The 115,343-nt window shown below is 50.3% G+C and carries 115 protein-coding genes, 3 tRNA genes and 1 pseudogene (2 of these 119 running past the window's edge); 54 read left to right on the top strand and 65 right to left on the bottom strand.

All coding sequences use genetic code 11. The features are described 5' to 3' along the window. The 5 genes from ndk to cmk form a co-directional block, all read right to left on the bottom strand. Positions 1-60, bottom strand: the 5' portion of a protein-coding gene (gene ndk, locus EL216_RS01365) for a nucleoside-diphosphate kinase (protein WP_085389693.1). 366 nt of this gene lie to the left of the window's left edge; the window shows 60 of its 426 coding nt (coding positions 1-60); it begins with the start codon at positions 58-60; the stop codon falls past the left edge of the window. 64 nt (positions 61-124) lie between these two features. Next, positions 125-1,291, bottom strand: coding sequence for a cell division protein ZapE (zapE, locus tag EL216_RS01360; RefSeq protein WP_085389917.1), 1,167 nt, complete (start codon positions 1,289-1,291; stop codon positions 125-127). A 174-nt stretch (positions 1,292-1,465) separates the two neighbouring features. Beyond that, a complete protein-coding gene (locus EL216_RS01355) occupies positions 1,466-1,774 on the bottom strand; it encodes an integration host factor subunit beta (RefSeq protein WP_085389692.1) in 309 nt (102 codons plus the stop codon). An 8-nt stretch (positions 1,775-1,782) separates the two neighbouring features. Beyond that, positions 1,783-3,468 carry a 30S ribosomal protein S1 gene (rpsA, locus tag EL216_RS01350; RefSeq protein WP_085389691.1) on the bottom strand — a complete coding sequence of 562 codons (1,686 nt, stop codon included), beginning with the start codon at positions 3,466-3,468 and terminating at the stop codon, positions 1,783-1,785. A gap of 152 nt (positions 3,469-3,620) precedes the next feature. Further along, positions 3,621-4,274 (bottom strand): (d)CMP kinase, encoded by a 654-nt coding sequence (gene cmk, locus EL216_RS01345; protein ID WP_143824173.1) that lies wholly within the window; start codon positions 4,272-4,274, stop codon positions 3,621-3,623. Between the two features lie 265 nt (positions 4,275-4,539). Between cmk and EL216_RS01340 the strand changes: the two genes are divergently transcribed. After that, positions 4,540-5,775 carry a uracil-xanthine permease family protein gene (locus EL216_RS01340; RefSeq protein ID WP_085389689.1) on the top strand — a complete coding sequence of 412 codons (1,236 nt, stop codon included), beginning with the start codon at positions 4,540-4,542 and terminating at the stop codon, positions 5,773-5,775. Between the two features lie 99 nt (positions 5,776-5,874). On the opposite strand, the gene EL216_RS01335 is transcribed toward EL216_RS01340, so the two are convergent. Further along, positions 5,875-6,318 carry a DUF4149 domain-containing protein gene (locus tag EL216_RS01335; protein WP_085389688.1) on the bottom strand — a complete coding sequence of 148 codons (444 nt, stop codon included), beginning with the start codon at positions 6,316-6,318 and terminating at the stop codon, positions 5,875-5,877. Positions 6,319-6,551: 233 nt separating this feature from the next. On the opposite strand from EL216_RS01335, the gene EL216_RS01330 reads away from it, so the two are divergent. From EL216_RS01330 to EL216_RS01310, 5 genes are all read left to right on the top strand, one after another. Continuing rightward, positions 6,552-8,147: a YdgA family protein gene (locus EL216_RS01330; RefSeq protein WP_085389687.1), complete on the top strand. Its 1,596-nt coding sequence runs from the start codon at positions 6,552-6,554 to the stop codon at positions 8,145-8,147. After that, positions 8,107-8,670, top strand: coding sequence for a GNAT family N-acetyltransferase (locus EL216_RS01325; protein WP_085389686.1), 564 nt, complete (start codon positions 8,107-8,109; stop codon positions 8,668-8,670). The genes EL216_RS01330 and EL216_RS01325 overlap by 41 nt, the downstream gene beginning before the upstream one ends. A 119-nt stretch (positions 8,671-8,789) precedes the next feature. Further along, positions 8,790-9,893 carry a tRNA 2-thiouridine(34) synthase MnmA gene (mnmA, locus tag EL216_RS01320; protein WP_126300824.1) on the top strand — a complete coding sequence of 368 codons (1,104 nt, stop codon included), beginning with the start codon at positions 8,790-8,792 and terminating at the stop codon, positions 9,891-9,893. 65 nt (positions 9,894-9,958) lie between these two features. Further along, the gene (locus tag EL216_RS01315) at positions 9,959-11,629 is read left to right on the top strand and encodes an AMP-binding protein (RefSeq protein WP_085389684.1); all 1,671 of its coding nucleotides are present in this window, start codon (positions 9,959-9,961) and stop codon (positions 11,627-11,629) included. Between the two features lie 120 nt (positions 11,630-11,749). Next, on the top strand, positions 11,750-13,378 hold the full coding sequence (locus tag EL216_RS01310) for a CTP synthase (protein WP_085389683.1): 1,629 nt from the start codon (positions 11,750-11,752) through the stop codon (positions 13,376-13,378). Between the two features lie 100 nt (positions 13,379-13,478). Here the strand turns inward: EL216_RS01310 and EL216_RS01305 are convergent, their stop codons facing one another. Further along, the gene (locus EL216_RS01305; RefSeq protein WP_085389916.1) at positions 13,479-14,567 is read right to left on the bottom strand and encodes a metallophosphoesterase; all 1,089 of its coding nucleotides are present in this window, start codon (positions 14,565-14,567) and stop codon (positions 13,479-13,481) included. A 211-nt stretch (positions 14,568-14,778) separates the two neighbouring features. On the opposite strand from EL216_RS01305, the gene EL216_RS01300 reads away from it, so the two are divergent. Then, positions 14,779-15,678 (top strand): Dyp-type peroxidase, encoded by a 900-nt coding sequence (locus EL216_RS01300; protein WP_085389682.1) that lies wholly within the window; start codon positions 14,779-14,781, stop codon positions 15,676-15,678. A 135-nt stretch (positions 15,679-15,813) separates the two neighbouring features. Then, positions 15,814-19,431, top strand: a complete 3,618-nt coding sequence (gene recB / locus EL216_RS01295) for an exodeoxyribonuclease V subunit beta (RefSeq protein WP_085389681.1) — start codon at positions 15,814-15,816, stop codon at positions 19,429-19,431. Between the two features lie 371 nt (positions 19,432-19,802). On the opposite strand, the gene EL216_RS01290 is transcribed toward recB, so the two are convergent. After that, positions 19,803-20,048, bottom strand: a complete 246-nt coding sequence (locus EL216_RS01290) for a glutaredoxin family protein (protein ID WP_085389680.1) — start codon at positions 20,046-20,048, stop codon at positions 19,803-19,805. Positions 20,049-20,185: 137 nt separating this feature from the next. Between EL216_RS01290 and EL216_RS01285 the strand changes: the two genes are divergently transcribed. Continuing rightward, on the top strand, positions 20,186-21,316 hold the full coding sequence (locus EL216_RS01285; RefSeq protein ID WP_085389679.1) for a M14 family metallopeptidase: 1,131 nt from the start codon (positions 20,186-20,188) through the stop codon (positions 21,314-21,316). A gap of 235 nt (positions 21,317-21,551) precedes the next feature. After that, on the top strand, positions 21,552-22,511 hold the full coding sequence (locus EL216_RS01280; RefSeq protein WP_085389678.1) for a DMT family transporter: 960 nt from the start codon (positions 21,552-21,554) through the stop codon (positions 22,509-22,511). 51 nt (positions 22,512-22,562) lie between these two features. Here the strand turns inward: EL216_RS01280 and EL216_RS01275 are convergent, their stop codons facing one another. Next, on the bottom strand, positions 22,563-23,555 hold the full coding sequence (locus tag EL216_RS01275; protein WP_126300823.1) for a tRNA dihydrouridine synthase: 993 nt from the start codon (positions 23,553-23,555) through the stop codon (positions 22,563-22,565). 139 nt (positions 23,556-23,694) lie between these two features. On the opposite strand from EL216_RS01275, the gene EL216_RS01270 reads away from it, so the two are divergent. Continuing rightward, positions 23,695-24,846: a tyrosine-type recombinase/integrase gene (locus EL216_RS01270; RefSeq protein WP_085391273.1), complete on the top strand. Its 1,152-nt coding sequence runs from the start codon at positions 23,695-23,697 to the stop codon at positions 24,844-24,846. Positions 24,847-24,890: 44 nt separating this feature from the next. Here the strand turns inward: EL216_RS01270 and lysC are convergent, their stop codons facing one another. The 26 genes from lysC to EL216_RS01150 form a co-directional block, all read right to left on the bottom strand. Continuing rightward, positions 24,891-25,058, bottom strand: a complete 168-nt coding sequence (lysC, locus tag EL216_RS11530; RefSeq protein WP_428838784.1) for an Rz1-like lysis system protein LysC — start codon at positions 25,056-25,058, stop codon at positions 24,891-24,893. Then, positions 25,033-25,428: a hypothetical protein gene (locus tag EL216_RS01265; protein ID WP_085391244.1), complete on the bottom strand. Its 396-nt coding sequence runs from the start codon at positions 25,426-25,428 to the stop codon at positions 25,033-25,035. Before EL216_RS01265 ends, lysC begins: the two co-directional genes overlap by 26 nt. After that, positions 25,425-25,577, bottom strand: a complete 153-nt coding sequence (locus EL216_RS11035) for a hypothetical protein (protein WP_158087746.1) — start codon at positions 25,575-25,577, stop codon at positions 25,425-25,427. Before EL216_RS11035 ends, EL216_RS01265 begins: the two co-directional genes overlap by 4 nt. After that, positions 25,574-26,083: a lysozyme gene (locus EL216_RS01260; RefSeq protein ID WP_085391243.1), complete on the bottom strand. Its 510-nt coding sequence runs from the start codon at positions 26,081-26,083 to the stop codon at positions 25,574-25,576. The genes EL216_RS11035 and EL216_RS01260 overlap by 4 nt, the downstream gene beginning before the upstream one ends. Further along, positions 26,067-26,378 carry a phage holin family protein gene (locus EL216_RS01255; protein ID WP_085391242.1) on the bottom strand — a complete coding sequence of 104 codons (312 nt, stop codon included), beginning with the start codon at positions 26,376-26,378 and terminating at the stop codon, positions 26,067-26,069. The genes EL216_RS01260 and EL216_RS01255 overlap by 17 nt, the downstream gene beginning before the upstream one ends. A gap of 52 nt (positions 26,379-26,430) precedes the next feature. Continuing rightward, the gene (locus EL216_RS01250; protein WP_085391241.1) at positions 26,431-26,793 is read right to left on the bottom strand and encodes a hypothetical protein; all 363 of its coding nucleotides are present in this window, start codon (positions 26,791-26,793) and stop codon (positions 26,431-26,433) included. 43 nt (positions 26,794-26,836) lie between these two features. Beyond that, complete coding sequence (locus EL216_RS01245) at positions 26,837-28,726, bottom strand: hypothetical protein (RefSeq protein ID WP_085391240.1); 1,890 nt, start codon at positions 28,724-28,726, stop codon at positions 26,837-26,839. Beyond that, positions 28,710-29,060, bottom strand: a complete 351-nt coding sequence (locus tag EL216_RS01240) for a hypothetical protein (RefSeq protein ID WP_085391239.1) — start codon at positions 29,058-29,060, stop codon at positions 28,710-28,712. The genes EL216_RS01245 and EL216_RS01240 overlap by 17 nt, the downstream gene beginning before the upstream one ends. After that, positions 29,060-33,061 (bottom strand): phage tail protein, encoded by a 4,002-nt coding sequence (locus EL216_RS01235; RefSeq protein WP_085391238.1) that lies wholly within the window; start codon positions 33,059-33,061, stop codon positions 29,060-29,062. Before EL216_RS01235 ends, EL216_RS01240 begins: the two co-directional genes overlap by 1 nt. Before the next feature lie 3 nt (positions 33,062-33,064). Continuing rightward, positions 33,065-33,805 carry a tail assembly protein gene (locus EL216_RS01230; RefSeq protein ID WP_085391237.1) on the bottom strand — a complete coding sequence of 247 codons (741 nt, stop codon included), beginning with the start codon at positions 33,803-33,805 and terminating at the stop codon, positions 33,065-33,067. Further along, entirely contained in the window at positions 33,802-34,548 is a 747-nt protein-coding gene (locus tag EL216_RS01225; protein WP_408633981.1) for a C40 family peptidase, read from the bottom strand. Before EL216_RS01225 ends, EL216_RS01230 begins: the two co-directional genes overlap by 4 nt. Then, positions 34,548-35,267, bottom strand: a complete 720-nt coding sequence (locus EL216_RS01220) for a phage minor tail protein L (protein ID WP_085391235.1) — start codon at positions 35,265-35,267, stop codon at positions 34,548-34,550. Before EL216_RS01220 ends, EL216_RS01225 begins: the two co-directional genes overlap by 1 nt. Continuing rightward, positions 35,264-35,602: a phage tail protein gene (locus EL216_RS01215; RefSeq protein ID WP_085391234.1), complete on the bottom strand. Its 339-nt coding sequence runs from the start codon at positions 35,600-35,602 to the stop codon at positions 35,264-35,266. The genes EL216_RS01220 and EL216_RS01215 overlap by 4 nt, the downstream gene beginning before the upstream one ends. 46 nt (positions 35,603-35,648) lie before the next feature. Further along, the gene (locus EL216_RS01210) at positions 35,649-38,852 is read right to left on the bottom strand and encodes a phage tail length tape measure family protein (RefSeq protein ID WP_085391233.1); all 3,204 of its coding nucleotides are present in this window, start codon (positions 38,850-38,852) and stop codon (positions 35,649-35,651) included. Continuing rightward, complete coding sequence (locus EL216_RS01205; protein ID WP_232005253.1) at positions 38,845-39,147, bottom strand: DUF1799 domain-containing protein; 303 nt, start codon at positions 39,145-39,147, stop codon at positions 38,845-38,847. Before EL216_RS01205 ends, EL216_RS01210 begins: the two co-directional genes overlap by 8 nt. Positions 39,148-39,164: 17 nt before the next feature. After that, complete coding sequence (locus tag EL216_RS01200) at positions 39,165-39,479, bottom strand: phage tail assembly chaperone (protein WP_085391232.1); 315 nt, start codon at positions 39,477-39,479, stop codon at positions 39,165-39,167. Between the two features lie 38 nt (positions 39,480-39,517). Continuing rightward, on the bottom strand, positions 39,518-40,165 hold the full coding sequence (locus EL216_RS01195) for a phage tail protein (RefSeq protein ID WP_085391231.1): 648 nt from the start codon (positions 40,163-40,165) through the stop codon (positions 39,518-39,520). 65 nt (positions 40,166-40,230) lie between these two features. Then, positions 40,231-40,656: a hypothetical protein gene (locus tag EL216_RS01190; RefSeq protein ID WP_085391230.1), complete on the bottom strand. Its 426-nt coding sequence runs from the start codon at positions 40,654-40,656 to the stop codon at positions 40,231-40,233. Then, positions 40,637-40,942: a head-tail joining protein gene (locus EL216_RS01185; protein WP_085391229.1), complete on the bottom strand. Its 306-nt coding sequence runs from the start codon at positions 40,940-40,942 to the stop codon at positions 40,637-40,639. Before EL216_RS01185 ends, EL216_RS01190 begins: the two co-directional genes overlap by 20 nt. After that, positions 40,935-41,444: a hypothetical protein gene (locus tag EL216_RS01180; protein ID WP_126300822.1), complete on the bottom strand. Its 510-nt coding sequence runs from the start codon at positions 41,442-41,444 to the stop codon at positions 40,935-40,937. The genes EL216_RS01185 and EL216_RS01180 overlap by 8 nt, the downstream gene beginning before the upstream one ends. A gap of 62 nt (positions 41,445-41,506) precedes the next feature. Further along, positions 41,507-43,396 carry a phage major capsid protein gene (locus EL216_RS01175; protein WP_085391271.1) on the bottom strand — a complete coding sequence of 630 codons (1,890 nt, stop codon included), beginning with the start codon at positions 43,394-43,396 and terminating at the stop codon, positions 41,507-41,509. Beyond that, on the bottom strand, positions 43,386-44,927 hold the full coding sequence (locus EL216_RS01170) for a phage portal protein (RefSeq protein WP_085391270.1): 1,542 nt from the start codon (positions 44,925-44,927) through the stop codon (positions 43,386-43,388). The genes EL216_RS01175 and EL216_RS01170 overlap by 11 nt, the downstream gene beginning before the upstream one ends. A 9-nt stretch (positions 44,928-44,936) precedes the next feature. Further along, complete coding sequence (locus EL216_RS01165; protein ID WP_085391269.1) at positions 44,937-45,188, bottom strand: hypothetical protein; 252 nt, start codon at positions 45,186-45,188, stop codon at positions 44,937-44,939. Between the two features lie 13 nt (positions 45,189-45,201). Beyond that, positions 45,202-45,729 carry a hypothetical protein gene (locus EL216_RS01160; RefSeq protein ID WP_085391268.1) on the bottom strand — a complete coding sequence of 176 codons (528 nt, stop codon included), beginning with the start codon at positions 45,727-45,729 and terminating at the stop codon, positions 45,202-45,204. Continuing rightward, a complete protein-coding gene (locus EL216_RS01155; protein WP_085391267.1) occupies positions 45,726-46,118 on the bottom strand; it encodes a DUF3310 domain-containing protein in 393 nt (130 codons plus the stop codon). Before EL216_RS01155 ends, EL216_RS01160 begins: the two co-directional genes overlap by 4 nt. Further along, positions 46,115-46,315, bottom strand: coding sequence for a hypothetical protein (locus EL216_RS01150; protein ID WP_085391266.1), 201 nt, complete (start codon positions 46,313-46,315; stop codon positions 46,115-46,117). Before EL216_RS01150 ends, EL216_RS01155 begins: the two co-directional genes overlap by 4 nt. On the opposite strand from EL216_RS01150, the gene EL216_RS11030 reads away from it, so the two are divergent. After that, complete coding sequence (locus tag EL216_RS11030; protein WP_158087748.1) at positions 46,314-46,460, top strand: hypothetical protein; 147 nt, start codon at positions 46,314-46,316, stop codon at positions 46,458-46,460. The two genes, EL216_RS01150 and EL216_RS11030, sit on opposite strands and share 2 nt — an antisense overlap. Before the next feature lie 124 nt (positions 46,461-46,584). Here the strand turns inward: EL216_RS11030 and EL216_RS01145 are convergent, their stop codons facing one another. From EL216_RS01145 to EL216_RS01120, 6 genes are all read right to left on the bottom strand, one after another. After that, positions 46,585-48,624: a phage terminase large subunit family protein gene (locus tag EL216_RS01145; RefSeq protein WP_126300821.1), complete on the bottom strand. Its 2,040-nt coding sequence runs from the start codon at positions 48,622-48,624 to the stop codon at positions 46,585-46,587. Further along, positions 48,581-49,072 carry a terminase small subunit gene (locus tag EL216_RS01140; protein ID WP_085391264.1) on the bottom strand — a complete coding sequence of 164 codons (492 nt, stop codon included), beginning with the start codon at positions 49,070-49,072 and terminating at the stop codon, positions 48,581-48,583. The genes EL216_RS01145 and EL216_RS01140 overlap by 44 nt, the downstream gene beginning before the upstream one ends. A 244-nt stretch (positions 49,073-49,316) precedes the next feature. Further along, a complete protein-coding gene (locus EL216_RS01135; protein ID WP_085391274.1) occupies positions 49,317-49,982 on the bottom strand; it encodes a hypothetical protein in 666 nt (221 codons plus the stop codon). Positions 49,983-50,116: 134 nt separating this feature from the next. Continuing rightward, a complete protein-coding gene (locus EL216_RS01130) occupies positions 50,117-50,539 on the bottom strand; it encodes a hypothetical protein (RefSeq protein ID WP_126300820.1) in 423 nt (140 codons plus the stop codon). 383 nt (positions 50,540-50,922) lie between these two features. After that, positions 50,923-53,850: a DUF5906 domain-containing protein gene (locus EL216_RS01125; RefSeq protein WP_085391262.1), complete on the bottom strand. Its 2,928-nt coding sequence runs from the start codon at positions 53,848-53,850 to the stop codon at positions 50,923-50,925. 114 nt (positions 53,851-53,964) lie between these two features. Then, a complete protein-coding gene (locus tag EL216_RS01120) occupies positions 53,965-54,153 on the bottom strand; it encodes a helix-turn-helix domain-containing protein (protein WP_085391261.1) in 189 nt (62 codons plus the stop codon). A 152-nt stretch (positions 54,154-54,305) separates the two neighbouring features. Between EL216_RS01120 and EL216_RS01115 the strand changes: the two genes are divergently transcribed. From EL216_RS01115 to EL216_RS01065, 12 genes are all read left to right on the top strand, one after another. Continuing rightward, positions 54,306-55,091: a LexA family transcriptional regulator gene (locus EL216_RS01115; protein ID WP_085391260.1), complete on the top strand. Its 786-nt coding sequence runs from the start codon at positions 54,306-54,308 to the stop codon at positions 55,089-55,091. 187 nt (positions 55,092-55,278) lie between these two features. After that, positions 55,279-55,434 (top strand): hypothetical protein, encoded by a 156-nt coding sequence (locus tag EL216_RS11025; protein ID WP_158087747.1) that lies wholly within the window; start codon positions 55,279-55,281, stop codon positions 55,432-55,434. A gap of 126 nt (positions 55,435-55,560) precedes the next feature. After that, positions 55,561-55,926, top strand: a complete 366-nt coding sequence (locus EL216_RS01110) for a hypothetical protein (RefSeq protein ID WP_085391259.1) — start codon at positions 55,561-55,563, stop codon at positions 55,924-55,926. 56 nt (positions 55,927-55,982) lie between these two features. Next, positions 55,983-56,837 carry a DUF2303 family protein gene (locus tag EL216_RS01105; protein WP_085391258.1) on the top strand — a complete coding sequence of 285 codons (855 nt, stop codon included), beginning with the start codon at positions 55,983-55,985 and terminating at the stop codon, positions 56,835-56,837. Between the two features lie 180 nt (positions 56,838-57,017). Next, positions 57,018-57,251, top strand: coding sequence for a hypothetical protein (locus EL216_RS01100; RefSeq protein ID WP_085391257.1), 234 nt, complete (start codon positions 57,018-57,020; stop codon positions 57,249-57,251). Further along, positions 57,248-57,502: a hypothetical protein gene (locus EL216_RS01095; protein WP_085391256.1), complete on the top strand. Its 255-nt coding sequence runs from the start codon at positions 57,248-57,250 to the stop codon at positions 57,500-57,502. Before EL216_RS01100 ends, EL216_RS01095 begins: the two co-directional genes overlap by 4 nt. Further along, positions 57,499-58,080 (top strand): hypothetical protein, encoded by a 582-nt coding sequence (locus EL216_RS01090; protein WP_085391255.1) that lies wholly within the window; start codon positions 57,499-57,501, stop codon positions 58,078-58,080. The genes EL216_RS01095 and EL216_RS01090 overlap by 4 nt, the downstream gene beginning before the upstream one ends. Then, positions 58,064-58,258, top strand: a complete 195-nt coding sequence (locus EL216_RS01085) for a hypothetical protein (RefSeq protein WP_085391254.1) — start codon at positions 58,064-58,066, stop codon at positions 58,256-58,258. Before EL216_RS01090 ends, EL216_RS01085 begins: the two co-directional genes overlap by 17 nt. Beyond that, positions 58,255-58,599, top strand: a complete 345-nt coding sequence (locus EL216_RS01080) for a hypothetical protein (protein ID WP_085391253.1) — start codon at positions 58,255-58,257, stop codon at positions 58,597-58,599. Before EL216_RS01085 ends, EL216_RS01080 begins: the two co-directional genes overlap by 4 nt. Beyond that, positions 58,596-58,943 (top strand): DUF551 domain-containing protein, encoded by a 348-nt coding sequence (locus EL216_RS01075; protein ID WP_085391252.1) that lies wholly within the window; start codon positions 58,596-58,598, stop codon positions 58,941-58,943. The genes EL216_RS01080 and EL216_RS01075 overlap by 4 nt, the downstream gene beginning before the upstream one ends. A 3-nt stretch (positions 58,944-58,946) precedes the next feature. Beyond that, positions 58,947-59,162 carry a hypothetical protein gene (locus EL216_RS01070; RefSeq protein ID WP_085391251.1) on the top strand — a complete coding sequence of 72 codons (216 nt, stop codon included), beginning with the start codon at positions 58,947-58,949 and terminating at the stop codon, positions 59,160-59,162. 15 nt (positions 59,163-59,177) lie between these two features. Then, entirely contained in the window at positions 59,178-59,444 is a 267-nt protein-coding gene (locus tag EL216_RS01065) for a pyocin activator PrtN family protein (RefSeq protein WP_085391250.1), read from the top strand. Positions 59,445-59,497: 53 nt separating this feature from the next. On the opposite strand, the gene EL216_RS01060 is transcribed toward EL216_RS01065, so the two are convergent. The 4 genes from EL216_RS01060 to EL216_RS01045 form a co-directional block, all read right to left on the bottom strand. Then, positions 59,498-60,313 carry a DUF6414 family protein gene (locus EL216_RS01060; RefSeq protein WP_126300819.1) on the bottom strand — a complete coding sequence of 272 codons (816 nt, stop codon included), beginning with the start codon at positions 60,311-60,313 and terminating at the stop codon, positions 59,498-59,500. Then, positions 60,273-60,467 carry a hypothetical protein gene (locus EL216_RS01055; RefSeq protein ID WP_126300818.1) on the bottom strand — a complete coding sequence of 65 codons (195 nt, stop codon included), beginning with the start codon at positions 60,465-60,467 and terminating at the stop codon, positions 60,273-60,275. The genes EL216_RS01060 and EL216_RS01055 overlap by 41 nt, the downstream gene beginning before the upstream one ends. A 163-nt stretch (positions 60,468-60,630) precedes the next feature. Then, positions 60,631-61,053, bottom strand: coding sequence for a hypothetical protein (locus EL216_RS01050; RefSeq protein WP_085391247.1), 423 nt, complete (start codon positions 61,051-61,053; stop codon positions 60,631-60,633). Between the two features lie 17 nt (positions 61,054-61,070). After that, positions 61,071-61,550, bottom strand: coding sequence for a BRCT domain-containing protein (locus EL216_RS01045; protein WP_085391246.1), 480 nt, complete (start codon positions 61,548-61,550; stop codon positions 61,071-61,073). Positions 61,551-61,914: 364 nt separating this feature from the next. Between EL216_RS01045 and EL216_RS01040 the strand changes: the two genes are divergently transcribed. The 3 genes from EL216_RS01040 to EL216_RS01030 all read left to right on the top strand — a co-directional run bounded on the left by EL216_RS01040 (position 61,915) and on the right by EL216_RS01030 (position 65,519). Further along, positions 61,915-62,820 (top strand): phage antirepressor N-terminal domain-containing protein, encoded by a 906-nt coding sequence (locus EL216_RS01040; protein WP_085391245.1) that lies wholly within the window; start codon positions 61,915-61,917, stop codon positions 62,818-62,820. Positions 62,821-63,156: 336 nt separating this feature from the next. Next, complete coding sequence (locus EL216_RS01035) at positions 63,157-64,524, top strand: cytochrome ubiquinol oxidase subunit I (RefSeq protein WP_085389676.1); 1,368 nt, start codon at positions 63,157-63,159, stop codon at positions 64,522-64,524. Then, positions 64,524-65,519 (top strand): cytochrome d ubiquinol oxidase subunit II, encoded by a 996-nt coding sequence (locus EL216_RS01030; RefSeq protein WP_085389675.1) that lies wholly within the window; start codon positions 64,524-64,526, stop codon positions 65,517-65,519. Before EL216_RS01035 ends, EL216_RS01030 begins: the two co-directional genes overlap by 1 nt. An 85-nt stretch (positions 65,520-65,604) precedes the next feature. Here the strand turns inward: EL216_RS01030 and iscX are convergent, their stop codons facing one another. From iscX to hscA, 3 genes are all read right to left on the bottom strand, one after another. After that, positions 65,605-65,799 (bottom strand): Fe-S cluster assembly protein IscX, encoded by a 195-nt coding sequence (gene iscX, locus EL216_RS01025; RefSeq protein ID WP_085389915.1) that lies wholly within the window; start codon positions 65,797-65,799, stop codon positions 65,605-65,607. A gap of 60 nt (positions 65,800-65,859) precedes the next feature. Next, positions 65,860-66,201: an ISC system 2Fe-2S type ferredoxin gene (gene fdx / locus EL216_RS01020; protein ID WP_085389674.1), complete on the bottom strand. Its 342-nt coding sequence runs from the start codon at positions 66,199-66,201 to the stop codon at positions 65,860-65,862. Between the two features lie 227 nt (positions 66,202-66,428). Further along, complete coding sequence (gene hscA, locus EL216_RS01015; RefSeq protein WP_085389673.1) at positions 66,429-68,291, bottom strand: Fe-S protein assembly chaperone HscA; 1,863 nt, start codon at positions 68,289-68,291, stop codon at positions 66,429-66,431. Between the two features lie 191 nt (positions 68,292-68,482). Here hscA and hpnD point away from each other — a divergent pair, with 191 nt between their 5' ends. The 3 genes from hpnD to EL216_RS01000 all read left to right on the top strand — a co-directional run bounded on the left by hpnD (position 68,483) and on the right by EL216_RS01000 (position 71,484). Then, positions 68,483-69,331, top strand: a complete 849-nt coding sequence (gene hpnD, locus EL216_RS01010; protein ID WP_085389672.1) for a presqualene diphosphate synthase HpnD — start codon at positions 68,483-68,485, stop codon at positions 69,329-69,331. Continuing rightward, positions 69,328-70,659 carry a hydroxysqualene dehydroxylase HpnE gene (gene hpnE / locus EL216_RS01005; protein WP_085389671.1) on the top strand — a complete coding sequence of 444 codons (1,332 nt, stop codon included), beginning with the start codon at positions 69,328-69,330 and terminating at the stop codon, positions 70,657-70,659. Before hpnD ends, hpnE begins: the two co-directional genes overlap by 4 nt. A gap of 105 nt (positions 70,660-70,764) precedes the next feature. Next, entirely contained in the window at positions 70,765-71,484 is a 720-nt protein-coding gene (locus EL216_RS01000) for an SDR family oxidoreductase (protein ID WP_085389670.1), read from the top strand. 120 nt (positions 71,485-71,604) lie between these two features. On the opposite strand, the gene rpe is transcribed toward EL216_RS01000, so the two are convergent. Continuing rightward, positions 71,605-72,288, bottom strand: a complete 684-nt coding sequence (gene rpe, locus EL216_RS00995; protein ID WP_107928125.1) for a ribulose-phosphate 3-epimerase — start codon at positions 72,286-72,288, stop codon at positions 71,605-71,607. Positions 72,289-72,489: 201 nt separating this feature from the next. Between rpe and EL216_RS00990 the strand changes: the two genes are divergently transcribed. The 7 genes and pseudogenes from EL216_RS00990 to rarD all read left to right on the top strand — a co-directional run bounded on the left by EL216_RS00990 (position 72,490) and on the right by rarD (position 82,176). Beyond that, complete coding sequence (locus EL216_RS00990; protein ID WP_085389914.1) at positions 72,490-72,921, top strand: hypothetical protein; 432 nt, start codon at positions 72,490-72,492, stop codon at positions 72,919-72,921. A 132-nt stretch (positions 72,922-73,053) separates the two neighbouring features. Next, positions 73,054-74,529 (top strand): anthranilate synthase component I, encoded by a 1,476-nt coding sequence (gene trpE / locus EL216_RS00985; RefSeq protein ID WP_085389668.1) that lies wholly within the window; start codon positions 73,054-73,056, stop codon positions 74,527-74,529. A 111-nt stretch (positions 74,530-74,640) separates the two neighbouring features. After that, positions 74,641-75,783, top strand: a complete 1,143-nt coding sequence (locus EL216_RS00980) for a 5-(carboxyamino)imidazole ribonucleotide synthase (protein WP_085389667.1) — start codon at positions 74,641-74,643, stop codon at positions 75,781-75,783. A gap of 258 nt (positions 75,784-76,041) precedes the next feature. Next, a complete protein-coding gene (locus tag EL216_RS00975; RefSeq protein WP_085389666.1) occupies positions 76,042-77,607 on the top strand; it encodes a glycosyltransferase family 2 protein in 1,566 nt (521 codons plus the stop codon). Positions 77,608-77,698: 91 nt separating this feature from the next. Next, a complete protein-coding gene (locus tag EL216_RS00970; protein ID WP_085389665.1) occupies positions 77,699-79,066 on the top strand; it encodes a murein hydrolase activator EnvC family protein in 1,368 nt (455 codons plus the stop codon). 260 nt (positions 79,067-79,326) lie between these two features. Next, positions 79,327-80,781: a S41 family peptidase gene (locus EL216_RS00965; protein ID WP_085389664.1), complete on the top strand. Its 1,455-nt coding sequence runs from the start codon at positions 79,327-79,329 to the stop codon at positions 80,779-80,781. 485 nt (positions 80,782-81,266) lie between these two features. Beyond that, positions 81,267-82,176, top strand: a pseudogene (rarD, locus tag EL216_RS00960) (EamA family transporter RarD). A 141-nt stretch (positions 82,177-82,317) separates the two neighbouring features. Here rarD and bfr (EL216_RS00955) read toward each other — a convergent pair. Then, on the bottom strand, positions 82,318-82,791 hold the full coding sequence (gene bfr / locus EL216_RS00955) for a bacterioferritin (protein ID WP_085389663.1): 474 nt from the start codon (positions 82,789-82,791) through the stop codon (positions 82,318-82,320). Between the two features lie 26 nt (positions 82,792-82,817). Further along, positions 82,818-83,282: a bacterioferritin gene (gene bfr, locus EL216_RS00950; protein ID WP_085389662.1), complete on the bottom strand. Its 465-nt coding sequence runs from the start codon at positions 83,280-83,282 to the stop codon at positions 82,818-82,820. A gap of 386 nt (positions 83,283-83,668) precedes the next feature. Here bfr (EL216_RS00950) and typA point away from each other — a divergent pair, with 386 nt between their 5' ends. The 7 genes from typA (at position 83,669) to EL216_RS00915 (ending at position 90,565) form a co-directional block, all read left to right on the top strand. Continuing rightward, a complete protein-coding gene (gene typA, locus EL216_RS00945) occupies positions 83,669-85,480 on the top strand; it encodes a translational GTPase TypA (protein WP_085356437.1) in 1,812 nt (603 codons plus the stop codon). A gap of 594 nt (positions 85,481-86,074) precedes the next feature. Next, the gene (locus EL216_RS00940) at positions 86,075-86,881 is read left to right on the top strand and encodes a DUF4198 domain-containing protein (RefSeq protein ID WP_085389913.1); all 807 of its coding nucleotides are present in this window, start codon (positions 86,075-86,077) and stop codon (positions 86,879-86,881) included. Positions 86,882-86,940: 59 nt separating this feature from the next. Further along, complete coding sequence (corA, locus tag EL216_RS00935) at positions 86,941-88,005, top strand: magnesium/cobalt transporter CorA (protein ID WP_085389661.1); 1,065 nt, start codon at positions 86,941-86,943, stop codon at positions 88,003-88,005. A 51-nt stretch (positions 88,006-88,056) separates the two neighbouring features. Next, positions 88,057-88,545 (top strand): acyl-CoA thioesterase, encoded by a 489-nt coding sequence (locus EL216_RS00930; RefSeq protein ID WP_085389660.1) that lies wholly within the window; start codon positions 88,057-88,059, stop codon positions 88,543-88,545. Positions 88,546-88,706: 161 nt separating this feature from the next. After that, positions 88,707-89,498: a polyamine aminopropyltransferase gene (locus EL216_RS00925; RefSeq protein ID WP_085389912.1), complete on the top strand. Its 792-nt coding sequence runs from the start codon at positions 88,707-88,709 to the stop codon at positions 89,496-89,498. Between the two features lie 26 nt (positions 89,499-89,524). Then, positions 89,525-89,857, top strand: a complete 333-nt coding sequence (locus EL216_RS00920) for a (2Fe-2S) ferredoxin domain-containing protein (protein ID WP_085389659.1) — start codon at positions 89,525-89,527, stop codon at positions 89,855-89,857. Between the two features lie 72 nt (positions 89,858-89,929). After that, complete coding sequence (locus tag EL216_RS00915) at positions 89,930-90,565, top strand: alpha/beta hydrolase (protein WP_085389658.1); 636 nt, start codon at positions 89,930-89,932, stop codon at positions 90,563-90,565. A 64-nt stretch (positions 90,566-90,629) separates the two neighbouring features. Here EL216_RS00915 and EL216_RS00910 read toward each other — a convergent pair whose 3' ends face one another. Further along, complete coding sequence (locus EL216_RS00910) at positions 90,630-91,907, bottom strand: NupC/NupG family nucleoside CNT transporter (protein WP_085389657.1); 1,278 nt, start codon at positions 91,905-91,907, stop codon at positions 90,630-90,632. Positions 91,908-92,090: 183 nt separating this feature from the next. On the opposite strand from EL216_RS00910, the gene EL216_RS00905 reads away from it, so the two are divergent. From EL216_RS00905 to EL216_RS00885, 5 genes are all read left to right on the top strand, one after another. Continuing rightward, positions 92,091-92,534, top strand: coding sequence for a peroxiredoxin (locus EL216_RS00905; RefSeq protein ID WP_085389656.1), 444 nt, complete (start codon positions 92,091-92,093; stop codon positions 92,532-92,534). A gap of 28 nt (positions 92,535-92,562) precedes the next feature. Next, positions 92,563-93,021 carry a methylated-DNA--[protein]-cysteine S-methyltransferase gene (locus tag EL216_RS00900; RefSeq protein WP_085389655.1) on the top strand — a complete coding sequence of 153 codons (459 nt, stop codon included), beginning with the start codon at positions 92,563-92,565 and terminating at the stop codon, positions 93,019-93,021. Between the two features lie 38 nt (positions 93,022-93,059). Then, on the top strand, positions 93,060-93,260 hold the full coding sequence (locus EL216_RS00895) for a hypothetical protein (protein WP_126300817.1): 201 nt from the start codon (positions 93,060-93,062) through the stop codon (positions 93,258-93,260). 14 nt (positions 93,261-93,274) lie between these two features. Continuing rightward, on the top strand, positions 93,275-94,165 hold the full coding sequence (gene xerD, locus EL216_RS00890) for a site-specific tyrosine recombinase XerD (RefSeq protein ID WP_085389653.1): 891 nt from the start codon (positions 93,275-93,277) through the stop codon (positions 94,163-94,165). Positions 94,166-94,471: 306 nt separating this feature from the next. Further along, positions 94,472-95,875: an SLC13 family permease gene (locus tag EL216_RS00885; RefSeq protein WP_085389652.1), complete on the top strand. Its 1,404-nt coding sequence runs from the start codon at positions 94,472-94,474 to the stop codon at positions 95,873-95,875. A 102-nt stretch (positions 95,876-95,977) separates the two neighbouring features. On the opposite strand, the gene rnr is transcribed toward EL216_RS00885, so the two are convergent. After that, a complete protein-coding gene (gene rnr, locus EL216_RS00880; RefSeq protein WP_126300816.1) occupies positions 95,978-98,362 on the bottom strand; it encodes a ribonuclease R in 2,385 nt (794 codons plus the stop codon). Positions 98,363-98,451: 89 nt separating this feature from the next. Between rnr and EL216_RS00875 the strand changes: the two genes are divergently transcribed. The 5 genes from EL216_RS00875 (at position 98,452) to leuB (ending at position 101,962) form a co-directional block, all read left to right on the top strand. Beyond that, a tRNA-Leu gene (locus EL216_RS00875) sits at positions 98,452-98,538 on the top strand. A gap of 44 nt (positions 98,539-98,582) precedes the next feature. After that, positions 98,583-98,669 (top strand) — tRNA-Leu (locus tag EL216_RS00870). Between the two features lie 160 nt (positions 98,670-98,829). Continuing rightward, positions 98,830-98,920 (top strand) — tRNA-Ser (locus EL216_RS00865). A gap of 142 nt (positions 98,921-99,062) precedes the next feature. Beyond that, complete coding sequence (ppx, locus tag EL216_RS00860; protein WP_085389650.1) at positions 99,063-100,571, top strand: exopolyphosphatase; 1,509 nt, start codon at positions 99,063-99,065, stop codon at positions 100,569-100,571. Between the two features lie 320 nt (positions 100,572-100,891). Then, positions 100,892-101,962, top strand: a complete 1,071-nt coding sequence (gene leuB / locus EL216_RS00855; RefSeq protein WP_085389649.1) for a 3-isopropylmalate dehydrogenase — start codon at positions 100,892-100,894, stop codon at positions 101,960-101,962. Between the two features lie 67 nt (positions 101,963-102,029). Here leuB and sucD read toward each other — a convergent pair whose 3' ends face one another. The 12 genes from sucD to sdhA all read right to left on the bottom strand — a co-directional run. After that, complete coding sequence (gene sucD, locus EL216_RS00850) at positions 102,030-102,920, bottom strand: succinate--CoA ligase subunit alpha (protein WP_085389648.1); 891 nt, start codon at positions 102,918-102,920, stop codon at positions 102,030-102,032. A gap of 10 nt (positions 102,921-102,930) precedes the next feature. Continuing rightward, positions 102,931-104,097 (bottom strand): ADP-forming succinate--CoA ligase subunit beta, encoded by a 1,167-nt coding sequence (sucC, locus tag EL216_RS00845; protein ID WP_085389647.1) that lies wholly within the window; start codon positions 104,095-104,097, stop codon positions 102,931-102,933. A gap of 471 nt (positions 104,098-104,568) precedes the next feature. Beyond that, a complete protein-coding gene (locus EL216_RS00840) occupies positions 104,569-104,859 on the bottom strand; it encodes a hypothetical protein (RefSeq protein ID WP_085389646.1) in 291 nt (96 codons plus the stop codon). Between the two features lie 107 nt (positions 104,860-104,966). Beyond that, positions 104,967-106,349: an AGE family epimerase/isomerase gene (locus EL216_RS00835; protein WP_085389645.1), complete on the bottom strand. Its 1,383-nt coding sequence runs from the start codon at positions 106,347-106,349 to the stop codon at positions 104,967-104,969. A gap of 308 nt (positions 106,350-106,657) precedes the next feature. Continuing rightward, a complete protein-coding gene (gene lpdA, locus EL216_RS00830; protein WP_085389644.1) occupies positions 106,658-108,088 on the bottom strand; it encodes a dihydrolipoyl dehydrogenase in 1,431 nt (476 codons plus the stop codon). Positions 108,089-108,151: 63 nt separating this feature from the next. Then, entirely contained in the window at positions 108,152-108,406 is a 255-nt protein-coding gene (locus EL216_RS00825; RefSeq protein WP_085389643.1) for a hypothetical protein, read from the bottom strand. 71 nt (positions 108,407-108,477) lie between these two features. Next, on the bottom strand, positions 108,478-109,665 hold the full coding sequence (odhB, locus tag EL216_RS00820; RefSeq protein ID WP_085389642.1) for a 2-oxoglutarate dehydrogenase complex dihydrolipoyllysine-residue succinyltransferase: 1,188 nt from the start codon (positions 109,663-109,665) through the stop codon (positions 108,478-108,480). 60 nt (positions 109,666-109,725) lie between these two features. Then, positions 109,726-112,557, bottom strand: coding sequence for a 2-oxoglutarate dehydrogenase E1 component (locus tag EL216_RS00815; protein ID WP_085389641.1), 2,832 nt, complete (start codon positions 112,555-112,557; stop codon positions 109,726-109,728). Positions 112,558-112,798: 241 nt separating this feature from the next. Beyond that, positions 112,799-114,082 (bottom strand): citrate synthase, encoded by a 1,284-nt coding sequence (gene gltA / locus EL216_RS00810; protein ID WP_085389640.1) that lies wholly within the window; start codon positions 114,080-114,082, stop codon positions 112,799-112,801. 55 nt (positions 114,083-114,137) lie between these two features. Further along, positions 114,138-114,386 (bottom strand): FAD assembly factor SdhE, encoded by a 249-nt coding sequence (locus tag EL216_RS00805; RefSeq protein ID WP_085389639.1) that lies wholly within the window; start codon positions 114,384-114,386, stop codon positions 114,138-114,140. Between the two features lie 5 nt (positions 114,387-114,391). Continuing rightward, positions 114,392-115,096: a succinate dehydrogenase iron-sulfur subunit gene (locus EL216_RS00800; protein ID WP_085389638.1), complete on the bottom strand. Its 705-nt coding sequence runs from the start codon at positions 115,094-115,096 to the stop codon at positions 114,392-114,394. Positions 115,097-115,117: 21 nt separating this feature from the next. Next, positions 115,118-115,343, bottom strand: the final stretch of a protein-coding gene (gene sdhA, locus EL216_RS00795; RefSeq protein ID WP_085389637.1) for a succinate dehydrogenase flavoprotein subunit. The gene runs 1,538 nt beyond the window's last position; 226 of the gene's 1,764 nt are visible here — the last part of the coding sequence; its start codon lies beyond the right edge, outside the window; its stop codon occupies positions 115,118-115,120.

Below are 115,343 nucleotides of genomic sequence, written 5' to 3'. Positions count from 1 at the left end.
GATTACATCTTTTGCTACTGCATCCGGCTTAATAATAGAAATGGTGCGCTCAATTGCCATGTATATTCCTTAAAACGATTACTTCAATAAAAATTGGGCAGGTATTTTATCAAATTTCCTTATTTTATGGTTGAAAGTTGATTTCTTTTTCGTTGTTATTACCCAAAGTAAGATGAGGCTGGGTAAGATACTCTTTTGATTGCATCTCAATCATTCTGCTAACAGTACGCACAAATTCATTAGCAAAATCACCTTCTACATAAATTTCTTCCGCTTTCACTTTGCTTGTGGCACAAAACTTCACCTTAAAGTCATAAAAAACATCGATTAGCCACGTAAGGCGACGAGCCTCTGCCCGCTCTGCTTCACTTAGTTTTTCAATACCTGACACAAAAACCATTTCATAATGCTCTGCTAAATATAGGTAATCTGCTTGAGAGCGCGGCCCGAAACATAAAGCACGGAAATCAAACCAAATTGCGCGTTTATCATGAGCATTACACGTCAATTCGCGCCCATGTATGATTATAGATTCAGTTTTTTTTGCCTTACCGTAGGTTATTTGCGAAAATAACTCGGCCAGCTTTCGTTCGTTCTCTTCGCTGTCAGGTACATAAAATACTTCTGCTGGTTTTAAAGCACGTAAACGGTAATCTTCTCCTCCATCGACATTTAAAATCGTGAGTTTTTCTTCAATTAAAGCAATCGTCGGCAGAAAACTGCTACGGTTTTGTCCTTGAGGATAAAGTTCTGAAGGTGCATAATTAGATGTCGCCACTAAAACTACGCCGCCTTCAAACAAATTTTCCAACAACCTGCCCAGTATCATCGCGTCAGCAATATCGCAGACATGAAATTCGTCAAAACACAAAACTCGAGTTTCCTTAGCAATCTCGGCAGCCATCGCTTTTAACGGGTCAGGTTCACTTTTAAAAGCCTTCATCCGTTGATGAACTTCTGCCATAAAAGCATGGAAATGCACACGGCGCTTGCGGCGATATGGCAGGCAACCATAAAAGACATCCATTAAAAAACTTTTTCCCCTACCTACTCCACCATAAAAATACAACCCTTTCGGCAATTGCGGGGAACGCAAACTGCGACCCAGAAAACGGTTGCGTTTACGTTTGAACATCATCAATTCAGTCCAAAGTTTATCCAGATATTCAATGGCTTTTGCTTGCGCGCCATCACGGATAAAAGCAGGTTGTTCCGATGCAGCCTGATACCAAGTGAGCGGACTATGATTGACAAAGTCGGGAGCAATAAAACGGTTTTCGTTATTATTCATCATAACCAATATGGCAAATCAACAATTTTGCCATTATAAATGATTTCAGACGGCCTCCAAGTACTTAAGGCTCAAAACGATATAAATCATTTTTTTATTCCGCCATATCATACGGAACAAATACAAAAAACGATAAAACGCCGCATTTCTGCGGCGTTTCACTCCTAAAGCTACTTATTCACTTAATATAGCCTGATCTACGCGTTCGCGTAATTCTTTCCCCGGTTTAAAGTGGGGAACATATTTTTCAGGTACTTCCACACGCTCACCGGTTTTAGGATTACGGCCAACACGAGCCGGGCGATGGTTCAAATCGAAGCTGCCAAAGCCACGGATTTCAATACGTTGCCCTTTAGCCAGTGAACGAGTCATGGTATCTACCAAAACTTTTACACTGTATTCGACATCTTTGGCAATCAACTGACTACCATTTCTCTCGGCAAATACCTCTGCCAAGCGAACCATTAATTCAGATTTGGTCATGCTGCACCTTATTCCTGTTCACCAGACAATTTGGCTTTCAGCAGATCGCCCAAGCTGGTCGTACCGGCACTTGCAGTTGAAGCAGCATTAACCGAATTCAACGCATCACGGTTTTCTTTGGCATCTTTTGCTTTAACAGACAATTTGATGCTGCGGTTTTTGCGATCTACGGTAGAAATAACGGCTTCTACTTCTTCACCTTCCTTCAACACATTACGCAGATCTTCCACGCGCTCGCTAGACCATTCGGAAGCAGGCAGATATGCTTCAACATCATCAGACAAGGAGATAACCGCGCCTTTGGCATCTACTGATTTAGCAGTACCTTTTACCAAAGAACCTTTGTCGTTTACGCTGATAAAGTTACCGAAGGGATCGCCTTCCAATTGTTTGATGCCCAAAGAGATACGCTCTTTTTCAACATCGATCGCCAATACAACGGCTTCCACTTCTTCGCCTTTTTTGTATTTGCGTACGGCTTCTTCGCCCGCTTCAGTCCAAGACAAGTCAGACAGGTGAACCAAACCGTCGATGCCGCCGGGCAAGCCGACAAATACGCCGAAATCGGTAATCGATTTAACCGCACCGGATAATTTGTCGCCTTTGTTGTGGTTGGCGGCAAACTCTTCCCACGGATTGGCTTGACATTGTTTCATGCCCAAGCTGATGCGGCGACGGTCTTCGTCGATTTCCAGAATCATCACTTCTACTTCGTCACCCAACTGTACAACTTTGCTCGGGTGAACGTTTTTATTGGTCCAGTCCATTTCGGAAACGTGTACCAAACCTTCGATGCCTTGTTCGATTTCCACGAATGCACCGTAGTCAGTCAGGTTGGATACTTTACCGAACAAACGGGTGCCTTGCGGATAACGGCGGGTCAGGCCACTCCAAGGATCTTCGCCCAGTTGTTTCATACCCAGAGATACACGTTGTTTGTCTTGGTCGAATTTCAATACTTTAGCTTCAACCTCTTGGCCTACTTCCAAAACTTCACTTGGATGTTTCACACGGCGCCATGCCAAATCGGTAATGTGCAGCAAACCGTCGATGCCGCCCAAGTCAACGAATGCACCGTAGTCGGTGATGTTTTTAACGATACCTTTAACCACTGAACCTTCTTGCAGGTTTTCCAGCAGCGCTTTGCGCTCTTCGCCCAAAGTAACTTCCAGAACCGCACGGCGTGATACCACAACATTGTTGCGTTTTTTATCCAGCTTAATTACTTTGAATTCAATTTCTTTGCCTTCAAAGTGTGAAGTATCTTTTACGGGACGTACGTCAACCAAAGAACCCGGCAGGAATGCGCGGATGCTGTTGATCATTACAGTCAGGCCGCCTTTTACTTTGCCGTTGATTACACCGGACAGAATATCGCCGTTTTCCATGGCTTCTTCCAAAGCGATCCAGTCGGCCGCGCGCTTGGCTTTTTCGCGTGACAGTTTGGTTTCACCGAAGCCGTTTTCAACAGATTCGATGGTTACGGTAACGAAGTCACCGACTTTTACTTCAATCTCGCCCTGAGCGTTTTTGAATTCAGCTACATCAATCAGAGACTCTGATTTCAAACCGGCATTTACGGTAACGAAGTTATTGTCGATCGCCACTACTTCAGCGGTAATCACTTCACCGGGGTTCATCTCTTGAAGGGTAAAGCTTTCTTCCAACAGTTGGGCAAAATTTTCCATAGTCATATATAACTCTTTTCGGTACACCGCCAAGGAGTGTGAGGTTGGTTGGAGGGAACTTGCTGCCCCTGGCGCAACAAGCGTTTACTACAAACGGTTTTCAGACGGCCTTGTTTTTGGGGCCGTCTGAAAAAATTAGGCGGATTATACAGCAAGGTTTAGATTTTTGCATACCAATCAAGCACTTTTTTTACAGATTCTTCGACATTCATTTCCGAAGTATCCAACAATAGTGCATCGGGCAACTGCCTTAGCGGTGCAACAGCACGGCGGCTGTCGGCTTCGTCACGTGCTTCGATATCGGATAAAATCCGTTCGAACTCCACTCCTTCGCATGGTACGCCGATTTGCTTGGCACGGCGCTGAGCTCGGATTTCGGCGGATGCGGTTAGAAATATTTTTAAGACGGCATCGGGAAACACTACCGATCCCATATCGCGCCCGTCTGCAACCAAGCCTTTTTCGGTTAAAAAATCGCGCTGGCGTTGCAAAAGCGCTTCCCTAACTTTAGGTAGGCGGGCAACGGAAGATGCACCCATACCAATAGCTTCGCTGCGGATCGCTTCGGATACGTCTTTACCGTCAAGCAGTATTTTCTGCCCGTCAAATACTGCCGGCAATTGCTGTGCCAACTTTGCAATACCTTCTTCATCGTCCCATTCGATGTTATTTAATTGAGCGTAGAGTGCGGTTAAACGATATAGCGCACCCGAATCCAAATACTCAAAACCTAATGCGGCAGCCACTTGTGAAGCCACCGTTCCTTTGCCGGAGGCACTCGGGCCGTCAACAGCAATTATTTTTCGGTTCAAATCCATTTATTGTTATCTCTAAGAAATTTAATTGTGATTCGACTAGATTAATTTGTTTTCTGCCGCCATTCGATTCAATCGGATGAACGGCATTTTGTTTTCCCGTAAAGCGGCGGAATTATAACTTTTAAAATATTTTCTGTAATTATTTTTCATAAAATTATCGACTAAAACATCTTAAATCTGGCACATTCAGTTACACACAAAACATTGGCGCAAGGCTATAATCCGCCCCGTTTGTTTAAAAAACATAACGGAATCTAACATGCAACAACTCAAACTAGCTATATCCGGTGCGCAAATTCTGTTTGTCGCTTTCGGTGCGATGGTTCTCGTGCCGCTACTTACCGGCCTTAATCCTGCTCTCGCCTTACTGGGCGCGGGTATCGGCACTTTGTTGTTCCAACTGGTTACCAAACGCAAAGTGCCGATATTTTTAGGTTCTTCTTTCGCCTTTATCGCTCCGATTATTTATTCTATCGGCGAGTGGGGATTGCCTTCCACCATGTTCGGCTTGTTTGCCGCCGGCTTTATGTATTTTATTTTTGCCGGACTCATCAGATGGCGCGGATTAGCTACGGTAAACCGCCTTTTGCCGCCGGTTGTCATCGGCCCTGTGATTATGGTTATCGGTTTGTCGGTTGCAGCCGTAGCCAGCCAAATGGCAATGGGACAAGCCGGAGGTGAACAAGTAATAGACTATACGCAATCGCTGTTGCTCTCCGGCTTTACTTTTGCGGTTACCGTTATCGTTGCCGTATTCGGTAGCAAAATGATGAAACTGGTTCCGATTTTAATTGGTGTTGCCGCCGGTTATGCCTTGGCCTTAGTGATGGGATTGGTGGATACCGCGCCGATCATGAATGCTCCGTGGTTTGCCGTTCCCCATTTTGAAACGCCGCAAATCAACTGGCAGGCGGCTTTGTTTATGCTGCCTGTTGCCATTGCACCCGCCATCGAACACATCGGTGGGGTAATGGCTATCGGCAAAGTAACCGGCAACGATTATGCAAAAGACCCTGGGTTGGATAAAACTTTAGCAGGCGACGGCTTGGGCGTATGCGTAGCCGGGTTAATCGGCGGCCCGCCGGTAACCACTTACGGTGAAGTAACAGGTGCGGTGATGATTACCAAAAACAGCAATCCAAAAATCATGACTTGGGCGGCAATTTTTGCCATCAGCATGGCGTTTTTCGGAAAATTCAATGCTTTTTTGGCTTCGATTCCATTGCCGGTAATGGGCGGCATCATGATTTTACTGTTCGGAACCATCGCATCACTTGGTTTAAAAACCTTGATTGATGCCAAAGTAAATCTGATGCAGCCGAAAAATCTGGTTATCGTCAGCTCGGTGTTGACCACAGGCGTGGGCGGCATGGTTATCAAATTCGGCAGCATGAGTTTCGCCGGCGTGGGCCTGTGTGCCATTTTAGCCATTCTGCTCAACTGGCTGCTGCCCGACGAAAAATCCAGCAACACTCTAATCAGCAAAGATATCTGACCGGCCGCGGATATGATCCGACTATCCAATCTAGCTGAAGAGGCCGTCTGAAACATAAACGATATGTTTCAGACGGCCTCTTTCTAAAAAACAATATACTTAATACCAATCCAATTTCAACAAGCGGAAAACCAACCCCAAGGCCAGCACGCTGCATATCATATAGATAATACTCGAGATACCGTGCCACTGGCCGAATGAGCCGCCGATGAGCGATAACAGCCAATTTGTCGTCCCCGCTTTATGCGCTTCGATAACGGGAGTAACCAAAAACTGATTGGCCGCCAAAAACGATAACAACGCCAATACAAACTTATTGGTATGCGAACGCATCACATGTCTGTTCAATTCGGCGCGGCCGATAAAGTAAACCAGCAGCCAAACCGCCATGCCGGTATAAGCTACCACATTAAACATCACACCGGCCAAAGCCCCAGCTTCCATTCTACCCATATTTTGGAATAATATCGGCGCAACCAAATAACCCACGCCTAATTGCAGACCCAACCATACTCCTACCAAAACCGCTGCCAATTTATTCATATTCTACCTATCCCTCGTTTTCATTAATGCCGCCTGCCGCTCGACAACAATCCGTACAAGCGAACCATCTGACGGCGAAAATACTTAAAAATTAAAATAATATTTTCCCAGTAAAATATTATTTAATCAATATTGCCAACAATTATGACATCAGGCCGTCTGAAAGCCACTGCAAAGACAAATCCTATAAATGATGCTATTCTTCAAACTTTCCGTTTTATCTATTTGAAGCAATGAAAAAGCTCCTGATTTCCGTATCATTGGCCGCAGTTTTTGCGTTGGCCGCTATTTTTATCGGCTTGCCCTACTATCTCGGTACCAAAACCGAAGAAAGCCTGAACGCACAGCAAACACTGCTCGCACAGTCCAGCTTTTTAACGGTCGAATCACACCAATACGAACGGGGCTGGTTTGGTGCCACCGAAACCACCGTAATCCGCCTGAAACCCACCCTGCTTCACAACACTCAAAAATACCTGCCCGATAATCTCAAAACCTTATTAAAAGAGCCGATTACCGTCGTCAACCACATCAAACACGGCCCGTTTGCGGGCGGATTGACACCCGTTCGCGCCCATGTGGAAACCGAATTCAAGTATCACCCTGAAACAGCCAAAGTGCTGGCACGCTTTTTCGGCGGGCAAACTCCGGTGAGCATGACCAACACCGTTTATTTAAACGGAAACGGAAAAATCACACTCAATGTGCCTTCTTTCGATTACGAAGAACTTTCCGGTATCAAACTCAACTGGAAAGGGCTGGAAGGTGCTACATCATACCAAGCCGACTTCCAAAACTACACCCATGATTACTCAGCGCCTGCTCTGCAAATCAAACTGGCCGACAAAGGCGACGTCGGCATGGAAAACCTGCGCCTCCGCACCCAAACCATCGACGGCAGCAACCGCTTGGCGTTGGGCCGCAGCGAATTTTCCTTAGACAAACTCTCGCTGCAATGGAAAGAAGGCATTGATTATAATGTCAAATTAAACGAACTGGTCAATCTGGTTACCGATTTGCAGATCGGCGCTTTCATTAACCCCACCGGCACGGTGGCACCTTCTAAAATCTTGCTTGAAAAACTCCGCTTTGATACCGAAACCCATGAAAACGGCGGCTGGATAGACAGCAAAGGGCGTTTCCGCTTCCAAACCCTAACCTACGGCAACGACCGTTACGGCCCGTTGGATATCGACATCGCAGCCGAACATCTCGATGCTAAAGGCCTGCTTGCCATCAAAAACAAGATGGCTGAACTCGCTTCGACCGAAATGACCGAAGAGCAAATTCAAAACGAACTGTTGAAAACCGCCAAAACCGAGGCCGCAGGGCTGTTTACCCAAAACCCCGTACTCAAAGTAAAAGCCTTCAACTTCACCATGCCGCAAGGCATGGTCGACGTGAAAGGCGAAATGCGTTTCAACGGCCTTACCCGAGCCGATATGAACGACTTCGGTGCCATGGTGAAAAAAACCGAAGCCAAACTCGACATGCGCGTGCCGCAAAAACTGCTTGAAGAATTGGCCATTAACCAAGCCGGTAGCATCTTCAGCGTCAACCCCGAAGATGCCGCGGAAGGCCGTGCCAGCATCGAGGACATCAACGAAACCCTGCGTCTGATGGTAGACAGCACCGTAAACTCAATGGCGCGCGAGCAATATTTGACATTAAACGACGGCAATATCCGCACGCTGATAGAATTAAACAAAGGCCGTCTGAAATTGAACGGTAAAGTATTCGAGAGCGAACCGGAACCGGACTTCAACGAAAACGATTTGCTGCCGGAAAATGCCGATTCCGCCTTTGAAGAAGAGGAAACAACATCTTAATCCGAAAGGCCGTCTGAAAATAAACATTCAGACGGCCTTTGATATTTATCCACCCATTGTTTACCGGAGCATCAATATGCAATGGCACAGTAAAACCTTTCCCCAACTTACCAACCTTGAGCTTTACCGCATCCTGCAATTACGCAGCCGCATTTTCGTGGTCGAACAAAACTGTGCATTTTTAGATTCAGACGGCCTCGACCTCGAAGCCGTGCACATTTACTACGGCAACGAAAATACCGTTGCCGCTTACGCCCGCATTCTTAAAACGCCCGATCATCCCATCGCCCCTGCAGCCATAGGCCGATTGGCCGTTGCCGCCGAATACCGCAGGCAAGGTCTTGCTGCCGAAACCTTGCAACGCGGCATGAACTATATCCAAACCGTTTGGCAGTACCGCACTATCTACTTGCAAGCACAAACCTATCTGCTGCCGTTTTATCGGTGCTTCGGTTACGAAACCGTGTCGGAAGAATATTCGGAAGACGGAATTCCCCATATAGATATGCGCTTTACCCGTTAGCAAACAGGCCGTCTGAAAACATCTCCGCCAACTCTTCCCAAACGGCCTCTTCATAACATCAACCCAACCTGTGTTAAAATCTTACCTTCTTAAATTCCCCTTCTATTTCCTGCATCTGCATCATGCACACATCCACTCCGCAAAACATCATCGTCGGCCTATCCGGCGGCGTTGATTCATCCGTAACCGCGTATCTGCTCAAACAGCAAGGCCATCAAGTGCGCGGCGTTTTCATGCAAAACTGGGAAGACGACGACAACGACGAATATTGCAGCATCAAACAAGACTCGTTTGATGCCATCGCCGTGGCCGACATCATCGGCATCGACATCGATATCGTCAACTTCGCCTCCCAATACAAAGACAACGTATTCGCTTATTTTCTCACAGAATATTCGGCAGGCCGCACGCCCAATCCCGACGTATTGTGCAACGCCGAAATCAAATTCAAATGCTTTCTCGACTACGCCGTCGAACAAGGCGCAGACGTGATTGCCACCGGCCACTACGCCCGCAAAGAAGTGCGCGACGGCGTGCACTACCTGCTCAAAGGTCTCGACAACAACAAAGACCAAAGCTACTTTTTATACCGTCTCAAACCGCACCAGCTCGAACGCGCCATTTTCCCGCTCGGCGACTTGGAAAAACCCGAAGTGCGCCGTCTTGCCGCCGAGGCCGAGTTGCCGACCGCCGCCAAAAAAGACAGCACCGGCATCTGCTTTATCGGCGAACGCCCGTTCCGCGAGTTCCTGCAACAATACCTGCCCACCGACAACGGCGACATGGTTACGCCCGAAGGCAAAAAAGTAGGCGAACACGTCGGCCTGATGTTCTACACCATCGGCCAGCGCAAAGGTTTGGGCATCGGCGGCGCGGGCGAACCGTGGTTTGTAGCCGGCAAAGATCTGACCCGCAACCGATTAACCGTCGTACAAGGCCACGACCACCCGCTGCTCTACACCAAGAGCCTGACCATGAACGATTTAAGCTGGACACTGCCCGAACGCCCCGCCGAAGGCCGCTATACCTGCAAAACCCGCTACCGCATGGCCGATGCGCCGTGCAAACTGCGCTACATCGACGACGAAACCGCCGAGCTGCTGTTCGACGAACCGCAATGGGCCGTTACCCCCGGCCAATCCGCCGTACTCTACGACGGCGACGTATGCTTGGGCGGCGGCATCATTACGGCTACCGACAAACCGGTTATCATTACAAAATAACAAGTCAGGCCGTCTGAAAAGCCAACCTGATTTTCAGACGGCCTCACAACAAGGAAACTCACTTTATGGAAAAAATCTGGCTCCAAAGCTACGAGCAAGGCATCAATGCCGAAATCGACGCCGAACGCTACAACTCGATTATCGAAGTGTTCCAAGAAAGCGCCGGTAAACACAGCCATCTGCCCGCTTTTCAAAACATGGGCAAAACCCTCACTTACGCCGAAACGTCCAAGCTGATTACCGATTTTGCTTCGTTTCTGCAAAACACCCTCAAACTGCCGCGTGGCGAGCGCGTCGCCATCATGATGCCCAACCTGCTGCAATACCCCATCGCCCTTTTCGGCGCATTGAAAGCAGGCATGATCGTGGTCAACACCAATCCTCTTTACACCCCGCGCGAGCTTGAACACCAGCTCAACGACAGCGGCGCGACCACCATCGTGGTGCTGGAAAACTTCGCCAACACGCTGGAACTGGTTTTGCCGCGCACCAAAGTGAAAAACGTGATCGTCGCCACCGTCGGCGACATGTTCGGGCTGAAAGGCAAATTGATGAACTTTGTGGTACGCAAAGTCAAAAAAATGGTGCCCGAATACCGCATCGCCAACATCATTCCTTTTCAGACGGCCTTAAAACAAGGTGCGGCGCATCCGTTTACCCCCGTAGCACTTACCCGCGACGACACCGCCTTTCTGCAATACACCGGCGGCACCACCGGCGTGGCCAAAGGTGCCATCCTTACCCACGGCAACATCTGCGCCAATATGCAGCAGGCCGCCGAATGGATTAAAAACCTGTTGGAGCCCGGCAAAGAAATCGTAATTGCCGCGCTGCCGCTGTATCACATCTTGGCTTTAACCATCAACCTGATGATTTTCACCCAAGCCGGTGCCAAAATCCTGCTGATTACCAATCCGCGCGACATGAAAGGCTTTATGGGCGAATTGAAAAAAGAAAAAATCAGCGTATTCATCGGCGTAAACACCTTGTTTAACGCCATGGTCAACCGCCCCGAACTGGCCGAAATCGACTTTTCCGCCCTCAAACTCACTCTCGCCGGCGGCATGGCCACCCAAAAACCCGTGGCCGAAAAATGGAAAAACATCACCGGCACGCCGATTGTCGAAGCCTACGGTCTCACCGAAGCCAGCCCCGGCGTATGCTGCAACCCGCTCAGCATTCCTTCTTACACCGGCAGCATCGGCCTGCCCGTGCCTTCCACCGAAATCGAGCTGCGTGATGCCGACGGCAAAGAAGTGCCGATAGGACAACCCGGCGAAATGTGGGTGCGCGGCCCGCAAGTGATGAAAGGCTATTGGAACCGCCCCGAAGAAACCGCGAAAACCATCGACAGCCGCGGCTTTCTCGAAACCGGCGACATTGCCGTTGTCGACGAAAAAGGCTGGTTCAAACTGGTTGACCGCAAAAAAGACCTGATTGTCGTTTCCGGCTTCAACGTTTATCCCAACGAAATCGAAGAAGTGGTCGCCCACCACGACAAAGTGCTCGAAGTGGCCTGTATCGGCGTAGCCAGCGAAAAAACCGGCGAAGCCCTCAAACTTTTCGTTGTGAAAAAAGACCCTTCGCTTACAAAAGAAGAGCTTATCGCCTTTTGCCGCACCGAGCTGACCGCCTATAAAGTGCCGAAAGACATCGAATTCCGCGACGAATTGCCTAAATCGAACGTCGGCAAAATCCTCCGCCGCGAACTGCGCGAAGAAGCCCAAAAATCTTAACCACATAGCACCGAGAGGCCATCTGAAAGCAAGCATTATCGTTTTTTCAGACGGCCTCTAAAGTTGAAGGCAAACCCCATTCAAGGTAAAATCACGCATTCAAAACGAGCGGTAAACATCATGACCAAATTTATTTTCGTAACCGGCGGCGTCGTATCTTCACTCGGTAAAGGTATCGCCGCCGCTTCTATTGCCACCATTCTCGAATCGCGCGGCTTGAAAGTAACCATGCTCAAGCTCGACCCCTATATCAACGTCGATCCCGGCACCATGAGCCCCTTCCAGCACGGCGAAGTGTTCGTTACCGAAGACGGCGCGGAAACCGACCTCGACCTCGGCCACTACGAGCGTTTTATCAACTCCACCATGTTCAGGCGCAACAGCTTCAGCGCAGGCCAAGTGTACGAACATGTGATTGCCAAAGAACGCCGCGGCGACTATTTGGGCGGCACCGTGCAGGTTATCCCGCACATCACCGACGAAATCAAACGCAAAATCCACGAAGGCGCGGCAGGCCATGATGTCGCCATCGTCGAAATCGGCGGCACCGTGGGCGACATCGAATCGCTGCCTTTCTTGGAGGCCATCCGCCAAATGCGCAGCCAGCTCGGCCGCAACAACACCCTGTTTGTCCATCTGAGCTACGTTCCCTACATTGCCGCAGCGGGCGAAATCAAAACCAAACCGACCCAGCATTCCGTTAAAGAATTGCGCGAAATCGGTATCCAGCCCGACGTGCTTATCTGCCGTATGGACCGCATCCTGCCCGATGAAGAAAAACGCAAAATCGCCCTCTTCTGCAACGTCGAAGAGCGCGCCGTGGCCGGCAGCTACGATGCCGACAGCATTTACGAAATACCCGAAATGCTCCACAGCCAAGGCATCGACAACATCATTTGCGAGCAGTTACAATTAAACGTGCAACAGGCCGATTTGACCGAGTGGAAAAAAATCGTTTACGCGATTAAAAACCCCAAACACACCGTCAAAATCGCCATGGTCGGCAAATACGTCGATCTGACCGAATCCTACAAATCGCTCACCGAAGCCCTGAAACACGCCGGCATCCACACCGAAACCGACGTGCAGATTACCTACATCGACAGCGAAGCCATCGAAAAAGAAGGCACCGACTGCCTGAAAGGCATGGATGCCGTTTTAGTGCCCGGCGGTTTCGGTATCCGCGGCGTAGAAGGCAAAATCGCCGCCGTGAAATACGCGCGTGAAAACAAAGTGCCTTATCTGGGCATTTGCTTGGGCATGCAGATTGCACTCATCGAATACGCACGCGACGTTGCCGGCATGGAAGGCGCAAACTCAACCGAGTTCGACCTGAAAACCGCCTACCCCGTTGTCGCCCTAATCGACGAATGGCAAACCGCCGACGGCAGCGTGGAAAAACGCGACGAAAACACCGACTTGGGCGGCACCATGCGCTTAGGCGCGCAAGAAGTCGAACTCAAACCCGACAGCCTTGCCGCCAGAATCTACGGCAGCACCGAAATCAAAGAACGCCACCGCCACCGCTACGAAGTCAACAACAACTTCCTGCCGCAGCTCGAACAAGCCGGTTTGGTGATCGGCGGTGTATCCGCAGGCCGCGAGCGTTTGGTGGAAACCATCGAACTGCCCGAACACCCGTGGTTCTTCGCCTGCCAGTTCCATCCGGAATTTACCTCTACGCCGCGTAAAGGCCACCCGCTGTTTACCGCTTACATTAAAGCGGCTTTGGCCAACAAAAAGGCTTAATTCGCCTGCTCTGTTGATAAAAACAAAAAGCTCCCGATTGAGGAGCTTTTTGTTTGAGGCCGTCTGAAATGTTTTCAGACGGCCTCAAGCCATTTTTCAGCTATTTGCCTTTCACATCAATAATCCACACTTCCGATTGCGAACCCAAACGCAGCGGCACGCCCCAAAAGCCGTAACCCGAAGTAACGAAAAAGTGGCCGTTGCCGATTTGCTCGTAGCCGTAGTGCAGACGGTTGAGAAAGCGGACGATTAAATTGGCCGGCGCCACTTGGCCGTTGTGCACATGGCCGGACACCTGAACGTCTATCGGCAGTTTGCTGTGAGCTTCGATATCGGTAGGACGGTGGTCCATCAACAGCACGGGTAAAGCGGTGTTTTGGCCGCGCAGTAAGGTTTCCGTAGCGGGGCGGCTTCTGTCCAAATCATCGTTGCGGCCCACTACCAGCAAACGGCCGTCCACCACCGTACTTTCATTGGCAAGCACTTTAATGCCCGCTTTAGTGAGTTCTTCGTAGATTTCGCGCTCGTGACCGAACAAATCATGATTGCCCAAAGTGGCATACACACCCAGCGGCGCCCGCAGTTTTTCCAGATGCGGCTGCATGTTTTCGGCGCGGTAGGCGTTTACGTTGTCGTCCATCAAATCGCCGGGCAGCAGGATAATATCGACTTTTTCGCGGCTCATGATGTCGGCGAGTTTATCCAGTTGGCGCGCGCCGAACAGCACGCCCAAATGGGTATCGCTGGCCATGCCGATGCGCAACGGTTTATCGAGCGGTTTTTCAATGTTGATTTCGGCATGATGTACTACGGGTGTGTAAGCGTTATAAACCGCCAGCCCCAGCAACCCCGCCACAAACAGCGGAGCAAACAGCCGCAGGCTGCGCGACATGGGTTTTTGTTCCATAAACCGGCACAGCAGCAGATAGAGCACAAACGTCGCCAAGGCCGCATACATCACAAACAGCAGCAACACCATCCAAAATGCCATCCAGCGAAACACCGCATGCCCCAGCTGCAACAGCAAACCCGCAATCAGCGCATTGGTAATCAAAAAAGCAATGCCCATCAACCAACGTCTGCCCCGTGCGGCAATATAGGGGGCGAACAGCCATTGCAGCGACCGGCCCAAGCCGAAGGTAAACACTTGCAGCAGCAACAGTACCAATATAAACAAAATAATACGCATAATGCTTCCCATAAAAAACAGGCACAAATTCTACCACAGCGCGTTTGCCTGCCCATGCCCGTATGTTTCGCAGGTATGGCAAAGCAGCAGTGCAGTTCGTTTGAACGTCATCCCGCCGATTCTTTTCAGACGGCCTTAAAATACTGCCCGGCATGGGCTATAATCAAACTCCTGCAAACACGAATCCATCCGCATCACCCAAAGGAAAAATATGAACCCGCAAACCGCCATTATTCCCGCAGGCAGTAAAGCCGCCGTTTTTATCGAAGCCGACATCACAGGCAGCCGCGAACAGATTCAGCTTGCCGCCCGCCAAAGCCTTGAAGCACTCGATAAATTGCAACAAAAATTTCCCGACGCACTGCTTGGTCTAACCATCGCCTTCGGTAGCGTATTCTGGCAAAGCCTGAACCACAACGGCGAAGGCAGCGAAATCAAACCGTTTACCCCGCTCGGCAACGGCTTGGCTCCCGCCACGCAACACGACATCATGTTCCACATCCAATCACTGCGCCCCGATGTTAACTTTTCGTTGGCTATGGGCGTATTGGAAGCATTCGGCGACAGCATCGACGTAAAAGACGAAACCCACGGCTTTCGCTGGATCGAAGAGCGCGGGTTGGACGGTTTTGTAGACGGCACCGAAAACCCCGCCGGAGACAACATCCGCACCGTCGGCACCGTGCCCGAAGGCAAGCCCGATGCAGGCGGCAGCTATGTGTTGCTGCAAAAATACCGCCACGACCTCAAAAAATGGAACAAAGTGCCGCTGGCCGACCAAGAAGCCGCCATCGGCCGCACCAAAGAAACCAACGAAGAATTCAGCAAAGACGTGCGCCTGCCCGATTCCCATTTAGGCCGCGTCAACATCAAAGAAAACGGAGTCGGCCTCGAAATCGTCCGCCGCAGCCTGCCTTACGGCACCGCATCGGGCGAACACGGCTTGGTATTTATCGCTTACTGCGGCACATTGCACAACATCGAGGCACAATTGCTGAGTATGTTCGGCCATACCGACGGCAAAACCGACTTGCTGCTCAAACACGTTACCACTGCCGTAACCGGTGCCTATTACTACGCACCGTCGCTAGAGCGGTTGCAGGATTTATAATTTTTCAGGCGGCCTCTTTAGAAAAAGCCGCCTGATTAGGCCGTCTGAAAACCTCATTTCAGGCGGCCTTTCGTATTCCCCTTATCCTTCAAAGAAATGCTATGATGCCGCCAACCTATTAACGCTCCCACCGCCATGCCAACTCGCCACCAACCCTTCAACCCGCTCACCATTCCCATACAAGGTACCAATCTGATCGAAGCCTCCGCCGGCACGGGTAAAACCTACGGTATTGCCGCGCTGTTCACGCGGCTGGTGGTGCTCGAAAAAATGCCGGTCGAAAGCATATTAGTAGTTACGTTTACCAAAGCCGCCACCGCCGAATTGAAAACCCGTTTGCGCGCACGTTTGGACGACGTTCTGCGGGCATTGGAAGAAAATCCGAATGCCGCACACGATTCAGACGGCCTGCAAACCTATTGCGAACGCGAGCATAAAGATGACGGCTTTATCCTGCCGCTGCTTACCCAAGCCTTAAGTCAAGAACCGCAAGCACGGCTGATTGTGCGCTTGAAAGCCGCCATCGGCCAATTCGACAATGCCGCGATTTACACCATCCACGGCTTCTGCCAACGGCTGTTACGCGATTACGCCTTTCTCTGCCAAGTGCCGTTTGATGTCGAACTCGCTGAAGACAACCGCGAACGCCTGCTTGTGCCCGCCGAAGACTTCTGGCGCGCAAACGTGTCCGACAATCCCCTGTTGGCGCGGTTGGTATTCAAATACAAACAAACCCCGCAAACCGTGTTGGCAAAGATAAAAAAATTCATCAGCCGTCCGTATTTGGTTTTCAGACGGCCTCAAGCCGATTTGGCCGGTGCAACGGCAACTTTGCAGCAAACATGGCAAAAAGTGCGTGAAAACCTAACCGCACTCACCGAAACATTTTGGCGGGTACATCCCAACCTGAACGGCAACAGCTACCGCAAAACCTCTTTTGAAAACCTGTTTGCCGAGCTGCGGCACGCTGCCGAATACGATCTTTTGCCTGCATTTAACGAAAAATTGGCGATGTTTGCCGCCGACGTGTTGGAAAGCAAAACCAAAAAACACGCCGCACCCGACCTTGCCGCCTATGCCGACCTGCAAATGCTCGCCAATCTGGGCCGCGATCTTGCCGCCGTCGGGGAAGAAGAACAAAACGCCCTTACCACCTTACAGCTCGATTTGCTCGAACATATCAACAACGCCTTGGCCGAACAAAAAAAATCCCGCCACGAACGCAGCTTCGACGACTTGCTGCTGGATGTTCACCACGCGCTCACGCAAAGCCCGCACCGCCGCACTTTGGCCGAAACCGTGGCGGACAACTGGAAAGTGGCGCTGATAGATGAATTCCAAGACACCGACCCGCTGCAATACGAAATTTTCAGCCGCCTGTTTATCCGGCAAGGCAACCCGCTGTTTCTGGTGGGCGACCCCAAACAGGCGATTTACAGCTTTCGCGGTGCCGACATTTACGCCTATCTCCAAGCCGCCGAAGATGCCGAACACCACTACACGCTTGCCACCAACTACCGCAGCCATGCCAAGCTGATTAATGGCATCGGTGCATTGTTCAAACAAAAAAACCGCCCCTTCGTGCTGGAACACATCAATTACACCGATGTCGCCGCCTCGCGCAAAGCAGGCCGTCTGAAACCCGCCCGCCCCGCGATACAGGTGCGCTGGCTTAACCGTAACGACGACGATTCCACTGCCAAAGAAAAGCTGCGCCGCCGTGCTGCCGAATATTGTGCCGACGAAATCGCCCAAGCCCTCAACGAAGCGGCGGCAGGCCGTCTGAATTATCAGAAAAACGCCGATTCCGAGGCACGCCCGTTGCAATCGGGGCAGATCGCCGTACTGGTACGCACCCATAACGAAGGGCTGCTGATTTCTCAAGAATTGAAAAAACGTAACGTGCAAAGCGTTATCCGCAGCCGCGAATCGGTATTCACCACCCCGGAAGCCGAAGCCGTAGCCGCCTTGCTCGGTTTCTGGCTGCAACCGCAGCAAACCGAATCGTTGCGTTTCGTGCTCGGCAGTATTTTGTTTCAACAAACCGCGGCGGAACTCTACACCCTCAATAACGACGAAAACGCCTTGCTAGCATGGATTGCATCCGCCGAAACCGCCGCAGCCACATGGCGGCAACACGGCATTTACGCCGCCATGCAGCAGTTTGCCGCACGGCACGGTATAGAAACACGATTGCTTAAATCAGGCAACGAACGCAGCCTAACCAATTACCACCAGATTCTCGAACACCTGGCCGAAGAAGACGAACAAAGCCATACACCTTCGTCGCTGCACCAGTGGCTGTTGGAACAGATTCAGGCCGCACAAGAAAGCGGCGGCAGCGAAAACAACATCTTGCGGTTGGAAAGCGATGATGCTTTGGTCAAAATCGTTACCATGCACGCCGCCAAAGGTTTGCAGTATCCGCTGGTGTATTGCCCGTTCGTGTGGGATGCCGCCGACAACAAACCCGCCGAATGGCAGATCCTTCATCAAAACCGGCAGGCGATATTGCTTGCCAAACACCAGCTCGACAACACCGATACTGAGTTACTGGCCGACGAAGAACTTGCCGAACGCCTGCGCCTGCTCTATGTCGCCCTTACCCGCGCCGAAGAGCAGCTCAATATCTACGCCGCCTACTGCAACGACACCGCCGACAATACCTTCGCTTATTTATTGGAGGGCGGCCAAAAGGCCACCCGTGCCGAAAACAAAGTGGTATACAAAGCAGCCAAAAACGAAGAAGGCATGGCGATGCTGAAAGCCAACTGGCGGCGTTTTATTGACGATGTCTCTGAAAATACCGAATTTGTTTTCACGGAGGATGCTCCTCCCCAAACCATATATCACAGCATGCAGTTTTCAGACGGCCTCTACCAAGCGGCAAGCATTCCCGAAAGAGCTTTCGAGCTGATACGCCATACCAGCTTTACCGGCTTGAGCCGCCACACCCGCAGCCGCGATTCCGAACGCGACGAGCTACAACCCGCCATCGATCCCGCCGAAAGCAGCATAGTCAGGCCGTCTGAAAAGATGCCGTCTGAAAACAGCCAAACAGACGGCATCCACGCCTTTCCGCGCGGCACCAATGCCGGTGTGTGCCTGCATGAAATACTCGAACATTTCGACTTCGCCGCCTCCGCAACCGCCCAAACCAAAGCCGTATCCGCCGCCCTTGCCCGTTACGGCTTCGACGATACTTGGCTGCCTGTCGTCAACGCCATGCTCGAGCATGTCCGCCAAACCCCGCTTACCGGCAAATACGCCCTTGCCGATATTGCCGCCGACCGCTGCCTGCCCGAAATGGCTTTCACGCTCTACATGCATGATTTCAACCTGAACCGCCTGCGCGAATGGTTTGCCCGCCCGCATCTCAACTTGCCATCCGAATGCGTTGCCGCCGCGCAACAACTCGACTTTGCCGCTGTGAAAGGTTTTCTCAACGGCTTTATCGACATGGTATATCAGGATTCGGACGGCCTCGTTTGCGTTATCGACTATAAATCCAACCGCTTGGGCGATACCGCCACCGACTACACCCAAACGGCCATGAACGAAGCAATGGCCGAACACCACTACTACCTGCAAGCCCTGATTTACGCCGTCGCCGTCGCCCGCTATTTCAAGATACGCGGCCTTCCGCAGCCCCAAATCGCCGTGCGTTACCTGTTCCTGCGCGGCTTGGACGGCAGCGGCAACGGCATCTGGGCATGGAATTTAGACAGCTCGGATCTGGCGGAATGGTTATAAATCAAATGCCAAAATACAACCAAGCCGATAAAAACCCACTCAAACCCTTTTTTGTACCATTTATCCCGATTGCTTACTAAGATAAACAATCTTTATCAAATTTAATCTTGTAATAAACACCAATCGGCATTATATTGCGTATCACTCTCACAAATGACAACAACAAAGAAAGGAGACGCTTATGCAACACCGCAGACGTCAGGCCATTTTTCAGGCTGCCAAGCGTGCATTCAACGCACGCAAACCTGTAAACGGCCACGCCGCACGCATCAGCTCGTCGCGCTGATATCAATATTTTATTGCGTGCCTAAAAAAACGCCGCCCGAGTTCATCAGGCGGCTTTTTACATGCAAGCATGAAAGCACCGGAAATTATTTGCCGGCCTGCTCTTTCAAACAGGCTTCCAGTTTTTCCGCATCCAAAAACCAATAGCAGATTTCCGTTTCGCCGTGCAGCAACACCGGCACCAACTCATTGTATTTCTCTTCCAACAGCGGGTCATCGTCCACATCGAATATTTCCAAATCAAATCCGTAGATTTCCCGATACGGCTGTAAAGCATCGCGCATTTTGTGGCAAAGGCTGCAATATTCGCGAAACATCAAAGTGAGCTTCATGTTATCAGTCCGATTATCTAAAACGATTCCATTATAACTTGCCCCGTTACAGCCTTTTCTGAAAAGTATTACAATATTAATTACTCGGCCGCCGTCGCAAACCCACTTCCGGCGGTTTAACATCGACAGGACAACACATGATTAAAATCAGCACCCAGTTTGATGCCGGTTCCGTAACCGTAACCGACCTGAGCGACCCTTCCAATATCCGTCTCAATCTACGCCCCGACAACGCATCCGATTTTGCCCAATGGTTTTATTTCCGTTTGCAGGGCGCGGCCTATCAAAATTGCGTGATGCACTTTGAAAACGCCGCATCGTCTGCTTACCCCGACGGCTGGCAGGATTATCAGGCTGTGGCTTCTTACGACCGCAGCAACTGGTTCCGTGTACCTTCCCGCTATGAAAACGGCGTATTTACCATCGAACACACGCCGTTGGCCAACAGCGTTTACTACGCCTATTTCGAGCCGTATTCGCACGAGCAGCATCTGAATCTGCTCGGCGACGCACAAGGCAGCGGCCTGTGCCAGATCGACGACTTGGGCAGCACCGTACAAGGGCGCGACATCAATCTGCTTACCATCGGCAACCAAGTGGCCAGCGACCTGAAAGTATGGATCATCGCCCGCCAGCACCCCGGCGAAACTATGGCCGAATGGTTTATCGAAGGCTTGCTCGGCCGCCTGCTTGATCCGCAAGACCCTACCGCACGCGCTTTACTCGACCGTGCAACCTTTTATATCGTGCCCAATATGAACCCCGACGGCTCGGTGTTGGGCAACCTGCGTACCAACGCCGCCGGAGCCAACCTCAACCGCGAATGGCTGGAGCCGACTGTGGAACGCAGCCCCGAAGTGTATTATGTGCGCGAAAAAATGCGAGAAACCGGCGTGGACTTGTTTTTAGACATTCACGGCGACGAAGCCATTCCGTTTGTGTTTGTAGCCGGCACCGAAGGCGTGCCTTCTTATGACGAGCGTATTGCCTCGCTGGAAACGCAGTTCAAAAAAGCCTTTGCCTCCGCCAGTCCCGACTTCCAAGACGAACACGGTTACGACAAAGACGCGCCCGGCCAAGCCAACTTGAGCATGGCCACCGCATGGGTGGGCGAAAACTTCCGCTGCTTGGCCTATACGCTGGAGATGCCGTTTAAAGACAACGACAACCTGCCCGACGACGATTTCGGCTGGAACGGCCAACGCTCGCTGCGTTTGGGCGAAGCGGTTTTGTCGGCTGTCTTAAATGTGTTGCCGGATTTGCGCTGAATGAACATAAAAAAGCCGGTCGGTTGCGGCGTTCTTCAAACCACTCCGACCGTATAAACGATGCCGTCTGAAAAACGCCCGGTTTTCACAGAAACTGCGCTGTTTTTTTCAGACGGCCTCAAACGGCGCAAACAACCACTGCATCACTTACAAATCTGCATTGAACAGTGAATTTTTTATTTTTCCCGTGAATACGGGGGAAACAACGTACTCCGCCCGTTTAAGGCATTTAAAAATGGAAACTCCGCTAACACATGCCGACACTTCTCAAGCTCCGCCCCCTCCGCCTGCAGCTAACACCCAACTTCCTATTCCCCCGCTGCTTGCTCTGAAACTGGTATTGGCCGCTTTATTCTGGGGCGGCACGTTCATTGCCGGCAAAGTGTTGGCACAATCCATACCGCTGATGACCGCTGCTTTCGGGCGTTTTCTTATTGCCTCGGCGTTGCTGGTTTGGATTTCATACAAAATCGAACGAGGGCTACCCCGCCTCAACCGGCAGCAAATGCTCGGTACTGCGCTGCTGGGGCTTACCGGTATTTTTCTCTACAATATCTTTTTCTTCGGTGCACTTTCCCACATACCCGCAGGCCGCACGGCTTTATTCGTGAGCCTCAGCCCCATAACTACTGCTCTGGCGGCAGCATTGTTCATGGGCGAACGGCTCGGAACGAAACGCTGGATAGGTATCGTAACCGCTCTCTTCGGTGCCGCCATCGTGATTACCCGTGGCGATTTGGCCGGCACCGTGCACGATATCGGCCAATCGGTAGGCTTAGGCGAGATCTTAATGACATGCGCTGTAATCGCATGGACGGTTTACACCCTGATTTCCCGCAAGGTATTGACCTCACTCAGCCCCATTGCCGCCACAACCTATTCCACCCTTTGGGGCACGCTCTTTCTGGGCATCGGGGCAATCGGCCAGCTTGATTCGCTTGATGCGGCATCGTTTACCTGGCAGGTTTGGGTTTCCATTTTCTATCTGGGCGCATTCGGCACGGTTGCCGCATTCGTTTGGTATTATCAGGGTATACGTGCGGTGGGCCCTTCCCGCACCATCATATTCAACAACTTGGTACCCGTGTTCGGTGTGTTGCTTTCGGCACTGCTGCTGGGCGAACCGATTTTAATGTCGATGCTGCTGGGCGGAGCGATATCCGTAGCCGGTGTGCTGCTGGTAAACAGCAAATGATAAGAGGCCGTCTGAAAACTTTTTTCAGACGGCCTCTTAATAGCAGTTTGATTATCTTTTTGCCCGTTGCATTCGTTCAAACTCAAGCAACACCTGTTTCACCTCGTGCGCTTCCTTTAGCGTGCGGATGCGTTCAAACAATTCCTGGGCCTGCGGATATACTTTTTTCATCATACCCAGCCATTGTTTTAGGCGGGCAACGGGGTATTTGTTGTTGGCTTCTTTGGCGAGACACAGGTCAAAAAACAGGTTTATCCACCCCGATATTTCGCCGAAATCCGCTTCGGTAATGCTTTCGCCGCGTTCAAACTGTTTAATCTGCCGTGCCAAATCCGGCCGCATCACCGCTCCGCGCCCGAGCATCACGCTGTTGCAGCCGCTTACTTCTTTGATGTCGAGATAATCCTGCAAAGTAAACACGTCGCCGTTGGCGGTAACGGGAATGTGCACCGATTCGCGGATTTTACACACCCATTCCCAATGCGCGGGCGGTTCGTAGCCTTCCACTTTGGTGCGCGCATGCACGGTCAGGCCGCAGGCACCGCCTTCTGCAATGGCGGAGGCGCATTCGAGCGCGAGCGTTTTGTCTTCAAAGCCCAAACGCATTTTGCCGGTAAGCGGAATATGGTCGGGCAGGCTTCGGCGCAAAGTGCGGACGATATGGTGAATCAGCTCCGGCTCTTTCAACAGCACCGCCCCGCCTTTGTGTTTGTTGACGGTGGGCGCGGGGCAGCCGAAATTAAGATCGATTTTATCCGCCCCGAAACGCACGGCTTCGAGCGCGTTCACCGCCATGTTTTCCGCATCGCTGCCCAAAAGCTGTACGGTGCACGGCACACCGGCGGGCGTTCGGTTGTTGCCGGCGATTTCCGGCACATGTTTCAGCCAAGTTTGACGCGAGTGCACGGTATGGGTAATGCGCACAAATTCGCTCACGCATTCGTCGAACCCGCCGATACGGGTCAGCAGGTCGCGCATCACATCGTCCACCAGCCCCTGCATGGGTGCAAGAATTAATCTGCATTTTTCTTTTAATTCAGTCATTTATTTGTTTCAATTGGATTTTATTAAATTTTAAAATGGGTTTATTCTGGATTATTTCCGCATATTTATGCACATTTCGCGTTATTTGATGTACCATATTTACACCATTTTTAATTATTTATCATATGGTGTAAATTGCATGGGCACTATTACCAAACGTACCAACCCTTCGGGCAACGTGGTGTATCGGGCGCAAATACGCATAAAGAAAACAGGATATCCCGATTTTTCCGAAAGCCGTACATTTTCCAAAAAGGCTATGGCCGTCGAATGGCTGAAACGGCGCGAAGCCGAACTAGAACTACATCCCGAGCTTTTGTTTCAGGAGACCAAAAAAACATTATGCCCGACGCTTCGGGAAGCTGCCAAGCGGTACGCGGAAGAAGTAGCAACCGAATACAGCGAATCAAAATTCCGAACGCTGAATTTTGTGATGAATTTTGAAATTGCAGACAAACGCATCGATAGATTGCGGCGGGAAGATTTCACGTCTTACGCCTTTAAACGTCAACGCGGGCAACCGCAATTAGGGCTACAACCGGTAAAACCAGCCACCATCAACAGCGATCTGCAATATTTACGCTCGGTTATCAAACACGCCCATTTTGTCTGGGGATTGCCTGTTACATGGTCTGAAATAGACATTGCTATCGAGGGATTACGAAGGGCACGGGTAATCGGCAAGGCCGACCAGCGGGAACGACTGCCAACAGCGGAAGAATTGCAGAAATTGACCGATTATTTTTACTTTTCTTGGTGCCGACGGTCAACCAACGATATGCGCGTACCCATGCATCTGATTATCTGGTTTGCGATTTATTCATGCCGCCGACAATCGGAAATAGGCCGGCTGGAATGGGCGGATTTGAATATGGAGACGCGGCAATGGCTGGTAAAAGACGTAAAACACCCGCGGGGCAGCAAGGGGAATCACAAAAGGTTTGAAATACGCGACGAACTATTGCCGGTTATCGAGGCGATTAAAGATGATCAAGTACAAAAACAAATGAGAGGAAATCCCAATCTGCTTTTAGGCGGATACCAATCGAAAACCATCAGCACGCTGTTTACAAAGGCATGCAAGGCTTTATTCATTGACGACTTGCGGTTCCATGATTTGCGGCACGAAGGCGCGACGCGTTTAGCAGAAAACGGCCTAACTATCCCGCAAATGCAACAGGTTACACTACACGGAGACTGGGAAAGCATGCGGATTTATACCAATTTGCGCCCACGACCGCGGCGACTTGATTTTAAGGAAGCAATGCAACAGGCGCAACAGGCCGTCTGAACCATTTTAACCATTAGGTTAAGATGGTTTCAGACGACTTTTCATCATTTCGGCCACGCTTTGACCAATGCCTTGTGCCGCGCAGCGCAGTCCTTGTATTGGCTGTGCAATTGCAAAATATACGGCAAAATATCCTCGCCTGTGTCGCCTGAAAGGTGCGGGATTTTCGGGCAAGGCTGCGCTATATCAGCGGGCGGCGGGTTGGTATTCATCGGCGGAATCGTTGACGACTTGCATGCCGACATCATCAAAACAGCGGTTAACATACACAGGCTGTTTGATAATTTGTTTGACTTTGACATATCGTACCCTTTCTTTTTCCACTTGTTCGGCGCGGGTGTCTTGATACTCCGCGCTGGATTCATGCGCTTTTTCAGCGTTTTTCTTCACGCTTTCGGCGATTTCAAGGCTGATTTTGGCCGTGGCATCGTTATAGCCCTTTTGATATGCCGCTTGATTGCCATCAAACCAAAACCAAGCCAACAACGCCACCACAATCAAAACGGCAATTGTCTGCCAGTATTTTTTTATCGTAGGCAATGCGCCGATCAGCCATGCCCACACTCCTGCAAAAAAGGTCATGCTTTCGCCCTTTCCAACATTGTTTGATAATTCGATACATCGGTTTCCGCAAGGGAAAAGGCTTTGTAATCGCCCGCTTCCCTTGCTTCTTCCCGCCGCTTGATTGCCTCTTGCAATTTCTCATAATAAAACTGCTGTTCATGCGTCATTGGTTGGCCGCCATGCACTTGTTGTACCGGTCAAGCTGGCGATTCCACACGCCGATACAGTTGTTTTTACGTACACTGCAATCACGACCACCGGCGAACTTGTACTTTAATAACGACCGGCAGGCGGCCTTATAATCACCGTACTTCAGATTGCGGAGCATCGAAGATTTCGCAAAAGTGTGTATGCCAAAGTTGTATGCGAAATCCAAATAAACATCATATTCAGCTTGGCTCAATTTGACACCGGCAAGCAACGCACGGAATTTATTTTCATCTTTGCCGGAATGATGTTTGGCATACGCAATTGCCTGTTTCTTAGTGATGGCAGGGTCAGTGAGTTTTACTTTTCGGCCATCAGGATAAACGGTGCTGCCGATACCAATCGTCGGCACGCCCACGGAATCAAGATAAGGCTTGCTACGGAACCCCTCATGCTGTATCAAGGCGGCAAAAAAGGCCGCCGAAGCAGCCATCCCTCCAACCCAGATTTTAGTTTTGTTCTGCATCTTTTCCCCCGTCTTTGCACTCGCAATGCCTAATCTGGCTTTTATAGACCTGCTCCTTCAAAACAAACTCCCGCGCCTCACGCTGATCTTTACGCCAGCCAAAATATGCATTTATTAAAAATCCGAACACCGCCACCATCATGCCGACTACCGTTACCCACGGTATATCTGCTAAAAATCCAGCTACCGTTGTGGCGGCACCGGTAACGCTGATGCCACTCCCTGTTTGACCGCTTACTGTGTGGCCTGCTACTTGCTTAATCACGTTTTCACTCCACAAAAAAAATCCCCGCATGGACACGGGGAACAAACCGTCTTTTGAAATTCTGCGGCATATTCAAATATTATTACTGCTCCGGAAAATCACGGTAGACCAATTCCGCGCCCGTGAAGTCGTTGGCCTGCAACGGCTGGCCGTACACATCAACCGCCCCGTCTGAAATCGGCGCAACAATACTTTTCAATGCCCAATCTACAATATCCCCGCCTCGCGGCGGCGTGCCGTAAAGCTCATAGCGGGAAGCGCGGAACGGTTTCTTGCCTAGATCAAACAAATCCTGTGAAAAATAATGGTTGACGGTAACGCTGTGCACGCCGTTATCGAAGTCGACCGCCAGCATACTGACTGTGTGAAATTGTGTTGGTACGCCGGTATCTTGGTCGATAATATGGTGTTTGATACCTACTGCAATTTGATTTTGCTTAGACATGTTTTTTTCCTAAAAAAAGAAAGGCCGTCTGAAAAGACGGCGGTTAATCGGGGCTGCGACACATCAGCCAGTTTTCAGGCAAATATTCAGGGGTGCCGGTCGGCGCACCCAATTGCCGGTTAAAAAGTTCCAACTTGTCGTTACTGTGGCGGTGGCCCATACCGCCCCAAAACGGCAACAAATCGGCAATACGCCGCTCGGTATCATCCAGTACGTTGTCGATTAATTCCAACAACCCCAAACGCTGCGATAATTCGTTTTGGATACGTTTGTATTCCGCCTCCGCAGCCGTGCCGTTCAACTCGGCCAACGCCTCAGCCGTATCCAATTCCTGCCGGTATTCCTGCAATGCTTCCTGCCGCCGTTTGGCTTCTTCAGGAGAATAGTTCGCGTTGGGCAGCGTGCCAACCACATCGTCCATCTTAAAGATAATGCTAAACCAACGTTGGATTTTCCAAGTCTTGTTGTAAATAAACTTGTTGATTTCATCCAACAGCGTCGGATTCCCCAACGCCGCTTGCGGCGACTGCTTGAGTATCGGCGTGTAGTAATCCATACCGGGCAGATGATCCAATCCCGAACGACGCAGCGTGTAACCGGGATTCCACGGCGCGCCGTTGTAATCATCGGGGATACTCGGCGGGCGCACATTCCGCGGGCGATTGGCAAACGACCGCTCGAACGCACTATATGCACCGACATTGCCCAAAGCATTTAATACTCCGCCGCCGCTTAACCCCGCCGTCAAGCAGCCGTGTTGCAACATGCTGTGGACTTTGGCGTAATCATGCCCAGCGCGAATAGTGTAAACAATCCCGTTTGGAAACCCAGATGCACGGCTGGATACCTGCTGGCCTTTTTTGGTGGCATCCAAGTTAGTGATCAACCGGAGCCTCAAGCCGGCATTGCTGTATTTTTCGTATTTGAGTTCCGCCACCGCATCACCCTCTAAAAACAAAGCCAGTTTGCGGCGCGCCGAAGAATCCTGCGCATCCAATCCCGCCTGCAAACCAACCAGTGTGTTATTAAGATTAGGCGCGAAAAAATATTCACCGCGAACGATACTACCCATATTCAAACCGGTAAATTTTTGCGCTTTACCAAACAATTCTGCCGGATCGGTGGCAGGTTGGGCGTATTTCATCGTAGGCGGGTCAAACGTATAGCACGCAATACCGAAACGCGGGGCATGATTCAGAGTGGAACACTTTTCAAAGTATTCCCACGGAATACCCACCGTTTCGTAAAAGCAAATATCCATCTCGGTAAACGGTGTCATTTCGACATACAACAACCCTCCGACAACCGATACCCCGCCGAACCCGTGCCGGTCGCCCGCCGCGGTAGCGGTACTGCGAAACGTTACCGTTACCGGCAAACCTGTCTGCATATCCAAAGCGGCCGACATAGACAAGGCATCGCCCATACCGTTGTAACCGTTTTTCCGCCAATGTTCCTGCCCCGCTTTTAATGCCCGCGCCATCTGCAAGTCCACACCTGAAACTACGGATTTAACCAATAATTCGGCCATTTCAAGTTTTTTGCGGTCGAATCCGCCACCCCAACCGTGAATGACGGCAGGCAACAACGGCGCGCCAGATACGCTGCATCCGTACAACGAAAACTGATAACGGTGGGTAGCCTCCGTCCGCACTTCGGCAATTTCTTCGACATCTCTGGGTTTGGTACTTTGCCGGGTGTTGTAGGCATTTTCCATTCCCGCGCCGCGCAAATCATCAAGCGATAAATTGCGACTGCTATCATTAGACGGCAATTCTTTACCGTCGGCAGTCACCACAAACAATTGCCCCAACTGCTTTTGTCGTAATTTCAGACGGCCTACCAATTTAGGCGACAACAAATTTGCGCCCAGCACATTAAGGCCGGTTTCACCGTAAATCGCCAAGCCGTATTCGTCAGTTGAAATATCCATATAAAAACTGCCTGCCTGCAAACGCCCCACCCGCCCACGGTATATCAGACAACTGGCTGTTGCTCGTAATATCCCAACACAGCCGCCCTTTATCCCAATATACCGCCCCTACATACTCCCACGGTGCCGCGCCGCTGAAACTATGCACAATCGGCATCATAAACACGCCGCGAAACTGCGTGCGCAGCGGGAATAACTGATCCACCGGCACCCAACCCGCACGCTGGTTGCCAAGAGTAAACACACCCTCGACAACCAACACCGAGTGAAGATTAAAATCAGTAATATTGCCGTCGCTATCGAAACAAACAAGGCCATATTGTTGGTTATCCATTATGTACCTCTAACATCACCTAAAACCACTACCACACGGCCCTTGCTGTCTTTGAAAAAAATGTGTTTGTTAGTCATGGTCAAACCGGCATTGCCTTTGGGAGCCGAAGTAAACGACCCATCGGCAGCCATGTTAAACGTACCCATTTCCAACCGGCCGGCACGGATAATCGGTGATTGCAGGGTCAGACCCGCAGCAATATGCTTGCCCTGAATCATACCGGTGGCAATCATATCGCCGTCGAGCGCAACCTTGGCGCGCCCACCGTCGTTCACTACCACAAACGGCGTTTTCAACTGCTTGCTGCGCGGGTCAACCAAGCCGAATTTATCGGCATAAAACAACACTTGGCTGTCTGCCGTTTGGCCGTCCACACCGATTTGCAAACCCGCGGCAACTTTACGACCACCTGCAATGGTTTCGACCTTGAGCGCATAAGTCGCCCGCACTTTTCCGTCTAACGTGGCTACGGTTTCCCGCATTTGAGTTACCTCTGCTGCTGCCTTTCCGATCTGTGCTTTGGCCGTATTAATTTCCTGCGCCCACGCTATTTCTTTCTTAGCTTGGGCAGTTTTATAATTGCTTAATGCCGCATCAACAGCCAACACCGCCACATCCAAGTCATCAGGCGTGGCTGACCAGTCCGTAGCAACCGACCCGCGCTCCAACTTGACCGAATGAAATGCGAACCAGTCGTTGGCGGCAAACGTACCATAGGCTCCGATCAACAGGCGCACGGTGTTACTTGACCATGGTGCGGTAAAGGTTACTTTTACACGATTTGATAAAGATGCCGTTATAGGTATCGTTTCTAGCCGGTAGTTACCTCCTTCGCTTTTTTCTCGCATTAAGTACACATAGTTCAAGCCTGTACTAGAAAATCCTGCTGTACCTTGGACGTTAAAAGATAACGTGTACCGAACTCCAGCAACCAGCCTAGACAGACCTTTTTCAGCCAATTGCACAACACCAATCTGTGCTACTCCATCTGATTTAGGGGATAAACGGATAAGCCGTCGACCACGAAAGACCGACGAAGATAGCTGACTGGACGAGTTCCATGCACCCATCTTAGTGTACTCGCTATCTACCAACAGATTCACACCACCCAAATTATTCAGACTTGCCGTGATCGAGTTAAGCTGCGTGGCCGTACCACGGTCTTTCTCAGCAACCGTTTGTTGCAGGCGCGTGATACCACTTTCTGCATTCCCAACCCGAGCCGCAAGCGCATTCCGAGCAGCAGCTTCCGCCCTGTCTCCGTCGGCGCGCGCGCGTCTTTCCGCTTCAAGACCCGCCGCGGTTTGACCGTGCGCCGCAGTAACAGTGCTGATCTGCTGCGCTTGAGTAGAATTAACATTTTCCACTGCACCGATCCGCGTGCCGATTTCTGCGGCTTTTGCCGTCAACTGCTGCGCGGCCGCTTGAGAAGCTCTGCTGATTTCTCTTGACCGCTCCGCCGCTTCAGCAGCAACACGCCGCGCAGCATCCGCAACGGCGTTTGCTTCAGCCAACTTACGCGCCGCATCCGTTTTACCCTCCCACGAAGCAATCAAATCGCGGCTTAACGTGCTTTCGGTGATGCTGCCTGCAATTTGTTTCACAATCGGATCGGGGTTTGGGTCGCTGCGACCCAATACCGGCGCGGCAAACTCACCGCTCACACCCGCCTTATCCACAATCCGCGCCCAAAACCACAAGCGGTCGGATACGGCCACACCTTGTACGGTATAGCTGTTTTGCGGATACGGCAGCGATACCAGCTTTTTAGCCTGATTGCGGTTATTGCTGGTACCGTACCACAATTCGGTAACAACATCGTTTACCACCGTTTGCGGCAGCGTCCAGTCTATTTGCACCGCCATCATTTTCGGCGTGGTTTTCAGACCGGTAATGGCGTAATTCAGACTCCATGCTTTGGTCAACGGCTGCGATAACACGCCGCGGGCATTCCTGCCGCGGATTTCAGCGCGGTAATCGCCGTTGGGCAAGCCTTCCAGCTTGATTTCAGGCGTTGCCGCATCGGGAATATGACGGTAGATTTTACCGTCTTTGTACAGCTTGATATCGTAGGTTAATACCGTGCCGTCGGCAGTAAGGTTGTCCCAAGTAATCACCACCGCACCGTTTTCGGTTTGCAGGTTCGGGTTGATTAACTCGGGCTGCACATTGTGCAGGGTGTGGCGCTGCCGGTCGAAATTTGCCCAACCGTCCACCACACCGTATTTTTGCGGGTCGTGCAGCAATGCGGTAATGGTATAAGTGCCGTCGTCGGTGTTTTCTTTGATGCCGATAGCACGATAAAGCCGCGGCTTTACTTTGCCGGACAAAACCCATACCACACCCGCATCCGCCGCCAAAGGTTTATCCAGCCGAACTTGGTTTTTAGCAGGAGCCGCCGCCACTTTTGCCGATACCACACCGTTTTCAGACGCGATATACAACGTCATCCCTGCCGTTGCCTGCACTTCGCGATCGAGCGTTACCGTATTGCCCGCCACCGCCGACACGCGCCCGCTCAATTCCGCGCCCGCATAATCGTTATCCATCACTTGGATAATATCGTAGGGCAGATGGCGCAATCCCTCGCGGCCAACCGTAAAGCTGACCGTGTTTTGTTGGCGCAATTCGGTTTGCAGCGTCCACGCCCCGTAGCGCGCCGCCTGCCCGCGCGAATCGCAGCCGAACGCCGTTACCTGCTTGATATTGAGGCCGTAACGTTTGATGGCTTCGTCGTCGGCAATGTATTCTGTTTTGGCGCGGTAGCCGTCGTACTTATCGAGATACTGCACATGCACGGCGGTATGTACCGATTTCAGACCGGCCCCGCTATATGAAAACAGGCCGTCTACCACATTGCTATTGGAGTATTGCGCCACGGGGTCGCTGTTGCTGTCCAACACCACAGACACCTGATTGCCGTTCCAAACCGGCAATCCCATAAACACGCTGGCCAAGTCGGTTAACAACTCTCCGGCTTGGCGGGCATTGGTTACGTACGCATTGCACACAAAGCGCGGCTCTTGACCGCCAAAACCATCCGGCACCATCTGATCGCAATAGCGGGCAACCTGATACAGGCTCCATTTGTCGATATCGGATACTTTCAGACGGCGCGCCAGCGTGCTGTAACGCGGCTGCGTGAGCAAATCGTAAAAAACCCATGCAGGGTTGTTCGTCCACGCCGTTTTAAAACTGCCGTCCCACGTTTGACCGCTGTATTGTCGGGTTTCGGGGTTGTAGTTTGCCGGCACTTTGACCATTTTGCCTTTGAGCAGGTAATTGCGGCGCGGCACTTGGTTGCCGAATTGGTCGGAATCGATTTTCAGCGCGGCGACGGCGGTATGCGGGTAACACAGCTTGGCATCGACAATTTCCACATACGACGCAAAAAACGTTTTGTTGGCCAGTTTGTCGCTGTTGCTGTCAGGCGTAACGCGGCTGACGCGGATGTTAAACGGCACGGGCGGCAGGGTATCGAACACCACATCGTGATAATACGCGCCGCTGCTTTTTTCGGTAAACTCAATCGTGCGCTGTTCTTTTTTACCGCCGTTACCAACCAATTCCACAGTCAATCGGGTAGATGCGGGCAAGGTATCGCCGTTATCCTGCACGGATACGTTACGCTCCACGCCAACCGTTACACGGATGCGGGTTACAAGGCCGTCTGAAACGCCGCGCACAACCGGAGTATCTTTTTTAACAGGCGAAGATACCGCCACCGTACGTTCACTTCCGTCAAATCCCGGCACATACGCCTGATCCTGCTCGCCGCGCAGGAAATACGCCGTTACACCGTGGAAATTGTAGCTGCCGTCGGCATTCTGCACAGGCGTATCGTTGAAAAACACGCTTTTGAGCGGCGCATCATTGCCGTTGGCAAAACCGTATACGACACCCTCGCAGACTGCATCGATAATGCGCAGGGTTTGCGCTGAGCTTAGCGTATTCGGTGCTTCGTAAGGGGTGCGCGCGCCGCCGCCTGATTTACCGCCCATTTCCTAAACCTTTTTTAAAACAGATATATAGTTGCGAGAACGCACCGAATCATTCTCAAAATCAGTGTTGTAGCGCTGCCCGTTGGGCGCGGTGGCAGCCTTGCCGGTAACAAATTTCTTTTCAATATCCAGCGTTACATCTCTGGCCGTTGGGTCGGTCAACACCGCATCGCCCGACGTTTCCAAACGCCGCGATTCCACACCTTGCGAAACCACACGGCTACCCGCATAAATCAAACCGTAGGCCAACGGCACCGGCTGGCCTTGCGCCGCCGTATTATCCAAATTGGAAAACGACGTATTTCGGCTTTGCTGCACGCCGTGCCGCTCGGTATCTAATTTCGGCTGCTTGGTCAGCATCTGCGCCACGCCGCCTATCAACAACCCCACACCGGCATTAATCAAGTAACCACCAATGGGGCCGCCGATACCGGTATAAGTCAACACCGCACCCACCACCACCAACACTACGCCGCCTATCAACTGGCCGGCACGCCCAGCCCCAGCCACCCGCGGGACGATATGCAGGATACCACTGTCAGGCCGTCTGAAATTGCTTTCGATATTCTCTTCGGTTTGGTCTTGCCCTTTGAAGCGTACCTGAAACAAACCGTCGCGTACCGCCTGCCGCAAGCCCTGAATCTGCACAAACAGCGCGTGCAGGGCTTCGGCAGGCGTTTCCGCGTGCAAATCAAAACGGCGGCCGTATTTGCGTAGGCCGCCGTATAAACAAACTGTAATCATAATCCCGCCGAATACACCAAATCGTTTTCGATTGCCTGTATCATTTCAGGCTCCCATTGCGGATGCCGCCACACCGAATGCGTAAAATCGCGCCAAAAAGCATTATACGGTTCACGGCGGCTCAATTGGTTGTAGGCATGATGCAGCATTTCGCCGTTGCCCAAATACAGCGCGGCATGGTCGGGGCGGCCTCCCGTGCAGGTTAAAAACACATCGCCCGCCTGCAAACTGCCGTCTGAAACCCGCACAAACCCGCAAGCCTCAATGTGTTTAATCAGTTGCTGGTTTTCGGCATCGCCGTCCAAATCCGTGCGCACATGATCAGGCAAATCAATCCCCGCCAACATGTACGCATCACGTACCAACGCACCGCAATCATATTCCCCATACTCAAACACACGCCCGCGCAACGGCGGGCAGCAGCGGAATGTTTTCAGACGGCCTCCCGTGTACAGAATCCACGGCAAACCGGTATGCACTTGGCTGGAACGGTCGGCAGGCGATAAAAACGGCTCATTTTCAGGATGCGAATGCACCACCGCCGCAATATCGCCGTGGTTTTCAGCCCGCAGCCAATCATCTGCACTCACCGAAAAATACGCTTCAGGATCCGCCGCCGTGTTGGCACAAAGATAAAACCATTGCGCGCCACTGCTTTCCAACACAAACCCGCACACTTCCCGCCGCTCGTTGGCCCGCGCATACCGCTCAATCTGCCGTGCCACATCAAAACAAATATTCATCATGACACTACCTTGTCGGCACTGGGAAAGCCGCCAAACGGTAACACCGCACCATCACCAAAACGGGCACGGCAGCCCAGCAATCCGCGGCTGCATTCGTCTTTTTTGGGGTCGTCCGTCGGGATATCGAAACGGTCTGCAACCGCCCGCCCGGTATAGCCGCATCCCTCGCCGCGGTATTGCCAGCAACACACCCCCGCCAGCATCACGCGGGCAGGTATCAATGCCCCGTCTGATTCAGAAGGGGCCGCCAACTCAAACACCGCCGATTCCGCCGTCATCGAGACCAATCGCTCGACAAGGTATTTCGATACAATTTCCTGCACGGGGTCGGCCTGCGGGTTGCCCGCCGTAAAATTGACTGCATCCAAAAACTTGGCATACGTTTGGCGGCGCGTTACCGCCACGCCCGCAAAATGGTTGAACTGTTCCGCAGCACCGGTTACAAAGCCCATAATATTTGAAACCGTGAGGCGCGGACGGTTGCCCGCACCCTGCGCCGTCAACTCGAACCCGTCGGCCTGAATCGGGTAAGGCTCGTAAGCCTGCCCTTTCCATACAACGGCTTGCGATTTCTCGTTTACCTGATTGCAGAAATAGTGAACCTGCCCGCCCAAAGCGCGGAAATCCACATCCCACAAATCCACCAACACATCTTGTTCGGCAGCGGTTAATGCTTTCAGCATCACACCGGATAACTGATTGATACGCGCATTCATGCCAATACCTCTTCAAATTTCACGGCAAGCTGATAAACCTTACCGCCTTTGTGCGTTTCGCGGTATTCATCGGCGGTTTTGACTAACATCCTCGGTCTGCCGGGCGGCTGCCAGTAAAACGATTCCACACCGCGCCGCGCATCCAAAAACGCCTTGATTTCTTCAATCAATGGCTTTTTGCCGGACAACTGCACGTCCCACATCTGCATTTTCGGGCGCAGGCAGGTTGCCTGTCGCTGCTCGTATCCGTCGCCGAATTTAACCGTGCGCACCGCAAACTTGTGCGTTACCGACGCGGCGGAATCAACCCGCCAGCGGAATGTTTGTTTTGACATATTCACACCCAATCAAAAGGCCGTCTGAAATTTCAGACGGCCTGTTTCAGCCTTTATGATATGTACCACCGGGGCGGGCAACGTTTTTCACATACCAATTCTCCACCATCGCGGGCAAAGCCGCCGCCAAACGCCGCGCCATCTCGGTATCGCCTGCGGTATCTGCTTCCACTCCCCCGCCTTGGTTGATGGTGATATTAACCTGCATTCCACCCACTGCCGCAGCAACGGGCGGCCGGAACGCCGGAAAACCCACCGCCCCGCCTTCGGCATAACCTTTCAGCCGCAGACGCTCCACCGCCGACACGCCGCCGTGCCGCGCCACATCGCGCTGGCTGAATACCACTTCGCCTTTATGCACGATGCCCGCAGGCTCGTATTTACCGCCGTGTCCGGTATATCCGCCTTCGTAAAGCAAATTATTGGTTATATCGGCATTGGTTCCCCAGCCCGCAGGAACTTTCGTGGCCGTGGCAGACGACAACAACCCCGCCGCAAACTTGGCAATCTGAATGCGGACAATCATTTTCAGAATATCCACCATAAACCCGCGCCAGTCGGCACGGCCGGTAGTAAAAAATTCCGTCATTTTGTCCGTCATGCCGTCCAAGGCATCAACCCATACCCCGCGCATTTTTTCGCCGCTGTTTTGGGCATCGTTTACCCATTTTTGAAACGGCGTTTCCTCCGGCATTTTCATGATTTCAGGGTCGATAGATTTCTGCCCCTTAATACGCTCCAACCAGTGCGCGTATTGTTCCAAATCAATCAGCCCTTCAGACAAGGCACGGTTAGCCAACTCCAAATCCGCCGCAAAATCCACCACGCCCGAAGGCTTGGCAAACTGCGACACCAATTCAAGATACTTAGCCACCGACTTATTCAAATCGGTTTGCGCATCGGCCGCTTTGGCCGCTTCCAACGCTTCTTTCTGCCGCGCTTCATCCCATGTTTTAAATTCAGGCAAAGACAACAGATTTACTTGCTCGGTAATGGTTTTACCGAAGTTTTCCATCTGCAATTTTGCTTGGATTTTGGCTTTTTCGATTCGCTGGTTGAGATTTTCCGCCCATTTGTCAAATGCCGACGGCTCAAACGCACCGAAACCGCCCGCACTGGACGAATCCAAACTACCATGCCCTTTTTCGGCGAACCGCCGCTGCAAATCGTTGGCCTTTTTAATCCACAAATCGGCAAACTGCCGCGCCGTCATGTGGCGGTTGCCGCCGTTTTGCGATACTGCCGCCTGCGCCCTGCCGCGGCTCATGATGGTAGCCAGCGCATCAATCACGTTTTTATCCGGATTGGACAACAAAGCCGCCGCACCGCCCCAACCCTGTTGATGGCCTAAATAGTATTCGCCCGCCGTCAAATCGCGCCCGAGCCGACGGCGCAGCTTGGCACTCTGTGCCGCATGGTGCTTGCGTACCGCTAAAAACGATTTTTCCAAATCGTATGCACCGGCTTTAGTTAAGCCGTAATCGCGCAGATATTGGGGCATTACTTGAAAATGCCCCAACGCACCCGATTTCTCATTCAACAGGTCTTTACCGCTCGCACTCTCGATTTGATACAACGCCAGCCATTTTGCAGGGTCTTCGCCGTATTTTTTCGCAAGCGCGGCCAATTTCTGCTGGTTTTGGCTCAAGCTGCTGCCTTTGCCGCCGCCCCGCTTGGATTCGGCCAACCTTGCCGCATCATGGCGTTTTTCCAACAGCTTGATTTCTTTTTCAGCCGCCACCACTGATTCACGGCTAGCTCCGGAGTTGCGCAAATCATTGAGACGCTTCCGCGCTTCGGTCAACTCTTCAACACGTCGCTGTTCTTTGCTTAAATTCTGCGTGGCCAAGCGCGTAAAATAATCCTGCGCTTCTACACCCTTTCGTCCCGCGTCGGACAAATACTTTTCGCCCCACGCCGCCGCATCTTCAATTTCGATTTGACGCTTGATTCGTTCGCGTTCCGCCTCCAAGCGTTTTTTCTCGGCTGGCGAATAGGTTTGATACAGACCACCGTAAAGCCCGCTGCCGCCCAACGCGGCCCCACCCGCTGAAAGCCGTTTTTCCACATCGGCAAGCTGTTGTTGCAAGGTTTGTTTGCGGCCGATGCTTTTCATAGCCTCCCACGCACCTGCCGCCGCGTTTTTGACATTCAGCCAACCTTGCTCGACAAGACCGAGATTTTCCAACACCCGCCGCGACATTGCGGCCGATTCGTCGGCGTATTTTTTCTGCACCAACGCCACCGCCTCTTGTTCGCGGCCTTGTTCCTGCAAGGCTTTCACTTGGGCGTACACGTCCGCAGTCATGCTTTGGTAGGTACGCGACAAAGCAACCACGGCTTTCAGCGGGTCATTGGCGATTTCGGTGTATTTCTTAACCAAATCGTCTATGCTTTCGCCCGTAGCCTGCGATTGCAGCGTTACCGCTTCGGCAAACTGGCGGTAGTTTTCCGCGCCGACGGAACCGCTTTTCACAAATGCCAAAACCGCTTCGCGCGCTTCGGCGTAACTGCCGGTGCTTTTGCCAGCCGCTTCGGCAGCATCTTGCAGACGGCCTGCCGAAATACCCGCGCTCTCTCCGGCTAAAATCAAGGCTTTTTGGTAGGCGCGCGATTCTTCGCCGCCTTTGTACATGGCATACGCCAACGCCGAGACACTACCGGCCACCCCCGCGATGGCAAACCGCGCGGGCGTAATGAATGATGACAAACCCTTGAATAAACTACCGAAACCGCCGAAGGAATCGCGCAACTGCCCGCCTTGCTGCAAGGCAATCAGCAAGGGATTTTGACCGCCCGCAAGCTGCGTTACCACGTCTGTAAACTGCGCAGGAACCTGCCGCAAGGCATTGTTGTACTGGCCTTGAGAAATGGTGTTACGCTTGGTTTTGGCATTCAACGCATCAAGCTGTTTCAACAGCGGGTCAAGGCGGGATTTATCCACGCCGCGCTGGTTCGCCAACGCTTCGTAATACTCGCGGCTGGCTTTTCCTCCGGCAGTCAGCAGGGCAATATCGCGCTTGATGCTGTTTTCCAGCGCGCGGCTGCTGCGCTCTACGCGCTTGGCCGCCGATTCTGCCGCTTTCGCCGCGCCATCCGCACCCGCACCGACTTTGTCGATTCCTGCCGCCGCCTGCGCGCCAGCTTTCTGCCCCGCATCACCCAAGGCATGCAGTGATTTCTTCGCTTTATCTACACCGCGTTCCACACCGGAAACATCGGCGGATATAACAATTTTTGAATCAGCCATTTTCTTTTTCCCGCCACATCGCCAAAACTTCGGCTTCCATAATCTGAATATCATCAAACAATGCGGCACGGCGTTTGCGTTTTATGCCCCGCATATCCATCACCGCCGCCAACGCCTGATAATCCAAACCGTATGCACCGCCGAAACCGACACGCCATTGCGTCGATACCGCACCGAAAAGCTGCACCGCCTGCCAGTTGCACGGCCACACGCCTACTGCGTCTTCTTCTCCGTAGTCGTCTTCGCCGAAACCGAAAGCGTCCATTTCGGCTTTAGACGCGGTTTCCGAATACATGGCACGCGCGGCGGCGGTCAGTTTCCCACGCGGGCTTTAAAGATTTCGTCTTGATAGGCGGTAATCACTACGGCACCCGACATCGGATAGTTATCCAACATCATCGACACGTTTTCGCGGTTAAACGGCTCCTGCAAATCCCAGCCCGACGCAATATCCATCACCACGTCGATATTCTGCCTGTCGCCCAAACCTTCCCAAAAGGCTTTCATTTCTTGTGCGCCGCGGTGCTTAAAATCAAATTCCACTGCCGCACCTTCTTGCGAACCGGCAACGGGAATCATCACGGTATGCTTGAATGTGGCATCCGGTTTCAATTTCAATTTATTCATGTTTGTTTCCAACAAAAGGGCGGGAATCCGCCCTGTGTTTAAGAGGCCGCGTAACGGTTTAACTTGCCCGTCAGCGAATACGCCATATTGATTTTCATGCCTTCGTTACGGACCATCGTCGGCGTTTCGTTAACCGACAAATAACCGATATAGGCAAGCTGATCGCCTGTTTTCAGCCGCACCATCATCGGCGTTTCCGCGGCCGAATTGCTGGCCGCCACCGCCGCCTGATAACCGGGCAGCTTGGCATCATCACCCACCGCAATCTGGATCGACATCGGCGATTTCGTGGTAGGAATCTGACGGTCAAAATCCTCCTCAAGGAATCCGTGGTCGTAATGCTGTTGGTCGCCGCCGGAAGTGGTAAACTCCATCACTTGAGTAAGCTGCGTCCACTTCTTAACTTTACGAAACGAACCTAAACCGCCACCGGCAGGGAATTTGTTAACATCGGTCGTATTAATGCCGACGAGGTTAAAAGTGTTGGTAGTAATACTGCCCACTTTAAACACACGCCCGCTCAATTCGCCCCACCCGCTGGTCAACACCACAAAGTCGCCGTTCTGCAAACCGTGGGCATTAGCAGTGAGCACCGCTTCTGCCGCATTTGTGGCAACTGTTACCTTTTTCTCGGCATCCAGCTCGCCAATGTGAACGGTCGCGCCGTTCGGTAAGGTCAAAGCCATAGGTAAACTCCAATAAAAAAGCCCGCACAAAGGCGGGCGGAAAAAACAAAAGGCCGTCTGAAAATTCAGACGGCCTCAACCGATTCAAAACAAACCAAACGCCAACCTTGTTGATAATAGGCGGTTACTTTTTCGCCGCTATCATCATAGGCAATTTGCAGGTTTTCAGGCTCAAGGGCCTCTATTTCAAATTGCGGCAACTGCAAATCGGGATGCTTGAAAAACAATGTTTCCACATCTTTAAGCATCGATTCGGCCACCGTATCAGCACCTTCGTTTGCCTGCACGCACAACATCACCACCAATCGCACATCATGCCGGTAAATAGGGCTGATACCCAAACGCTCACTACGCCGACCGTCGATATAAACCACCGCGCACGGCAATTGCGACTGCGCAGGGGCTATGGCGCGGTTGTGATACACACGCTGAAACTTGGTTTTCAGCAAGGTCGCCGCCGCTTCCCGAATATCAGTAAGTTGGTGTTTCATGCTGCTTACTCCGCAACTGGATAACGCTCATACCCGTACCGTCGGGCGCGATTTCCGCCACAGTATATTCAACACCGCGCACGGTAATCACAGCCGACTTTGTGTTTTCAGGCAATGACGATTCAACAACGATAAGCTGAGGATCGGTATTGCCCACCGCAAAACCGTACGCGCTGTCGGGTGCGTATTCGCAATCGAACACCGCCGGCACTTCCACGCCGCCAATTTGCACGGTTTCGCCGAAATCCGCAGGATTGGTAAATACGCCCAAAGGCTCTTTAAACATTTTCGCCGCCTTCGGGCTGCTTGTCGCCTTCGGGCTGCTTGTCGCCTTCGGGCTGCTTGTCGCCTTCGGGCTGCTTGTCGCCTTCGGGCTGCTTGTCGCCTTCGGGCTGCTTGTCGCCTTCGGGCTGCTTGTCGCCTTCGGGCTGCTTGTCGCCTTCGGGCTGCTTGTCGCCTTCGGGCTGCTTGTCGCCTTCGGGCTGCTCGCCGCCTTCGGGCTGCTTGTCGCCTTCGGGCTGCTCGCCGCCTTCGGGCTGCTTGTCGCCTTCGGGCTGCTCGCCGCCTTCGGGCTGCTTGTCGCCTTCGGGATTGCCTTTAGGCTGCGGATTTTTACGGCGTTTTTTGGTTTCTTCGGTTTCAGACGGTTCAGCCACTTCAAACGCCAACATCTGCCCGATCAACCGCTCCGCTACCTTATCAGGCACTTGGGCAGGCACTCCGGCTTTAACTATTTCTCCGCCTGCAAAAATATCGCGATGCGTGATAATCCAACGTGTATTCATCATTTAATGCTCCCATAACGCAACAGGCCGTCTGAATTTCAGACGGCCTGTTGACGGTTAGAAAATCAGCCGGTAACGATATCTTTAATCGCGGCAAACGATTCGGCGTGGCGCACGGCAATATCCACGTCTTGCAACGTAGTAATCACCACCGCGCCTTGTTTGCTCTTGGTATACGGGTCGACAATCACATCCAACACACCCCAATGCGCGATAATCAAATCCGCCCAGTTACCGAAAATCAGCGGGCTGCACTTACCGTTGGTACTGCCTTTAGTCAGGTTGGACGGCACTTGGTTGGATACCGCGCAACGGTAGCCGTTCAAGGGGGTTTCTCCATCCTGCCAAATATAGCCGCTCACACCGTCGGCTTTAAGTTTGGTTTTCAACTGTCCGCGCACTTTGGTGTTGGTCAGGTAAGCCAAATCGCCCAAATCGGCATTAGCCGCCGCGATCTGGGTTTCCAAAGCCACAATATGTTTCCATTCCAACGGCCCGCCGTTGGTATCAATCGCGACCGCACCGATACCGTCGGTATTGAGAATGCCTGTCGGTTGGTTGCTGCTACCGCTGCCGGCAACCGCCGCCAAGTCGATACCCAGCATCATCGACTTAAGCAATTCGGCACGGGCAAACTGTTCGGCGGAAAGCGAACTTTGCAGCATAAATTTACGGCTCAATTCCGTGTTTGCAGTAACGGTTTTCGGTTTCAGGCTAACTTGGCCGAAAGTAGCGTTGCTGTCGCTACCTGCGCCGTTTTCATCGACCCACGTTACAGAGGAGCCGCTAAGCTGCTTCGGAATGGTAATATCGCCCACCAATCCGTCCAGCACGGTCGCACCCAACTGTGCCACAGCCAAGCGGTTGCGCAACATTTCGATAAACATATCCGGTCGCAGTTCGTTTGCCACGGTATAGCCGCCGTTTGCCGCGGTACCCTTACTGTAAGCACGGGTCGACAATAAATCCGTAGGGACAAAAAAACCTGTTGCACTACGACCGAAACGCTTACCCAACTCTTCCGATACTTCACGTTCCAAGCCGGCTTTCGACCAATTGTTAGTTGCCGCCGCATCCATTGCGCGGAGCAAACTAAACTCGCGTTTTTCGTTTTCGCTCATGCCGATTTCGTCGGAAGTTACCGTCGGCGTGGTTTTCATGTTTTCCATGATGGCCGCGCGTAATTGCGCTTCGTTACCGCCTGCGGCAATGATTTTTTCTGCCGCTTCAACGCCGCCGTGGGCTTCGTAGGCACGGCCGATGGCCAGCAGGCCGGATACGCGCGCGCGTTCGTCTTGCATACCGCGTTCGGCGGTGTTGTTCGGATCGGCTGCCACAACAGCCGCTGAGATGTTTTGATCTTTGTTCATACTTCTGTTTCCTTTATCGGATTCGGGGTTATCAACAGGGTTTTCAGGGGTTGCCGCAGGTTCAGACGGCACAGGGTCAACACTACGCCCTACGCCGACGGTAGTATCGGCAGGCACGGTTACAAAGCTGATTTCATACGGCTGCCAGCGCATCGCGGTAAACGTCAGCTTTTCAGATTCCACATTCTGCTTAAGATCGGAAATGCTGTACCCCACGCTGATATGCCGCAGCAGCCCGTCTTGCACGTCTTGCCATTTTTCGTCGGCACGCGGGCTGTTGCCGAAACGGATAAGCGCACGGCCTTTTTTATCGGCATCAATCCAAGCACGCTCGATTACGCCGATGTGCTTATCCCAATCATGGTTAAACAGCACCGCACCGCCATCATTCAGACGGCTTAAATCTACCGCGCCCGCGTCATGGCTCAACACTTCGTCGCCATACCATCGTGCTACCGGCTCTTCACTGGAAAATGCTACTTCCACGGTTCGCTTTTCGGTATCCACACTTTCGCGCTGAAACACGGCAAATCGGCTCTGATTCTGCAATTTGGATTTATCCGGTTTTTCGGTTTTATTCGTCATCTTGGTTTTCCTGTATTAGGGTTTCAGACGGCCTTTGCACCGAAATGCCTTTCTCGGCCAAAAGCTGGTTTTCCTGTTCGATTTGCGCCACTACGTCGTCAAAATCCACTCCCAATTCATCGGCAATCGCGCGGCGGGATTTCACGCTCAAAGCAACTGCTTCTTTATGGGCGTTGATATCTTTCAACGGGTCAACCCATGCCCAACGGCGGCCTTGCCATTGATGGTTTCGGAATTTATCCAACTTAGCGGCAGGCAGCGCATTGCCCGCGGCGGTTTTAATAGCGCCTTTCAACAGGGCGGCAGCTATCCAACGGTCGAACACATCGTACAAAAACGCTTCGGTAAACCAGTTTTGCAAAGCCATCCATGCGTCGCGCTCTTCCAGTGTGCCGCTGCGGATGCTGGAAAAATTAACGCCTTCGAGGTCGTTGGCAAGGGAGTGGTAGGCTACACCCATACCGCTGGCAATCCCGCGCAAACTGGCTTTAACAAAAGCGTCGTAGTTTGCATGAGGATAGTCGGGATTAAACGGCGTAAAGTCGTAACCCTGCGGCAATTCGTGGAATGTGCCGGGTTCCACGGAATCGATTAAATCCACCCCGCCGCGGCCGTTATCCTGCTCTTGCCCGTCAATCGGCGGTAAAAAGTTGTCTGCTTCTTCGGTTTGTTTAAAGAAGCCCATCTTCGACGCACCGATACGTGCCGCGATAATCGCGGCCTCCTGATAACCGCCCAAGTTTTGCAGGCCGATAATCGCCGATGCCACCCACGGGAAACCGCGCCGCTGTTCGGGGCGGTCGTGCAGGTAGATATGACTGATTTCACTGGCCGGCACCCGGTCCCGCAACTGCTCTACCTGCGGCGTCAAATGGCTTTCGCCGGGATGGGAGGTGCGCAGCCAGTAAGCTACGGGGCGGCTGTATTCGTTTAACTCCACCCCCATACGCACGGCGTTTTGTCCGTATTGCGCAGGCCGGTTGTAATCGGTATCCAGCCGATCGATATCCAACACCTGCACCGCATAGCCGTAGCCGTTCTCAAAACCGCCGATATGCCGCACCAACGCTTCGCCGTCGCGGGCAACCGAACGAACCAACAGCCGCTGCACATCGGCAAAAGACAATGTGCCGGTAACATCACACACCCCGCACCGCGCCCACCGGTAAAAAGCCGTTTCGATTGCACGGTTGGCCAACGTGTCGGGTTTGTCGCCGTTATCCATCGGCACGCGCATCTGCAACGAAAATCCTTCACGGCCGACAATGTTGTTTTCGACCATCTGCAAAAACTTGCGCATATAGTCGTTATCACGGGCAAGGCTGCGGGCACGTGCTCGCAATCTGTCCAAATCGGTACGCGCCAGCGCATCGGCCGACCAGTTTTGCGGCTGCCAAGATTGCAGCGACCCCAACGGCCTTGCACCGGCAAAGCTGCGACGGTTGCCTGATTTCGGCGGCTCCGTCGGCTTTTTACCGAACATACGCGCAAAAAAACCGCGCTTTTGCGCGGTTGGTTGATTGGTTGGCATAATCTTTCCCTAAAAACGCGAAATGATGCGCCGCGGCCGGCTGGGTCGCTCACCCGCCGCCGTTTCCAGCCTTTGCACTTCGTTTTGCCAAAAGCGCAACTGCTTCAGCACATCGGCTGCATCGGCAAATTCCATTTCGCGGTCTTTGATTTTGTAACGCTTGGTCAGGCCGCGGCTGCCGATATGATCTTTGTAAGCCTGTTTCAGCGTTTTCACGATTTCGCGGGCTTCTTCAAGCTCGACGGTATATTGCTGATTCATTTCAGACGGCCTCTCATTTCACATAAGCGCGATACCAAACGCCCTTCAGGTCGCCGCCATAGCTAACCGCCAAATCGAATCCGGTTTCGGTTATATTCTGGATATATAACTGCCGCACCGAATTAGAGGCTATATCGGCAGTAATTTGCGCAAACGGCCGCGTTTTAAACGCCGACGGCCATGACACGGTAACGAATTGGCTGTTACCTAACGGGCGGTTGCCGTTAAACCGTTCCAAGTCTTCGCGACTGTAATAGCCTTCTTGAACATGGCCGGATTCTTGTCCGCCGCCCCCCAAACCTTCCATGGCTTGGGAAAATTCTTCAAAACTGCCGGCAAACCCCGACAACCGAGTGATGTCATACAGCGCTTTCATAGCCCTTGTGCTGATGGTTCCGCCTTGTAAGTCGTCATACACGGCAAAACCCTTATCAACCAGATAGGCCGCCTGCGCTTCTTCCACCTGCACTTTGGTAAAGGCGCGGATAATATCTCCGCCGACAAAAATATCGCGGGCGGTTACAATCCAACGTTTGCTCATTTTTCATTTCCTCCGGCATCATCGGGATACCCGTGTATCAATTCGCGGACACAGCGCAGAGCCGCGGGCAATTCTCTGCCTGTATCATTAAAAGCACACGCCCAAATATTCAACAGGGCAGATGCCTGATGTGCGTTGAAATCACATTCGTGCAACTGCTCCGCACCTTTAACCCACAAATCGTCGTCCAATTCTGAATAAATCGGCTCTTCGCTGATTTGCCGCTGCAAATACCATTCGGCCTTTTTCAAATCCTCAAGGCCGTTTTTTTGGTTGTATCGCCAAATGTATTTAAACGCATTGCCGAGGCAGAAATTAAGCCATTGGGTAAACTCGATACACTCGACCGGCTGCGCGCGGTAATGATTGGGATTGATGTTGTCTTTCATGGCGTATCTTTCGGATAAAATATTTTGATGCCGCGGTATTCCCGCTCTTCCACCAAGCCGTCTGAAACCAGCGCGGCAATTTCTTGGCGGGTGTATATCCAGTCGCAAAAACTCTTGTCATCACGCACCGCGCCGTTGACACCGCTTACCGTGCAACCGGGGTCGGCGCGGATGTAATCTAAAATCTGTTGTTTCATGGCATGGTTAAATGCAACAGGCCGTCTGAAATCTGCTGTTCAGACGGCCTGTTTGGTTGTACCGATTTATCAAGGCGGCAGGGTCGGTATATCCCTGCGCTACATTAACGGGCGGGGCAACGCCGTAACGCCCCTAATCAGATAAAAAATAAAAAGCAGAAAAGCGTTTTTCAGGCGGTGTACGGTTAACGCTTAACCTCTATAAAGTGAGGCCGTCTGAAACAGCAATCGGGGAACCCCCCAGTCCAAAGTTTCAGACCGCCTGTTGTTTAAAAATTGGTGGCAAAATTTCCACCCTTGCGCCGCCTGCCCACTGCCCCATAACCGTTTCCGGTTTGTGGTGCAGCCGTTTCAGACGGCCTGTCGCCTTCGGCGGCTTTCGGCTCGGCAAATAGTTCCGATTGCAGCAAGGCGTTTTCATACAATGCCCACCTTGCGGCAGACATGGTATGCGTGCCCAACGAACGCGCGGCATGAAGTGCATACACTTCGCAATCCAACGCTTCATTGCGCACGCCCACTTTCTTTTGCCACACCTTTTTATGCTTGTTCATGCGGCTCGGCACTTTGATTTCGCTTAAAAGCTGGCCGCAATAGTCGGGGCGCACCTCTTTATAAAAATGCATCCGACCCGCGCCGCTGCCCTCAAGGTTGATGCGGGCGTATTCGTCGATTAACAGGTCTTTTGCTCGCGAAACACCGACGCTGTACACCTGCACGCCGAATTTGTCGGCTTTGGTGTTTTTATGCTTAAGGTCAATCGCGCGCGCCTTGCTGAAAACCTCCTTATCAGGGTTAACGCTACCCTTAACCGCCATCACGTTAACGTGTTTGTAACCACGGCAGGCACGAACGAATCCGTAAACCGCGTCGGAAGTGTTACCGTCCGAACTGTCTATCGACACGGCGGCGATTTTCATACCGGCTCCGCTTTCATGGCGGTAGGCCGTCTGAAAAATCATCTCGGCCAGTTTGCGCCACACGTCGGATTTCGGGTCAACCGTGTTGCCGTGTACTTCACCCCACCAAACCAACCAGCTTTCTTCGCCTCGGCCCCATGCTCGGATAATGATTGCCAAGCGGTCATGCTGCACGTCCACACCCATCGTCAACAACAGGCCGCCGCGTGGCACGGTGTTCTCTTCGTAGTCTTCGCCGCGCTCCGCCAATTCGTCTTCTTTTATACCCTCGTTGGTCATTTCAAACGGAATGCCGATAGAGGAATTGACAAAGGCAATCATAGGGGCGATATCGCCGTTATCCATTTCATGCTGGGCGGTCAGCCATTTTTTCATTAACTCCGAAAACACACTGCCGGGAAACGGGCTGTAAAGCTCGTTCAGGTAAAAACCCGCCGTACCGTGAAACGGGGCGGTGGCTTGCCACCAACCGCGCTTCACATTGCGGTTTTTCTGCATATCGTTCCACACCGCGCCGCAATGCGGGCAGGTGTAATGCGCCGTTTCTGGCAATTTTTTGCCGAATACGGGATGGTTGCCGTTCGGGTCTTCGTCGCAGCTCAAATAATCAAAGCTCAAGGCGTGCGCTTCGCCGCATTCATGGCACGGAACCATGCCGACCCGCTTGTCTGAAAGCTCCATTTCGGCGGCAATGGTGGAAACACCCGCAATAGTCGGCGTGCCGCCCAATACGATTTTGGGGCGGCGGTAGGTTTTGGTGCGCTCTTTCGCCAGCTTGATACTGTCGCCCTGCCCGCGCAGGTTTAAGTTACAGTCGTCCGGCTCTTCCACGCACACAATCGGGACGGGCGATGATTTCACGCTGGTAGGACTGTTACTACCCACCACCTTCAAAAAACCCCCGCCGAATTGTTTAAACAACTGCCGCTGGCCTTGCACACGGGAGCGGGTGTCAATTTTTTCACGCAATACCGGTGTAGCCTCAACCATAGGGGTGAATTTTTCATCCATGTATTCTTTGGCCGCACCCTCTTTCGGAAATAGAACCAATATCGGGCTGGGGTCGGTAGCGATGGTTTTACCTAAAAAATTACCCAACACCCCGGAAGTCCACGCCACCTGAGCCGATTTCTGGCAACACACCACTTGCACATTAGGGTCGTCCAGCGCATCAAGCGGGCTGTTTTCCCATTCAAGATACGGCGTTACGCCCAAAACGTATTTACCCGGCCTCGCCGATTCGATACTCGACAAATAACGGTATCGAGTCGCCCAATCCCGCGTTTTCACTTTGCGTGGTGGCCGCCATTTTTGGCACGCTTGCCGCATCACGCGGGCAACGGTTTCAGCCATCCTCTCCTGCATCGTCGCTTGCGCTGTCGTCGTCATCTTCGGCTCCGTAATTGGATAGTTTTTCCAGTGCGCGGTTGATATGCAAAGAAATGGCATCGGGATCGATTTCAATTCCTGAAATCGCACTTAATTCCGTCGCCAGCGTATCGGGCATGGTTAAAAATTCAGTACGGGCGGCCAGTATGTGATCACTCCAAACCCGTTCAAACAATGCAGCGGGGGCCAATTCCCCCGTGCGCTCTTTAATATCAAGCTCGATAGCGTCTGCTTTGAGCCTGTCGAGCCGATCGCGCGGCTTTTCTTTGTTCAGGCGCTCCAATTCGCGCTGAATCATCCAGCGGATAACGTCGCCGCTGTCATATTCGTTTGCCTGCCCGCGATTGTCGGCGTAACTGGCAACGGGCAAGCCCTCTTTCTGCCACTCCGTCAACGATCTTTCGGAAACGCCTAAAATCTCGGACAACTGTCTTTTATTTACCAGCATATCCAAGTCCTAAAATGCACTTCAGACAGGCATCCGCTTCTTTAGGCGACGCAACAACGATAGCAAAATGCAGGGTTGCTTAATGCCTGTCTGAAATACACTTAAAAAAACAGGCGGAATCAAATCCGCCCAAAATCAATCATGATTAAAACAACAGAAACCAAGTAAGGAAGCTAACACACCCTGTCGCTTCACAAAAAACGCGGCGCGAATCACCCGCGATACAGGAAGTACCGGAAGTACCTTAACGCGCAGTTGCCAAAGCATGAGCAAGTTCCGCATCAAAGATCCTCTGCCAGTCTTGATCAACTACCCTTTGCGCCGTTTCAAAATATCTAAACAATTTATCGTATGCCGCCGCCGATACATAAACCAGTAAAGGCGTTACACCGCTCCGCTTTCGTTTATACAACCCCGCCGGAAGTTTACCCCGCCGCGCATGCAGCACGAAATGCGTACCGTCTGAAACACCGCGCACCATCGACCGAAACGCGGTCAAAGTTATATTGCCGTGTCTATCCAGCCGTGCACCTGCCGCCGGCACAATACGATGCCCCGCCGGCATCAAGCCTTTTGCCACAAAAAAAGATTCAACCGCTTTTGTTCGCCGGCTACCACCGTGAATTTGCGCAGCAAGATATTTACCCGCACTGCGATTGCCGCCGGCGTCTTTAAAATCGACCACAGCCGTTAAATTTTCTTTTTGCGCGTATTGCCGCACAAATAAACTATTCATAGTCCAGCGCGTCGGATTAAAAAACACCGCCTGCATTTCAGACTGCTCACCCGCAATCACAGCTTCGGCGGTTTTATTCAGCGCATTTTTGGCCGCAAACGGAAGCTGTCGTTTGTGAATATCATCAAGCCGGTTATACACCCGGCTTAAATCCACCCTTACATCAACCGCCATAAAAAAACCCAAAGAAAAGGCCGTCTGAAAAGGATTCAGACGGCACACAAGGATAATGACAATAAAAAAGCCGCTTTTCGCAGACGCACGAAAAACAGCTTTAGCACAATTAAACTTCAAATGTTACAACCGTGTCAAGATAATTTTTTCAACAACATGGCAATTTCAGGGTGTGATTGCATTTTTTTTACGGCTCGATGCAAGGTTACACGGTAATTTTGCGCCGAAACCATCACGCCACACTGTTGAGATACTCTTTGCGCCTTAATCGTCTGACTGCCGCCGTGCAAATACTCTTGCTTGATTATTGCCGCCATTACAGGCCGCTGTCTTGCGATATAGTTATTTACCGTCATTGCAACAGCATCACCATCAATACCATAGGGCAGGTTGTTGCCACTGCCACAGGCCACGCCGCCACCCATCAAAACATTCAACCGACTGGAACCATAACCCAGCCCCCCATCATCACGCGCCGTAGCCCACCGCGCCCAATATTCTAAAAGTCCGTCTATTGTCATTTCCCGTGCTTTTCCACGCCGCACGGATTTTGCCATTAGCCCCGTCTGAATTTATCGCAGGGCTTTGTTTATTAAGGCTTGATTTTATCAAATCGCAACATCCAAAACAAATATGTTGCACTTGTCCATATTTTCTCCCCATTTGTCCACACTTGACCATACTTTCGGACGGGCTGAAAGCCTTTAAATTCGGCATTTGTCCCATTTGTCCATAGTAATTTATATATTCCGCATGTGTGATACAAAAAATAAATATCAAAAAATCACTAGTAAAAAAATACGCGCATGATTTTTATCACGCGCGTATAGAACTTCAAAAAAGGTGGACAAATGGGACAAATGCCGAATTTAAAGGCTTTCAGCCCGTCCGAAGGCATGGACAAAAGCGTCCGAATGGCAAATAAAGATGGACAAATGGACTATATATTTTTAAGGTGCGGCAAATCCACACTAGCGGCAGCGTTGAATGATGATACTTGCTTGCCATAATAGTCAGATTTATTGACAAGGCCATATTCTCCTCGAAAGGTATTCCCCGTATTCGGCTCCGGGTATCTATCCTGATCGCGCTTGCTCATCCACGAATGCGGCACGATAAAAATCCGCAGCCGTTTTTCAAGGCCGTCAACCTTAACACGGGTGCGTATATCCTGCAAACGTTTGGCTATGCTGGCATAGAAATTCTTTTGCGTCATGCTGAAAGTTTTGGTGTCCGCACACCACGCCTTATAAACTGCCCACAAATCCGCGGCAGCACAGGTTATAAACGGCAAACCAAGTTCGCCTTGATACCAATCATCGAAAAATGCTTCCCATCCCGATTTATTAAGCCCGATCATGCGGTTTTTAATCGGAGTTGGCAATGGCTTGGTATGCGGCGTAAACGTTGCCCGCACAGGCACCATGCGGATATCGCCGCCATCATCCTGCCGCTGATAACCTGCCGTGTATTGCAACGGCAAGGCAAACAGAAAATCGGCAAACGCCTGAATACCGCCCGCATCTATTTCCGCCTGTAATGCCTCATATTGCGCATCAGAAAACTTTTCCCGGATTTCCATCACCATAAAGCGGCGGTCGTTTGCTTCGATAGGTATCGCTTTTTCGTCATTTGAAAAAACCAAAAACGAATTGTAGTCCGAATATTCCAGCGGGTCTTTGCCCTTACGCTCAATCATAATGGTTTCAGAGGTAATCATATCCTTAAACTTGCCGATAACGTTTTTGCGTTCGTCAGACGGGCTGATTTCCTCGAACACCGTTACCAACCTGTTTTGAAACGGTGCATTAAACTGGCTTTCCAGCGCATTTTGGTTGAGTTTCACAAAATAATCACCAAACAACTCTTTCAAAACTTTGTTGCCCAGCGTCGATTTACCCACCCCTTGCGTCTCGGAAATAAACACCAAAGCCGTAGCCGGTTTGCGTTGCGGCCATCTGAAACGGCAGGCCAACCAATTTAAAACCCATTCCGTCACATCGCCTGACATCCTGCCGTTGCCGCCGCAAAGATGCTCAATCAGGCCGATAATATGCTTGCACTTAGGATAAGCCGCCTTGATTTTCTCCAGCGGCGTTTCAGACGGAAACAGCATATCAGGTTCATCAGATTTAACCGGCAAACCTTTAAACATATTGATAAATTTAACCTTTTCGCCATCCCCGGTATAACTGATACCGGGCGGCAAGGCAGGCTCAAAAACATAATTGCTCATCGGGCACACCTTACGCGCCGCCGATTTTTGCCAATTCTCACATTGCTCCGGAAACGCCGCCTTAACCGCAGCCAGCGAAACAATCTTACCCAAAGCAACATCAAACGCATCGGTTGTACCGTCAAGATAGATGTAGCGGTCAATCATACCGCCGAAATTGTCATATTCCGCCAACGCTTCCAAACGGCGTTGCTTAATGGTGATCTCCGCCTGAAATTCAGCCATCGTTTTACGGCTCGGCGAATTAAACCAAGCATTAACCGCAAACTTGGTAAATATTTTCTCCATTTGCGAGCGTGTAAAAGTTTCGCCCGTTATCAGGTTAACCGCTTTCATTTTCAACCCGATTTGGCTGTAATTTTCCAACAAATCAGCCATAAAACCGTGCATTTCATCATCAGATTCCGCCAACTCATCATCCCGCCAGCCGTTGTTTTCGGCATAATCCACCCCCGCGCCCCCTTCATTTGCCGCGTGCGTCGTTTCGCGCACGCGCTCATCATCAGAAAGGTGCGGGAAAGATTCCGCATTTTCAGACGACCACGGGATAAGGGCAGAATCGGCCAAAGCCGCCACGGGGTCTATCAGTTTGCCGCCATCCGCAAAGGCATCTGCAATATCGTAGCCGCACGGCCATACGCCCGGCTCAGGAATCTGAACCATACGCACGGAGCAGCCCAAACCGGCCAGCTTTTCGGCGATACCCGCCATAGCCTTAAAGCCGGGCTGCGCCGCCTTGGCTAAAAACGGCTTGCTGTGAGGGTCGATGCCCGCGGCCGCTTCTGCTTTGGTCAATTTCTCACGCTGGCTGTCGCAATCAGGCCACAGCACCACATTCCTACCCGCCAGCGGCTGCCAATCCGCCTTTTTCCAGCCGTTACAACCGCCCAGCCACGACACCACTACCCAGCCGCCCAACAACCCGCTGTCATCGACCACAATCTTACATTTTTCGCCTTCAACCACCAGCACCGGCAAATCAGGATGCGCCGCCAGTGCATCCAAACCGAACAACGGCTGCGGGTCGTTAACGCGCCGGTTACACCATTGCTGCACACCTTCCGCGTTATTGCACCACGAGAAAGGGTAATCCGACTTGCCGCCCGGCTCGATAAACCGTTGCACCACACACAAGGGGCGGCCTTCAGCATCGCGGTACACCGCCCGCAAACCTTCTTCACGCCCGTTGCGCGCAAAAGAATATGCCCGCGAACCGCTTAAATGAAGCAAACGCTCTTCATCAAACGGCACCACAGGCCGCCAGCTCTCACGCTTGGATTTCGCATTACCTGTTTTCGGCGTACCGTCCCATTCCACCCGCTGCACAGGCTGAAAATTACCAATATTCAGCCGATCAGCCACCGCCCGAAATGCGTCGCCCTGATTACCGTTGGTAAACAGATAGGCATACAAGCTGATTAAATCGCCGCCCGCATCACCGGTGGCGTAGTCCGCCCACGCACCGGAATGCGTATTAACGGCAAACGACCCTAAATGCCGGTCGGCACGGGTTGGATTTAATGCAAAAAACTCATGGCCTTTATATTTGCCGCCGGGCAACCACTCCGCCAACAAATTATCGGCGGCATTAAGAGCAGCATCAGCAACTGATTTAAAATCCAATTTCTTCATTTTCAGACGGCCTTACTAAATTTAGGCATAAAAAAGCCTGCCCCCCCTATAAGGACAAGGCAGGTGGTAAAAACCCCGATGCGGCGTGTTGTGTATCAGGGAATGGCGGGAAACTTAAGACGGCAATACGTCTTGATTAAGCGCTGTATTCAGTTTGTTAAACACATCAACATCTATACGCTTAACTTGACCATTGATTGCACGACACGCCCATGACTGGGACTTACCAACCAACTTTCCTAATTGATCTTGAGTGAGCCTGTGTTTGTGTACAACATCTCTAACCAGATTTTGAATATTCATAATTCAGCCTTATTAGTCGTTTATGCATATTATAATTCATTTATTCATTTTATCAAGCTAATTTTTTAACCGTTTATCAGATTTAATTATTCATAAATGAATTTTTAAAACATAATCAAGTCTTAAGTATTTTAATTATCCGAGAATAACGAATGAATCATCTTAGTCAAAACCTTAAATATCTATTCCGCAAGCACAATACAAACGCCACACAACTATCAGAATTAATCCCCGTTTCCCAACCTACGCTAAACAGGATTGAAAAAGGCAAAACCAAAAATCCACAAATAGATAATCTAAACAGCATTGCGAATTATTTTGGTGTTACTGTTTATCAATTGGTTAATACATCCATAGAAGATACAGACAACGGACATCCACAAACAAATAAAACGAGCACCGCTGGAATGTGTGAATCACCGCGCCGAATTACTACCAAAACTTCAGTTATGCCGTTACTAGAGATAGAACAAGCACTTGAATTCGTAGAAAAACCAGAAATACTAAAAACAGTAAACTGCGAAAAAATAGCTACAAGCACCAAGCATTCACAAAACGCCTTTGCCATTCGCATGTTTGACAACTCAATGCGTGCAATAGAAGAAGTAGAAGAATCGTTCAACAAAAACGATATATTAATAGCTGAACCACAAATCAAACCCCGACACGAGGATATAGTTGTAGTGAATCTTAATCCCGGAAAGAAAATAGGGATCATAGCCAAACTTGAGATAGATCCATTCGGGGGCTACCGGTTAAGGCGTACCGGTATTAATATCGTCGGAGAGAACCCGATGGAAATGCCCGAAGGCTCCTATATTTGCGCAGTAATAACCGAAGTCAAACGGCGCATTTTAAGTCCCGATAGTATAGAAACTAGGATGAATAAAAACTACAATCCGCTAAGCTCAACAATAAACAAACATGTAAATCAATAACTTAATAAAATAAAAAAACACCCCGCATATTGCGGGGATTTTTTTTGCATTTTATTATGCAAATAATTTACATTAAATTCAAATATTTGCATAAATAATTCAAGTTAGACTAAAAAATGACTTGAATTATTTAATTCACTATTGCATAATTCATCCATCGAAACACAAAACACAAAGGGAAAACAAAATGCAAGGCATAAACGAAAACCTACGAGACACATTTAAATCATGGGCGCAAGCGAACGGGTTATGCACCATCCGCCTAAGCAACGGCGAATACAGCAGCAAACCCACCCGCATGGCATGGATAGCCTTTAACGCCGGATTCAATCTTTTCAAATAACAAGGAGAAAAAAATGGTAACGGCATTATTTATAGCGCAAATCGCACTAACGGCAATCATCACCATTGCCACCGCATTACAAGATTAAAAGCAGCAACCCCGACAACCCTAAATAAGGAAACCATAATGGAAAAGCAAGAAAAAAAATTTTCCCTAGCAAGCAAACAAATCCCCACCGTAAACAGCGGCTGGCTTGACCGCGAACTCGGCGAAGCTATGGCCGAAGCGGTACGCGCCGTATTAGCCCACGGCAAACAGGCCGACATCACCGTGAAGCTGAAAATCCAGCCGCAAAACATCCAACACGGCACGGTAAAAATCAGCCACGACGTAACCAGCAAACTGCCGAAAGAAAAACGCGAAGGCGGCATCGTATTTGCCACACCCGACGGCAACATCCAAGCCGACGACCCTGCCCAAGGAACGCTCAATCTGAAGGGCACGGGAAACAGCGAAAAAACCCCGCTGAAATTAGCCGCCAACAACAAATAACCCGGGCGGGGAATATCCCCGCTCAATCCACCAACCTTTAAACAGGAAAATCCGAAATGGAAAAACAACAGCAAAACATCATCGAAACCGCATTAAGCGCAGCCAAACAACCGGTAATCACATACGCACAAAACGGCATGCCCGTTATCTTCTACCCCAACGGAAAAGATTCATGGGATTTCAGCTTTGAAGGGCAATTACTCGACAAACCTTTGCGCAAAGCAGAACGGGTGAAACTGCACGATACCGCCAGCCTGATCAAGTATGTGCAAAAGCACCAACAAGAAGGCACGCAGATTTTTATTGATGCCGACTTCACAAACGGCGACATCCAAGTTACCGCCATCATCGACGGCAACACCGCACAAGATGCCGATTGGGGAGATCACCGTGCCTTTTATTGGCCGCGCCCCACGCCCGACGCAAAAAAATGGCTGGGCAACACAGGCGAAAAAATGAATCAGGCACAGTTTGCGTCATTCCTGACCAACTGCGCCCGCAACATCGTATCGAAAAACCCCGATAACGAAAACGCCGTTTACCCTACCGCGGCGGAAGTGTTGGATTTCGCCTTGAATCTGGAATACACCGAAAAGACCACATTCAAGCAAGGCTACCGCGAACAAGACGGCCGCATTAACTTCACTTTCCAAAGCGAAGATGCAGGCAAAACGGAAACCAACCTGAAAGCATTTGAACGTTTCGCCATCGCATTCACACCGTTTCAGGGCGGCGATTCCTACTTTGTCGAAGCATTACTGAAATTCCGCATCGACAAAAACAACGGCGCATTAGTGCTTTGGTACGAATTACAGCAAATCGAAGCCGTAATGGAACAGGCCGCCGGCGACATCGCCAAAAACCTGCAAGATGCCTTTGCAGATATAGACATCTACTACGGCAAACCTTAAACGACCGGCAGTAGCCCCGCCCAGTCGGCCAGTGGCGGTAATAACCCCGACAACGTGCGGCATATATCCTTTCATGAATCCTCGTATGCGCGGCACGGCCGGGAAGAATAAACCGGCACCGTATTTCAGACGGCACATATACAGACCGTCTGAAATACCCCAACAACAGGAACAAATGCAATGAAAACATTAGTGGAAACGTACAACCACCGTAAAAAGACCGTAACCATATCGTTACAAACGATAGAAAAAAAAGTAGACAAATCAGGGAAAACCCGCCGCAAAGTGATCCACATCAACGAAGAAACATTTAAGCAAAACCAGACGGAATCTATCGAGGCGTATAAACACAAACTGCGCGAAATCCTGAAAGCAGAACAACCCAAACACTACAAAGAAAGAAAATACGCATGAACAGCATCACAAAAACTGTAACCGCACTATATTTCGGCACATTGATTGCAGCCACAGCATGCATCAGCCTTGCCCAATGCACCGCCCAGCACGTGCCGGCACCAAAGGCGGAAATCACCGAAGAGATGCAGCACCAACAGATTATTTCCGCCGCCGAAAGCCGGGCCATTGCCGATGTGATTGAAGCGGAAAAACAGTATGAAGAGATGGATTATCAGTTTTTCAATGGCGACGCGGAGGCGTATAAATGAAACGCCGCAAACGCTACAACCCCCGCAAACACCGCGCATACAGCAACACCGGCATACCGATACACATACTGGTTAAAGCCGCCACCAGCAAACAGCCTGTAAGCAGCGAAGAAATCGAAAGCATCACCGCACCCTATACCGACACCGTTGAAGCCATCCGCACCGGCACATGCACGGAACGACAGTTTTGGCACCTGATCGAAAACCATTATCTGTATATCCACCTGCTAGGCGTATTGCGCGGACTAGACAAATACAGCGACAACCCCGAAACCGACATGCTGGCAAGGCTCGAAATTCAGACGGCCTGTGATGATGCCCTCAACAAAACCACCGAAATAATAGACAGCATCAGCGAACGCAAAAAACAACGCGGCCACTTTATAGCCACCGGCCCCGAATTAACCCACCTAACCCAAAGCTGCGAAAAGTTTAAAGCCATGCTCGGCATAGCCAACTACTCGCACTACATGCAGGCGTTTAAAAACAGCGAACCGGTAATAAACGATATTGCATATAGGCACAACAAGCGCATAGCGCAACAAAATAGGAATAAAACCGATGAAAATTTCACATAAAGCACTTGCGTTTATCGCCGCCACAATGATGTGGTGGCGAAAAGACCCGAACACACCCCAAGAGATACCGCCCACAATTGGCACAGGCGGAACCCCCGAAAAAAGCAATAAACACAAACCGCGCCCGCAAAAATTCAGACGGCCTAAAAACCAACGTAAGAAACGGAGTAAGAAATGAGTAAATTTAAGTTTGGCGATATGGTTCGCCATAAAGAAACAGGGGAGCTGTTTTTAGTTTCCGATTTAGGGGAAGATGAAGGCTATATTGTAGCAATAGACCAAAAGGATGCCGTAGCTTGGAATGTTGAAGTGGATGAATTGGAGCTTGTACCACACCCCGATACAGAACGCCTAATGTATCTCGTTGAAAATGAAAAGCTGGTATTACTTGATGGTGATGGTGCGTGGTCAATCGTGAATGCAATACCTGAATACTACAATGGGAACAAGCGACTATCCCGCGAGTTTGATTTTAGGGATGCGATTGATAACGCCATGGAAATCGAGAAAAACAAATGATACCTGAACAACTGGAAAAAGAAAAGCAGGCATTTGAAGAGTGGTTTAACGGGCAAATAGCCAAAGATTCCGATTTCAAATGGGAAGTGGAACAGTTTGATGCGCGGGTCGGCTGGATGGCCGCCAAAGAGCAAGCGGCTAAACAAGGCGGATGGATTAGCATAGAAGAATCAACCCCAAATCCTGATGATACTGTCTTGCTGCGAGACTTCCGAAACAACATGCGGTCGGGATATTTAGACGGCGATGCGGAAGCGTTTGTTTATACTGATTCCGATAGTTGGATTGATGATGGTGTTATAACCCACTGGCAACCGCTTCCATGGCCGCCTGAAAAGGAGTAGAAAATGAAATACTGGATTATAGAAGTGATACAAAACATTGATATCTTGTGCAACGTGGTATTTTGGTTTCTGACATGCCTATTTGCGCTCGGATCATGTATCGACAAAGGCAGCGCATTCCATCCCAAACCAATTGTTATTATTATTTGGCTTATTGCTATGGTTGGGGTTATTTTTATCCCATCCAAAGAAGTTATGGTGCATATTTTTTTAGGGTAAACGGAAGGAACAACAATGACAACCCTGCCCACCCATCAACGCCTACTACTCATATACGGCAGCACGCATATTCCGCTGGAAAAAGCCATCGCCGACTGGATGCCGCACATAAACGAACACACCGCACGCCGCCGCGCCAAAACCCAAACCCTGCCGTGGCCGGTGATAAACAGCGAACCCAGCCAAAAAACCAGTATGTTTGTCAGCATCTCAGCCATCGCCGAATGGCTCGACAAACAGGAGGACGAGGCAAAAAAAGAATGGCAGAAAATGAATCATTAAAAAAGGCCGTCTGAAATATTTTCAGACGGCCTTTTTTTTCATCAACCACACAATCAGATAACTTTTCTAAAAATCGCCAACGGCGTAATCCCATATTCATTAAAACGCCGCCCCATAACACCGCGCAAATGGAGAAACGCACTAAAATAACCGTTATCCAAATCAGTCATATACTCAAAAGCCTTGCGATCTACCTCCGTATCATCAGGCAGCGCATCCAAAACAGCCAAAACATGCCACTCCCCCGGAACCGTTACACTATGTTTCAAAGCCAAAGCAAAAGTATTAGGCAGCATATCATCATGTTTTACCGCACACCACGCCGACCGCTCATCATCAAAAATCCGTATTTGCAACAGTTTCGGCAAAACTTCCATGATCGAAACCACAGCTTTTACTTCAGCTTCCTTTTCCTGCCGTTTCCTTTTTTGCGCCGCCGTACTATTGGGCATACCTGCCACTTCCATATTCTTAGCAGGCTTAACAATACTGTTCATCAACGCAAAATCAACAATCTGCATCCGCCCCGAAAACAAAACAATCTGCCCCAACTGGGCCGCATCAATTTCCTTATGTATCAAACCGCGCTCATTCAACTCACGGATAACGTTCAAAGGCATATTCTTAGAAGTATCGAAACTGTTTTGCCGCGAAGATTTCAAATGGCTGCCTTGCTCATAATTTCCGCCAAGCATGGGAACACCGCCTTTCAAACCCTGTTTCATCTGCTCCTCGGAGGCATGGGTAACAACACTTTGGGTTAACAAGCCGTCCTTATCCAGTTGCGCATTGTAAAAAGACAACACATCATGATTAATATAGATAAAATCATACAGGCAGCTTTCCTCTGCTTCTTGCCGTTCCATCATGGATTTCCTTATTTATCAATTCTTTTTTGCGCTCAAACTCCGCACGGCTCCGTTGCGCGGCAGCAATGCCCTCGGCAACCGCCTGCCGCTCTTCCTTGCCGGCCTTATCACCCAGATATTTCAATACAGCATGGTAAAGTGGCTTCTCAAACATAACTTTCTCCACAAGCACAGACGCTTTGAATATATATATAAAATATACCTTTTTTTAGTGTACTCGATAACTGCAAAGCCTACAACAACATAATCCCAAACAACCGACACTACACCACCACAACAAACAGGCCGTCTGAAATTCAGACGGCCTGTTTAATAAATCACATAGGCAACAACCGAGGCCGACGATATGGGCCAAAACTAATTCTAAACAAATTATCCCGATCCTTACGGATACTTTGCGTCTCAAACACAGGATCATAGCCACCAATACCACACAAACCCCGCCCGGCAGGGTCAGGAACCACAGCAAATTTCCAATTGCCATCAGGAAGATAAAAAACCGCCTTTTCCCCTTGATCGAATCTAGCTAAAACAGTATTCCTAAACATCACACCGATATAACATCCACCACCGGTAAAGCCAACGTCTCGGATGATTTCCACTCTTGCATAATCATCTCTCGGCTCAGCATAAGCCAGTACACGCTCAGGAGCTATATTTTTAGCGCGTATAGTATCAACAGGCGTAGTAGCACAGGCGGAAACCGCCAATACAGCTACTAATGTTAAAACCTTCTTCATTTTATCAATCCTATTAATTATTTCTTCAACCAATTTAAAAATTCTTCTTCAGTTAATATTTTTACACCCTGCAACCGCGCCTTTTCAATTTTCTTTTCACTAGGCTTTGCCCTATCCACGTTATAAACCAAATAAGTCAAATTCCCCGTAATGCTCTTTACTACTTTAAATTTGGGTTTAAACTCGCTTACCATTTGGGCAAATTCAAGTTTTTTAGATTCTAAAAATCCCGTAAAGTGAATACACTTACCACGCCTAGGTCGAGACGGAACAACAATAAGCTCCGGTAAAAAATCCTGTAAATCAGAAATAAAAATAACTTTCTGCGTCTCAACTTCCAAAACTTGCCCATGCTTTATCCTATCCAGGAGAAAAGTACGGGTTTCACCACTTGGCATATCAAACGCCTGTAAATGAGTAAAGTTTATGGCTTCAGCTATTACATAACGCGCCTTTTCTACCCCGTTTCCATCCACATAGGAAAAAGAAATTTCCATAGTTATTTCCGAATATATTTAAATTTAAGTTAATAAATATTAATCATGCCAAACAAAATTACACTTGACAAGTTAATTATTCATCTTTAAATTACGTACCACAAGGCGTCGTAACCTTGTAACGACAGTTCAACTTTGCAATAGGCCGAATCACGGCAGAATCGTGATTTTTTTTGCGCCCGTAGTTTTCTTGGTTTCCTTTGTGTTTTGTGTTTCGATAACCCAAGTTTCCTATGGCCGCGAAGGCGACGAATACAACACCCGCTTTGGCGGGGAATAAGTCCGCCCTTTTCCTATTGCAAGGGTTACGAACTTCGCGGCCGCCCGTTTGGGCTTTTTGTAAATAGCAATAGGAAACTTCATCATGAACCAAGTTCAAAACATATCTTTCCACGGTCAAACCGTGCCTGTATTCACTCAAAATAATATTCACTACGCCGCCATGAAACCGATCTGCGAAAACATCGGTTTGGACTGGGTATCACAACATAAAAAAATTCAGCGCAACTCTATTCTAAAATCACGAATGGTCATGATGACCATTCGTGGCGAAGATGGCAGACCCCGCGAAACTACCTGCCTGCCGATCGAATACCTGAACGGCTGGCTGTTCGGTATCGACGCAAACCGTGTCAAACCAGAAATCCGTGAACGGCTACTACAATATCAAGATGAATGCTTCAAGGTATTAAACGCCCACTTCAACCGCCCCATACAGCAGCCGCGCATCCAACCGCCCAGCGTGGCCGAACAACTGCCCACGCGCAACGAGTTGTATCAGGTAATCCAAATGCTTGCCGACCGCCTGAAAGAAATCCACAACTGGGGCAGCGTTAATTTCGACCGGCATTTGCAAAACCATTTCAAAAAAACCCCGCGCGAATCCACCTATGCCGAACTGGTACAGATGGTGCGATGGCTTCACCGCCAAACACAGGATATCGGCGGCCGCCCGATTTTGGCCGGCCACCGTTACCCCGAAACCCAAATCCACCCGCTCGCACCGCAGCTTATGCGGGAATCCACCCAAAGCGAAATCATGCAGGCCGTAGCGGTGCACCTCATGCCAAACACCGCCAACACCAACCGGCGCGGCCATGCGGAATCCGCATTGTTTGAAATTGCCAATCTTCACGAAGTATTGCTGCAAACCTTGCACAACAAACGCTACGCAAACGAAAACAAAAACATCGACGACTGCCAAATCGAGCAGGCATTAATGGAAGCAGGCAGGCTGCACATCTTCATCAGCAGCTTGATAACCGGCTAAATACAGAGGCCGTCTGAAATATTTTCAGACGGCCTTTTACGCCACAATTACACCATAAATTTACATATCAAAATAATATATTGATTTACATATCAAATTTAAAAGTTTCTCAAAATCCCTGCATCGGGGCAAGAATAAGCTGCATAGTTGAAAAGGCCGTCTGAAAAAGCGGTTATTGTAGCGCGGCGGCAAGGATTTTACACTTTCGGTTTCATTCGGATGCCGTCTGAAAAGCCATTTGCCGGGCTTTGCTAAATTGTGCAATAAAATGCCTTTTTTTCATTTGTAAGAGTAAAATTCTGCCCCACCATATAAAAAACACATCAGGAAAAACAAATGGACGCTTTAATCCTCAGCCGCATTCAGTTTGCGGTCAACATCAGTTTTCATATCCTGTTTCCCGTGATTACCATCGCTTTGTCGTGGTTTGTGGTTTATTTCCGCTATAAAGCAGGAAAAACGGGCGACAGCGGCTGGCTTCAGGCTTACCGCTTCTGGACTAAAGTTTTTGCCGTTACCTTTGCAATGGGCGTAGTATCGGGCGTAACCATGAGCTTTCAGTTCGGTACCAACTGGCCGGGCTTTATGGAACGTGCCGGCAATGTGGCCGGGCCGCTGCTGGGTTATGAAGTGTTAACGGCCTTCTTTTTGGAAGCCGGCTTTCTCGGTATTATGCTGTTCGGCCGCGAACGGGTCAGCCAACGCGTGCATATGACTGCTTCTACCATCGTGGCCGTCGGCACCAGTATTTCGGCGTTTTGGATTCTGGCTTTGAATTCGTGGATGCAGACACCTCAAGGGCATTGGGTGGATTCAGACGGCATCATCCATGTAGCCGACTGGCTGCAAGTAGTGTTTACTCCTTCCTTTCCCTACCGTTTCGTACACATGATGCTGGCCTCGGTTTTAACCGTGTCTTTTCTGCTTATCGGCCTGTCGGCATGGCAAGTGTTGAAAAAAACCGCCCATTCGGCAACGGCTAATGTGATGAAAACCGGTTTGACCGCCGCCGCCGTTACTATCGTGCTACAGATATTCGCAGGCGATGCCCACGGTTTGAACACTAAAGAATACCAGCCCGCCAAGCTCGCAGCCATCGAAGGCGTGTGGCATACCGAAAAAAACGTGCCGCTCACCCTGATCGGCTGGCCAAACGAGCAAACACAACAAACCGATTATGCCGTGAAAGTGCCCTATCTCGGTTCTCTGATTCTTACCCACAGTATGGACGGTGAAATCAAAGGCTTGAGCGAATTCGAGCATGCTCCGCCGGTAGCGCCGGTATTTTTCTCCTTCCGCATCATGGTGGGAGTAGGCATGCTGATGCTGTTGGTAAGCTGGTACGGTTGGTACCGCCTGCGTAAACAGCGCTGGCAGCCGCAAGCCTTGCCGCATTGGTTGCTGTACACATTTGCCGGTATGACGTTTATCGGCTGGGTCGGTACGCTGGCGGGCTGGTATGTTACCGAAATAGGCCGCCAGCCGTTTCTGGTGCAGGACATCCTGCCAATTTCCGAAGCCGTAACCAAAGTCGTACCGGCCGGCGACGTAGGGCTAACGTTGGTGATGTATATCGTGCTCTATGCCGCGATGCTGCTTTCTTATCTGATGGTGTTGAAATATATGGCGGAACACCCTGAACACGACATTCACCCCAAAGGCCACCTGAATACGGCAGGCCGTCTGAACGCGGAGGAAAAATAATGGATTGGAACTACTGGCTGCCCTTAATCTTTTTAGGACTGCTCGGATTCGTGATGACCGTTTATGTGGTGCTCGACGGTTTCGATCTGGGCGTAGGCATGCTGATGCCGCGTGCAAAAGCCGACGAGCAAAACATCATGGTCGGCTCTATCGGCCCGTTTTGGGATGCCAACGAAACTTGGCTGGTACTCGGCGCGGGCGTGCTGTTTATCGCCTTTCCGAAAGCAAACACCATCGTACTTGGCAATCTCTACCTGCCCGCCACCTTCATGCTGTTTGCCCTGATTGTGCGTGGTGCCGCATTCGATTTCCGCGTGAAGGCCGACGACAACCATAAAGAATTGTGGAACATCGCTTTTATGCTCGGTTCGGCGGGAATGGCGCTCACGCAGGGCTGGATGCTGGGCCGTTACATTACCGCCTTCGGCAACAATGTTTCCGACTACCTGTTTTCACTGGGCATCATGGCAACCGTACCCGCCGTATACGTGCTGCTCGCTGCCTGCTGGCTGGTGGCGAAAACCGAAGGGGAATTGCAGCATAAAGCCCGCCGTTGGGCCAATCAGGCATGGTGGCCGGTGGTGGGCTGTCTGCTGCTGATTTCGCTAGCCACGCCGTATATCCGCCACAGCATTTTTGAGCGGTGGTTCACCCTACCCAACATGCTTTGGCTCGCGCCCGTGCCGCTTCTGAGTGCGTTCTGCCTGTTGCGTGCCAAACTGTTGCTGCAAAGCGAACGTATTTTGCAGCACCGCATTTGGCAGCCGTTCGCCCTCATCATTTCCGCCCTGATCTTGTGCGCCATCGGTTTGGGCATCAGCCTCTATCCCTATGCCGTTATCGGCCAGCTTACCGTGTGGGAAGCCGCCGCCAGCACGCCTACGTTGGTGATTACCCTTATCGGTGTATGCATTACCGTGCCCTGTATTACGGCATACAGCATCTTTGCTTATTGGGCGTTTAGAGGCAAAGCCACTCATCTGACTTACGGTTGATTATCCTGCTTTGAAAACTTGAGGCCGTCTGAAAATATTTCAGACGGCCTTTCCAATATAAAAACTTATATTACTCAGAAGTTATTTATTCCGCCTCGTCAATCCAAGCCTGCTGTACGGCTTCGAGAATGCGCTCGCCGCAGTGGGCAGGATTGTCATCAAAATCAGGAAGGGCAAGGATCAATTCCCGCAGCTGGGTAAAACGGATGGTCTTGGGATCGATGTCTCCGTGGGTGTCGTAAAGTTCTTCGGCGATGCGTTGGGTGTCTGTCCATTTCATGGTGTGTTCCTTTGCTGTGTCGAGGCCGTCTGAAAAAACCATTCAGACGGCCTTTCTGTTTTAATGATGCTCGCGCGCGTGGTTGATGGTGTATTTGGGGATTTCCACCACCAAATCTTCATCGGCTACTTTGGCTTGGCAGCTCAAACGCGATTCGGCTTCCAAACCCCATGCCTGATCAAGCAGGTCTTCTTCGATTTCAGACGGCTCTTCCAAGCTGTCGAAACCCTGCCGCACAATCACGTGGCAAGTGGTGCAGGCGCAGGATTTTTCGCAGGCGTGGTCGATTTCGATATCGTGGTCGAGCAGTAAATCGCAAATGGTTTGACCTTCAGGCGCGTTTTCAATGACTTTACCTTCGGGACATAGTTCGGTGTGTGGAAGTATGGTTACTTTCGGCATGTTATTCCTGTTATGTATGGTGGTCTTGAGCCACTGATTATTTACACTTTTTGAGCCGCCCCCATCAAAGATTTGGAACAATTCAAACTGATTCAATTGTATAGATATCTATGGCCTAAAATCAAATTTTTCAAATACTTATACTGTTAAATGATAGTGGGCTTATACCCCACCCTATTTTTTCAGACGGCCTCTTAATCTTTTAAAGGCCGTCCGAAAACCGGTGCTTAAATCTCTTCTACCCTCTGCCCCGTCAAAGCCCGCTTGATATTCCTATCCATACGTTTGGCGGCAAAATCATCGGTAGCATGTCCTAACGCAGATACAGCGTTGCGGATTTCGTCGGCATTGCCTGTATAAACGAGATTCTGCAAAACGGTGATGCTGTCACGGATGGCGGCAAGTTCGGTTTCGCTTAATAAATCGCCGTCCATTTCCAATGCGGCTGCTACGGCTGCAATCAGGCCTTCGGCTTCTACAACGGCTTCGGCGTGGGCGCGGGCGGCCATGTCGTCGGAGGCGTTGGACATGCTGTCTTTCAGCATTTGCGTGATGGTTTCGTCGTCGAGGCCGTAGGAAGGTTTCACTTCGATTTGCGCCTGCACGCCGGTGGATTGTTCGCGGGCAGACACGGAAAGCAGGCCGTCTGCGTCCACTTGGAAGGTAACGCGGATGCGGGCGGCGCCGGCCACCATCGGCGGAATACCGCGCAAGGTGAATTTGGCGAGGCTGCGGCAGTCGGACACGAGTTCGCGTTCGCCCTGCACCACATGGATGGTCATCGCGGTTTGGCCGTCTTTAAAGGTGGTGAACTCTTGGGCGCGGGCGGTGGGCAAGGTGCTGTTACGCGGGATGATTTTTTCGGCCAGACCGCCGTAGGTTTCGAGGCCGAGCGACAACGGGGTAACGTCGAGCAGCAGCCATTCGTCTTCGTTTTTATTGCCTGCCAGCACATTGGCCTGCATCGCCGCGCCGAGTGCGACCACTTGGTCGGGGTTTAGGTTGTTGAGCGGCGTTTGGCCGAAAAAGGTAGCCACGGCTTGCTGAACGTGCAGCATGCGGGTGGAGCCACCCACCATAATCACGCCTTTCACGTCGGCTTTGCCCACGCCGGCATCTTTCAAAGCCTGTTTTACCGGCTCGATGGTTTTGGCAACCAGATGCTGGGTGAGGTTGTGGAATGCTTGGCGGGTAACGGTGGTATCGACTTGGCGGCCGTCTGAAAGCACCGTGCGCACGGTGGCGCTGGTGTCGGTAGTCAAGGTTTCTTTGGCGGCACGGGCGAGGCTGAGCAGCAGTTGGCTGTCTTGCTCGTTGAGTTGGGACAAACCGTTTTGTTCGAGCAACCAGCAGAACAGGCGGTGGTCGAAGTCGTCGCCGCCGAGTGCGCTGTTGCCGTTGGTGGCTTTCACTTCAAACAGCCCTTTGGTGAGCTGCAATACGGATACGTCGAACGTGCCGCCGCCGAGGTCGTACACCACAAACGTGCCTTCCGATGCATTGTCCAAGCCGTAGGCAATGGCGGCGGCGGTCGGTTCGTTGAGCAGGCGCAAAACGTTTAATCCGGCCAGCCGTGCGGCATCTTTGGTGGCTTGGCGTTGGGCATCGTCGAAATAGGCGGGCACGGTAATCACGGCACCTACGAGTTCGCCGCCGAGGTTTTCTTCGGCACGCTGCTTCAAGGCGCGGAGAATGTCGGCCGATACGTCGATAGGCGTTTTGTCGCCCGCGCGGGTGTGCAGCTCGATAATGCGTTCGTTGCTGCCGAAGCGGTAGGGCAAATAATGTGGGTCTTGTTTTAAATCTTCCAGCGTGCGGCCGATGAGGCGTTTGGCCGAACTTATGGTGTTGACCGGGTCGATTTTTTGGGCTTTGAGTGCGTCGTAGCCGACTTCGGAGCGGGAATCTTCGCAATAGCGCACTACGGAGGGCAGCGTTACCCGCCCTTGTTCGTCGGGCAGGCAAACGGCACTGCCGCTTTTAACGGAGGCGACAAGGCTGTTGGTGGTGCCTAAGTCGATACCGACGGCTAGGCGGTGTTGGTGCGGTGCGGCGGACATGCCGGGTTCGGCGATTTGCAGAAGTGCCATGTTTTGTGTGCCTTTTGAAGTGTTATTTTTGTCGCCAATTATTTTAGCAGATTTGGAAGAGGTAGTTGAGTAGTTTTGTCGGGAATAGGCGGAGGCCGTCTGAAAGCAGCTGTTTTCAGACGGCCTCGAATTGTTATCCCCCCTGTTTCCCGCTACAATCCGTATCCGATAAAAACCATTCAGGAACCGCCGTGCTGCCGCTCGAATACTGCCGTCACAAAGCCGCCGAAAGCAAATCCAGCTTTCTGGCGGGTTTTCGTTTTCTGCCGCAACCGAAACGCGATGCCATGACCGTGCTGTATGCCTTCTGCCGCGAGCTGGACGATGTGGTGGACGACTGTTCCGACCGGCACGTTGCACAAACCACGCTCAACTGGTGGCGGATCGAGCTGGCCAAAGTGTTCGGCAGCGAAACGCCGGAACACCCGGTTTGCCGTGCCTTGAAAACCGTTACCGCCGATTTCGGCCTGCCGCAGGAAGAGTTGGAAGACATCATCAACGGCATGCAGATGGATTTGGAGCAGGCCCGCTACGGGCGTTTTGAAGACCTGAAACTTTACTGCTACCGTGTGGCGGGCGTGGTCGGGCGGCTAATTGCCCGCATTCTCGGTTTCAGACGACCTGAAACGCTGCAATACGCCGAAACGCTCGGATTGGCTTTACAACTTACCAACATCATCCGCGATGTCGGCGAAGACGCACGCAACGGGCGCATTTACCTGCCCACAGAAGAATTGCAGCGTTTCAACGTGCCTGCGCAAGTGCTGATGCAGCGCACGCCCACGCCCGAATTCGCCGCGCTGATGGATTTCCAAGTCAACCGCGCCCGCGATACCTACCGCGAAGCCGTGAGGCTGCTGCCGTCTGAAGACAAAAAAGCCCAAAAAGCCGGTTTGGTGATGGGCAGCATTTACTATGCCTTATTGAACGAAATCGCTGCCGACGGTGCCGAAAACGTATTGAAATACAAAATCGCCATTCCTTCGCCGCGCAAAAAACGCATCGCCCTGAAAACATGGCTGTTCGGATTTAACCCATGAAACCGCAAAACCCACGCCCCAAAATCGCTGTTATCGGCGCAGGCTGGGCAGGCTTGTCCGCCGCCGTACAGCTTGCCCCGCACGCCGGCCTGACGCTGTTTGAAGCAGGCCGCAACGCCGGCGGTCGTGCGCGCACCCTGAATGCCGACAACAGCGGCTTCAGCTTTCTCGACAACGGCCAGCACATCCTGCTCGGTGCTTATCACGGCGTGCTTGCGCTGATGAAACAGATCGGTGCGGACGAACACCAAGCCTTTCTGCGCATGCCGCTGCAATGGCATATTTCAGACGGCCTCCAATTTCAGACGGCCTCTTTGCCTTCGCCGCTGCATATCATTGTGGGATTACTTAAAGCCAAGAATATCGGTTTCGGAGAAAAAATCAAGCTGCTCAACGATATGCACGCGCTGCAACAGCGACACCGCTCGCCGCTACCGCTACCCGACATCACTGTGGCCGAATGGCTGCGCAGCCGCAATGTCCAACGCAAAGCCGTCGCGCAATTCTGGCAGCCGCTGATATGGGGCGCATTGAACACGCCGCTCGAATCCGCGAGTCTGCAAACACTGTGTAATGTTTTGCAAGATGGTGTGTGGGCGGATAAAACCGGCAGCGATTATCTTTTGCCCAAGCAAGATTTAGGCAGCATCATCGCCGAACCCGCGTTGAGATTTTTGGCCAAACATCGGGCGGACATCCGTATGGAAACGCGCGTGTCGCAGCTTTCCAACCTGCCCGACGGTCGCGTGTGCGTGAACGGCGAAACGTTTGATGCCGCCATTCTTGCCGTCGCCCCCTATCATGCCGCCGCGCTGATGCCGTCTGAAACCCCCGCCGATATTCAGACGGCCTTTGAAGGCATCACCTACCATGCCATCACCACCGTTTATCTGCGCTACGCCGAAACCGTGCATCTGCCCGCGCCGCTTACCGGCTTGGCCGAAGGAACCGCACAATGGTTCGTCCACCGCTCCGCACTGGGCTTGCCCGCCAATGAAACTGCTGCCGTGATCAGCGTGTCCGACCACATAGGCCGTCTGAAAAACGAAGAATGGATTGCGCGCGTAGATGCCGATTTAAAAACGCTTTGCCCTTATCTGGGCGAACCGCTTGCCGCGCAAGTGATTACCGAAAAACGCGCCACCGCCGTATCTGGCAGCAGCCCCGCTCTCGCCGATTTGGCATGGCTGCACCACCGCCGCATCTACCCTGCCGGCGACTACCTACATCCGCGCTACCCCGCCACGCTGGAAGCCGCCGTACAATCCGGCGCAACCGCCGCAGAACTGTGTTTGAGCGAATACAACCCGCACAAGCCGAAACTTTAGCGTTAATCGACCGGCCTTACCGCAGTTCGCCACAACCCTCGACACCGCAACATTTTTTCAGACGGCCTGCCGTCGATACCGATTAAAACCTTAAAGGAAAAACCCATGAGCCAGCTTCAAAACAAAACCATCCTGATTACCGGCGCATCGCAAGGTATCGGCGAACAAGTCGCCAAAGCCTACGCCGCCGCAGGTGCCACCGTGGTGCTGGTTGCCAGACACCAGAAAAAACTCGAAAAAGTGTATGACGAAATCGCAGCATCGGGCGGCCCCGAACCCTTCGCCATCTGCTTCGACCTTTTAACCGCCGAAGAAGCCGAGTTCGACCGCTTCGCCGCCACCATCGCCGAAGCCACCGGCAACAAGCTCGACGGTATCGTGCATTGCGCCAGCTACTTCTACGCCCTCTCCCCGCTCGATTTCCAAACCGTAGCCGAGTGGGTCAACCAATACCGGATCAACACCGTCGCACCCATGGGCTTAACCCGCGCCTTCCTGCCCCTGCTCAAAGAGTCGCCCGACGCTTCGGTGATTTTCGTCGGCGAAAGCCACGGAGAAAACCCGCGCGCCTACTGGGGCGGTTTCGGCGCATCCAAGGCCGCACTCAACTATTTGTGCAAAGTTGCCGCCGACGAATGGGAACGCTTCCCCAACCTGCGCGCCAACGTGCTCGTGCCCGGTGCCGTCAACTCGCCCCAACGCATGAAAACCCACCCCGGCGAAGCCCGCGCCGAACGCAAAAACTACGAAGACATCATGCCCGAATTTGTTTGGTGGAGCAGTGAAGAAAGCAAAGGGCGCAGCGGCGAGATTGTGTATTTATAACCCCCCGATTTTAATATTCCGCAACACCAGTCCGCCCCCGCTGTTCCGTATAGACTTCCAAAAATAGAAAGAGGCCGTCTGAAATGCTTTCAGACGGCCTCTTGATAAATTTCCTGGTTACTATACCGCCGCTTTAGCCAATTCCGCACGCATCTCGTCGATAACGGCTTTGTAGTCAGGTTTCCCGAAAATCGCCGAGCCGGCCACAAACGTATCCGCACCCGCCGCCGCTACTTGAGCAATATTGTCGGTTTTGATGCCGCCATCCACTTCTAAGGCGATTCTACGGCCGCTCTCACTTTCGTACATATCGAGCAAATCGCGCACTTGGCGGATTTTCACTAAAGTTTGCGGAATAAAACTCTGCCCGCCGAACCCCGGGTTTACCGACATCAGCAACACCATATCCAGTTTGTCCAGCACATTTTCCAATACATAAACCGGTGTGGCAGGATTCAATACCAAGCCGGCCTGACAACCCGCTTCCTTAATCAAACCCAAGCTACGGTCGACATGACGGCTGGCTTCGGGATGAAAAGTAATGATATCCGCACCTGCCTGAGAAAACGAACGGATCAAATCATCCACAGGCTCCACCATCAAATGCACATCCACAGGCACCGTAGCATAAGGTTTCAATGCGGCACACACCATCGGCCCGAAAGTAAGATTGGGCACATAATGGTTATCCATCACATCAAAATGGATCAAATCGGCACCGGCTTCGATAACAGCCGATACTTCTTTACCCAAACAAGCAAAATCAGCAGACAAGATGCTGGGGGCAATACGGTACTTTTGCACGATTAATTACTCTCCTTAGTAATCTTTTTTCAAATGGCTGTTATCAACATATTCCCACAAAACCGAATATAATCAACTGCTGATATTCAAAAATTTTCAAAAAATTTCATTGTCATTAACGAAAGTTAACTACGATTATACCGCGTTTCACACACATATCCGCTATATTTTGCGGTGTTACAAAATTGGGAAAACAATAAAATGCTTATCGCTTTCAAACTGGGCCGAGTTACGCAATCCGTTACCATCGGCCTTTTTATTCTGTGTACAAGCCAAGCACAAGCTATGCAACTCACTTCACAACTCGACGACTTCCACCCCAACTGCGACGTACGTCCGCTCGGCCTTTCCGATTCTCAAAACAACGAATTGCGCAACCTCAGAAAAGAATATAAAAAAGCGCGCGATAAAGCCGCCCGCAAAGCCGACCGCATTAATAAAAACCGCCGCCGCAACATTATCAAAATTTTATCCGAAGATAAATTCGATACCGAAAACGCCCGCGACTATGTAGAAAACCGCTATACCTTCAGCATGGATTTCGCCGTAGACGAATTGGCCATCCAGCACCGTTTCTATAAGCTGCTCAGTCCCCAACAACGTTTGTTGTGGCTGAATTCCTGTTTAAAATAACATCTCGTTTCAGCTATCTTCATCAAGCAAGGCCGTCTGAAAACCTGTTCAGACGGCCTTTTAACACCCCAAATATACCTGAAACTGCTATACTCACCCGCATTTCCCAACCCGTCTCAGGCCGTCTGAAACATGATTACCAAACAAGAATATCAAGCCCAAGCCGCCGCAGGTTACAACCGCATTCCGCTGGTTCAAGAGCTGCTGGCCGATCTCGACACCCCGCTTTCCCTTTATCTCAAGCTGGCCAACCAACCCTACACCTACCTGCTCGAATCCGTGGTCGGCGGCGAACGCTTCGGACGCTATTCCTTTATCGGCCTGCCCTGCCGCACCTACCTCAAAGCATCCGGCAAAAAAGTGGACGTTTATCAAAACGGTAAAATCACCGAGCAATACGAAGGCAACCCGCTGCATTTCATCGAACGGTTTCACGAGCGATTCAAAACGCCCGAAATCCCCGGCCTGCCCCGCTTTACCGGCGGCTTGGTCGGCTACTTCGGCTATGAAACCATCTACCATTTCGAGCATTTCGCCCACCGCTTCCAAAACAGCGGCAAGCCCGACACCATCGGCACGCCCGATATTCTGCTGATGCTTTCCGAAGAGCTGGCCGTTGTCGACAACCTCAGCGGCAAAATCCACCTGATCGTTTATGCCGACCCCGCCCAAGCCAACGGCTACGAACAAGCCCGCGAACGCTTGGAAGACCTGCGCACCCGCCTGCGCCAAAGCTGCGCCATCCCCCTTTCGCTGGGCAGCCCCAAAACCGAACCCGAACACGAAACCGGCGAAGCCCGCTACAAAGAATACGTACGCAAAATCCGCGAATACATTCTCGACGGCGACTGTATGCAGGTTGTGCCCAGCCAGCGCATGAAGCAGAAGTTTACCGACAACCCGCTCAGCCTCTACCGCGCCCTGCGCACGCTCAATCCCTCGCCGTATATGTTTTACTACGACTTCGGCGATTTCCACGTTGTCGGCTCGTCGCCCGAAATCCTCGTGCGCCGCGAACGCGACAACATCATCGTGCGCCCCATCGCCGGCACCCGTCTGCGCGGCCAAACCCCCGCCGAAGATTTGGCCAACGAACAAGATTTGCTGGGCGATGCCAAAGAAATCGCCGAGCATGTGATGCTGATTGATTTGGGCCGCAACGATGTCGGCCGCGTCAGCCGAACCGGCGAAGTGAAAGTAACCGACAAAATGGTTATCGAACGCTATTCGCACGTGATGCACATCGTTTCCAACGTAGAAGGCCGTCTGAAAAACAACATCGACAACATGCAGATACTCGCCGCCACCTTTCCCGCCGGCACGCTGTCGGGCGCGCCGAAAGTACGCGCGCTCGAAATCATCGAAGAACTCGAACCCAACAAACGCTGCATCTACGGCGGCGCGGTCGGCTGCTGGAGCTTCAACAACGATATGGACTTGGCCATCGCCATCCGCACCGCCGTGATTAAAGGCGAAACCCTGTATGTGCAAAGCGGCGGCGGCATCGTGGCCGATTCCGACGAAGAAGCCGAATGGCAGGAAACCCAAAACAAAGCCCGCGCGGTATTGCGGGCAGCGCAAATGGTGCAGGAAGGCTTGGATAAGTGAGGCCGTCTGAAATTTTGTTAAAACATCTGCTATAAAATTTACAGTCTTAATTTACTCATATGGATGATTTTCTAAAATAACATATTGAAAATAAAATCTTTGAAATAAAAAATGAAAACTCTACCAATTCTCCCCCCCGCCAATCTCGGCATTCTCGGCGGTGGACAGCTTGGCCGTATGTTTGCCGTCGCTGCCAAAACCATGGGCTACCGAGTTACCGTGCTCGACCCCGATCCCAACGCACCTGCCGCCGACTTTGCCGACCGCCATTTGTGCGCTGATTTCGACAACGAGGCCGCCTTAAACGAGCTGGCTAAATGCGCTGCGGTTACCACCGAATTTGAAAACGTCAACGCCGATGCCATGCGTTTTTTGGCTCAACACACCGTAATTTCACCCAGCGGCGACTGCGTAGCCATTGCACAAAACCGCATCCAGGAAAAAGCATGGATTCAAAAAGCCGGCTTGCAAACCGCACCCTATCAGGCCGTCTGCAAACCTGAAGACATCACCGAAGCCAGCGCGGCGTTTCTGCCCGGCATCCTCAAAACCGCCACATTGGGCTACGACGGCAAAGGTCAAATCCGCGTCAAAACCTTGAGCGAACTGAAAGCCGCATTTACCGAACACGGCGGCGTAGAATGCGTATTGGAAAAAATGGTGGACTTACGAGGCGAAATTTCCGTGATCGTATGCCGTCTGAACAGCGACAACACGCAAACCTTCGACCCCGCCGAAAACATCCACGAAAACGGCATTCTCGCCTACTCCATCGTCCCCGCCCGCTTGAGCGCAGACGTGCAGCAGCAAGCACGGCAAATGGCACGCCGCTTGGCCGACGAGCTGGGCTACGTTGGCGTATTGGCGGTAGAAATGTTTGTGGTCGGCGATACAAACGAATTAATCGTCAATGAAATCGCCCCTCGCCCGCACAACAGCGGTCACCACACCATCGATGCCTGCGCCACAGATCAATTCCAGCAACAAGTACGCATCATGTGCGGTCTGCCGCCCGCTGATACCCGTTTATTGTCGGGCTGCTGTATGGCCAATATTCTGGGCAATGTGTGGGGAAAAGACGGCGGCGAACCCGATTGGCTGCCGGTACAAAACCACCCACACGCACACTTACATCTATACGGAAAAAAATCCGCGCATGTCGGCAGAAAAATGGGACATTTCACCGTATGCGCCGATGATGCTGATGAAGCGTTTAAAACCGCACAAGCCTTACACGGCAGCTTGTCGGCATAACACCAACAGCGGCAGGCCGTCTGAACAGATTTATCATTGTTCAGACGGCCTGATTTTTTGCCAAACCTGTGAAAATATCGGAAACTTAATATTTTTGAAAAGCGGCAATGTAAGCGGTTTAAAAAATCATTCCCTTTGAACTAAAGCGTAGCAACACCGTGGCAAGTTTAGTTTATTTGCTATACCATGCTTTTCAGACGGCCTTATCTTCATGAACCAAGCTGTTTTTTCAGACGGCCTCCCTCACCTTAACCATTTATGCAAACACACAAAATCCCCGCCAGCGCAACCATGCTGGTTAAAAATTCCGAACGCTATCTACAAGAAGTGCTCACTGCGTTGACCGACTTCGACGAAGTGCTGCTGCTCGACAACGGCTCTGCTGACCGCACGCTTGAAATTGCCGCCCGCTTCGGCAACGTGCGCGTGTGCAAGCACGAGTTTATCGGCTTCGGCCCGATGAAAAACCTCGCCGCGTCGTTGGCCAAACACAATTGGATTTTCAGTATCGACAGCGACGAAGTGCCCGATGCCGAGCTGATTGAAAGCATCCGCGATGCCGTAGAACACGACGACCCGCAAACCGTGTACACCTTGTCGCGGCTGAACCATTACAACGGCCGCTTAATCAAAGGCTGCGGCTGGTATCCCGACATTCTGCCACGCCTGTATCAGCGCAACTATATTCAGTTTTCAGACCGCAAAGTGCATGAATCCTTGGTGTTGCCGCCCAAAACCAACGTCCGCTCCCTCAAAGGCCGTCTGAAACATTATTCGTTTCAAAACGCCGAAGGACTGATTCAAAAAATGCAGCAATACAGCACGCTGTATGCCGAAGAAAACCGCTACAAAAAAGATTCTTCGCCGTTTAAAGCCCTTTGGCACGGCGCGGCATCGTTTATCAAAAACTACCTGCTCAAAAAAGGCTTTCTCTACGGTTCGGACGGCCTGATTATTTCCGCCGCCAATGCACAAGGTTCGTACTACAAATACGTTAAGCTCTACGAACACAACCGCAACATGAGCGTATCGCTGACCATCACCACCTACAACCGCCCCGACGCGCTGGCTTTGGTGTTGAAATCGGCGTTGGCGCAAACCCGCCTGCCGCAGGAAATCATCATCGCCGACGACGGTTCCGACAGGCGCACCACCGAAGTGGTCGGCAAATTTACCCAAGCCAGCCCCGTGCCGGTGAAGCACACTTGGCAGAAAGACGACGGCTTCCGCGCCGCCGAATCACGCAACCGCGCCATTGCCGCCGCCACATCGGATTACCTGATCATTATCGACGGCGACATGGTGCTCGACCCGTCGTTTATCGCCGACCACATCGCCGCAGCCAAAAAAGGCCGTCTGATTCAAGGCTCGCGCGTAATCCTTACCAAAGCGCGCACCGACGACATTCTCAGCCACCCCAATCTGCCGCTGCCCGACCTTTCGTTTACCGCCAACGGCATCGAAAAACGCCTGTCCGCCCTACGCCTAACCAAACTCGCCAAGCTGATCGGCAAACGCGGCAACCGCAAACACAAAGGCATCAAAAGCTGCAACATGGGCTTTTTCCGCGACGATGCACTGGCGGTAAACGGCTTCAACAACGAATTTGTCGGCTGGGGTCGCGAAGACAGCGAATTTGTCGCCCGCTGCTACCATAGCGGCATGAAACGGCACAATCTGAAATTCGCCGGTATCGCCTACCACTTATGGCACCACGAAGCCGAACGCGCCGCCTTACCACAAAACGATGCCCTGCTGCAGGCCACATTGGATGAAAAGAAAACCCGCTGCGAACGGGGCGTGAACGAATTTCTGGAAAGCTGAACAAACCATAGAAAGCAGGCTTCGTTCTGATTTTCAGACGGCCTGCCTATCCGCTATAATTGCGCCCGTATAACCTTTGCAAACAACCGCCATGCCGTTCAAATACCTGCTGCCAGCCGCCCTGCTCTGCCTTTCCGTTCCGGCCGTCGCCGCGCCCGAACCGCCCCCTGCCACCGCCGCAGAAGCCACGGGAGATTTAAAAGAAATCCGCGAAGCCATTAGCGCCGCCCAAACCGACCTGAAGCAAAAACAGGCTGCCCAACGCAGCGCCCACGCCGCTCTCGAACGTACCCGCGCCGCACTTGCCAAAGCACAGAAAGAGCTTGCTGCCATCAATAAGCAGCAGCGCACCGCATGGGAAAAACTGCAAACCCTGCAAAACGAATTAGGCCGTCTGAAAACCGAAATAACCGGTACCAAAGCCCAAGTGGCACGGCTATTGGCGGGGCATTACAAAAACCGCCAACCCAACGCCGTGGTGCTGTTTTTAAAAAATGCCGAACCCGGCCAAAAAGCCCGTTATCTGCAATACAGCCGCTACATCAATCAAGCCAACGAAAAAGTTATCGGCGATTTGGCCAAACAGCAAACCGAATTGGAACAACAAGAAGCGGCCATTGATGCGGAATTGGCACGTTTGAACAAAATCAAAGCGCAAAAACAGGCAGCACTGAACAAACTCGGCCGTGCCAATTCAGAAGCACAAACCGAAAGCAACCGGCTTTCCTCCCAAATCGACGGGCAAACCAAACGCATTGCCAACCTGCGTGAAAACGAACAACGTCTGAACAAACTGTTGGCCGACATTGCCAAACGCAATGCTGAAAAACGCCGGAAAGAAGCGGCCGCCCGCAAAAAAGCAGCCGAAGAACGCATCGCCGCAGCAGAAAAAGCCCGTGCCGAACGAGCTAAAAAAGGCAAAACAACGAAAAAAGACGGCAAATCCGCCGATAAAAAATCTACCCAAATCCCCAAAACACCTTCAAAAAGCACCGCCTCTAAAACACCACATTCCACTCTCACCACTGAAGACCGCGCTTTGCAGGCTCCCGCTGAAACCCTTGAAAACCGATACAGCTTCAGCCGCATGCAAGGCCGCTTGCGGCGCCCCGTCAGAGGCAATATCGGCGGGCGTTTCGGCCAACCGCGTCCGGGCGGAGGCACTTGGAAAGGCGTATTTTTCACCACCGGCAGCGCACCGGTTCAAAGCATCGCAGCAGGTACCGTGGCCTATGCCGGTCCGTTAAGCGGCTACGGCAATATGGTGGTGCTCGACCACGGCGACGGCTATGTAAGCGTTTATTCAGGCTTGAGCGGCATCTCCGTTTCCGGCGGCAGCAGTGTTACCTCAGGGCGAACCATTGGCACCAGCGGCAGCCTGCCTTCCGGCGAGCAAGGGCTGTATTTGGAAATCCGTTACCGCAGCCAACCGATGAATCCGCTCTCGTGGGTACGTTAACCCTGTTTTCAGACAGCCTCTCTCTTAATATATTGAGGCCGTCTGAAAAATCATCTGCATATGCCTGATGTATATTAACTATTTCAAATTTATTATTTGGGGAAATAGGAAAAACGTATGAAAACCGTTACAAAATCCAACTGAATTAGCATTTTTTTACCCCTATACTGTTGCCCGCATCAAATAAATCACATAAAGTTTACCAATTATCCGGACAGGCCGTCTGAAAGCCTGAAAAAGACGAAAGAGAAAGCAAAACGATGTCTAAATCCACTTTGAAAAAAGTAGCCCTTTATACACTCGGCGCATTCAGCGGAGTGGCACTAAGCCTCAGCGTACAAAGCTATGCCGCCAACAAAGACAAAGCAGAAGCCCTGCCCGTGCAATCCATCCGCACTATGGCGGAAGTGTACGGCCAGATCAAAGCCAATTATTACCAAGACAAATCCGACGACAAATTGATCGAAGGGGCCATGAAAGGCATGGTTGCCGGCCTTGATCCGCATTCCGAATACATGACCAAAAAAGACTACGCCGACTTGAAAGAGTCCACCAGCGGCGAATTCGGCGGTTTAGGCATGGAAGTAGGCTCGGAAGACGGCTTTGTGAAAGTGGTTGCACCGATTGAAGACACACCTGCCGAACGCGCCGGCGTAAAAAGCGGAGATTTTATTGTAAAAATCAATGGTGTTTCCACCCGCGGCATGACCGTTAACGAAGCCGTGAAAAAAATGCGCGGCAAGCCCGGCACCGATATTGTGCTCACGCTTTCGCGTAAAGATGCCACCAAGCCGATTACCGTCAAGATTACCCGTGCTATCATCAAAGTAAAAAGCGTGCGCCACCATCTGCTTGAGCCCGGCTACGGCTATATCCGCATCAGTCAGTTCCAAGAGCGTACTGTTGCCGCACTAAATGAATCGGCCCAAGCCTTAAGCAAACAAAACAAAGCCCCGCTTAAAGGTTTGGTACTTGACCTGCGGGACGACCCCGGCGGTTTGCTGAACGGCGCGGTTGGCGTATCCGCCGCCTTCCTGCCTGCTGAAGCCACCGTAGTCAGCACCAAAGGCCGCGACGGTAGGGGCGGCATGATACTGAAAGCAATTCCGGAAGACTACATGCTCACTACCGGAAAAGATCCGCTTCACGGCCTGCCCGCCGAATTGAAAACCGTTCCGGTTACCGTACTGATTAACTCCGGTTCCGCTTCCGCTTCCGAAATCGTTGCCGGTGCACTGCAAGATCACCGCCGTGCCGTGGTAGTCGGCACACAAAGTTTCGGTAAAGGTTCGGTACAAACCGTATTACCGCTTTCCAACGGCAGTGCAATCAAGCTGACAACCGCCCTGTATTACACACCGAAAGACCGCTCAATCCAAGCACAGGGCATCGTTCCCGATGTGGAAGTAAAAGACAAAAACCGCCTGTTTGAGAGCCGCGAAGCCGATCTGCTCGGCCATATCGGCAATCCGCTCGGTGGTGAGGAAGTAAACGGTAACGACTATGTGCCCTCCGAACCGGAACCTGCTCCGAAAATCAAAGGCAAAAAAGATAAAAAAGACGAAGATATTTCTTCGCGTCGTATCCCCAATCCGGCCAAAGACGACCAACTGAAAAAAGCCTTGGATTTGATAAAATCACCCGCTCAATGGCAAAAATCTCTCGGGCTCGCCGCTAAAAAACCGGCATCGAAAAAAGAGAAAAGTAGCGAATAAAGTAATCTCTCAGTAAGCCCCGGAGGCCGTCTGAAAACTTTTCAGACGGCCTCTATTTAGTTATTCCAATATCAAAATATAAAAACAGCCTCTGAATACATTTTCGGGATTTTTACGGATGCCTTGCGCCGGTTCGTTTCCGGGTTTTCAAATACATCACTCTCTTAAAACTCCATTCCGCTCACTGTTGCAGGTATAGGTGACAGTATTAAATCCAAACGCAATCGCCGTAAAATCAACCATGCTTTATGCAAGACATCATTTTAAACAATAAAGCTAAAACAACATTACTCAGGCCGTCTGAAACACACCTCCCCCCTTTTCAGACGGCCTCAATTAACATCGGCACTTGCGGATAAACCGACAAACTAAAGCAGGAATCTGCTACCCTCAAAGTAGTTATTTTTTCACCTGAACCGATAACACCATAGAATTATCCTGTCCATCCGCTATACAATAATATATTAATAAATCGAAATGCCATCATGAGTGAAATACGAAAAGGCGTACTCGCCGCCTTGCTATCCAACATCTTATTCGGCGTGTTGTACCTTTACGGCCGCTGGATGGAACCGATGGGCGGCACGGAAGTTTTTGCATGGCGTATAGTCAGCATGCTGTTCATACTCTGGCTGACCTTGCTGACTACCCGCACACTACATAGTGTTTTTACCTACATCAAAAAAATTGGAAAAAATCGGAAACAGTGGGCTTATATCATTTTGCCCACTCCTATTTTAGCCAGCCAGTTATGGCTGTTTATGTGGGGCCCTGTCAACGGTTATGGTGTAGACATTGCAATGGGTTACTTTTTATTCCCGCTGATGATGGTTTTGTGCGGGCGCATTTTTTTAGCCGAATATGTCAACCGCCTGCAATGGCTGGCCGTAGGTTTGGCGGCTCTCGGTGTGGCACATGAATTATGGCAAACCCATGCTTTTTTCCTGGGCTACTTTATGGGTTCTGGGCACCTACCCGATTTACTATCTTCTCCGCCGTATAATGCGTGTGCCCGTACTGGCAGGATTGTTGATAGACTTAACCTTGATTTCTCCCATTGCCGTTATTTACCTTTTGTTGCAACCGCACAGTTTGCAAATTTTGGCGGAACCGTCTAAATACTGGCTGCTGATTCCTCTGCTCGGCATCATTAGTACCGCAGCCATGCAACTTAATCTGCAAGCCAGTCGGATGCTGCCCGTAACCCTGTTCGGCATGTTGAGTTATCTCGAACCCGTATTGTTATTTATGCTTGCCGTCTTGGTACTCCAAACACCGGTTTCCGTGCAATCTTTAACTACTTATGGTTTGATTTGGTGCGGGCTCGGGTTGAGTTTGCTGGACGGTTGGCTGAAAATGCGTAAAAAATCGCAGTCCGTAGCTCCTATAAACTAAAGCCGTCAGGCAATCCAAATAAATTAAGCACACCAATCATGGTAAATACTTTTCAAACATAAGAAAACGGCATGCTGAAACTGCATGCCGTTTTATTTTCAGGTGCTCAAAAGAACTGCTATATTGGCAGTAGTTTGTGTTTCAGTCCTCTTGCGCCCCGGTTTGCAGATAATTGGCCAAACCGATATTGGTAACCAATTCTTGCTGGGTTTCCAGCCAATCGATATGTTCCTCATTGGTATCTTTTTGTTTTTCCAACAAATCGCGGCTTACATAATCTTGTTTTTCTTCGCACAATGCAATTGCTGCGATAAGTGCATCGTGCTTTTCCTGCTCTTTAGCTAAATCACATTTGATGATTTCTTCAGTGCTTTCGCCAATCAGCAATTTTCCTAAATCTTGTAGATTAGGCAAACCTTCAAGCAGTAAAATACGTTCGATTAAATCATCGGCAGCTTTCATTTCTACAATAGACTGCTTATAGAAATGTTCGCCTAATTCTTCAAAGCCCCAGTTTTTCAAAATACGGGCATGTAAGAAGTATTGGTTGATGGTTACCAGCAACAGGCCGAGGTTTTTGTTTAACTCGCGAATAACCAAACGATCGCCTTGCATAACAAACTCCTTGTTTATCCAATTGATTATAATTGGCTTTGCAGATAATTTTGCATACCTACCAATTCAATCAAGCGAAGCTGTTGCTCCAGCCAATGTGCATGATCTTCTTCAGTATCTTTCAGCTGCTCCACTAATAACTCACGGGTAACGTAATCTTGTTTTTCTTCACACAATTTGATACCGCGTTTGAGGGCTTCCCGTACTTCCAATTCAGTATTCAAATCGGCTTTCAGCATGGCAGGAACATCGGCACCCACATTGATTTTAGACGGAACCATGTTCGGAATACCGCCCAACATCAGAATACGGCGGATAAACGCTTCGGCATGTAGGGTTTCATCTTCCATTTCATGGCCGATGCGTTCGAATAATTTGGTGTAGCCCCATTCGGCATACATGCGCGAGTGGATAAAATATTGGTCGCGGGCTGCCAGCTCACCTGCCAACAACTCGTTCATATAATCGATAACGGCTTTATCGCCTTTCATGATGTGTCCTTTCTAAAATATATGCTGTGTTCAACTTTTAGCGGTTTTTACTTGAATTCAATTTTTATAAATTGTAACAACAAATCTAAAAATTTTAAATTTTCTATTTAAAATACAAACAATTATCAACAACAATGCGGATTTAAAGAATAAGCTGCATCAAGGTTACCATCTTGTTTATTAAACATTTATTTTAAAATTTGACTGCTATTCAAACGTGGCAAAACATAAATATCTAAACATTTATTTACATTATTTAACTGTTTGAAATTACCCACTAACTACAAAACCCTTTCCAGAATGCCGATAAGTACACAATAAAATGCTAAAAAAACCATGTTATAATGCACAGTTATTTTTATTTTATCCATTATCAAAGAAAAATCATGAAGCAAATCCGCAATATCGCCATTATCGCCCACGTCGACCACGGCAAAACCACCTTGGTAGACCAGCTCTTGCGCCAATCCGGCACTTTCCGCGCCAACCAGCAGGTTGACGAGCGCGTGATGGACAGCAACGATCTCGAAAAAGAACGCGGCATCACCATCCTTGCCAAAAACACCGCCATCGAATACGAAGGCTACCACATCAATATCGTCGACACTCCCGGACATGCCGACTTCGGCGGCGAAGTGGAGCGCGTCTTGGGCATGGTCGATTGCGTGGTATTGCTGGTAGATGCCCAAGAAGGCCCTATGCCGCAAACCCGCTTCGTTACCAAAAAAGCCTTGGCGTTAGGTCTGCGCCCGATTGTTGTGATCAACAAAATCGACAAACCGAGCGCGCGCCCGAGCTGGGTAATCGACCAAACCTTCGAGCTGTTCGACAAACTCGGCGCAACCGACGAGCAATTGGATTTTCCCATTGTGTACGCATCCGGCTTGAGCGGTTTTGCCAAATTGGAAGAAGATGACGAAAGCAGCGACATGCGCCCGCTGTTTGAAACCATTCTCAAGCACACCCCTCCCCCCAGCGGCAATGCCGACGAAACCCTGCAACTGCAAATTTCCCAACTCGACTACGACAACTACACCGGTCGCTTGGGTATCGGCCGCATTTTGAACGGCCGCATCAAACCCGGCCAAGTGGTTGCCGTGATGAACCACGAAAAACAAGTGGCACAAGGCCGCATCAACCAACTGTTGGGCTTTAAAGGTTTGGAGCGCGTACCCTTGCAAGAGGCCGAAGCCGGCGACATCGTGATTATTTCCGGTATCGAAGACATCGGCATCGGCGTTACCATCACCGACAAAGACAACCCACAAGGTCTGCCCATGTTGAGCGTGGACGAGCCTACCCTGACGATGGACTTTATGGTGAACACCTCTCCTCTGGCCGGCACCGAAGGCAAATTCGTTACCTCGCGCCAAATCCGCGACCGTCTGCAAAAAGAATTGCTGACCAACGTCGCCCTGCGTGTGGAAGATACCGAAGATGCCGACGTATTCCGCGTATCCGGTCGCGGCGAACTGCACTTGACCATTCTGTTGGAAAACATGCGCCGCGAAGGTTACGAACTGGCAGTAGGCAAACCGCGCGTGGTGTTCCGCGAAATCGACGGCCAAAAATGCGAGCCTTATGAAAACCTGACCGTTGACGTGCCCGACGACAACCAAGGTGCCGTGATGGAAGAACTCGGCCGCCGCCGCGGCGAGCTGACCAATATGGAAAGCGACGGCAACGGCCGCACCCGCTTGGAATACCATATCCCCGCACGCGGCCTGATCGGTTTCCAAGGCGAGTTTATGACCTTAACCCGCGGTGTCGGCCTGATGAGCCACGTTTTCGATGATTACGCACCGGTTAAACCCGATATGCCCGGCCGCCACAACGGTGTTTTGGTTTCTCAAGAACAAGGCGAAGCGGTGGCTTACGCATTGTGGAACTTGGAAGACCGCGGCCGTATGTTTGTATCGCCCGGCGAAAAAATCTACGAAGGCATGATTATCGGTATCCACAGCCGCGACAACGACTTGGTGGTTAACCCCTTAAAAGGTAAAAAACTCACCAACGTGCGCGCCAGCGGCACCGACGAAGCCGTGCGCCTGACCACGCCGATCAAGCTGACTTTGGAAAGCGCGGTCGAGTTTATCGACGACGACGAACTGGTGGAAATCACCCCGCAATCCATCCGCTTGCGCAAGCGTTACCTGCAAGAGCATGAGCGCCGTAAACACTTCAAAAAATTAGACTGATTCCGTTAGTTTCACAGGCCGTCTGAAAATAAATTTTCAGACGGCCTTTCGTAATCGAGCCGTTTCATCCCCAAGCAACACGACCAATATAAAGCAGCAAAATAAAAGCACTACGGATATAGCCAAGAAACTTAACAGAGACTTAACTGACTGCAACATTGCTACCCTTTCGCCTAAGCCTAAAGGGAACAGTTTTGTAAACTGCCGAAGTGGCAAACAACAGAATCGTTTCCGTACCACCCGTACTTTTCTGCGGCTTGCCGCCTTGTATCAGAAATAAGTTTATTTGCTACATAGTGCGGAACCGTTTCTACTATATTTTTAAAGTCTGCAACAGTATTATCTTTGAACAAAAACACGGCGCATCCTAACCGTTGTAAGCGACCGGTTATATTTTAAATTTTCAGACGGCCTAATGGCTTCAAAAAAATTCCCCAATTTAAAACAAATAGATAAACTTTGATATAACCATTGGGCATATGATTTTTGGAGCCATCTGAAATATTTTCAAAAGCTTCGGTTCATTTTCAATATTCAATGCTATATTATAACAACCTTTCGATTTGGAAAATTTGCAACCTGAGAGAGAAAAACATGAAAAAAACTGCTTTATTAACGCTGGCCGCCTTATTATGCACCACATCCGCACACGCCCACCGGGTATGGGTGGAAACTGCCCACACACATGGAGGCGAAATTCTGAAAGCCGAACTGGGCTACGGTGAATTTCCCGAAATGGAGCCCATCGCCAAAGACCGTTTGCACATTTTCCGCAAACCTATGCAGCTGGTTACGGAAAAAGGCAAAGAAGATTTGATTCAAAAGGGAAAATTTAATTACCAATACCAAAGCAAAAAGCCGGTGAAGGACGGAAGCTATCTGGTTCTTGCCGAATACCAGCCTACTTTTTGGTCGAAAAACAAAGCCGGCTGGAAGCAGGTTAGTATGAAAGAAATGGTTGATGCCGATTATTGCGAGCAAACCAGAATGTATGGTAAAAACATCGTCAATGTCGGCCATGAAAGTGCCGACACCAAAATCATTACCCGTCCGGTAGGCCAAGGCTTGGAAATCGTACCGTTAGATAATCCAGCCAACATTCATGTAGGCGACCGTTTTAAAGTGAAAGTACTGTTTAACGGCGAGCCTTTACCTGATGCCGTAGTTACTGCCACATTCGACGGCTTCGACACCAGCGACCGCAGTAAAACGCACAAAGTGGAAGCGCAAGCGTTTTACGACAAAACCGGCGGCAACGGCATCGTTGAAGTGATTCCGTTACGCCAAGGTTTCTGGAAAATCAATGTCGAGCACAAAACCGACTTTCCGGATCAAAAAATTTGCCAAAAACTTGCCAGTTACACTACGATGACTTTCCAAATAGGTCATCAAGGACATTAAACCGTCCCGGTTAACTTCAAAATATCGGGAGCAACTGTTTAATTTTCAAAACAAAACATATGCAAGAAACCTTATCTCCCGATCTGATACACAATGCCGACGAAACCGTGCCGCGCAGTAATATCGACGGCGTGCCGCAGCACGCCGTCCACCAAACGGTTTACTCCCCCGATACTTTTTTTCAAACCGACTACTTCCCCGACGGCCATCCGCCGGTTTTCCGCCAACCTCAAAACAGGGAAACCAACTGGCTGCATTTCGTCGGCATTACCGATACAACCCTGCTGAAAAACGCGCTCACCCCATACGGCATTCATGATCTGGTGCTGGAAGACATTCTCAGCCGAAAGCAACGCCCTAAAATCGAAGATTACGGAAATTATATTTTTATTGCCGCCCGCGTATATCAATATACATCCAATAAGCTGCAATCCGATCAAGTTTACCTGATCATCGGCACTGATTTTGTTTTTACTTTCCAGCAGCGTCCGCTCGGTTTGTTCAGCCCTACCCGCCGTCAGCTTCACGACAATCGTCACAACATCCGCAGCAAAGACGCGGCTTTTCTCGCCTACCGTTTTATCGACCGGATGATCGACGATTACTTCCTTACCCTCGACAAATACGATAATTTTGTTGAAAACATAGACAAAACCCTCTTCAGCGAAACCGCTGAAAACAAGCTCATCCTCAGCCGCATTCACCGTTTGAAACGTGATGCCGTAAGGTTGAGGCGCACGCTGCAGCCCTTGCGTGATGTACTTTACCAACTGGCACACGGCGAATTTGCCATTTTTCACGGAGAACCGCGGCTTTATCTACGCGATGTATACGACCATACCATGCAACTGATGGAGTCTCTAGATGCCTCGCGCGATATGGTGTTGAGTATGATGGATATTTATTTGTCGTTTCAATCCAACCGTCTAAACCGGCAAATGCGCGTGCTTACCGTCATCACTATTATTTTTATGCCGCTTACCGTGATTACCGGCATTTACGGCATGAATTTCGAGTATATGCCCGAACTTCGTTGGCACTACGGCTACTTTATGGTACTCGGCTTGATGATATTGATAATTATCGGCCTGTTAGTCTTTTTTTATCGCAGAAAATGGCTGTAAAGGTTATATTTCAGACGGCCTCCTATCTATCAACCTTTACAGAGCAATCCAATGGACACATTAACCCATGCACAACCCCAGCACGAATTACAAATGACCGTATTGATGACACCCGATATGGCCAACTTCAACGGTAATGTTCACGGCGGCGATTTGCTCAAACTGCTCGACCAAGTAGCCTATGCCTGCGCCAGCCGTTACAGCGGCCATTACTGTGTTACCCTCTCCGTAGACCAAGTAACCTTCAAAGAGCCGATTCACGTAGGCGAACTGGTTACATTCTTCGCCAGCATCAACCATGTCGGCCGCACTTCGATGGAAGTCGGTATCCGTGTCGAAGCCCAAAACATCCGTGCACGCACCAGCCGCCACACCAACAGTTGTTACTTCACCATGGTAGCCATAGAAAACGGCAAACCCGTCGCCGTGCCGCCACTGGAAATCGCCACCGAATTGCAGCGTTGCCGCTTTGAAGCCGCCGAACAGCGCAAATCCCTGCGCTTGCAGGCAAACAAAGCCGATTGCGGCCAATGCGGATAACCGGCTGAAAACCGCCGTTTATCTGTGCCGACCTCCTCAAAGCCTCTCCGCCAACGGCTTCAGGCTATTCCGGCACATAGCAATCAGCCGAATCAAGCATTTTAAACCGCGCCCGAGTGCAAACTGTATTAAAATACACCTTTTTTCGCATCATTCAGCCCATGGCCCGCCATCCTTACCGCCGTCTGCGCGCACAACAGTTCGAACTGCCTGAAGTAGGTATTTCCGAAACAGACAATATCCGTTCGCTGCATTTAGGCAGCTCAACCGTGCAAAGTTCGATGAACCTCGACAATCCCTCGGAGCTGGTGCTTTCATACAGCCGCGCCATGATGGGTTGGCTGCTGTTTGCAGAGCAGCCGCCCGCACATATCACCCAAATCGGTCTGGGCGGCGGCTCTTTTACCCGTTGGATAGACGCTTACCTGCCCGACACCCGCCAAACCGCCATCGACATCAATCCGCAAGTGATCAACGTGGCCCGCAGCCTGTTCGAGCTGCCTTTTGAAGACGAACGCTTCGAAATCATCGAAGCCGACGGTGCCGAATACATCAAAACCCTGCGCGGCAGCACCGACGTGATTCTTACCGACGGCTTCGACGGGCAGCAGATTATCGATGCTTTGGTGGAAATACCCTTTTTCGAAGACTGCCGCCAAGCCCTTTCGCCCGACGGCATTTTCGTTACCAACTGGTGGAGCGGCGACCGCCGTTACCGCCGCTTCGTCGAACGCCTGTTGGAGGTGTTTGAAGGCCGCGTATTGGAACTGCCTGCCGAAAGCCACGGCAATGTGGCCGTTATGGCTTTCCAAAACGCCCCGAAAGAACAAAATCTAGATCATCTGAAAAAGCGGGCGGATAAATTATCCGAACAATACGGCTTGGATTTCAAACGCATGCTGTCCGAGCTTAAAGCCAATAATCAAAACAACGGCAAACATTTTTATCTGTAACAACGCCGCATAAAGAGCAAACCGTTATGAGTTATTTTGAACGCCACTTATTCATCTGTACCAATGCCCGCCACGATGCCTGTAAACAAAGTTGCAACGACAACGGCGAAGGCACGGCAGCCGTTGATTTTTTAAAAGGCAATGCCAAAAAAATGGGCTTGATTGGCCCCGGCAAACTGCGTATCAGCAGTACCAGCTGCTTGGGGCGGTGCGAATCCGGCCCGCTGATGGTTATTTACCCCGAAGCACGCTGGTATACCTATGTGGACGAAGAAGACCTGCAAGACATCCTCGAACAGGATTTAGCCGGCGGCCAAGCCGTGGAACACCTGCTGATAGACGCTCCCGAAACCGAATGACGCCCCTACTCTCCGCAGGCCGTCTTAAACCGTATTTTTCAGACGGCCTCCTTTAACAAACGATTCGATACCATGCTGAAACCGACCGATCAAATCATCATTCAAGGCCCCGCCGGCGGCTTGGAAACCATTTACCTGCCGGCACACGGCCGCGAACGCGGCGTAGCCGTTATCAACCATCCCAATCCGCGCCAAGGCGGCACAAACACCAACAAAGTGATTCAAACCGCTGCAAAAGCCCTCACCTCTCTGGGATTCCATTGCTACCTGCCCAACTTACGCGGCGTAGGCAACAGCGAGGGCGAACACGATTACGGCCGCGGCGAAACCGACGACTGTACCGCCGTGATAGACTATGCCCGTGCCCGCCATCCCGATGCAGCGCAATTTATTTTGGGCGGCTTTTCATTCGGCGGCTACGTTTCCCTGTTTGCCGCCCAACAACGCGAACCCGATTTGCTCCTGCTTATCGGCCCCGCAGTACGGCACTACGACACCCGTGAACCCGATGCCCCCAATCCGGCTAAAACCGTACTGATCCACGGCGAAACCGATGAAGTGGTGCCGCTGGAAAACGCTTTCAAATGGGCGGCTCCGCAAGATTTGCCGGTAATCGTGCTGCCGGAATCTTCGCATTTTTTCCACGGCAAACTGATTGCCCTGCGCCATACCGTGCTGCGTTTCGTGCCGTCGGTTTTGGAAAAATAATAAAACAATACTGAAGAGGCCGTCTGAAAAATTTTCAGACGGCCTCTTTCAATCCGCATCACCGTTATCCGATAACAGCCACACCTGACAAACCGATAAACAAACCGGCAATCACTGCACTCATCAGGTTGGACAGCGAACCGGCAACTACTGCTTTAATGCCCAAACGGGCCACGTCTTTGCGGCGTTTGGGAGCCATAATGCTCAAACCGCCCACCAATACGGCAATCGAGCCTAAATTGGCAAAGCCACATAGAGCAAAGGAAATAATGGCTTTGGTTGTGTCGCTCAATGTAACCGTTGATTCCGGTTTCAGATAATTCACAAATTCAGAATACGCCACAAATTCGTTTACCACCACTTTTTGCCCGATAAGCGAGCCTGCCACACCTGCTTCGCTCCACGGTACGCCGATGACCCAAGCCAGAGGAGAGAACAGCCAGCCTAAAATGGTTTGCAGGGTGAGATCACCGTAGCCGAACCAACCCGCCACGCCGCCGATAATACCGTTGATCATGGCAATCAAAGCCACAAAAGCGAGCAGCGAAGCACCTACCGCTATGGCAATTTGTGCACCGGTAACGGCACCGCTCGCTGCCGCGTCTATCACATTAGCGGGTTTTTCTTCGTCGCTTTGCACCAATACTTCCGATTCGTTTTGCGTTTTTTCCGTTTCCGGCACAAGAAGCTTGGCAAACAGCAAACCGCCCGGAGCTGCCATAAACGAAGCGGCAATCAGATAGGGAAGCGGTACGCCCATCTGGGAATAACCGGCCAATACCGAACCGGCCACCGATGCCAAACCGCCGCTCATTACCGCAAACAGTTCGGATTCGGTCATTTTGCTGATATAGGGGCGGACCACCAGCGGGGCCTCGGTTTGACCCACAAAAATATTGGCCGCCGCAGACATAGATTCGGCCTTGGACGTGCCGAGCACTTTTTGCAGGAAACCGCCGATAAATTTAATCAGCATCTGCATCACGCCGATGTAGTACAGCACCGCCATCAATGCCGAAAAAAACACAATCAGCGGCAATACGCGCAAGGCAAATACAAAACCGCCGCCGCCGAACACTTCAAACATTTTGTCCGACACCAGTCCGCCAAATAAAAAGCCCAAGCCGTTGTTGCCGTATGCGATTACTTTGCCTACGGCTTCCGATACCGCCAACAGGCCGTCCCGCCCCCACGGCACATACAATACCAACGCGCCCAGTGCCACCTGAATCAGGAACGCACCCGCCACCGTGCGGATATTGATGGCTCGACGGTTGGTGGAAAGCAATACGGCGATGGCAACCAAAACCACCATGCCCAACAAACTGTTTAATGCGCCCATTTTCGATTTCCTGTTGCTTATAAATTTCCGCCATTATAAAGGAAGCCTACGCAAAGCCGTGGCGGAATTTTCAAACGGCCATCTGATTTGCAGGTGGTGTAATTTTTCAGACGGCCTTGGGCCGGATGCACAGAATGGTATAAGATAAAGGCCGTCTGAAAACCGATTGAGAAAGAGAACGACATGCCGCAATACAGCTTTACCCTGCCTTCTTCCGCAGAACGCGATTTCGTATCCGACGAACACCTGCCGCTGGTGGTTTATTTCTACCCCAAAGACAGCACGCCCGGCTGCACCACCGAAGGCTTGGACTTCAACGCCCGCTTGGACCAATTCAAAGCCCTCGGCTACACCGTGGTCGGCATCTCGCGCGACGGCGTGAAATCGCATCAGAACTTTTGCACCAAACAAGGTTTCCAATTCGAACTGTTGAGCGACAAAGACGAAACCGTGTGCAAATTGTTCGACGTGATCAAACTGAAAAAACTCTACGGCAAAGAATCGCTCGGCATCGAACGCAGCACTTTCGTGCTCAACAAACAAGGCGAAATCGAGCACGAATGGCGCAAAGTCAAAGTGGCGGGGCACGCGCAGGAAGTGTTGGAAACCTTGAATAAAACCGCTTAAAGCAAACTTTTTCAGACGGCCTCGAACCATGAACTATCCTTGTCTTTATCCCGCCCCGTTCGGCGACATCACCTTAATCTTCGATGCAGAAGAAAACCTTGTCGAACTGAACCTGCACGGCCGCCCCGAATATGCGCCTTATCCTTTGCCCGAAGCATGGAAAAAGAAATTAGACGACTACTTTTCAGGCCGTTTGAAAAACTTCAACCATCCTATTTCCACACAAGGCACGGTATTCCAGCAGAAGGTTTGGCAGGCGATTGCCGAAATCCCTGCCGGAGAAGTGCTCACTTATCAAGACATTGCCCGCAAAATCGGCAGCCATCCCCGCGCAGTCGGCGGCGCATGCGGCAAAAACCCGCTGGCCTTAGTGGTGCCGTGCCACCGCGTTGTCGCCAAACAAGGCTTGGGCGGATTCTCCAGCGGAGAAGGCGATGCGTTGGCGATTAAGCGTTGGCTGCTGCAACATGAAGGCATTGAGATATAAGGCCGTCTGAAAAAACCCTTTCCCACAAGGAAATGAACATGCACGAAACCTCCGACAAAGACCCTCAAACCCGCCTGACGGAATGGGACATTGAAAAAACCAAAGCCGAAACCGCCAAGCTGCAAGCCGAAGTGCGCTTGGCCGAAGCCAAAGCCCGAACCGCAAAAATCGTGATGGTCGGCATTTTGATGGTGATTGCGCTGGTGTTCGCCTTTATTATTGCCATGGCCGTTCTTTAAGAAAACCGTTTGTGATGCCGTCTGAACACCATCCCGATACCTATATCGACTGCCTGCTCGAACACCTTTGGCTTAACGACCGCCTCAGCCAGAATACTCTCGACAGCTATCGCCGCGACCTGCAAAAAGTCGCCGCACGTTTGGCCGAACGCAATCTCAACTGGCAAACGGCACAAAGCAGCGACTTATCCGCCGCCGTTTACCATCCCGACGAGAAAACCCGTTCGCAAGCCCGCGCCCTTTCCGCCTGCAAACGCCTCTACGGTTGGCTGCTTGAAACTGAACAGCGCAGCGATAATCCCACCCGCCGCCTTACCACGCCCAAACAGCCCAAAACCCTGCCCAAGCTGATTACCGAAACACAAATCGACGCATTGCTGAATGCGCCCGACACCGAAAGCGCACACGGCCTGCGCGATAAAGCCCTGTTGGAGCTTATCTACGCCACCGGCTTACGCGTCAGCGAAGCGGTAAAGCTCCAAATCGGCGAAGCCAATCTGCACAAAGGCATCATCAACACCATCGGCAAAGGCAACAAACAACGCATCGTGCCGCTCGGCGAAGAAGCCGCCTACTGGATAGAACGCTACCTCTCCGAAGCCCGCCCGCTGCTGCTGAGAAACAAAGCCTGCGACGAATTGTTCGTGAGCCAGAAACGTACCGGCATCAGCCGCCAGCTCGCTTGGATGATTGTCGAAAAATACGCCCAAGAAGCCGGTATCGAACACCTAAGCCCGCACGGACTGCGCCACGCCTTCGCCACCCATCTCGTCAATCACGGCGCCGACCTGCGCGTGGTACAACTGCTGCTTGGCCACGCCGACATCAGCACTACCCAAATTTACACCCATGTTGCCAACGAACGGTTGAAAAACATCGTACAGGAACACCATCCACGCGGTTAAATGTGTGCAGAAATGAAAACAGGCCGTCTGAATATACGTTTCTTTACATTTTCAGACGGCCTCAATGCCTGCCTCAACGCAAAAGTATAAATATTTTATTCAATACAGATAAATAGGCTGCTGTCAAACATTCCATATTTCAAACATGATCATCTGAACAATACCGATTATTTACACATTCTTTACAACTACATTCAATTACACTTATACTGCTTTTGCCTTTCCGGTGCATGATTTTCATCGCACAGAATAGGATTTCTGCTTTTTCTACAAACCTTTAATCCATATAGAACGGAAACAAACAGTATGACTTCTGATAAAAACCGTCCGGAAAATATCGAGCTGCTCAGTGCACAAGCTCCGATTACCAACTTTCGAGGTCTGATCACTACGATTATCGCCGCCGTGGTGTGCTTTGGCATTTACCATATCCTGCCTTACGACACCAACGCCAACAAAGGTATCGCCGTATTGCTGTTTGTGGCCATCATGTGGTTTACCGAAGCCGTGCACATTACCGTTACCGCTTTGATGGTTCCTATCTTGGCCGCTTTACTCGGCTTTCCCGATATGAACATCAAAAAAGCCATGAGCAGTTTTTCCGACCCGATTATCTATATCTTCTTCGGAGGTTTTGCATTGGCCGCTGCCCTGCACATGCAAAGGCTCGACCGTAAAATCGCCGTATGGCTGTTATCGCTCTCGCGCGGCAATATGAAAGCGGCCGTATTGATGTTGTTTTGCGTAACCGCTTTCCTATCTATGTGGATCAGTAATACGGCGACAGCCGCCATGATGCTGCCTCTGGCAATGGGCATGATGGATCATATGGATAAAGAAAAAGACCGCAAAACCTTCGTTTTCGTGCTACTCGGCATCGCCTATTGCGCCAGCATCGGCGGTTTGGGTACCATCGTCGGCTCTCCGCCCAATGCCATTGCCGCGAAAGCATTGGATTTGGATTTCTTCGGCTGGATGAAAATGGGCCTGCCGATGCTGCTGCTTATTCTGCCCCTGATGCTTTTTTCTCTTTATATCATTCTCCGCCCGAACTTAAACGAGCGTGTGGAAGTAAAAGCCGAGCATATCCCCTGGACACTGCACCGCGTTATCGCCATGTTGATTTTCATCGGCGCGGCCGCCGCATGGGTTTTCAGTTCTAAAATCAAAGCCGTTTTCGGCATCGCCAACCCCGATACCGTCATCGCCCTTACCGCCGCCGTTTCCGTAGTGGTATTCGGGGTCGCACGCTGGAAAGAAGTCGCCCGCAACACCGACTGGGGCGTGCTGATGCTGTTCGGCGGCGGTATTGCTTTGAGCAACCTGTTACAAGTTTCCGGCGCATCCCTCGCACTCGGCCAACAGTTGGCTACGGCTTTTGTATTGGCCCATCCGCTGGTTGTTATTTTCGCCGTAGCTACGTTTATTATCTTCCTCACCGAGTTCACCAGTAATACCGCCTCTGCCGCATTATTGGTGCCGATTTTCGCCAGCATCGCCACCCAAATGGGGTTGCCGAAAGAAGTGTTGGTATTCGTTATCGGTATCGGTGCATCGTGTGCATTTATGCTGCCGGTTGCCACCCCGCCGAATGCCATCGTATTCGGTACGGGATTGGTGCAACAAAAAGAAATGATGCGCGTGGGTATCCTGTTGAACATCTTGTGCGTAGTCTTGGTTGCCATGTGGGCCTATACTTTCTTTGCTTAACTTCGGAGGCCGTCTGAAAACTTTTCAGACGGCCTTTCATGAAACCGCACACAAAAAAGCGTTTGAACCCATGAAGTTCAAACGCTTTTTTATGGCTACATTTTATTTCTTACGGTTGCGCTTACCGGCAGAGCTGCTTCGGGCTTTACTCTTCACCGCTTTCTCGTTCCGGGCATTTTTTCCGGATTTTCCCTGTTTTCTGCTTACCGCTTTGGTTTCCGCCGACTTCGTATTGCTGCGAGATTTTTTAACTCCACCCTTTTCAGGAGATACCGTCGCCGAAATGTCTTTTTTCTTTTTACCTCTTTTGGCAGGCACTTCCCCGCCGCTGATCAGATTCAAATCAATCCTGCTGGTATCCAAGTCGGCACGCGCCACTTTTACCGTTACGCGGTCGCCCATATTAAAGCGAATACCGCTGCGCTCGCCCTGCATTGCCATGAGTTCGGGTCGGTAGTTGAAATAATCTTCGCCCAAATCACTGATGTGAATCATGCCTTCGATGTGGATATCATCAAGCGTTACAAAGATACCGAAGTTGGCCATACCAGAGATACGCCCACTGAAAACTTCGCCGATTTTATCGCGCATATAATAAGTTTTCAGCCAATTTTCCACATCACGGCTGGCATCATCGGCGCGGCGTTCGCAAAACGAAGTATGCACGCCCAAAGCCTGCCATGATTTGGGTGTATATTTTTCACCTTTTAAGACGGCCTTAATCGCACGGTGGACGGTCAAATCCGGATAACGGCGGATGGGCGATGTAAAATGGGCATAGGCATCATAAGCCAATCCGAAATGGCCTTCGTTATTCGGCTCATAAACCGCCTGCTGCATCGAACGCAACATCATCACCTGCAAAAGCTCGGCATCGGGGCGTTGACTGAACTGCTCCGCCAGTAGCGCATAATCCTTAGGTGCAGGCTGATCGCCTCCTCCCAAATGTAAACCAAGCAAACCGAGCTGCTCGCGTAAAGCAGCCAACTTTTCGATGGTCGGGCCCAAATGATTACGGAACAATGCCTTATGCTTATGCTTCAATAAAAACTCCGCCGCACACACATTTGCTGCGAGCATACACTCCTCAATCAGCTTATGCGCATCGTTACGCACCACCGGCACAATCCGCTCAATTTTACCGTTATCATCAAAAATCATCTGCGTTTCAGTGCTTTCAAACTCGACCGCACCGCGCTGGTTACGTTTGGCATGCAGAATTTTAAACAGTTTATATAAAGTATCGATTTGTTGTTTGTGCGGGTAATCGCCGCCTCTTTCTATCCAATCCCATACTTGAGTGTAAGTCAAACGCGCTTGCGAACGCATTACCGCAGGATAAAACTTATATTCTTTGATATTTCCCGCATAAGTAATTACCATATCGCACACCATACACAAGCGTTCGACATCGGGGTTCAACGAACAAATACCGTTAGACAAATTTTCGGGAAGCATCGGAATGACGCGGCGCGGAAAATAAACACTGGTTGCACGCTCTTCAGCATCAACATCAATCGGATCATCCAGACGAACATAATGGCTAACATCGGCAATCGCCACTACCAAACGGTAATTGCGGCCGATTTTTTCCGCATAAACCGCATCATCGAAATCGCGTGCCGTTTCCCCGTCTATGGTTACCAACGGCAACTCTCGCAAATCCACCCGCCCTTCCAAATCACGCTCTTGTACATGATCCGGAATTTTCCGGGCGGCTTTTTGGCATGCTTCGCTAAATTCATGCGGCAAATGATGTTTGCGTACGGCAATTTCAATTTCCATGCCGCTGTCGGCATAGTTACCCAACACTTCGATCAATTTAGCCACTGCAGGACGGTGCCCGTCGGGATAACTTTCAATTTCCGCCACCACAACCTGCCCTTGTTCGGGCTGAAATGCCGTTAAACTGTCGGGCTCAAGCACAATACTTTGAATCAGCCGCTGGTCTTCAGGCTCCAAAATCGCAATACCGCGCTCCACATAAAACCGCCCTACCACCTCTTTCTGCGCCCGCTCGACAATATCCAAAACCTGACCTTCACGCCGCCCCCGCCGATCCATACCCGCAGGGCGCACTGTAACAATATCCCCATGCATCAAACCGCGCATTTGGCGTTCATAAAGCACAAAATCACCGTTACCGGTCGGAATTAAAGGTACTGCAAAACCGAAACCGTCTTTATGCGCTTCAACCCGGCATTTCACCAAGGCCAATTTATCTGCAGCACATACTGCACCACGGCGGTTAATCAATACTTGGCCGTCGCGCGCCATTGCTTTAATACGCCGTTCAAAAAACTCGTATTCTTTATCGGTAATCGATAATTTTTGTGCCAATGAGAAAATTTTGAGCGGCACACCTTCCCGCTCCAATAATTCGGTAATCCACTCCCTGCTTGGCAAAGGATTTTCATAACGCTGCCGTTCTCTGCTCAAAAAAGGGTCTTTCTCACGTAAACTGAATGATTTAAAATTTTTCTTCATACTGATGATTGACAATCTTTCATTTAAATATATAATGCATTTTTTCTTTGTGAAACGACACTTTATCGCAAAGTAAATATTAAAGCAAAGCCCAGGTGGCGGAATTGGTAGACGCGCCAGCTTCAGGTGCTGGTATCTTCACGGGTGTGGAAGTTCGAGTCTTCTCCTGGGCACCAATATTTCTTAACTTTGCTTTAAAAAATACAATTTTTGTTTAATTGCCCAGGTGGCGGAATTGGTAGACGCGCCAGCTTCAGGTGCTGGTATCCTCACGGGTGTGGAAGTTCGAGTCTTCTCCTGGGCACCAAATAGAATATTCCGGCTTACCCTACCGGATTTTTGTTTTTTTAATGTATAAAAAATAATAGCTAAAATACAGAAAATTATTTCAGACGGCCTCTTGAACCGTTTGTTGCTGCAAGGTAAAAAACACCGTATAATTAAACAATTCTACTCCTATTCGATTTAGAGAGGTGGATGAGTGGTTTAAGTCGCACGCCTGGAAAGCGTGTATACGTGAATAGCGTATCGAGGGTTCGAATCCCTTCCTCTCTGCCAAATTTTAAAAGCCCTTTGTTTTACAAAGGGTTTTTATTTTATCAACATAAACCGGCAATATCTTAATCATTTCAAAAAAGATGACAGTATCCACCTCGCACGGTAACATGATAATCCCGTTCGATTCATTATCTTCTTCATTATGACCACCATAGCTTCCAATGTGCTCGCTTCTGTCGATTTAGGTTCCAACAGCTTTCGGCTGCAAATTTGTGAAAACCATAACGGTCAATTAAAAGTTATTGACTCTTTTAAACAAATGGTACGCTTTGCCGCTGGCTTAGACAATCAGAAACACCTCAGCAAAGAGTCTCAGGAACGCGCACTGGAATGTTTGGCCAAATTCGGCGAACGGTTAAAAGGATTCAACCCCGAACAAGTTAGGGTTGTGGCCACCAACACTTTCCGCGTGGCAAAAAATATCGGCGAATTTATTCCTAAAGCCGAAGCCGCTTTAGGCTTCCCCATCGAAATCATTGCGGGGCGTGAAGAAGCACGCTTGATTTACACCGGGGTGGTTCATACATTGCCTCCTAACGGCGACAAAATGCTGGTTATCGACATCGGCGGCGGTTCGACCGAATTTGTTATCGGTTCAGACTTGCAACCCACATTAACCGAAAGCCTGCCTTTGGGATGCGTAACTTACAGCATACGTTTTTTCCAAAACAAAATCGGCCAAAAAGATTTTCAGGCGGCAATTACTGCAGCCCGCAACGAAATACAGCGTATCAGCAAACTGATGAAACGAAACGGTTGGGATTTTGCCGTTGGAACATCCGGTTCTGCCAAATCCATCCGTGATGTGATTGCCGCAGAAAACCCGCAGGAAGCCGATATTACCCATGCAGGCATGAAAAAAATAGCTAATAAAATCATTAGTGCCGGCAGCACCAGAAAAGCCAAACTCGAAGGTTTGAAACCCGACCGTGTGGAAGTATTTGCAGGCGGGCTGGCCGTCATGATGGCGGCGTTTGAAGAGTTGGAAATTCAAAAAATGATGGTAACCGACGCAGCACTGCGCGATGGTGTGTTTTACGACTTCATCGGCCGCCAGCTTAATGAAGACATGCGTGACCAAACCACGGCGGAATTCCAGCTTCGCTATCATGTCAGCCGCAATCAGGCTAAGCGTATATCAGAAACCGCACAAAAATTCATGGAAAGCCTTTGCCTCGCCCACAACACTCCCGTACAAGAATTGGCTTACTGGCAGCAATACATCAACTGGGCAGGGCTGCTACACGAAATCGGCATTAATATCTCCCACACCGGCTACCATAAACATTCCGCCTATATTCTCGAAAATGCCGATATGCCCGGCTTTTCCCGTAAAGAACAAAATATTCTTTCTTTATTGGTATTCGGTCATCGTGGCGATTTACGCAAAATGATCGATTTGGTCGGTAACAACCGTATGATGTGGTTTGCCATTCTCTCACTTCGTCTTGCCGCCTTATTCTGCCGCTCCCGCTTACCACTGGAATTACCACAATTTACCCAATTGCGCTCCGCCGACAGCGGCAAAGCTTTTACCTTACGCATCGATCAAAACTGGCTCGACGAACACCCTTTGATTGATGGTGCGCTAGAATATGAAAGCGAACAATGGCAAAAAATCAATATGCCGTTTAATGTACAACCCCAGTAAAGAGCTGAACGAGCAGTTGAGAGAGTGCCAACGTTACTTACACACCTTTCGTTTTTTGTACAAACATCCTGTACAAAATATTTTTGCGAGTCCCGAGAATGTTTAAGAAATACAGTGAAGCAGGATGATTCTTAATACTTTTCCCAAACGAAATCCTTTAACCGAAAAAATGTAAACAACTTGGACCCTTTCAGGAATTAAACCAATAAAAACAAAGAAGCCTGTTTAGTTTCATTAAAATTCTACTGGTTTGAAGATAATAAAATTCCTTTATTCCACTTTCGATAAATCATATTACTTCTGTGAAGGAAAGCTGAAAAATGACCAAACAAATCGCCATTCTTCCCGGCGACGGCATCGGCCCAGAAATTATCGCCCAAGCCGTGCGCGTGTTAGACAAATTGATTTCAGACGGCCTCGATGTCGAATACCGATACGCACCTTTGGGCGGTGCAGGCTACGACGAGTACGGCCATCCTTACCCCGAATTCACGCAAAAGCTCTGCCGTGAAGCCGATGCCGTATTGCTCGGCGCAGTCGGCGGCCCGCAATACGACAATCTCGACCGCCCGCTGCGCCCCGAACGCGGCTTGTTGGCCATCCGCAAAGATTTAAACCTGTTTGCCAATCTGCGCCCCGCCATTCTGTATAAAGAGTTAGCCAATGCTTCCACGCTCAAACCTGAAGTAGTTGCAGGCTTGGATATTCTGATTGTACGCGAACTGACCGGCGATATTTATTTCGGCGAACCGCGCGGTATCCGCACACTGGAAAACGGCGAGCGCGAAGGCTTCAACACCATGAAATACAGCGAAAGCGAAATCCTTCGCATCGCCAAAGTGTCGTTTGAAGCCGCACAAAAACGCAATAAAAAGCTGTGTTCGGTTGATAAAGCCAACGTGCTGGAAACCACCGAGCTATGGAAAGAAATCTTTACCGAAACCGCAAAAGATTACCCCGACGTGGCGCTTTCGCATATGTATGTCGACAACGCCGCCATGCAGCTTGTGCGCGCGCCGAAACAGTTTGACGTCATCGCTACCGGCAATATTTTCGGCGACATTTTGAGCGATCAGGCTTCAATGCTAACCGGCTCTATCGGTATGCTGCCATCTGCATCTTTGAACGAAACCGGCAAAGGTTTGTACGAACCTTCGCACGGCTCCGCACCCGATATCGCAGGCCAAAACAAGGCCAATCCGCTTGCTACGATTTTATCGCTGGCTATGCTGGTGCGTTATAGCCTGAATGACGAAACGGGTGCCAAACGCATTGAGAATGCTGTGCAAAAAGTGCTGGAACAAGGTTTCCGTACAGGTGATATTTTTGAAGAAGGCTGCAAGCTCGTTTCCTGCTCCGAAATGGGCGATGCTGTTTTGGCTGCTCTATAACCATCGAGATACAACAAAAAGGCCGTCTGAAAACATTTTCAGACGGCCTTTCAAACTTTTAAACTGTTTATGCCAAACCTTTGGCTTTCAACACTTCCAGCATGGTGCTGCCCAATTCGGCAGGGCTGCGGGTGTAAGCCATACCGGCTTTTTCAAAGGCACGGAATTTCTCCTCGGCAGTACCTTTACCGCCGGAAATAATCGCACCGGCATGGCCCATGCGTTTGCCTTTAGGCGCGGTTACACCGGCGATGTAGCCGACAACCGGTTTGCTTACGTTGCTTTGGATATATTCGGCAGCTTCTTCCTCAGCCGTACCGCCGATTTCGCCGATCATAATGATGGCATCGGTGTCCGGATCGTCTTGGAACAGTTTCAAAGCATCGATTTGGTTCATACCCGGAATCGGGTCGCCGCCGATACCGATACAGGTAGACTGACCCAAGCCCAGTTTGGTGGTTTGTGCCACGGCTTCGTAAGTCAGCGTGCCGGAACGGGAAATAATACCGATGCGGCCGGGTTGATGGATATGGCCGGGCATAATGCCGATTTTGCATTCGCCGGGAGTAATCACGCCGGGGCAATTCGGGCCGACCAAACGAGTGCCGTTACCGTTGGTTTCCAGATAACGTTTGGCTTTCAGCATGTCCAGCGTCGGCACACCTTCGGTAATCACAACCACCAAGCCTACACCAGAATCAACGGCTTCAACAATGGAATCCAACACGAAAGGCGCGGGAACGTAAATCACTGAAGCATCCGCACCGGTTTCTTTCACTGCTTCTTTCATGGTGTTGAAAACAGGCAAATTCAAATGGGTTTGGCCGCCTTTGCCCGGGGTAACACCGCCCACCACTTTAGTGCCGTAAGCAATCGCTTGCTCCGAATGGAAAGTACCGTTTTTGCCGGTAAAACCCTGTACCAATACTTTGGTGTTTTTATTAATCAATACGCTCATTGTGTTCTCCTTAGGCTTTTACGGCTGCAACGATTTTTTCGGCTGCGTCATTCAAGCCGTCGGCAGAAGTCAGTTTCAGGCCTGATTCGTTCAGAATTTTGGCACCCAGTTCGGCGTTGTTGCCTTCCAAACGAACCACCACGGGAACAGTTACGTTCACTTCTTTTACGGCGGCTACAATCGCTTCCGCAATCATGTCGCAGCGCACGATGCCGCCAAAGATGTTGATTAGCACACCTTGCACCGATTTGTCTTCCAAAATCAGTTTGAAGGCTTCTACTACGCGCTCTTTGGTCGCGCCGCCACCTACGTCGAGGAAGTTCGCCGGTTGGCCGCCTTTCAATTTGATGATGTCCATAGTGGCCATCGCCAAACCTGCTCCGTTCACCATACAGCCGATGTTGCCTTCCAAGGCCACATAGTTCAGGTCGAATTCGGAGGCTTTCAATTCACGTTCGTTTTCTTGCGATTTGTCGCGCAGGGTGGCGATTTTGGGCAAACGGTACAGCGCGTTGCTGTCGATACCGATTTTGCCGTCCACGCAGGCCAAATCGCCGTTTTCGCGCACCGCCAGCGGGTTTACTTCAAACAAGGCGAAATCGTTTTCGATAAAGGCTTTGTAGGCACCGGTCATCAATTTGACGAACTCGTTGATTTGCTTATCTTTCAAGCCTAATTGGAACGCTACTTCGCGCGCTTGGCACGGTTGCAGGCCAACCAGCGGATCAACGGTTACTTTGAAGATTTTTTCAGGCGTTTCTTCGGCTACTTTTTCGATTTCCACGCCGCCTTCGGTCGAAGCCATGAAAGTTACGCGGCGGGTGGAACGGTCGACCACTGCGCCCAGATACAGCTCGGTTTGGACGGGATACATGTCTTCGCAAACCAAAACGCTGTTAACAGGCTGGCCGTCGGCATCGGTTTGATAAGTAACGAGATTGGTACCAATCAGGCTCTCAGCTACTTCTTTTGCTTCTTCGCGGCTTTTAACCACTTTGACACCGCCCGCTTTTCCGCGGCCGCCGGCATGAACTTGGGCTTTGACTACGGCAAACTTGCCGCCCAATTTGTCGTAAGCCGCTGCTGCTTCTTCGCCGCTGGCTGCCAAAATACCGCCTTGCACTGGCAAACCGTAGCTTGCAAGCAGTTCTTTTGCCTGATACTCATGTAAGTTCATGAAATCGTCCTCTATAATTGTTGATGACAGGTGCTTCTCCACAAAAGCGAAACGCCATAATCCGATTGTTTGGTTAAACGGAAGCAGTATAGTTTAAATTACCGCGTCTTGCATCATTTGCACGCCGCCAGACAACCGTTTTTATACTTTAACCTTAATCAAATCAAAGGCTATCGCAGATGTTAACGGAAAAGCTGACGCTATTGAATATGAGGCCGTCTGAAAGCAATAATAATGCGGAGTTATTTTCAAACCGGCATTGTTCTAGCAACAAATGCTTTCAGACGGCCTTTTATGAATTACAGCAGACTACATCCATTGCCCGCCGGCCTCACCCTTCATCTTACTGAAAGCCGTGAAAACCGAACCTATGCCGAGCGGCGGATTTCAGCCTGCATTAAACCGCCTGCCCGAATATTGCATGCAAGAGGCCGTCTGAAAACTTTTCAGACGGCCTCCAAACAAACATCATCATTTCGCAGTAAAAGGCAACCATTGCTTCCCCAATACATACATCACTGCGCCACCTATTCCGAGCAACGCAAATAGAAGCCCTTTCTTACGGGCATTGGGACACAACCAATATACGGCCAAACTGAAACTGAAAAATAAAGCCGCCACCACCCACACCAATTGTTTGTCTTTGTAACGGTTTAGCGTATAACTTTCAGTCATCATCACGTACATCTGCCACAACCCTGCCATGCACATGCTGATAATGCCCGCAGGCAGAAAAATAATACCGAGCAGTTCTTGATTCATGATGAAAGGCCGTCTGAAAATAAACTTGAATTATAACGGAACAAACAAGAAACCGTTACAGCGCCATGCATGTAACGGTTTCCTATTTGATAATTAAGACAAACCTATCAAATATCTATTCGAACGCGACCGTCCATTTTAGGTCGGTAGCGGTCAGGAGAGTTGTATCTCACGGCAGCGGTAATGAAATGCCCGAAAGGCAGCAGCGGCAGCATCAAACTTTGGAATGCGTGATAAATGTCCGGTTTGCCCGCCCAAATACCGTCGGCAGGACGGTTTTCGGCATCAAGTTGATGATGCCACTTACCGCCGTCCTCAATCAAAAATCCTGCCGCATAAGCCATAAATTCTTCATACCAATAAGAAAACTCATTACCCAGCTCTGCCGCGATATAGTTGGCTACTCTGGTTGATTTCTGCGGCAATGCATTTGAAGCTGCCTCCACGCCGTTTAACGCCACGCTCGCACCAATGGCTTCGCACAATACCCAATGCATACGGTCGTGCACAATCGGCTTGCCTTTGAAATCCGTGGTGTACACAAAACCGTCCGCACCGTCGCAACACCAGTTGTTCAAGGCTTGGCGGAATAAATTGTGGGCGATATCGACAAAATTTTCCCGAACGCGGATGCCGTATTTTTGATTCATAACCGACGCATTACACGCCAACCGCGCCCATTCGAAAGCATGGCCGACGGTGACACCATAGGGGCGGAACTGGTGTGCTTTGTCGTTTTCGTTGTAATTCCAAAGCACCTGCCAATTTTCATCGAAATGTTCGGGAATACGGTAATCGTTCTGTTTGGCCAAACCGAATGTGAAACCGATAATCGAGTTGGCACGCCGCAACCAGTTCAGCGTCTGTTCGTCGGCTGAAGAAAGATTCTGCATCAGTTGGGCATCAAACGTGGCAAGGCAGGCTTCCACCATATGCATATTGGCGTTGATGCCGCGATAAGGCTCGCTTTCTGAAAAATCGCGTGAAAAAGATTCACGCATTTTGCCGGTTTCCTCATCCCAAAAATATTCGTCGATAACCTTGCTGATCTTGTCAAACAATTCATCGGCTCTCTTGATATATGCCAACACCCCGCTCGATGCGGCCAACAATACAAACGCATGGGCATAAGCAGTTTTTCGTGTACCGGATTCCGTGGGTACGGCTTTACCGTCGATATCGGGCTGATGCTCGATGGCTTCAAAAAAACCACCGTGTATAGGATCTTCAAAATATTCGAGCAATGCACAAATACCGTGTTCGGCAAGTTCGCGACAACCTTCCACCCCCATCAACGCACCAATGCTGTAAATATGCGTCATACGGCAATTGATCCATGCTTGAACAGGTTGGTCGTAATCGACTTCGCCGTTTTTATCGAGATAGCCGAAACCTAAAGACACTTTAGATTTACGGGCAAAATCAAGCAAAGCAATGCTTTGCTCAAACAACCAGCGTCTGTGCTGTAAATTTTGTAACGCGTTTATCATAAGACACTCCTATCGGCAGATTAATCATAAATATTGTTTTACAAAAATCTATCTAATGGCTTAACTGCTTCTGCATGAGACACATACCTTCACCCGATACTGCTCTGAGGTATATTTTTTTGTTATATATTATTATTCCCGCAATTTAATCTGTCTTTCAGGCCATCTGAAAAACACATCGGCTATGCATTTCGACGTATTGTCCACTCAGCCTTGAAAAAGTAATTTGAGGAATATCAAAATAAAGCCGCCCTACTTGCAACGAGGCGGCTCGATTTGATTTTATTGGGATTTTCAGACACCTCCCATTAACCGTGCAATGCCCGCTTGTCGACGGCCAACGCCGCTTCATGCAACACTTCCGATAAAGTCGGATGTGCATGAACGATGCGGGCAATATCTTCGCTGCTGGCACTAAATTCCATACTCATCACGCCCTCGGCAACTAATTCGGAAACCATCGGGCCGATCATATGCACACCCAACACGCGGTCAGTTTTGGCACAAGCCAATACTTTTACCGTACCTTTGGCCTTGCCCAAACCCAACGCACGGCCGTTTGCGCCGAACCCCGAAGTGCCTTTTTTATATTCTATACCTTCGGCTTTCAGCTGCTCTTCGGTTTTACCTACCCATGCGATTTCAGGGTCGGTATAAATCACAAACGGAATAGTGTTGAAATCCAAATGCGGTTTTTGACCTGCAATACGCTCGGCAACAGCCACTCCTTCGTCGCTGGCTTTATGTGCCAACATCGGGCCGCGCACCACATCACCAATCGCCCAAACATTAGGCAGATTGGTGTGGCATTCAGCGTCCACTTTGATGAAGCCGCGCTCGTCTTTTTCCAAACCTACCGCTTCGGCATTCAATCCTTCGGTATTGGGAATACGGCCGATGGAAACAATCAGTTTGTCAAAGGTTTCTTCTTTGGCCTGACCATCTACCTCATAAGAAACCGTTACGCCTTTTTTGCTATTTTTAATCTCATTCAGTTTCACGCCCAACTCAATTACCAAACCTTGCTCTTTAGTAAATACTTTAAAGGCTTCTTTAGCAATTTGCTGGTCGGCAGCAGCCAAGAAAGTAGGTAGAGCTTCAAGAATGATAACTTCCGAACCCACACGTTTCCATACGGAACCCATTTCCAAACCGATTACACCGGAACCGATAACGCCCAGCTTTTTCGGCACTTTGGTCAAATTCAATGCCCCTTCGTTATCCAACACATTGACATTGTCAATTTCAATTAAAGGTAACGGGCGTGGTACGGAACCGGTGGCAATAATCACATGTTTGGCTTCAATAATCGTTTTTTTGCCTTTGTCGTCCACTTCTACCTGCCACAAATCACCGTTACGACCTTTCAACGATCCTTTACCGAACAGGCTTTCCACTTTGTTTTTTTGGAAAAGAAACTTAATACCACCGGTAAGTTTGGTAACAATTGCATCTTTACGTTCAATCATTTTGGCAGCATCGAATTTCACACTGCCTACCGTAATGCCGTGCTCGGCAAAATCATGCTTAGCTGCATGGAAATGTTCGGACGACTGCAACAAGGCTTTAGACGGAATACAGCCCACATTTAAACAAGTACCGCCCAATGCCTGCGCGTCGCCTGCCTTATTAACCCCTGCATCAATGCAAGCCGTCTTAAAACCGAGTTGTGCGGCACGAATGGCGGCAATATAACCGCCCGGGCCGGCACCGATAACCACTACATCAAATTGTGACATCTCAAAATCCTTTGCTGTTGCCTGCAAAGCGGCAGGCATCAAAATAAAAAGCCGTTTACAGCATCAACGGCACTTATACGGCGGATATTCTTTTACCATTTGTTTGGTCGCTTTATTGTGCACACGGATGATTGCTTTCGGGTGTACTTTACATAAAGTATCCCGTGCAAACGGAACACCTGCTCTATTGCTGCCCATTTCAACCCGTTTGCTTAACAAGCGGCCATGACTATCATAAGCAGACACCAGATATTCCTCTTCCGGAGTACTTGCACAAGCCCCTAATAATAAAGTAAAAAGTAAAACAGTATATTTCATATTCTTCTATATTTTCTTTTCAGACGGCCTGAAAACACCCTCAGGCCGTCTGAAAGCCAAGTTATCGTTTTTTAGAGATCCAACAACAAACGTGCCGGATCTTCTAACAAGTCTTTAATAGTTACCAAAGTAAGCACTGCTTCGCGGCCGTCGATGATACGGTGGTCGTAAGACAGTGCCAGATACATCATCGGGCGCACCACTATTTGACCGTTTTCCACAACTGCACGTTCTTTGGTAGCGTGCATACCCAAAATAGCTGATTGTGGGGGGTTGATAATCGGTGTAGACATCATCGAACCGAAAGTACCGCCGTTGGTAATGCTGAAAGTACCGCCGGTTAAATCTTCCAAAGCGATTTTGCCGTCTTTGGCTTTTACGGCGTAATCCACAATGGCTTTTTCAATATCGGCAATGCTCATTTGATCGGCATCACGCAAAATCGGCACAACCAAACCGCGCGGGCTGCCGATGGCAATACCGATATCGAAGTAACCGTGGTAAACGATATCGTTGCCGTCAACAGAGGCATTCACAACCGGGAATTTTTTCAGTGCTGCTACAGCAGCTTTAACAAAGAACGACATAAAGCCCAGCTTCACGCCGTGCTCTTTTTCGAATTTTTCTTTGTATTTGGCGCGTAAATCCATTACCGGCTTCATGTTGACTTCGTTAAACGTAGTCAGAATGGCATTTTCTTGTTGAGAGGCCAATAAACGCTCGGCAACACGGGCACGTAAGCGGCTCATCGGCACACGTTGCTCAGGACGCACACCGGCAGGAACGGGAGCGGCAGGTGCGCCCGCTTTGGGTGCTGCAGAAGCATTTTGAACGTCTTCTTTCAATACTCGGCCGTCACGACCGGAACCTTGCACGGAAGCAATATCGACACCTTTCTCCGCGGCGAGTTTGGCAGCGGCAGGCATAGCCACACCGGCTTGGGCCTTGGATGCCGCAGGAGCGGCGGCGGGAGCTTCGGCAGGTTTGGTTTCTGCGGCAGGCGCAGAAGCTTCTGCTTTGGCTTCGGTGTCGATCTTGGCCAACAGCTGTTCCGCCACTACGGTTTCACCGTCTTGTGCAACGATTTCAACCAACACACCCGCTTGCGGCGAGGGAACTTCCAAAACCACTTTATCGGTTTCCACATCAATCAGAATCTCGTCGCGCTCTACAAAGTCGCCCACTTTTTTGTGCCAAGTCATCAAAGTGCCTTCAGACACGCTTTCCGACAATACAGGTACTTTTACTTCAACAATCATTTTTTTCTCCGGTAGTATGCGGTCGTCTTAAAAAATTCCTCAGACGGCTACATTGATGGTTCAGTTCAAATTTATAGCATCGTCAACCAACTGTTTGAGTTGGGCAACGTGTTTGCTCATATAGCCGACAGCAGGAGAAGCACTTGCCGGACGGCCTGCATAAGTCAGTTTTTGCGAGTCATTCAAAACACGCTCGATACGGTGGCGGATTTGATAAAACGCTCCCTGGTTACGCGGCTCTTCCTGTGCCCACATCACTTCTTTTACCTGCGGATATTTATCCAACTCGACTTTTATTTCTTCGTATGGGAAAGGATACAACTGTTCCAGACGAATGATAGCGATATCATCGGTCAAATTACGCTCCGTCCGTGCCGCCGCCAAATCGTAATAAACCTGACCGGCACATAAAATTACCCGTTTCACTTTGCTGTTATCACGTTTTTCCACATCGCCGATAACTGGGCGGAACGCAGAGCCTTCGGTAAAGTTTTCCAACGGACTCATCGAATCTTTAAAGCGCAACAAACGTTTCGACATGAAGATAACCAACGGTTTGCGGTATGAACGCAGTGCTTGGCGGCGCAAGATATGGAACATCTGAGATGCTTCGGACGGCATAATAATCTGCATGTTTTCTTCTGAACACAGCTGCAACCAACGTTCCAAACGTGCGGAAGAATGTTCCGGACCTTGGCCGTCATAACCGTGCGGCAGAATCGTCGTTAAGCCGCACAAACGACCCCACTTGGTTTCGCCTGAAGAAATGAATTGGTCGATAACCACTTGCGCACCGTTGGCGAAGTCACCAAACTGCGCTTCCCAAATGGTTAATTTATCGGGAGCCGAACAAGCAAAACCATATTCGTAAGCCATGACTGCTTCTTCATTCAAAATAGAGTCGATAACCATAAAATCGGCTTGCCCATCTGCCATATGGCGGAGCGGAACATAAGCACCGTCATCGCTTTTTTCACGATTTTGATCATGCAGCACGGCATGGCGGTGGGAGAAAGTACCTCGTCCGGAATCTTCGCCGGAAATCCGCACACCGGTGCCATTGGTTACCAAACTGGCATACGCAATCGTTTCTGCCATACCCCAATCTATCGGCTGCTTGCCCGCAGCCATACCCTTGCGTGCTTCAAGCACACGCTTGGCCGTATTGTGCAAAGTAAAATTTTCAGGCACTTCGGTAAATTTATCAGCCAAACGTTTGATATCGGCGGCAGGCAGGCCGCTTTCCACTTTTTCACGCCAATCTTGACCTTGGTATCTAGACCAATCCACACGATGCTTGCTTTCATAGTCGGTCAAGCGGGTTTGCTCAACATGCTCGCCTTTATCCAAAGCGGAACGGTAAGCTTGAATATAGCCTTCTGCCTCTTCGGCTTTAATAACACCTTCCGTAATCAATTTATCAGCATATAAAGCCCGTGTGCCCGGATGTTGCGACACTTTTTTATACATCATCGGTTGTGTCAATGTAGGATCGTCCCCTTCATTGTGACCAAGCTTACGGTAACACACCAAATCAATCACAACATCTTTGTGGAATTTCTTACGGTAATCCAAAGCGGCCTGCACAACAAAGCATACTGCTTCCGGGTCATCTCCATTAACATGGAACACCGGTGCCTCAACCATTTTGGCAATATCCGTACAGTAAACTGTTGAGCGCACATCTCGGGTATCGGATGTGGTGAAGCCGATTTGGTTATTAATCACCAAATGAATCGTACCGCCGGTTGTATAACCGCGGGTTTTCGATAAATTAAACGTTGCTTGGTTTACGCCCAAGCCAATAAATGCAGAGTCCCCGTGAATCAACACAGGCAATACCTGCCCTTGGCCGTTCTCTCCGCGACGGCGCTGTTTGGCTCGAGTCGAACCTTGCACTACCGGATTAACAATCTCAAGGTGAGACGGGTTAAATGCCAAAGTAACGTGCACTGCGCCGTGAGGCGTGGCAATATCCGAGTTAAAACCCATATGGTATTTCACATCGCCGCTGGGCAGTGTCGCCGCAGCACGACCTTCAAATTCGGCAAACAGATCGCTGGGGTTTTTTCCTAAAGTGTTAACCAACACATTCAGACGGCCTCGATGCGCCATACCGATAATCACTTCTTCCACGCCGTCTTTTGCCACATTCTGAACCAAATAATTCAAACCCGCGATGGCACTTTCACCCCCTTCGACAGAAAAGCGTTTTTGGCCCACATATTTGGTATGCAAATAGCGCTCCATTGTTTCTGCCGCAGTAATTTGTTTCAAAATATAACGCTTCTGTTCAGCATTAAATTTAGGGGTGGACAAACTGCTTTCAAAATAATTTCTAATCCAACGACGCTCATCGGTATTGGCGATATACATATATTCGATGCCGATATGTCCGCAATAAGTTTGCTTCAGGTTGCTGACAATATCCGACAAGGTCATTTTGTCCCGACCGGAAAAATCTCCCTCTCCCACACTAAACTGAACGGCCATATCGGCATCACTTAAGCCGTGAAATTTAGGATCTAAAGCTTCTATATTACGAGAAGGCATACGTTCGAGCGGATCAAGCCGGGCAGCACCTACTCCTTGAATCCGGTAAGCAGACATCAAACGCAGCACGCCTACTTGCTTTTTCATCAAAGTTTCATCCAGCCCTCCCGAAATAGCAGCCGTGGCTTTATTTTTGGCAAGATTAGCAAAAGACTCCTGAATCGGGCGATGCGCCACATCTCTTTCTACCGCACCGGGTTGTGCTGCCAGATCACTAAAATAATGCCTCCAATTATCGTCTACTAATTGGGGATCATTAAGAAAGTTTTCGTATAATTCTTCGATATAAGGTGCGTTGGAACCAAATAAATAAGAGAAATTTAGTTTATCGTCCATCATGGCTTCTGCCTTTGCCTTTGGTTTGTAGAAAATTTAAAAGAGTAGAACTTATTTATCTTCAAAACGCAGCCTGTGTCGCTTGAAAATATACTCATTCTACCCTCTGAAAATTAAGTTTGCTAATATTTTCCGCTTTGATTTTAAAGTAATTAAACTACACAATAATCATATCTGTTTTAAATGAATCCTACTTGCTTCAAATGCCGTCTGAAACAAGTAGGACATTAAAACAATCAATCAGTTAACGCTTCTCAACCGGTACAAAATCGCGTCGCGGCGAGCCGGTATAAAGCTGGCGCGGACGACCGATTTTCTGATTGGGATCGCTAATCATTTCATGCCAATGCGAAATCCAACCTACTGTACGCGCCAAAGCGAAGATAACGGTAAACATTGAAACCGGAATACCCAATGCAGACAATACAATGCCTGAATAGAAATCCACATTAGGATACAACTTGCGCTCGACAAAATAAGGATCATTGAGCGCGATTTTCTCCAATTCCATCGCCAACTTGAATTGCGGGTCATCTTGCAAGCCCAATTCATTCAATACTTCATAACAGGTTTCACGCATGATACTGGCGCGGGGGTCCATATTACGGTAAACACGGTGCCCGAAACCCATCAGGCGATATTTACGCTCTTTCACACCTTCCATAAAGGCTGCTACATTAGATACATCGCCGATTTCATCCAACATTTTCAATACGGCTTCGTTGGCACCGCCATGAGCCGGCCCCCACAAGCTGGCAATACCGGCAGCAATACATGCAAACGGATTGGCACCGGAAGAGCCTGCCAAACGCACGGTAGAAGTGGATGCATTTTGCTCGTGGTCTGCATGCAGAATGAAAATACGATCCAGCGCACGCACCAATACCGGATTAGGTTCGTAATCTTCACAAGGAGTAGCAAACATCATATGCATAAAATTTGCCGTATACGAAAGATTATTTTTCGGGTAGTTAAACGGCAAACCATTTGAATAACGGTAGCACATTGCAGCAATCGTGGGGATTTTGGAAATCAAACGGTAAATCGCTACTTTGCGATGATCCGGATCGGCAATATCCAAACTGTCTTGATAGAAAGCGGACAAAGCACCTACCACACCCACCATCATGGCCATCGGGTGGGCATCACGGCGGAAACCGCGGAAAAACCAAGTCAGTTGTTCATGAACCATCGTATGGTGCATCACGGTATCAACGAATTTGTTTTTCTGTTCGGCAGTAGGTAATTCGCCATAAATCAACAAATAGCATACTTCCAAATAATCACTGCTTTCGGCCAATTGTTCAATGGGATAGCCGCGATAATAAAGCTGGCCTTTATCACCATCAATGAATGTAATTTTTGATTCGCAGCTCGCAGTTGAAACAAAACCCGGATCAAAAGTAAACATGCCAGAACCTTTGGTAAAGGTACGGATATCGACTACATCGTTACCCAAAGTACCCTTCAAAACAGGCAGTTCCAAGGTGTCCTTACCTTCGATTGCTACTTTAATTGATTGAGACATCTCTTTAGCTCCTTTATTCTTCTATGCAAGGTGATGAAATGTGCAAGCAGTCTTATTAACACTGCCTGATTTTATCCAGCAATGATTTAAATTGCGGATTGTCTGTTTTTTCTTTTTCGTTTACCAACGCCAAAAATTCAGGATCGGGTAAATCCAAAAGCGCTACAAACACTGACAATTCTTCATCATTGAGGTTCTGGAATTCTTTTTCCATAAACCGCCCGAGCACGATATCAAGCTCAAGCAAACCTCTGCGGGTTAAGAAGCGGATTCTCCGCTTCGCGGTTTCATCAAAAGCCACCATTTTTATTAAATAGCTCGTTTCAACATGATTTCTTTGATCTTGCCGATCGCTCGTGTCGGATTTAAATGCTTAGGACATACGTCCACGCAATTCATAATCGTATGGCAACGGAACAAACGGTAAGGGTCGTTCAAATTATCCAATCGTTCATTGGTAATGGTATCGCGGCTATCGGCAATAAAGCGGTAAGCATTCAATAATCCGGACGGACCTACAAACTTATCAGGATTCCACCAAAACGACGGACAAGCGGTAGAACAGCAAGCGCACAAAATACATTCGTACAAGCCGTCCAACTCTTTGCGTTCTTCTTGGGTTTGCAAACGCTCGCGATCAGGTGCTGGAGTGTCGTTTACCACATAAGGCTTAATAGAATGGTATTGCTTGAAGAATTGGGTCATATCGACAATTAAATCGCGAACAACAGGCAATCCCGGCAATGGGCGCAATTTAATCGGCTGTTTCAAACCGCGGATATCGGTTAAGCAAGCCAACCCGTTTTTGCCGTTGATGTTCATGCCGTCTGAACCGCAAATGCCTTCACGACAAGAACGGCGGAAAGACAGGCTATCATCCACAGCTTTTAATTTAACCAATGCATCCAATAATTTAACGTCGGTAGGTTCGATTTCCACTTCGTAATCCTGCATGTAGGGCTTTGCATCTACGTCAGGATTGTAGCGGTACACCTGAAAACGTATCTTTTCCATGTGTTGTGTTCCTTATATTTTTTAGTAAACGCGCTTGGCCGGTTCAATGTAGTCGACAGTAAGTGGTTTGGTGTGAACCGGTTTGTAAGACAAGCTGTTATCAGCAGTGTAGAAAAGCGTGTGTTTCATCCAATTTTCATCATCGCGCTCGGGGTGGTCGTCTGAAGCATGTGCCCCGCGTGATTCTTTACGCGCTTCGGCAGAAACCAGAGTCGCTTTCGCTACTTCCATTAAGTTATCCAGTTCC

It is taken from the genome of Neisseria animaloris (genome assembly GCF_900637855.1).
Taxonomy (GTDB): Bacteria; Pseudomonadota; Gammaproteobacteria; order Burkholderiales; family Neisseriaceae; genus Neisseria; species Neisseria animaloris.
This window is presented reverse-complemented; position numbering and strand designations above follow the sequence as displayed.

Coding starts and splice junctions, on each gene's coding strand:
- zapE (WP_085389917.1), bottom strand. CDS start 1,291: ATGAATAATAACGAAAACCGTTTTATTGCTCCCGACTTTGTCAATCAT.
- EL216_RS01355 (WP_085389692.1), bottom strand. CDS start 1,774: ATGACCAAATCTGAATTAATGGTTCGCTTGGCAGAGGTATTTGCCGAG.
- rpsA (WP_085389691.1), bottom strand. CDS start 3,468: ATGACTATGGAAAATTTTGCCCAACTGTTGGAAGAAAGCTTTACCCTT.
- EL216_RS01340 (WP_085389689.1), top strand. CDS start 4,540: ATGCAACAACTCAAACTAGCTATATCCGGTGCGCAAATTCTGTTTGTC.
- EL216_RS01335 (WP_085389688.1), bottom strand. CDS start 6,318: ATGAATAAATTGGCAGCGGTTTTGGTAGGAGTATGGTTGGGTCTGCAA.
- EL216_RS01330 (WP_085389687.1), top strand. CDS start 6,552: ATGAAAAAGCTCCTGATTTCCGTATCATTGGCCGCAGTTTTTGCGTTG.
- EL216_RS01325 (WP_085389686.1), top strand. CDS start 8,107: ATGCCGATTCCGCCTTTGAAGAAGAGGAAACAACATCTTAATCCGAAA.
- EL216_RS01315 (WP_085389684.1), top strand. CDS start 9,959: ATGGAAAAAATCTGGCTCCAAAGCTACGAGCAAGGCATCAATGCCGAA.
- EL216_RS01310 (WP_085389683.1), top strand. CDS start 11,750: ATGACCAAATTTATTTTCGTAACCGGCGGCGTCGTATCTTCACTCGGT.
- EL216_RS01305 (WP_085389916.1), bottom strand. CDS start 14,567: ATGCGTATTATTTTGTTTATATTGGTACTGTTGCTGCTGCAAGTGTTT.
- EL216_RS01300 (WP_085389682.1), top strand. CDS start 14,779: ATGAACCCGCAAACCGCCATTATTCCCGCAGGCAGTAAAGCCGCCGTT.
- recB (WP_085389681.1), top strand. CDS start 15,814: ATGCCAACTCGCCACCAACCCTTCAACCCGCTCACCATTCCCATACAA.
- EL216_RS01290 (WP_085389680.1), bottom strand. CDS start 20,048: ATGAAGCTCACTTTGATGTTTCGCGAATATTGCAGCCTTTGCCACAAA.
- EL216_RS01285 (WP_085389679.1), top strand. CDS start 20,186: ATGATTAAAATCAGCACCCAGTTTGATGCCGGTTCCGTAACCGTAACC.
- EL216_RS01280 (WP_085389678.1), top strand. CDS start 21,552: ATGGAAACTCCGCTAACACATGCCGACACTTCTCAAGCTCCGCCCCCT.
- EL216_RS01275 (WP_126300823.1), bottom strand. CDS start 23,555: ATGACTGAATTAAAAGAAAAATGCAGATTAATTCTTGCACCCATGCAG.
- EL216_RS01270 (WP_085391273.1), top strand. CDS start 23,695: ATGGGCACTATTACCAAACGTACCAACCCTTCGGGCAACGTGGTGTAT.
- lysC (WP_428838784.1), bottom strand. CDS start 25,058: ATGAATACCAACCCGCCGCCCGCTGATATAGCGCAGCCTTGCCCGAAA.
- EL216_RS01265 (WP_085391244.1), bottom strand. CDS start 25,428: ATGACCTTTTTTGCAGGAGTGTGGGCATGGCTGATCGGCGCATTGCCT.
- EL216_RS11035 (WP_158087746.1), bottom strand. CDS start 25,577: ATGACGCATGAACAGCAGTTTTATTATGAGAAATTGCAAGAGGCAATC.
- EL216_RS01260 (WP_085391243.1), bottom strand. CDS start 26,083: ATGCAGAACAAAACTAAAATCTGGGTTGGAGGGATGGCTGCTTCGGCG.
- EL216_RS01255 (WP_085391242.1), bottom strand. CDS start 26,378: ATGCGGGGATTTTTTTTGTGGAGTGAAAACGTGATTAAGCAAGTAGCA.
- EL216_RS01250 (WP_085391241.1), bottom strand. CDS start 26,793: ATGTCTAAGCAAAATCAAATTGCAGTAGGTATCAAACACCATATTATC.
- EL216_RS01245 (WP_085391240.1), bottom strand. CDS start 28,726: ATGGATATTTCAACTGACGAATACGGCTTGGCGATTTACGGTGAAACC.
- EL216_RS01240 (WP_085391239.1), bottom strand. CDS start 29,060: ATGGATAACCAACAATATGGCCTTGTTTGTTTCGATAGCGACGGCAAT.
- EL216_RS01235 (WP_085391238.1), bottom strand. CDS start 33,061: ATGGGCGGTAAATCAGGCGGCGGCGCGCGCACCCCTTACGAAGCACCG.
- EL216_RS01230 (WP_085391237.1), bottom strand. CDS start 33,805: ATGATTACAGTTTGTTTATACGGCGGCCTACGCAAATACGGCCGCCGT.
- EL216_RS01225 (WP_408633981.1), bottom strand. CDS start 34,548: ATGAATATTTGTTTTGATGTGGCACGGCAGATTGAGCGGTATGCGCGG.
- EL216_RS01220 (WP_085391235.1), bottom strand. CDS start 35,267: ATGAATGCGCGTATCAATCAGTTATCCGGTGTGATGCTGAAAGCATTA.
- EL216_RS01215 (WP_085391234.1), bottom strand. CDS start 35,602: ATGTCAAAACAAACATTCCGCTGGCGGGTTGATTCCGCCGCGTCGGTA.
- EL216_RS01210 (WP_085391233.1), bottom strand. CDS start 38,852: ATGGCTGATTCAAAAATTGTTATATCCGCCGATGTTTCCGGTGTGGAA.
- EL216_RS01205 (WP_232005253.1), bottom strand. CDS start 39,147: ATGTATTCGGAAACCGCGTCTAAAGCCGAAATGGACGCTTTCGGTTTC.
- EL216_RS01200 (WP_085391232.1), bottom strand. CDS start 39,479: ATGAATAAATTGAAATTGAAACCGGATGCCACATTCAAGCATACCGTG.
- EL216_RS01195 (WP_085391231.1), bottom strand. CDS start 40,165: ATGGCTTTGACCTTACCGAACGGCGCGACCGTTCACATTGGCGAGCTG.
- EL216_RS01190 (WP_085391230.1), bottom strand. CDS start 40,656: ATGAAACACCAACTTACTGATATTCGGGAAGCGGCGGCGACCTTGCTG.
- EL216_RS01185 (WP_085391229.1), bottom strand. CDS start 40,942: ATGTTTAAAGAGCCTTTGGGCGTATTTACCAATCCTGCGGATTTCGGC.
- EL216_RS01180 (WP_126300822.1), bottom strand. CDS start 41,444: ATGATGAATACACGTTGGATTATCACGCATCGCGATATTTTTGCAGGC.
- EL216_RS01175 (WP_085391271.1), bottom strand. CDS start 43,396: ATGACGAATAAAACCGAAAAACCGGATAAATCCAAATTGCAGAATCAG.
- EL216_RS01170 (WP_085391270.1), bottom strand. CDS start 44,927: ATGCCAACCAATCAACCAACCGCGCAAAAGCGCGGTTTTTTTGCGCGT.
- EL216_RS01165 (WP_085391269.1), bottom strand. CDS start 45,188: ATGAATCAGCAATATACCGTCGAGCTTGAAGAAGCCCGCGAAATCGTG.
- EL216_RS01160 (WP_085391268.1), bottom strand. CDS start 45,729: ATGAGCAAACGTTGGATTGTAACCGCCCGCGATATTTTTGTCGGCGGA.
- EL216_RS01155 (WP_085391267.1), bottom strand. CDS start 46,118: ATGAAAGACAACATCAATCCCAATCATTACCGCGCGCAGCCGGTCGAG.
- EL216_RS11030 (WP_158087748.1), top strand. CDS start 46,314: ATGGCATGGTTAAATGCAACAGGCCGTCTGAAATCTGCTGTTCAGACG.
- EL216_RS01150 (WP_085391266.1), bottom strand. CDS start 46,315: ATGAAACAACAGATTTTAGATTACATCCGCGCCGACCCCGGTTGCACG.
- EL216_RS01145 (WP_126300821.1), bottom strand. CDS start 48,624: ATGACGACGACAGCGCAAGCGACGATGCAGGAGAGGATGGCTGAAACC.
- EL216_RS01140 (WP_085391264.1), bottom strand. CDS start 49,072: ATGCTGGTAAATAAAAGACAGTTGTCCGAGATTTTAGGCGTTTCCGAA.
- EL216_RS01135 (WP_085391274.1), bottom strand. CDS start 49,982: ATGGCGGTTGATGTAAGGGTGGATTTAAGCCGGGTGTATAACCGGCTT.
- EL216_RS01130 (WP_126300820.1), bottom strand. CDS start 50,539: ATGGCAAAATCCGTGCGGCGTGGAAAAGCACGGGAAATGACAATAGAC.
- EL216_RS01125 (WP_085391262.1), bottom strand. CDS start 53,850: ATGAAGAAATTGGATTTTAAATCAGTTGCTGATGCTGCTCTTAATGCC.
- EL216_RS01120 (WP_085391261.1), bottom strand. CDS start 54,153: ATGAATATTCAAAATCTGGTTAGAGATGTTGTACACAAACACAGGCTC.
- EL216_RS01115 (WP_085391260.1), top strand. CDS start 54,306: ATGAATCATCTTAGTCAAAACCTTAAATATCTATTCCGCAAGCACAAT.
- EL216_RS11025 (WP_158087747.1), top strand. CDS start 55,279: ATGCAAGGCATAAACGAAAACCTACGAGACACATTTAAATCATGGGCG.
- EL216_RS01110 (WP_085391259.1), top strand. CDS start 55,561: ATGGAAAAGCAAGAAAAAAAATTTTCCCTAGCAAGCAAACAAATCCCC.
- EL216_RS01105 (WP_085391258.1), top strand. CDS start 55,983: ATGGAAAAACAACAGCAAAACATCATCGAAACCGCATTAAGCGCAGCC.
- EL216_RS01100 (WP_085391257.1), top strand. CDS start 57,018: ATGAAAACATTAGTGGAAACGTACAACCACCGTAAAAAGACCGTAACC.
- EL216_RS01095 (WP_085391256.1), top strand. CDS start 57,248: ATGAACAGCATCACAAAAACTGTAACCGCACTATATTTCGGCACATTG.
- EL216_RS01090 (WP_085391255.1), top strand. CDS start 57,499: ATGAAACGCCGCAAACGCTACAACCCCCGCAAACACCGCGCATACAGC.
- EL216_RS01085 (WP_085391254.1), top strand. CDS start 58,064: ATGAAAATTTCACATAAAGCACTTGCGTTTATCGCCGCCACAATGATG.
- EL216_RS01080 (WP_085391253.1), top strand. CDS start 58,255: ATGAGTAAATTTAAGTTTGGCGATATGGTTCGCCATAAAGAAACAGGG.
- EL216_RS01075 (WP_085391252.1), top strand. CDS start 58,596: ATGATACCTGAACAACTGGAAAAAGAAAAGCAGGCATTTGAAGAGTGG.
- EL216_RS01070 (WP_085391251.1), top strand. CDS start 58,947: ATGAAATACTGGATTATAGAAGTGATACAAAACATTGATATCTTGTGC.
- EL216_RS01065 (WP_085391250.1), top strand. CDS start 59,178: ATGACAACCCTGCCCACCCATCAACGCCTACTACTCATATACGGCAGC.
- EL216_RS01060 (WP_126300819.1), bottom strand. CDS start 60,313: ATGATGGAACGGCAAGAAGCAGAGGAAAGCTGCCTGTATGATTTTATC.
- EL216_RS01055 (WP_126300818.1), bottom strand. CDS start 60,467: ATGTTTGAGAAGCCACTTTACCATGCTGTATTGAAATATCTGGGTGAT.
- EL216_RS01050 (WP_085391247.1), bottom strand. CDS start 61,053: ATGAAGAAGGTTTTAACATTAGTAGCTGTATTGGCGGTTTCCGCCTGT.
- EL216_RS01045 (WP_085391246.1), bottom strand. CDS start 61,550: ATGGAAATTTCTTTTTCCTATGTGGATGGAAACGGGGTAGAAAAGGCG.
- EL216_RS01040 (WP_085391245.1), top strand. CDS start 61,915: ATGAACCAAGTTCAAAACATATCTTTCCACGGTCAAACCGTGCCTGTA.
- EL216_RS01035 (WP_085389676.1), top strand. CDS start 63,157: ATGGACGCTTTAATCCTCAGCCGCATTCAGTTTGCGGTCAACATCAGT.
- EL216_RS01030 (WP_085389675.1), top strand. CDS start 64,524: ATGGATTGGAACTACTGGCTGCCCTTAATCTTTTTAGGACTGCTCGGA.
- iscX (WP_085389915.1), bottom strand. CDS start 65,799: ATGAAATGGACAGACACCCAACGCATCGCCGAAGAACTTTACGACACC.
- fdx (WP_085389674.1), bottom strand. CDS start 66,201: ATGCCGAAAGTAACCATACTTCCACACACCGAACTATGTCCCGAAGGT.
- hscA (WP_085389673.1), bottom strand. CDS start 68,291: ATGGCACTTCTGCAAATCGCCGAACCCGGCATGTCCGCCGCACCGCAC.
- hpnE (WP_085389671.1), top strand. CDS start 69,328: ATGAAACCGCAAAACCCACGCCCCAAAATCGCTGTTATCGGCGCAGGC.
- EL216_RS01000 (WP_085389670.1), top strand. CDS start 70,765: ATGAGCCAGCTTCAAAACAAAACCATCCTGATTACCGGCGCATCGCAA.
- EL216_RS00990 (WP_085389914.1), top strand. CDS start 72,490: ATGCTTATCGCTTTCAAACTGGGCCGAGTTACGCAATCCGTTACCATC.
- trpE (WP_085389668.1), top strand. CDS start 73,054: ATGATTACCAAACAAGAATATCAAGCCCAAGCCGCCGCAGGTTACAAC.
- EL216_RS00980 (WP_085389667.1), top strand. CDS start 74,641: ATGAAAACTCTACCAATTCTCCCCCCCGCCAATCTCGGCATTCTCGGC.
- EL216_RS00975 (WP_085389666.1), top strand. CDS start 76,042: ATGCAAACACACAAAATCCCCGCCAGCGCAACCATGCTGGTTAAAAAT.
- EL216_RS00970 (WP_085389665.1), top strand. CDS start 77,699: ATGCCGTTCAAATACCTGCTGCCAGCCGCCCTGCTCTGCCTTTCCGTT.
- EL216_RS00965 (WP_085389664.1), top strand. CDS start 79,327: ATGTCTAAATCCACTTTGAAAAAAGTAGCCCTTTATACACTCGGCGCA.
- bfr (WP_085389663.1), bottom strand. CDS start 82,791: ATGCAAGGCGATCGTTTGGTTATTCGCGAGTTAAACAAAAACCTCGGC.
- bfr (WP_085389662.1), bottom strand. CDS start 83,282: ATGAAAGGCGATAAAGCCGTTATCGATTATATGAACGAGTTGTTGGCA.
- typA (WP_085356437.1), top strand. CDS start 83,669: ATGAAGCAAATCCGCAATATCGCCATTATCGCCCACGTCGACCACGGC.
- EL216_RS00940 (WP_085389913.1), top strand. CDS start 86,075: ATGAAAAAAACTGCTTTATTAACGCTGGCCGCCTTATTATGCACCACA.
- corA (WP_085389661.1), top strand. CDS start 86,941: ATGCAAGAAACCTTATCTCCCGATCTGATACACAATGCCGACGAAACC.
- EL216_RS00930 (WP_085389660.1), top strand. CDS start 88,057: ATGGACACATTAACCCATGCACAACCCCAGCACGAATTACAAATGACC.
- EL216_RS00925 (WP_085389912.1), top strand. CDS start 88,707: ATGGCCCGCCATCCTTACCGCCGTCTGCGCGCACAACAGTTCGAACTG.
- EL216_RS00920 (WP_085389659.1), top strand. CDS start 89,525: ATGAGTTATTTTGAACGCCACTTATTCATCTGTACCAATGCCCGCCAC.
- EL216_RS00915 (WP_085389658.1), top strand. CDS start 89,930: ATGCTGAAACCGACCGATCAAATCATCATTCAAGGCCCCGCCGGCGGC.
- EL216_RS00910 (WP_085389657.1), bottom strand. CDS start 91,907: ATGGGCGCATTAAACAGTTTGTTGGGCATGGTGGTTTTGGTTGCCATC.
- EL216_RS00905 (WP_085389656.1), top strand. CDS start 92,091: ATGCCGCAATACAGCTTTACCCTGCCTTCTTCCGCAGAACGCGATTTC.
- EL216_RS00900 (WP_085389655.1), top strand. CDS start 92,563: ATGAACTATCCTTGTCTTTATCCCGCCCCGTTCGGCGACATCACCTTA.
- EL216_RS00895 (WP_126300817.1), top strand. CDS start 93,060: ATGCACGAAACCTCCGACAAAGACCCTCAAACCCGCCTGACGGAATGG.
- xerD (WP_085389653.1), top strand. CDS start 93,275: ATGCCGTCTGAACACCATCCCGATACCTATATCGACTGCCTGCTCGAA.
- EL216_RS00885 (WP_085389652.1), top strand. CDS start 94,472: ATGACTTCTGATAAAAACCGTCCGGAAAATATCGAGCTGCTCAGTGCA.
- rnr (WP_126300816.1), bottom strand. CDS start 98,362: ATGAAGAAAAATTTTAAATCATTCAGTTTACGTGAGAAAGACCCTTTT.
- ppx (WP_085389650.1), top strand. CDS start 99,063: ATGACCACCATAGCTTCCAATGTGCTCGCTTCTGTCGATTTAGGTTCC.
- leuB (WP_085389649.1), top strand. CDS start 100,892: ATGACCAAACAAATCGCCATTCTTCCCGGCGACGGCATCGGCCCAGAA.
- sucD (WP_085389648.1), bottom strand. CDS start 102,920: ATGAGCGTATTGATTAATAAAAACACCAAAGTATTGGTACAGGGTTTT.
- sucC (WP_085389647.1), bottom strand. CDS start 104,097: ATGAACTTACATGAGTATCAGGCAAAAGAACTGCTTGCAAGCTACGGT.
- EL216_RS00840 (WP_085389646.1), bottom strand. CDS start 104,859: ATGAATCAAGAACTGCTCGGTATTATTTTTCTGCCTGCGGGCATTATC.
- EL216_RS00835 (WP_085389645.1), bottom strand. CDS start 106,349: ATGATAAACGCGTTACAAAATTTACAGCACAGACGCTGGTTGTTTGAG.
- lpdA (WP_085389644.1), bottom strand. CDS start 108,088: ATGTCACAATTTGATGTAGTGGTTATCGGTGCCGGCCCGGGCGGTTAT.
- EL216_RS00825 (WP_085389643.1), bottom strand. CDS start 108,406: ATGAAATATACTGTTTTACTTTTTACTTTATTATTAGGGGCTTGTGCA.
- odhB (WP_085389642.1), bottom strand. CDS start 109,665: ATGATTGTTGAAGTAAAAGTACCTGTATTGTCGGAAAGCGTGTCTGAA.
- EL216_RS00815 (WP_085389641.1), bottom strand. CDS start 112,557: ATGATGGACGATAAACTAAATTTCTCTTATTTATTTGGTTCCAACGCA.
- gltA (WP_085389640.1), bottom strand. CDS start 114,082: ATGTCTCAATCAATTAAAGTAGCAATCGAAGGTAAGGACACCTTGGAA.
- EL216_RS00805 (WP_085389639.1), bottom strand. CDS start 114,386: ATGGTGGCTTTTGATGAAACCGCGAAGCGGAGAATCCGCTTCTTAACC.
- EL216_RS00800 (WP_085389638.1), bottom strand. CDS start 115,096: ATGGAAAAGATACGTTTTCAGGTGTACCGCTACAATCCTGACGTAGAT.